The following is a 115,063-nucleotide window of genomic DNA, read 5'->3' as shown; positions in this document are numbered from 1 at the left end:
TTATATTTTCCAATGCTAACATACAAAAACTATGAATAGAAAAGGTATTTCCTGATGTTAATCATATATTAAAAAGGGTGTGAGAAAAAGCTCAACCATTATAAAATTTGAGATGTAGTAGGGATAATTTTAAGATTTAATTCTAAAACATTTGTATCTTTGTTGTAAGCTTTAGGGGTATTCTGAAAAGAATTGAGAGAGTCCCTTTGAACCTGATACGGCTTACACCGACGTAGGGAAAAGCAAGAAAACATTGGTCTTTGATGTTTTTCTTTCTTTATTCTGTTTTGTTTTCCTAAAGCATTTTTATAAAATAAATTTAATGGAAAATAATCTTTGGAATTACATTCAATCTGTAAAAAATCAGTCACCGCTTGTTCATAATATCACCAATTTTGTGGTCATGAATAACACCGCCAATGCACTTTTAGCAGTAGGAGCATCGCCTATTATGTCTCATGCAAAATCTGAAATAAAGGATATGGTTTCTATTTCAAATGCTGTAGTCATTAATATCGGAACACTTGATGAATATTGGTCTGACTCTATGCTAATTGTTGCAGAAGAAGCTCATCAAACCAAAAAAATGTGGGTTTTAGATCCTGTCGGAGCGGGAGCAACAGCTTTTAGAGATGAAATTTTATCAAAGCTTTTAGAGTTTAAACCAACTGTGATCAGAGGTAATGCTTCAGAAATTATCGCTTTAGCCAAAGCCAATAAAACCATTACAAAAGGAGTCGACAGTACAGCGGAAAGTAATGAAGCGATTACCGCCGCAAAATATCTTGTTGAAAACTTTCAGTCTGTAGTCTGTATTTCGGGAGCTACAGATATTATCATCGATGATAAAGAAATGTACTTCGTTGAAAACGGACATCCGCTTATGACAAAAGTAACAGGATTGGGTTGTTCGGCTTCGGCTATTGTCGGAGCTTTTGCTTCAATTGCTGAGAATAAAACAGAATCAACAGTTGCTGCGATGGTGCTTTTAGGAATTGCAGGAGAATTGGCTGAAAAAATTTCGGCAGGCCCGGGAAGTCTTCAGATGAATATTTTAGATAAGCTTTATAATATTTCCGAACAGGAATTTTTCGAAAATGTAAAAGTTTCTAAAAAATGAGTCTGATTCAATCTTTTCCTTATCAATTATACCTTGTGATTTCAGAAACAGACTGTAAAGGAAGAAATTTTTTGGATGTTGCCGAACAGGCAATTTTAGGTGGAGTAGACCTCATTCAGTTGCGTGAGAAAAATGCTTCTGATCTAGATTTTCTTGAAAAAGCAATTCGTCTGAAAGAAATTACTGACAAGCACGGAATTCCTTTAATCATCAATGATAATGCGTTTGTTGCCAAAGAAATTGATGCTTTCGGAATTCATGTCGGAAATAATGACACCCAACCAACAGTTTTAAGAGAAAATTCTTTTCAAAATAGGATAATTGGCTATTCAATTGAGTATTTGGAACAATTAGAAAATTGGGAGACAGTTATTTCAGATTATTTAGGAATCAGTCCTGTTTTCAGAACAGATACTAAGACAGATACCGTTACGGAATGGGGATTGGAAGGTTTAATGAAAATCAGGCAATTGACCGAAAAACCTTTAGTTGCTATCGGAAATATTCATTTTAAAAATGCAAAATCAGTCATGGAGGCGGGAGCAGATTGTATAGCAGTTGTATCAGAAATTTGCAGTGCCGAAAATCCTCAAAAAGCAGCTTTTAATCTAAAAAATGAAATCTTAAAATGAAAAAATACAAATATCCATCCGTTCTTACCATTGCGGGTTTCGACGGAAGCGGCGGAGCAGGAATTCAGGCTGATATAAAAACTATTTCGGCTTTGGGTTGTTATGCAACTTCGGTTTTGACTGCTTTGCCTGTACAAAATACGCAAGGCGTAAGAAATATTTTCCCGATACCTGTAGAAGCGGTTTCGGAACAAATTGAAGCAATTTTAGACGATATTTTTCCTGATGCCATTAAAATCGGGATGGTTCATACTCCGGAACTGGTTGAAACGATTGTAAAAACTTTAGCCAAATATAAAAAAGTACCGATTGTATTCGATCCTGTAATGGTGGCAACAAGTGGACATCGGTTGATCGAGGAAAAGACGATTGAAACCATTATTGAAAAATTATTCCCAATTTCAGATATCATTACTCCGAATATGGATGAAGCAGCGATTTTAGCAAAGATGGAGGTGAAAAATTTGGATGATATGAAAATTGCAGGAGAGCGAATAAAAGAATTAGGTTGTAAAAATATCTTATTGAAAGGCGGTCATCTGGAAACAGAAATGATTACCTCCCTTTTGTATAATGATCAAAACGATTATCAGACTTTCAAATCTGAAAAAGTTGACACCAAAAACACACACGGATCGGGTTGTACATTATCATCTGCGATTGCTTCTTTTATAGCCCGTGGAAAATCGATGGATGAAGCGGTAGCTTTTGCTCAGTATTATGTTTCTGAAGCAGTTCTTAAAGGAAGCGATGTGCAGACCGGAAAAGGAAACGGCCCTTTAAATCACTTTTTTAATCCTCAAAAACTTATCAAAAATGAATTGGTCTGAAAATGCCTGGAAATCTATTGACAATATTTACAACGATATCATCGAAATGCCTTTTATTAAAGAATTATCAGATGGGAGCTTAGAAAAAGAAAAGTTTCAGTTTTACATTGCGCAGGATTCATTGTATCTTGAGCATTTCGGAAGAGCTTTGGCAATGATCGGCAGCAAGGCTCATCAGGTTGAAGATGCCTTGACTTATATGAGATTTGCCGAAAATGCGATTGTTGTTGAAAATGCTTTGCACGAATCTTATTTTAAAGAATTTGAAATTTCAGGCAAAGGAATTTTAGAGCCTGTTTGTCATCACTATATTCATTTTTTAAAAAGTACGGCCGCTTTTGAACCTGTTGAAGTAGCGATGGCTGCAACTTTACCTTGTTTCTGGATTTATAAGGAAGTAGGAGATTATATTTTAAATCTTGAACAAACATCAGAAAATCCTTTCCAAAGCTGGATTGAAACGTATGGAGGAGAAGATTTTGCCAATGCTGTTAAAACAGCAATCGAAATTTGCAATAAAGCTGCTGAAAATACAACCCTGGAAATAAGAAACCGAATGAATGAAGCATTTGTAACCGCTTCACGTCTTGAATTTCAATTTTGGCAGGCGGCGTATGATTTGAAAGTTTGGTAGCTTAAAGCGAAATTTTCTTTAACATGCTTTTAAAAAAATGAAATTTATTGTAAATCTAAAATTTTTAAAAAAATATAAAAATGGGAGTAGAAATACTCTCATTTTTATTTAGCTTGAGCATATTCCTTCTTTAAATTCTTATCTAAGATGAATGGTACAAAAGGTAATACAGACCCTATAACGTAGATCACAATTCTTTTGATACTCCATTTGTAATTCACAGCAGCGATGATCAATACAGCCATATAAAACAAAAATAAAACTCCGTGAATCCAGCCAAAATATTTTACAGGTTCCGGAATATCGAAAATGTATTTTATAGGCATGGCTATAAAAAGTAAAATTAGATAGGAAATTCCTTCGATAATAGCCGTTTTGCGGTATAAATTGATCATATGATTCATTAACTATGTTTGCAAAAATAATGTGAAATAAGCCAGATTAATAAATTTATCTGGAAAAATAATAAATATTAATCTGATTCAAATCTTATTTTTAAAACAGTAAATTTTTGAATTGCTTGCAGAAGAGATTCAATCAATCTGCTCGGTTTTTTTATGGAATTTTGCCCTGTAATCAATCCCCCATTTTGCGATTTCATCAATGACAGAGCTCAGCGTTTTGCCGTGTTCTGTGATTTGATATTCAACAGTAACAGGTTTGGTATTGAGAACAGTACGAATGATTAAATGATTCATTTCCATATCCTGCAATTCTTTAGAAAGCATTTTTGAACCGATCCCGTCAACTTCCCTTACCAAATCCATAAAGCGTAGTTTCTCTCCCAACATTAAAGTACCCAAAATATGAAATTTCCATTTCCCAGAAAGGATCTCCATGGTATCTTTGATGGCCAAAATTCTTTTTTCACAAATTCTATTATTGTTAAATTCAGGTTCTTTCTTCATTGTCTTATGATAAATTGATATTTGCAAATGTAAAAAATTTAATATCAGTTTCATAGAGGAAAGTAGTTTCCAAAAGGAAACTTAGGATGTTTTTTTACGAATTGCCAATTAAATTTGCAGCGATATGTAAATATTAACGACTAGGCATCGTTCTTAAAAACACAAATGATGAAAAAAGATTTTTCGATTTGAGCTGATGAAAATTAAAATCTCAATAATTGTTTATTTATTGATAAATACATTGTATTGCTCAGGACAAACAAAAGATGTAAAAAAAATGACCACAGATTCTCTTAATAATCCGCTTATTTGTGACCCGACAGAAGGTGTTTGTGGAGTTCCGGAAAATAATGATACCGTAAAAATAAAATCCGAGAAATCTGATAAACCCGTGAAGATTGTTTATTTTACCGATCCTATCTGCTCGTCTTGCTGGGGAATTGAGCCTCAACTGAGAAAATTGAAACTGGAATACGGCAACGATATTGAAATAGATTACAGAATGGGAGGATTACTTCCGGACTGGAGTTATAACAGTGGAGGAATAAGTAAACCTTCTGATGTGGCGCATCACTGGGACGAAGTAAGTCTACATTACGAAATGCCTATTGACGGCGATGTATGGCTGGAAGATCCATTGGATTCTTCTTATCCTCCTTCAATAGCTTTTAAAGCAGCACAGATTCAAAGTAAAGAGAAAGCAGTTCTTTTGATGAGAGAAATGCGTGAAATGCTGTTTCTGAATAAAAAAAATATTGCAAAATGGGAACATATTGCAACAGCTGCAGAAAGGGTAGGACTTGATGTAACCCAGTTAAAAACTGATTTTGAAGGGAGTGGAAAGATACTTTTTGATGAAGATTTAAAATTGGCAAAGGAAAACGGAGTAAGAGGATTTCCGTCAATATTTTTCATGAATGATTCGGGAAATAAAGAAATGATTTACGGTACAAAACCTTATCCCTTCTACGAAACCGCAGTGCTGAAAATGTTTCCTAATGCCAAGAAGAAAGAGTATTCGAAAAATTGGGAATCTCTGTTTGAAAAATATCCGTCGCTTACAGCCAAAGAATTTGCTGAATTATCAGGTTTAAATAAAATTGAAAGCGAAAAAAAACTGGATGACCTTTTCGTAAAAGGAAAACTGAAAAAACTCACGACGAAAAACGGTTCTTTATGGACTGTAAAAGTCATCGAAGAATAAACCATTTCACAAGATATCAATAAAGAAAAGGCATGAATTTTATTTTCATGCCTTTTTAAATCTTATTTTATTTAAATATTTTAATGTGACGCAGATTTCGAAAAAACATTAATGATAATAACTCCAACAATAATCAGGGCAATTCCTAGTATTGCAGGAAGATCCAAAGTCTGTTTGTAAACAAAATATCCCACCAGAGAAATCAAAACGATACCTACCGCAGACCAGATTGCATAAGCGATTCCGATGGGAATAACTTTTATAGCATGAGTGAGAAGATAAAATGATGCAGACATTGCAACTACAAAAATTATGGTCTGCAATGGTTTTGTGAAACCTTCAGAAGCTTTTAGAAATGATGTTGCCACAGATTCACAGAGTATTGCCAAAGCTAAAAATAGATAGTTTTTCATGTCAATAAATTTATGGATTTCTTTGAAAAAACAGGTTCTGATAAAATTTAAATTCTCTAAAAATTCAACCATTTTTTCTCAGTCCTATTTTTTGGTTACTATCTTTGTACTTAATAACAAACTCCATGAATTCTAATTTTATTCAGACTTATGTTTCCGTAGACTGTGTGGTTTTTGGTTTTGATCATGAAAATCGACTGAATATCTTACTGGTTCAGAAATATCTTGATGAAATGCCTGTAGAAAGATCAAAAAGATTACCCGGAAGTTTGATTTTGAGTAATGAAGATGTTGATGATGCGGCTCAAAGAGTTTTAACCGAGCTTACCGGAATCAAAAAAATGGTGCTGAAGCAGTTTAAATGTTATGCAGATCCCAAAAGAGCAAGTAATGAAGATGATATAAAATGGATGGGAATGGAGTATAAACAGCAGATCGAAAGAATTATTACGGTGGCTTACCTTTCAATTTGTAAAATCGATCATAAGATCAACAGTGCAAAATATGATACCGTAGATTGGTGTACGATCGATAAAGTTCCTACACTGCCTTTTGATCATAATAAAATTATTACTGAATCTTTAGAAGAGATCAGAAAATGGATTGAAACCGATTTTTCGATTATTTTTGAGCTTCTTCCTAAAAAGTTTACCATCAGACAATTGTATCAGCTATACAATGCACTGAGTGAGAAAAAGATTGATATCAAAAATTTCCATAAAAAAATAGCATCTTTTTCTTACATCATTCCTTTGGATGAAATGGAGAAAAATGTTTCGCACCGTGCGGCAAGGTTTTATAAGTTTGATGCTAAAGTTTATCGCAAGAATTATAACAAACTGATTAAATAAATTTTATCTGGTAATTTCTGAAAATCGATAATAAATTCCCGAATATAATGGTAGCGAGTGGCTGAATGTAAATTCTGTTCAGACGCTTCAAAAACGGTATTCAAACATTACTAGAACATACACCGAGGTAATAAGTTTTTATTAAAACAATAATAGTACTAAAGGAGTCTAAAATTGGTCTCTTTTTCTTATTGAAAATATTTTAATACCACACAACGCCCTTCACATATAATTTGGTACAAAATTAGTTTAACACTTAAGCGTAAACCAAATACCAAACATATTATGAAACTATCTACTGAATCTGAAAACATTACTTCTCATCAGACAAGAGAAATAGAAAGACAAAAAGCTCTAAAAGCATTGGAAAAGGCCAAAAGCATCAAACGAAAAGTGGTTTTTCTGCCTCAGGGAGCAACAGGTAATTTAAATGTTCGAGAGATGTTTTAATTACAAAAAAGACAACCGGTCATTTGGTTGTCTTTTTTTATATTCAAAATATATCTTTAACTGTGATATTTTTCAAAGTATAAAAACTTGGCTATGATTCAGAAGCTTATTCTGTATATACAATCTCAACGATGTCGTGGTCATTAAAAATTATGAACATTTTTTTTGTTGTAAAAAAAATTCTTGTCGCGTAGATCATGGATCCTTCAGGATTTTCAGAATATTTGTTTCCCAATATGGATATGATTTCTTTTTTTGTTTTTCCCGTTAAAGCGATTAGCTCCGGTGAGGTGTTGCTGTTTTTTTTCATCATTTTGTTTTATAATGCAATGTTAAGAATTTTAAATTATAATTTTGCATTTTTTTAAACTTTTTATGATATTGTAATCTCTTTTTCAGGATATTATCATAATACGATTAGTGAAAATTTTAAAAAAAATAGAATTTAAATTCAAACAATAAAGTTCATTTTCCGCTTAAATTCTTAGCAATAATTAATATTTTTGCAGCAAATACTTCCGGTGAACAAACTTATTTTTTCATTATTACTTTTCCTGATATCAATAATCACATTTTCACAAACTAAAGCAAAAGTAATTGGCGTATCTGATGGTGACACCATTACCGTTTTATTATCCGACAAAAGCAAGCTAAAATTAAGATTAGCTGAAGTTGATTGTCCTGAAAAAGGTCAGGCTTTTGCCAAAAATGCTAGACAATTTACTTCAGATCAGATTTTCGGGAAACAAATTATCTTTTTTAAAACCGATAAAGATCGTTACGGGCGTGATATTGCTAAAATTTATTACAATAACGGCAAATATCTTTCAGAAGAACTGATTAAAAACGGATTAGGATGGTGGTATTTTTCTTATTCAAAAAACAAATATCTTGCAACTCTGGAAATGGAAGCAAGGTCGAAAAAGAGAGGTTTATGGCAGGATAAAAGAGCAGTTTCACCATGGGAATACCGAAAAATTCAAAGGTTAAATGCAGAAAAAAAGAGATTCAGCAAAAAACAGTCTCTTCATCTTCTATAATTAGATTTTAATCTAAAGTTTTGCGTGTAATGCTCTTTGTGCCGTGATAAACTGTTCCTCGGTAAGATCATTTTGTATGACAGACGGAACTCCTTTTCCCATATCGATAATGATACTGATCTGCAAATCACCCAGATATTTTGCGGCAGATTCCAGCTTTTTCATCACATTGGTTTTTGCAAATTCTTCTGCACCATTCCATAATTTTTTTTGAAGGTCTGTGGTACAGTCTTTCTTATTAATGGTTGTGAAATTTATTTTCATAATTAAAGCGATTAGGTGTATTTACGATCATAACAATAAATATTCCAAGCTTACACAGAGAATTACTTTTTGATACCACATTTGATCGATTCATGGCGTGATTTTAGATTGGCTGAATATTGACGATGCAGAAGAATTTCAATTAGATTCCCTTCGTGTAGCGTAAAATAATGTGCAAACATCGCAGTATGATATTAAAACATTCAAAAATAGACCTTACCATAGAGCAGCTTCATGCGAAATCTTTTATACATTTCATCGCTGAGCTTCAGAATCTTCTTAATTATATAGGGAAGCATCTGCAGGCTCTCCATCAGACCGTTTCTATAGCAGAAAGTGTTACGGCAGGTTTTTTACAGTTTTCTTTTTCACAGATGAAGGATGCCTCAGAGTTTTTCAAAGGTGGGCTTACTGTTTATTCTTACGATGAAAAAATTAATTTATTGAATATTGATAGGGAAGAAGTCATTCGAGAAAATGGCATATCACATAATATTGCAAAACAAATGGCTCTGAACGTTGCTGAATTGTATCAAACAGACTGGTCTATTGCAGTAACCGGCTATTCAAGTCCTGTAAAAGAATCCGATCAAAAATTATTTGCCTATTTTTCTATTTCCTATGCAGGTAAAATACTCTTAACAGAACGACTGGATCTGCATTCGAGAACAATGCCTTTGAAAGCCCAAATGTACTACAGCGAGTTTATTCTTGGTTGCTTTAAACTGGAGCTTGATAAAATGACTGAAATTGAGAACGAAAGAATGTCTTCATGAGTGAAAAATATATGGCAGAAAGAGAAGTCAAATACAATAGTTTTGGAGTATTCAGAACAGTGATTCTTTTTATTTTAACATTACTATTTACAATACTTACTTATTATGTGATCAGCGATACCGATTTATATTGGGATCGCTACATTTCTGATAAATTACAGTCTGAAAGATATTTATCATTTAACGGTTTAATGCGAGGATTGAGCTATTTTGGAAACGTACCTTTCGCTTTTTCGGCAATTGTTATCACTTCACTTATATTTTATTTGTTCAAAAAGAAACGTGAAGCATTTCTGATGCTTTCGACCATGCTTACAGGAATTATTTCATGGATTTTAAAAATGATGATCGATCGCCCAAGACCTACGGCAGATTTAGTAAAGATTTTTGAAGAAACGAATTATAAGAGTTTTCCAAGTGGGCATGTTTTATTCTATACCGTATTTTTTGGATTTTTATCGATTATTTGTTTTCATGCACAAAGAATTTCAATACCAATAAAACGAACGCTTATTGTATTCTTAATTATAATACTATTTCTGTCGGCTGCATCGAGAATTTATCTTGGTGCCCATTGGTTTACAGATATATTGGGCGGATTTATTATAGGAATTCAATTTCTTATCATTGGTGAATTTCTTTATGCAAGAAAATCAGATGAATAGAATGACGAAAGATATTCTTTTAAAAATTTAGTTGCAAAACAACTTTATCTGCCCTGAGTTTTAACGCTAAAACCGTGAAGAACTTTGCTGGATGAAAGTATTCAATGTGATTGTAAGATAATATAAAGTTTCTGGAACTTAGTGACTGTATTTTTTTAGATATAATTATTCTCTAATTAATTGAAGAGCTGTAAAGCACCACATAATCCCAAGGATTCATGGTTAGGATAAATGTTTCAGAAACTTTCTGTTTTTCTCCTGTAAAAAGATTCGTATAAAAACCGGTATCAAATGATGTATCAAACTGTACCACTAATACATCTCTGCTTAAATTGATAAAACCAAGAACCTTGTCTCCGTTTTTCTCACGAACAAATGAGATGACCTGATCCATACGGTCGTTCATAGTTCTTACCATTTCTCCGCCGTGATTTCCGTTCCAAAGTGCCTGGTTCTGATGTTTTAAATGAAAAAGAGTAGAGTAAAGTGTGGCAATTTTATGACTTTTCCATTCGATCGGATCTTTCTCAAAAAATTCGAGAGAACGGTTAAGTCCTGCTTCCTGACCATTATAGATCAACGGAATTCCGTCCATCAGAACTGTAAAAACAATGGCCGCTTCCAATGCATCACCAAAATTACTGTACTGATTGCCTTCCCAGGAATTTTTATCATGGTTGTCTATAAAGTTCATCCTCATTCCGTCTTTAGGAAATATTGATACATGTTCCGCAATATAAGCTTCAGTAAGCAATTTCACACTTGTTTCAGTCGTGGCAATTTTATGAATAATATTCCAGAGATTCCAGTTGTAGGTGGCATCGAAAGCCTTCCGATGGAGCTCTTTGTCTTCGGCTTCTGCGAGCATAAATATCGGCTTTATGGCATCAAGTTCCATCCTTGTATTTTCCCAAAAATCAAGCGGAACGAAGCTTGCAATATCACATCGGTAACCATCGATATTATATTCTGCAACCCAAAATTTTAGTGCATCTGTCATATATTTCCTAAGATCCGGATTTCTATAATTAAATTCAATAATATCGTCATAATCCCTCCATCTTGTAGATTGAAATGTACCTTTCCTTGACTTCATATACCAGTCCGGATGCTTTTCAACCAAATCATTGTCCCAACTTGTATGATTGGCGACCCAATCGAGAATGACATACATTCCATTATCATGAATGGCATTGACAAGATTTCTAAAGTCTGCTTCATCACCAAACTCTGGATTAATACCATAATAATCTTTTACAGAATAATAACTTCCCAATGTTCCTTTACGGTGTAGTTCACCGATGAGATGAATTGGCATCAGCCAAATAATATCGATTCCCAACTTTTTTAATCTTGGCAGTTGCTTTTCAATCGCTTTAAAATTTCCTTCCTCAGAAAACTGGCGTACATTAAGTTCATACAGCGTAGCATTTTTCACCCAGTCCGGGGTCAGAATTTCTACATATTTCTTTGGCAGGTAAGGGTTGGTATTTTGCTGTTCCATAGGTTTAGTCTAAAATAATGCGTCAGGAATTTCAATCCCCTTTTCTGTAAGAAATAACCATACCATTTAAATAATAAATGCTTGAAACAAAATTAAATACATTAAAAAATTATTTTTAAGGAATGTTATTTTGGTTAAAATTAAATTTGAAAAGTATTGTTTAATGGTAAAAATTTTCGATTCAACATCATTAAGGTTTAATATTTGTAATGAATGATGAGACAATATTACGTTCACTATCACCAAAAAACAAATATATGATTCCTAAAAAAATACATTACTGCTGGTTTGGAGGAAATCCGAAACATGAATTGGCAGAACATTGCATTGCATCCTGGAAAAAAATTCATCCTGATTATGAAATTGTAGAATGGAATGAAGGTAATGCACCTTTACAAGACAACACTTATGTAAAAGAAGCATTCGAACAGAAAAAATGGGCATTTGTTTCGGATTATGTACGTTCAAAAGTAATGCTCGATCATGGCGGAATTTATATGGATATAGACATGGAGCTTAAGCTTCCGCTGGATGAATTTCTTGATGAAAAAGCAGTTTGTGGTTTTGAAGTAAAAGGTGTTCCTTATTCTGCATTCTGGATGGCAGAACCGGATCATCAGCTTTCAAAAGATTTTGTTGCGTACTACAATAAACAAGACGGTTTTGAAGAGCGCATTAATACCGATATTTTTTCTGAAATGCTCGAAAAAGGGTATGGAGCTGATCGATACAGTGATACCATTCAGAAGCTTAAACATAATGTAACACTTTATCCTTCTGTATATTTTTCACAGGATTTACCTAAAAACTATGTAAGTCATCATTTCAACGGTTCATGGTTCGGTGGAGATGAAGAAAATAAGCATAAAAAAATGGTCAATATCTATGGTCTGCTTGACCGGCTTATCAATTCTCCTGATGCAGAAAGGGCTGTTTACAGCATTATTAATGAACATAAAATTATTGATGCAAATCAGATTCTGAATTTAATACCTAAAGAAAAAATAAAGGAATATTTAGATGAATTTTAAAATAGTTAAGTGCGACAATACCTGATATATATCAAAAAAAAAAAAACGCTGTAAACATAAATGTTTACAGCGTTTTAGCTTATTTTGGTTTTCCAACTGGCGGAGAGTGAGGGATTCGAACCCCCGGACCTGTTACAGTCAACAGTTTTCAAGACTGCCGCAATCGACCACTCTGCCAACTCTCCTTACTTACTACGATTTCTCGTTTTCAGTGGTGCAAATATAGGATGTTTTTTTGTTATGGCAAAGAGAAAATTGAAAATTGTTTAAGATTTGATCCTATTAATCGAAGAATGAGAGATTTAAATTTTAAACTTCTTCAATCACTTCATCATAAGTTACTGGGTCAGCGATTTCCTGATAACGTTCCCATTCAGCCTCAAGAATTTTATCAGTTTTCATTTCTTTTTCAAGTTTAAGGCTTTCTCTGTATTGTTTTGCCTCTGCTAAAAGTGTCCATTTACAATTGATTCCGATTAACTCAAGATGATGCTTTAAATCATTAATGTCCAATCTGAAAAATTCTTTCCGAGGATTTATTTTATTAAGCTGATCTTTAAGAAATTTTTTATGAAGTTGTCTTTCTAGGGCAGGCGCATCATCAGAGTATATCATTGCATGAACGTCAAATTCAAAAGGTACACTTGCATCTCCTAATTCACGAACTCGGTCTAAAGGCTCTAAACGTCTCGTCATTCCTATTTTATAAACATGCTCTCCAAACGAACCGATGTTTGAAATCACATACACATTTCCGGTTTTTGTTTGCTGAGCCATTGATATGGCTCTTTGATTTTTTTCTTCTGCTGCTTCGAGTTTTCCCTGGAGTTCTTCCAGTTTTTGTTGGAAAATTGCTTTCTGCTCTTCATTAGCTCTTGAAACTTGTGCTTCCGCTTTTTCAATGAGTCTTTTTAAAGTTTGTTCTTCTTTTTCGGCTTCTTTTATTGCTTTTTCAAACTCTTTTCGGGCTTTTTCCTCTTCACGAATCTGTTCGCGGATTTGTCTCTGTTCTTCAAGTTCCATTGCACGCAATTCTTGTGCAACGACTGCCCATTTTAATTCTTCTAATCTCGCCTGATGATAAACTTCTGATATTCTTGCATTTCTAAACGCTTTTCCGTTAAAATTAACCAACTGAAAAGCATCTTCTATTTTCTGTTTCAAGATGCCATAATTGTCTTTTCTTACTGTTGCTAAAACAGAATCAACTTTACCGTTGTAAGCATCAATCACAAAATCCACAGCAGTTTTTTGTCTTTCTTCATCCATATATTCGCAGATTCCGGCTTGTCGGTTCACAATCATCAGTTTATTGTTTTGACGAAGTTTTTTAAGATTTTCTCCGGCTTCTTTATGACTAAAATCTTCTGCAAGCTGGTCTAAGAGCGTATAGCTCGGTACAAGATATTCATTTCCATAGCCTTTAATTACATTTTGCATTGCCTGAATTCTGTCTGCAATTTCATTGGCTTCTCTCAAACTTTTGTAAGCATCACCGCCAATGGTTTCTGCTCTGTTTTCTGCATTTTCGATAATTCTTTTTGATTCTCTTACTGCATTTTCGTAGAGAAGTTCAATTTCACGTTTTTTATTTTCTGTGAGTTCTTTAATATTTCGGCGTGATTCTTTTGCATTTTCCTGAGCATCAAACAATTCCTGATTTCCTTTTTCTCGGAGTTTCTCGTAATATTTATGAGCTTTTTTCAACAAATATTCACATTCAACTTTTACATCAATTATATTTTGATATTTACTTAATTCTGCAATTTTATCTTTTAGATCACGATTATTAATTTGAAGTTCTGAAAATTCTGTTTGGGTTGATTGAAACTTATTTTTTAATAAATTATTTTCAGCTTGATGTTGCGCTATATCTTTTGATAGTTCAGTGATTTTTGAATCTTTGGTTTTGATTTTATTATTTAATTTTTGTGATTTAGCATAAAAATAAATCACTAAAATAATTAAAATAACAATTAAAATAATTTCCATGGTTATTAGTTTTTTGATATACAATAATACACAAATGATTGAAAAAAATATTAAGGAAAACCATAATTTGGTTTTAAGCTTTCTTAAAGATGAATTTTCTTGAAATCACTCATCATTAATTCACATTACTAATTTCAAAACACTATTTTTATCAAAAATTATTCATGAAGAAAATTTCACTTTTTGCTTACGTATTTCTTACCATTACAATTTCTGCTCAAGGAAAGAAATTTTTTGAAACTGGAGAAGCAGTATTAAAAAATCCTGTGGAAAAAGTTAATTTGAATTTTGAATATGAATTACCTCTTGTAAAAGTAGAAATAGATGGTAAAATGTATCAGTTTTTGTTTGACACAGGAGCACCTACAGTTATTTCTTTCGCAATTTTTAATCAATTAAAACTGAAAGAAAAACATACCAGCAAAGTTTCAGATTCACAGAAAAATAAGCAAAAACAGATTTTTACCGAAATCCCTGAAATGAAAATTGATAATATCATCTTCAAAAATATCGGGACAGTTGTGATGGATTTGCAAGGGACAGAATTCGGCTGTATAAAAATTGACGGAATTATCGGAGCCAATCAAATGGCAAAACTTTTCTGGAGAATCAATTATTCTGAAAATAATCTGGAAGCAACCCAAAATCTTACCAATTTCTCGATCGAAGGGTACGAAACCATATTTTCTTTTGATCCCAAAATGCAGAAAACACCTATCATTGAAGCTAAAATTTTAGATAAAAAAATAGAGATGACTTTTGATACCGGCTTTACAGGTTCCATGAAAATCTTAGATAAATATTTCGATCCGAAAAAAGGTAATCTGAAGTTTGTTGAAACGTACGGAATTGCTTCTATAGGTGCTTTCGGAGCAGGAAAACCACAGGTTTCATATCATTTCAGGACAGGCGAAATTATGATCGATCAAAAGAAATTCGGCAACCAGCTTATCGTTACCGGATCTACAAGCTTGCTGGGAAATGAATTTCTCAAAAAATTTAGTTATATTCTGGATTGGAAAAATAGTAAGATCTACCTTCGTCAAATTAAAGAAGATGAGCCTAAACTAGAATCATTTGGTTTTGGATATCGATTTATCGATAATAAAGCGAAAGTGGTTTTATTATTTAATGATAAAGATTTTCCTTTAAAATTTGATGATGAGATTTTAAGCATCAATCACATAAGTCTCGAAAATCTGACCAACGAAACGGTTTGCACATATTTGCTGAACCGAATTGAGAAAGATGTTAATGTTATCAATATTAAAATAAAAAGAGAAGGGAAAGTTTTAAATTTTGTTATTGCTAAAAAAGAATATTTAAAATAATTTTAATAAAAAAAAGTCCTCAAATCGAGGGCTTTATAATTACCAGTTTTTATCAATCATATAAATCATCTGCGTCATGATCGTTGCTCCCAACAACAATTCTCTGCGGTTTACTTTTTCAAAAGTATCTTCTTCGGTGTGGTGAATATCAAAATACCTCTGAGAATCCGGAGCCAGCTCTGCGGTAGGAACTCCCATATCTTTCAAAGGATATATGTCGGTCCCTGAATATCTTCCTTCAAAATCATAAGCTCCGTAAGGTAAAAATAAGGAAGACCAGCTTTTGATCTGATTGATTTTAGCCTCATCCATTTCCAGAGCAATTCCTCGTGGTGAAAATCCTCCCGCGTCAGATTCTAAGGCAAAAAGGTGCTTTTCGTTGCTCTCTTTTACTATTTTTCCGTATTGTTGACCGCCTTTTACACCGTTTTCTTCATTGGCAAAACAGACGACTCTTATCGTGTGATTATTTTTAATCCCTAAATTTTTAAAAGTTCTCAAAACTTCGATGCTTTGTACAATTCCTGCTCCGTCGTCATGAGCTCCTTCGCCTACATCCCATGAATCTAAATGTCCGCCTACAACAATCACACTTCTATCTTTGTGACCTGTGATTTCCCCGATAACAGAGTGGGAGAGTTTCTCACCTTTCATACCACAGTTGGAATTGAGTTTAGCGATAATTTTTTGTGATTTTAAAAGACTTTCCAGTTCATCTGCAGTAGTATTTCCGATGGCAACGGCAGGGATTTTTTCAATATCTTTATCGTAACGCATCGCTCCTGTGTGCGGAACATCATCAAATGCAGACGAAAGTGATCGTACAATCGCAAATTTCCCACCTTTTTTTGACGTTAATGATGCAGCAGTAGAGCGATAAACAGCTGCATCGCTGTAGGCATGAAAAGTCTGAACGTAAGACTGACTGAAAGGATAATTGAAGAAAACAATCTTATCTTTTACCTGATCAGGAGTAAGTTTGTCGTATTCCGCTAAAGATTTCACCATGATAATATCTCCCGAAATATCTTTTCCTTTTGTGCCTTCAGAATTGCCTAAAGAAAGCATTTTCAGAGAAATCCATTTTCCGTTTCCGGCTTTTATTTTTAAAGATTCTTTTCCTCGTTCCCAAACCGGAATCATGACTTCCTGAAGCCACACTTTATCGGCTCCGGCTTCTTTTAATTTTTGTTCGGCCCATTTTACCGATTTTTCGTAAGCCTCTGAGCCGCTTAGTCGATGACCTATGTTTTTAGTTAAATCTCTTAATTCGTTGTACGACTTTCCTTTATTTAAAATCTCAATAGAAATTCTGCTGAATTGAATTGAATCTTCTTTAGTCTGTCCGAAAGCAGTGAAACCGAAGAATAGGATAGCGGTTGAAATTATATTTTTCATTGAATTTTCTGTGATTTCATTAAAATTTTAATTCCATATCGATTTGTCTTCCTTCTGCCAAAGCTTTTTTGTCCATTGAAGTTCCTACTCCAACACCAACTGCCAAACCAATGGGTAAACCCAATGCCATTAAACCAATATTTCCCATGCTCAAACCGAAAACTACACCTAAAGGCAATCCGAAAGCCGACATTCCGACGGCTGTCCAAAGGTTTCTGTAATAATTTTTAGGAACTATTTTATGATCAGCTTCTAGTTTTTTGATAATAGCAGTCTGTATTTTTTTTAGAAATTTATAAAGCTGAAAACCTGTCAGAGTTGTTGAATTAATATCTTCAATCTGTTGATTGATAAATTGTACAATTTCTGATGGAAGCTTTTTAATATTAAGTTTTTCAATCAATTCCTGCATCTGATCGTACAGATTTTTTACTTTATCGTTATTGATTTTTTCCGGGTTTAAATTTAATTGTTTGATTTCCATATTAATTTTTCTGATCAGATTGGTTTGGATTTACAGTTTTTGGAATTTTAAATAATAATACCAGCGCATATATTTGAAGAATCGTTTGTACGATATTAATAATTCCGACCACAGGCTCATTTAAAATATCCGAAATAATGAACGGAATACTGATAAGACCGAATGCGAAAAGAGCAAGTAAAATATATTTAAACCATTCAATCCCTTTACTGGTGACATACGCAAGCACGAAACCAAATGCCAGAACAATAATTGCTATGAAAATTTGCAGTTCATTTTCTAAAGTATCATATTTCCAGATCAGGTTGCCAATGCCTAAAAATCCTGAGATATAAAGGAGTTCGGCAGCTTTTTTGTAATTCGGATGAACAGGTTGTGTATTTTCTTCTGAAAGAGTTTTGTTAATGCTCATTAGTTTTTTATAAATTAAATTTAAAGGTCTACCAGTTTTTATCAATCATAAAAATAAGCTGGGTCATGGCAACTGCTCCGAGAAGTAATTCTCTTTTGTTGACCTTATCGAAGGTATCTTTTTCGGAGTGATGATAATCAAAATATCTTTGAGTATCAACGACCATTTCAGCCAACGGAACATCTAGTTTTTTCAACGGTGCAATATCCTGAATGGCATAAGTCTGGTCGAAATCATAAATTCCATAAGGTAAAAAATAATTTTTCCATTCGAAAATCAGCTTTCTTCTTTGTGGAGACATATCCAATGAAAAACCTCGTGGAGAATAACCTCCTGCATCGGTTCCCAATGCAAAAATGTGCTTTTCTTCTTTCTTTTTTGCCTGCAAAGCATAGGTTTCACGACCCATTCCACCGTTTTCACTGTTGGCATAAAGCACAATTCTTAGCGTATGGTTATTATCATAACCTAAAGCTTTAAACGTTCTTAGAACTTCCATACACTGTACAACTCCGGTTCCGTCGTCATGAGCGCCTTCAGCAAAATCCCAAGAATCCAGCTGCGCACCCAGAACAATCACTTTTGAATCTTTTTTACCGGGAATTTCGCCGATAATATTATGATTAATGGTTTCGCCCTTTGATTCGGCAGACATGTTGATTTTAGCCTTAACCGATGTTTTCTTTAGCAGTTTTTCAAGCTCATCTGCAGAACGGACTCCAATGGTCATTGCCGGAATTCTTGTTTTGTCTTCAGGCTCATAATAAACCTGTTTTGCGTGCGGAATGTCGTCCGAAGCGGTCGTTAATGATCTTATAATTAAAGCTTTTGCTCCTTTCTGTCCAATCACGGAAGCCGAAATAAGCTTAGATTTTGCAGCAATCATATAAGAATCTACGGTACTGATAATGGTAGGATCAATCGGATAGTTTACAAAAATGATTTTATCTTTTACGTCTGCGGTTCTCAGGTTTACAAGCTCCTGAACATCATTTACCAAAAGAATATCAGCGATTAAATCTTTTCCCTTTGTTCCTTCAGAATTCCCGAATGAAAGCATTTTAATAGATTTCCAATCGCCTGAAGAAGTTTTGATCTGCAAAGATTCTTTCCCTCTGATCCAAACCGGAACTTTTACTTCCTGTTTCCATATATTTTCAGCTCCTGCTTCTTTGAGATTTTTTTCAGCCCATTCGGTTGCTTTAGCGTAGCCTGGTGACGCACTGAATCGCGATCCGATTCCTTTGGTCAATTCACCAAGATTATCGTACGCTGTTCCATGAAGAAAAATTTCATCAGAGATTTTCTTAAATTCTTCATGATAGTTGAATTTAGGAATTACTTTCGGTTTTTTCACCGGAGCTTTTTTCTGAGAAAATAAAAATCCACTCAAAAAGAGTGGAAGTATGATAAGTAATATTTTTTTCATTTTTACTGACCGTTTTCTTTTCGGAGCATAAAAATAAAGAAAAAATAGATAATTATTGTTTCATATCGTACATTAATAATGCAGTGACAAGTTTAGGCTCAATGAATGTGCATTTTGGAGGCATACTCAGCTTTAAATCAGATATTTTAATCATATCATTAAAGCTTATAGGATAAATTCCGAAACCTACTTTTCCTTCTCCGCTGTCTACCTTTTCTTTTAATAAATTAATTCCCTCAATATTGGAAGTTCCCTTGATGTAGGAAATCTCATCAGAGCTGTCAGAATCTTCAATATTCAGAATATCTTTTACAATATATTTATCTAAAAGATGGTGGTCTAAATTGTCTAAAGACATTTCCTGGGAACGAAGATCGTGTTTTACGTGAAGAGAATAGAATTTACCATCCAGATACATTGAAATATGGAATTTCTGAGAAGGGTAGTACGGTGTTTCTCCTTTTTCATGGATTAAAAAATATTTTTCAATTCTATTCAGGAATTCTTCCGTTGTAAGATCACCGATGCTTTTCACAATTCTGTTGTAATCGTGAATTTTGATAGACTGGTTAGAAACAATAAAGCTATAAACGAAATTGTATGCCTCTGTTCCGTTATGCCTTTTGTTTTTATCTTTTAAACGTTTGGCGTGTAATGCTGTAGAACCTATCCTGTGGTGACCATCAGCGATGTAGAAAGAATCGATCTGGTCTATTACTTCCTTGAACTGTTGTAATTTCAAACGGTTATCGATTCTCCAGATTTTATGTCTGATGCCGATCGTATCGACGTGATTGAAGATTGGGACATTTTTCTCTTCATGATTCATCAATAATTCAATTTTTGAATTTGATTGATAAGTTAGCAAAACAGGTTCTGCCTGAAGATTTACTTTATCAAGATAATGCGCCAGCTTTTCTTTTCTTTCAGGAATGGTACTTTCATGTCTCTTGATTTTTCCTGCCCAGAAATCCTCAATGCTTGCAAGACCTAAAAGTCCCCTGAAAACCTGCTTATTTGGGTAAATCTGCTCGTAAAGATAATAAGCTGAACTATCCTGAACTAAAACATTTTCGTCGAGAAGCTCTTCAAATGTAGAACGAATTTTCCTCAGATTCCTGTCGACATCTTTAGATTTGCTTACAACATAAGGTTTAATCATATTGATGTAAGTTTTCTCTTTTTGCGCTTTTTCAGCAATTTCAGCCTGGGTGAAATTATCTAAAGGATGTGTAGGAAATGTAGACTCATGATCTTTATGAGGTCTGATTCCGCGGAAAGGTTTAAAAACTGGCATATATAGTTTATAGTTTCTTTTTAATTTCAATAATTTGTTGGGCAAGCTCCACACCGATTTTTTCTTGTGCATCTACCGTATTTCCTCCTAAATGTGGTGTAAGAGACAGGTTCGGATTCATCAATAATATAAGCTCCGGTTTTGGCTCATTTTCAAAAACATCAAGTGCTGCTCCTGCAACTTTTCCGGATTCTATAAAATCCAGTAAAGTCACTTCATTAATGACACCGCCTCTTGCTGTATTTACGATATAAACACCGTCTTTCATTTTTTCAAACTGTGGTGTATCAATGATGTATTCGCTGGTTTGCGGAGTATTAATACTTATAAATTCAGCATCTTTTAAAAAATCATCCGTATTGTTGGTAGATGTGATTTCAAAATTGGCTTTTTGACCATCGAAGAATTCTAAAGTTAATGTTTCTGTTCTTGGTTTTCTTGTCAGAACTTTCACGTTCATTCCTAAAGAAATCCCCATTTTTACGACTTCCTGACCAATACTTCCGAAACCGATCACTCCCAAAGTTTTCCCTGAAAGTTCGTACGCTTTGCTGAACGATTTTTTCATCGCATCGAAATGGGTTTCTCCTTCCAATGGCATCAATCTGTTTGATTCATGCAAAAATCTGGCTAAAGAAAAGAAATGTGCAAAAACCAATTCTGCTACAGACTTTGATGAAGCGGTTGGTGTATTGATGATATAAATTCCTTTATCTATCGCATAATCTACATCAATATTATCCATTCCTATGCCGCCTCTTCCGACGATTTTAAGATTCGGACAAGCATCAATCAGATCTTTTCTAACCTTTGTAGCACTTCTTACCAATAGAACATCAACATTATTTTCATTGATGAAACTGGCAACATGATCCTGAGCAACCCTGTTGTCGAGCACCTCTATTCCGGCTTCTTTTAAAGTAATTTCTCCGGCTTTTGAAATTCCGTCGTTAGCTAAAACCTTCATGATTATATTTAATTAAGGCGAACTTTTTTAAAAAATAAATAGTTGCGCAAATTAAGAAATTTTAAGATAATGAAAAATAAATCTTAGATACTTTAAATAGGACAACTGCTTATTTTAAAGATTTCATTACATCTACCAAAACCTGTACGCTTTCAATCGGTAAAGCATTGTACAGACTTGCTCTGTAACCGCCTAAGCTTCTGTGACCATTTAATCCGCTGATTCCTGCAGCTTTCCATGCCGTATCGAATTCTTCTTTTTTACTTTCATCAAGCAGTTTGAAAGAAACATTCATCAGAGAACGATCTTCTTTTACACAGAAAGTTTCGAATAACGGATTAGAATCAATTTCATCATACAACAATTTAGCCTTAGCTTCATTTCTTGCTTCTGCAGCTGCAATTCCTCCGTTTTTCTCTAAATACTGTAAAGTCAATAAAGATGCATAAACCGGGAATACAGGCGGAGTATTGTACATTGATTCTTTAGAAATGTGCTGATTGTAATCTAAAATAGAGAACATATTTTCTCTGTCGGTCTTACCTAAAATCTCTTTCTTTACAACCACTAAAGTTACGCCTGCAGGTCCCATATTTTTCTGAGCTCCTGCATAAATCAAGTCAAATTTTGAGAAATCTAATTGTCTTGAGAAAATATCAGAACTCATGTCACAAACCATAATGGTTTCTACATCCGGGAAAGTTTTCATCTGAGTTCCGTAGATCGTATTGTTTGAAGTACAGTGGAAATAATCATATTCTGCATCTACTTTATAATCTTTAGGAATGAAAGAATAGTTTTCTTCTTTTGAAGTACCAACAACATCTACACTTCCAACTTTTTTTGCTTCTTTTATTGCTCCTGCAGCCCAGGTTCCGGTGTCCAGGTAAGCAGCTTTTCCGCCAACTTTCATCAGATTATAAGGAACCATTGCAAACTGAAGACTTGCTCCGCCTCCTAAATAAAGCACTTCATAATCGTCGCCAAGATTCATCAGCCTTTTTACAATAGCGCGCGCTTCATCCATTACTGCAACAAATTCTTTGCTTCTGTGGGAAATTTCAAGAATCGATAATCCCATTCCGTTAAAATCTAAAATGGCTGCTGCAGATTTTTCGAATACTTCCTGTGGTAAAATACAAGGTCCTGCGCTGAAATTGTGCTTTTTAATCATAACTTTCTTATTGTTTTTTGCAAATTTTATTCAAGATAGAAAAAATCTGCGGTTTCATTGGTATTTTAAAGAGATTTATATAAAATTAAAATAAAAAACCGCCTCATAATTCATGAGACGGTAGTGGTTATTCTCCGTGTAAGAATGCTTTTTTGTTTAGCAGTGCTTCATCAGATTCTACATGATCTTCATCCGGAACACAGCAGTCTACAGGACAAACTGCAGCACATTGTGGCTCTTCATGAAAACCTTTACACTCTGTACATTTATCTGTTACAATAAAATAAACATCATCACTTACAGGCTCCTGCGGCGCATTTGCATCCACAGTAAGACCAGAAGGTAAAGTTACAGTTCCCGAAAGTTCTGTACCGTCGGATGCTTTCCAGTCTACTGCTCCTTCATAAATTGCATTGTTTGGACATTCGGGTTCACAAGCCCCGCAGTTAATGCATTCATCAGTTATTTTAATAGCCATCGCTAATTTTTTTTAAATTTGCACAAAATTACAAAATATTCCCCAATTTTAAAGTAATTATGAATATCGAAAAAGCAGTTTTAGGACTAAATGAATTAAGTGGTTATATAAAAGATTTTTTAACAAGAAATCCTGAAGATTATAGCGAAATTGATGTAGAATTTGAGCAGGTATTGAAAAGATCTGAAATTGAAAATCCTTGGTTTACAATTGATAATCAGAAATTTGCTTTAAAACAATGGTCTGAATTACTGACTGTTGATAATATAAATAATTGGCTGACAGAATATTCACCATCAAAAATATCAAAAAAAGTAGGATTAATTCTTGCCGGAAATATTCCATTGGTTGGGCTGCATGATGTAATCTCAGTGATCTTAAGCAATCATATTCCTTTGATCAAATTATCATCAAAAGATCGATTGATGATTCCTTTTTTATTAAAAAAATGGAAAGAATTTTCTGATGAAGAGATTAAGTTTGAATTTGTTGAGAAATTGGTGGATTTTGATGCTGTAATTGCCACAGGAAGCAATAACACTGCAAGATATTTAGAATATTATTTTAAAAATCGTTTAAGTATCATCAGAAAAAACAGGACTTCCGTTGCTGTTCTAAAAGGTGATGAAAAAGAAGATGATCTAAAACTCCTTGCAAATGATATTTTCCAATATTTTGGGTTAGGCTGCAGAAATGTGACCAGAGTTTTCATTCCTGAAGATTTTCTAATCGACAGATTATTTGAGAGTTTCTTAGATTTCAAAGAAATCATCAATCATAATAAGTATGCCAATAATTACGATTACAACAGGGCGGTTTATCTTCTGAATCAGGATAAATTCTGGGACAATAATTTTGTGATGCTTAAGGAAGATGAGAAATTGTTCAGCCCGCTTTCTGTAATTAATTTCAGCAGATATTCATCTTTGGACGAAGTGAAAAATTTTATTGAAGAAAATGAAGAAAACATTCAATGCATTGTTGCAAAAGATGAATTAGGCATCGGATCTATTCCTTTTGGAGAAGCTCAAAATCCTTCATTAAACACTTATGCAGACAATGTTGATACGATGAAGTTTTTGGAGGTTATTTAATTTTTTTAGCTTACATTAGTTTTACCAAAATTTCAAATCTGTTTTATTATGAAAAAGTTGTTCTTGGTTTTGAGTCTATTTGCAGTATCGTTTGCAATGGCGCAGAATGTTACTAAAGTAGAAATTCAGAATCCGGCGATGGATGTTGCTACTCCGATTGCTAAAGATAAAATCGAACTCTATAATCAGTCGTTTTCAAAATTTGTCTCTGCACTGAAAGCATCAGATAAAAATGCGGTTTCGGGTTTAATTTCAGAAAAAGTAAAGAATCTGGTTAATGAAAAAATGATCCAGACACTTTCGGGAGGAATTAGTTTTGACAGAAAAACAGAAGTTTATCTGTCTGGTTACCAAAAATTGATTGATAACCAAACTTACCCTGCGATTCAATATAAATATGAAGACGACAAACAAAATCCGCCGAGAGATCTGATTACGGTAATTTTCGAAAACGATGGGAAAATTCTTGGTGTAAAACCTGATTACAGCAAATAATTATATTTAAAAGAATAAGTAGCGCACAATTTCGTTTATTGTTTATTCAAAACAATTAAAATAGGATGAGAAAAATATTTTTAATTCTTGCGGTTTTATCTGTTCAATTTTTTATTTCACAAAAAAAGACAGAAGCAAAGTCTGAAAACAAGAAGAATACCATCGAAAATAAAAATGATGCTTTAAGTTTAAGCAAAAAAGAAAAGGATCTTTATCATGAAAAGTTCCTGAAATTTATTGCCGCTCTGAAAGCTTCTGACCGTGCAGCTATGGACGCTTTATTGTCGGATAAGGCAAAAAAAATGGTAACGGATGTTGTCTACAAAAAATTGTCGACAGATATCGACACCAATAAAACTTTTGAAATTGTAAAAACGGGTTACAAACCATTAATTGATGGCAGCAGTTTTCCGATGATTCAATATAAATATTCTGATGACAAGGCAGCAGAACCCAAGGAAATTATTACTGCCGTATTCGAACCAGACGGGAAAATATTAGGAATTAAACCTTATGAAATTAGAAAATAAAAGATTTTAGAATTTTAAATAAAATAACTATGATGACAGATGTTTTAGTCTCGCACTCTTCGGATGTAGAAAAGGCTGAATTTTACAAGAAAACGTATTTGCATGTAGCTTTTGCTATTCTCGCATTTATTGGTGTTGAAACGGTTTTACTGAATGTTGTACCACCGGAAGTAATCGGATTAATGTTCGCTCAGAAATATACTTGGCTATTGGTAATCGGTATATTCTGGCTGGCTTCTTTTCTAGCAACCAAATGGTCTTTGGCTCAAAGTAAATCTACCCAATATTTTGGATTGGCTTTTTATGTTTTACTGGAAGCTGTGATTTTCCTTCCGTTAATCTATATTGCCGTAGCCAATGCGGGAACCGTTGTAATTCTTCAGGCGGCAACACTTACGATCGCTATGTTTGCAGGGATTTCTGCAGTAGCATTTACTTCTAAAAGAGATTTTTCATTCCTCAGAAATATTATTGTAATCGGAGGTTTTATTGCTTTAGGACTTATTGTAGGCGGAGCAATCTTCGGATTCAATCTTGGACTTTGGTTCTCCGTAGGAATGGTAATTTTGGCTTCTGCAACGATTTTATATCAAACAAGCAAACTTAAAGAAGGATATACAACCAACCAATATGTCGGGGCTTCTTTACAGCTGTTTGCATCAATTATGCTTTTGTTCTGGTATATTTTAAGAATTTTAATGAGCAGAAGAAGCTAATTTTAAAGTTATAGATTATGAGTTTTGAATTATAAAAATCTTTCAAAACTTTATAAACCCAAAAAATCCTGATGTCTTTTCATCGGGATTTTATTTTTGGTTTGTTTAAACACAAGCGGCACTAATTTCTTCACAAATAACACAATTTTCAATAATTATACTCGTGAAAATTTGTGAAAAATATTTGTGATCTTAGCGTTTAAATTATTTGTCAATCGATCCTAAAACCTTTTGCGCAAATGAGTTTAAAGCATCTTTTTCACTCATTCCGTTTTGTACATTAGCATGAACTTCAAGAGCACCACAAATATTTGTGATTAATTCTCCTGCAACATTCAAATCTTCTTCCGTAGTTCCTCTGAACTCGGTGAAGCTTTCCAAAACTTCTAACGTTTTTTCAAGGTTTTCAGGAGTCTGATTTTGGTAAAACTGTCTGATAACTGGCAATTTCATATGTGATTTCTGTATTTTTTTTGTTTGTCATATGGATTCGTGTGATACGAATTCATAATTACAATTCATTAAATAAATTAATTAAACTTTCTGCCTGATTAGACTGCACCTGATTCACCAATTCTCCATTTTTGAAGATCGCAAAAGTAGGTAAATTATCAACTTTAGCTAATTTTCTGCTTTCAGGTAATTTTTCTGCATCTACATAAAGGAAAGGAATACTGTCGTTTTCTGATGCCAGTTTTTTGAATTTAGGCTTCATGATTCTGCAGTTTCCGCACCATGTTGCTCCGTATTGTACAACCACTTTTTCATTGTCGCTTACAATATTTTGTAGCGTATCTTCTGTTAATTCTGTATACATAATTTCAATTTGAAAATTTGGAAATTGATTAATTTGAAAATGCTTAGAGTATGTTTAAATTTATAGTCTCTCTATATTGCAGAGATTTAGCAGATTAAAAACATTGAAATAAATCTGCTCAATCAGCAAAATCAGTGAGAATTATATTAAAAATTGATTGAGAAAAACTAAAAGTTAATCATATAGAATTTAAAATAATAAAACTTAAACCTGCTCTTAGAAATAGAAAATGAGATAATCCTTAAAGTAATCATGTGATTAATTTTCAAATTATCTCATTTTCAAATTACCACATTGTATTAGTTCTTCGCTAAATACTCAGCAGTAGAAGTTCTGTCAGCTTTCATCGCTTCTTTACCTTCTTCCCAGTTCGCAGGGCAAACTTCACCATGCTTCTGAACGTGAGTGTAAGCGTCAATTAATCTTAAATATTCTTTTACGTTTCTACCAAGAGGCATATCGTTTACAGACTCGTGGAAAATTTTTCCTGTTTCGTCGATAAGATAAGTTGCTCTGTAAGTTACGTTTGAACCTGTGAAAACTTCTTCACCTTCTTCATTGTATTCGAAATCCTGATCCACAATTCCTAAAAGGTTTGCCAATTGTCTGTGTGTGTCAGCTAAAAGTGGGTACGTAACCCCTTCGATACCACCGTTATCTTTTGATACGTTCAACCAAGCGAAGTGTACCTCGTTTGTATCACAAGAAGCACCGATTACTTTAGTGTTTCTTTTTTCGAACTCACCTAAAGCTTCCTGGAAAGCGTGAAGCTCTGTCGGGCAAACGAAAGTGAAATCTTTCGGATACCAAAACAAAAGAACTTTTTGCTGATTGTTTGTAGCTTCTTCGAAGATGTTGATTTTTAAATCATCACCCATTTCAGACATAGCGTCTACCGTTACATTCGGGAATTTTTTTCCTACTAAAGACATAATTTTCTATTTTTGATTTAAAATTTTACTCTGCAAATATACATAGTTTTATCTATTGATTTTATAATTATTGATAAATAAAATCTATAATTGTTTTTAACCATAATTACTGAAAAAAGCTCCGATTAAAGAGCCTTTTTATTATATTTTATCGGGAAATATGTAATTTAGTTTAAATTTTCCAAAAGATGTTTGATTCTTCTCATCGCTTCTCTTAAATCATCTTCAGACGCTGCATACGAAAATCTAATACATTCCGGACTTCCGAATGAAACACCTCCAACACAACCCACATGAGCATTTTCTAAAATAAACATGGCGAAATCATCAGCATCATTTATTTCTGTTCCGTTTAAAGTTTTTCCGATGTAATAAGAAATATCAGGGAAGAAGTAGAATGCAGCTTTAGGCAAAAGAACTTTAAATCCTGGAATATCTTTCATTAAATCAAATACCAAATCTCTTCTTATTTTGAAAGCATCAATCATGTATTTATATTCTGAAGGATCGGTTTTTAAAGCAATAATCGAAGCTCTTTGAGCAACAGTATTGGCGCCGCTCGTCATTTGTCCCTGTACTTTTTCGCAGGCTTTTGCCAACCATTCCGGACAAGCAGAATAACCGATTCTCCAGCCCGTCATTGCGAAAGCTTTAGACATCCCGTTGATAACAGCGGTTTGCTCATAAATCTCAGGAAACTGTGCAATTGAAGTAGTTTTTGTTTCGTAATTAATGTACTCATAGATTTCATCAGAAATTACCGTAACATGAGGATACTTAGCTATAACTTTAGCTAAAGATTTCAATTCGTCATACGTATAATATCCGCCTGAAGGATTACAAGGTGAGCTGAAAAGGATTGCTTTTGTTTTATCATTAATAGCCCCTTCAAGCTGCTCTGCAGTAATTTTAAAATCAGTAACATAAGAAGTCGGAAGCATCACAGAATTTCCGCCCATCATTTTTACCATCTCATCATAGCTTACCCAATAAGGTGTCGGAAGAATTACCTCGTCTCCATCGTTAACAATTGCCGCCAAAACATTAATGATGGCCTGTTTCGCACCATTAGAAACACAAATTTGTGTCGGTTTATAGTCTAACTGATTGTCTCTTTTTAATTTTTCAGAAATAGCTTGTCGAAGTTCTAAAAATCCCGGAACAGGAGAATAGTGGCTGTAATTTTCATTAATTGCATCAAATGCTGCCTGTTTTATATTGTCGGGAACGTCAAAGTCAGGTTCGCCAAGCGTTAAACTTATTACATCTATTCCGCTGGCTTTCATTTCTCTAGCTTTGTTAGACATCACGAAAGTCTGAGAGTAACCTAATCTTTTTACTCTGTCTGAAAGTTTATCCATATACTGTTTTTGTCTTTTTAACAAATATATATAAAAACTTAATTTGAATAAAATGTGAATAAAACTTATTTTTGCTCTTTACAATAACTTTATGTCGATATCAATTATCCAAAAATATTTCCCTGATCTTACAGAAAAACAAATTGAGCAGTTTACAAAGCTTGAAAGTCTTTATGGTGAATGGAACGAAAAGATCAACGTTGTTTCCAGAAAAGACATGGAATCTCTTTATGAAAAACACATTCTTCATTCTTTAGGAATTGCAAAAATCATGGAATTTGCTCCCGGAACAAAAGTTTTAGATGTAGGAACTGGTGGTGGTTTCCCGGGAATTCCTTTGGCAATTTTGTTTCCTGAAACAGAGTTTACATTAATCGATTCTATTGGAAAAAAAATCACCGTGGTAAATGCCGTTGCAGAAGGAGTTGGTTTAACGAATGTTACTGCAATTCACGGAAGAGCTGAAAAAGTAAAAGAAAAGTTTCATTTTGTAGTAAGTCGTGCTGTTACGCAAATGCCGGAATTCTTAAGATGGCTGAAAGGAAAATTTGAAAAAGAGCAAATAAATTCTAAGCATAACGGTGTTCTTTATCTGAAAGGAGGAGATCTTGCCGAAGAATTAGCAGGCTTGAAATGTGAACTCTATAACCTTAAAAACTATTTTGATGAAGAATTTTTTGATACTAAAAAGGTAGTTTATTTATCAAAAGGCAATTTTAATTCATAATTTGACGTTAATAAAGAATAATTTTTGTTAATTTTAATTAGAATTTAATCAAATCCTGTATCATGAAATCTCTTTTGAAAATAAGTCTTGCTGCTATAATTTTTGGTATCTCATTTACTTCATGTAAAGATGATGACGATTATCAGACGATTGAATCTGTTGATAAAGTAAAAATCGACAGTGTGAAAATAGTGAACGATACAATGGATGTTTTTTCGGTTCAGAGTATCAGAACGTATTCAACTTATTCGTCGGGATGCAAAGGTTTTTACGGTTATGATTACGTTCACTTGTCGGATCTTGAAAGGGATATTACGGCCTATCAATTTACAACAAACGGTCCATGTACACAGGCAATTTATACCGGAGCAAATCAGATCAATTTCAGACCACAAAAAGCTGGAAAATACACTTTCAGATTCTGGAACGGAGATAATAACTGGATCACAAAAACAATTGTAGTGGAATAATGAAGTTTTTTTTAATCATTTTTTTATTAGTTTTTAATGGATTATCAGCTCAGAAAATTTACTGGAGCGAAGATCAGAAGTTGGTTTGGGATAATTTTAAAAGCAAACGCAACAATTTAGGTGGCTCAACAGTCGTAGCTTACACGCATTGCGGTTGGGAATATTCTGTAATTACTTCAAGCGATCCCAAAGTTCCTGTAAAAATGACCATTGAAACTGTTTTTAACGAAGATAAATCCTGGAAGGACGATAAGAGAATCAATGATTATGTGCTTCTTCATGAGCAGAAGCATTTCGATATTGCTGAAATTCATGCAAGAAAACTGAGAAAAGAAGTTTCAGAAAAAATAAAAACGACTGCGGATTACAATAAACTTTTCAAGACGATTTACGTTAAAATTTCTTCAGAATATAAAAATTTCCAGGCTGCTTATGACCGGGTTACAGAGCACGGAATGAATAAAGGAAAACAGGCAGAATACAATATGTTAATAAGCGAAGAGCTCGAAAAACTAAAAAACTACCAGAAAACTTGAAATTTCTAAACAAAATCATCAATGAATTAATAGTTCAGAATTCTGATTTATCGCAATTTAATATTGTTCTTCCCGGGAAAAGACCGATCGTTTTCATTCGTCAGATTCTGGAAGAAAACAACTATTCGGGATTTCTTCCGACTTTTTACACGATTGAAGAACTTATTGTTAACATTGTTGACCAACAAACCATTCAGGGGATTTCTCTCTGGCTTTTTGCGTACGATGTTTATAAAAGTTTAAACCTCATTCCTAATGATGATTTTTCTGAATTTTTAAAATGGTTTCCGACACTCCAGAAAGATTGGGATGATATTCTGAAGTTTTCAGATTCAGATGAAGCCGTTCTGCAGTATATGTTTGATGAAGAGCGGATCAAAGAATGGGCACAGGATTTGGGTGATGATGAAGTTCCAAGGAAAAAATTCCTGAATTTCTGGCGGAACATGAATGTTTTTCTTCCGGTTTTAAAGAAGAAATTAAAAGAAAAAAACTGGGCAACTCCCGGAATGATTCATGAATCTGCAAAAGCTAAAATCGAAGACTTTGCTAAAAATAATACCGAGAATTTTGTTTTTTGTGGTTTTAATGCATTTACACCAGTTGAAGAAAAATTGGTGCGAAATCTTTTGCAATGGGATAAAGCACAATGTTTTTTTCAGGCAGATAAATATTATTTTGATGATGAAAGACAAGAAGCCGGGAAATTCCTTAGAAATCATAAAACATGGAAGGAATTCAATGACAGCAGAGTTTTCAATTGGATTGAGGATGATTTTAATCAACCTAAAAACATTAGGGTTTACGAAGTTTCAGGGAATGTTACCCAAACCAAAATTCTACCAGAATTATTTGAAACGATTGACAATAAAACATTTACCAATACCGCAGTAGTTTTATTAGATGAAAATCTTTTACCTGCAAGTCTCGATGTCATGCATGCTGTTGAAAATCTAAACATTACAATGGGTTTTCCGTTGAAAAATCTTTCATTTTCAAATGCGGTAAAACAGCTTTTTTATCTTCAGAAACAGCTTGAAAAAAGTAAAAGTTCATACTATTATCGCGATGTTTTTCCGATTCTTGAAGAACTTCCTAAATCTGATGAAGACGAAAAAACCATTAATGAATTTAAGTCTAAAATAGAGGAGAGGAACATTGTTTATATCTCTCAAAAGCTTTTTCGGGAACTTTTAGAAAATTTATCTTATTTCAATCTTCTCCAAAAAGCAGAATCTGGGTATCGTTTTTTGGATGATCTTATTGAGTTTTGCCGTAAAATAAAATGGCTTGAGCTTGATGATATTCAATATGAAAATGTTTCTCATTTTGAAAATGCATTCAGAATCATCAAAAATCAAATCACGCCTTATGGTTTTGATATAAAGATGGAAACGCTTGAAATTCTGATCAACCAGCATATCAATTCAGAAAGTATCGATTTTCAGGGAGAACCTTTGAAAGGGCTTCAGGTAATGGGATTGCTGGAAACACGTCTTTTAAATTTTGAAAACGTAATTCTTCTGTCGGTAAATGAAGGCAAATTACCTCTAGGAAATTCACAAAACACCTATATTCCTTTTGACATTCGCAGACATTTTGATCTGCATACTTTCCTGGAAAATGACAGTATTTATGCCTATCATTTCTATCGTTTGATTCAGGATGCAAAGAATGTTCATTTGCTTTTTAATGCTTTAAGTTCGGGGGTAAATACAGGAGAAAAAAGCAGGTTTATCACCCAAATTGAAATGGAAAGTTCACATCAGATCGAACATATCATTGTCGAGAATTCTTCTGAACCAATTTTGAGCAAGCCCATCGAAATATTCAAAACGGATATTGTTCAGCAACAGCTCTTGAAATGGAAAGAGAAAGTTTCGGCTTCGCATTTAACGAGTTATCTGTATAATCCGGTTGATTTTTATTTTTCTAAAATATTAAATACTTCTGAAGCTGATGAAATTGAAGAAGAATTATCCATCAGAAATTACGGAAATTTAGTGCATTTTACTCTTCAAGAGATTTATGAAGTATTAAAAGGTAAAGTTTTAAAATTAAATAATTTACAGGATTCAATTAAACAAATAGATCAATTTATAGATGTTGCTATCGAAAAGTTGAAACACCAACCGGAATTCTATCAGAAAGGGATGAATTACATTCATCGGGCAATTGCCAAAAAAGTGACTGAGAATATTCTTAATCATGATCTTGAATTGATTAAAAACGGAAATTCTTTAGAAATCATTGATATTGAAAGACGATTTGAAGGTGTGGATTTTTATCTTAATGATAATAAATCTGACAAGGTATCTTTCTTTGGATTCATCGACCGAATTGATAAGCTCAACGGAACGATTCGAATTATTGATTATAAAACAGCAAAAACTAAAAATCTGACGGTAAAAATTGATGAGCTCAACAAATCGGATTACTTTCAGAATAGCGATCGAAAACAGGCAATGCAGCTTTGTTTGTATCAATATGTAGTTCAAAGTTTGCCCGAATTTTGGGGTTATCCTGTAGAAACAGGAATCTGGAGTTTTGCCGATGCTAAAAAAGGGGTAGTGTCACTTGAATTTGCTCAGGGGAATCTCGATGATGCAATGGTTTCAATCCAAAATTTAATTCTTGAAATTTTAAATCCGGATATAAGTTTTATAGAGAATGTGAAAACTTATAGCAATTAAATTTGCTTTTAAATTTAAAAAACTCCCGCAGATTTTGAAGATTGGTTTGATTTATTTTAATATTCAAAATCTTATAAATCCGCAAAATCTGCGAGAGACATTATTTAATTACTAATTTTTAAAATGCGTTAATTCCTGTAATATCAAGACCTGTAATCAATAAATGAACATCGTGTGTTCCTTCATACGTAATTACCGATTCTAAGTTCGCAGCGTGACGCATCATCGGGAATTCTCCCATGATTCCCATCCCGCCAAGAATCTGTCGTGATTCTCTTGCAATATCAATTGCCATCTTTACATTATTTCTTTTCGCCATAGAAATCTGAGCCGGACTTGCCTTGTGGTCATTCTTCAGGTTTCCTAACTGTAGACAAAGTAACTGAGCTTTAGTGATTTCAGTCAAAAATTCAGCTAATTTTTTCTGCTGCAACTGATATGAACCAATTGGTTTTCCGAATTGTTTTCTTTCTTTAGAATACTGAACAGCAGTACAATAACAATCAATCGCTGCGCCAATTACACCCCACGAAATTCCGTATCTCGCAGAATTTAAACATGATAAAGGTCCTTTCAAGCCTGTAACATTGGGTAATAAGTTTTCTTTTGGAACCTTCACATCATTGAAAACCAATTCACCGGTTTTAGATGCTCTCAAGCTCCATTTATTGTGTGTTTCCGGAGTTGTGAAACCTTCCATTCCTCTTTCAACGATCAGTCCCTGCACTTTTCCTTCTTCATTTTTAGCCCAAATTACGGCAATATCGCACAATGGAGAATTGGTAATCCACATTTTAGCACCATTTAAAAGATAATGATCTCCCATATCTTTAAAATAAGTCTCCATAGAGCTTGGGTCGGAACCATGATTAGGCTCAGTAAGACCGAAAGATCCGATCATTTCTCCTGAAGCTAATTTTGGTAAATATTTTCTTTTCTGCTCTTCAGAACCGAATTCATTAATAGGGAACATCACCAAAGAACTTTGCACAGAAGCCGCAGAACGTACTGCTGAATCTCCTCTTTCTAATTCCTGCATAATTAAACCATACGAAATTTGATCTAAACCAGAACCACCATATTCCTCAGGAATGTATGGTCCCAAAGCTCCGATTTTACCCAATTCTTTCATTAGATTCGGCAAATCGGTATGATTTTGAGCGGCTTCATCTATTTTCGGCATTACAAAACTTTCTACCCAATCTCTTACAGACTGGCGAATTAGTTTGTGTTCTTCGGTTAATAAAGCATCAATTCCGTAGTAATCGGGAATGCTGGTAAGAGGATAATATGACATGTAATTTAATTTTTCTAAAAGTAAGATTTTTTCGGAACCCTCAAAAAAAAACTTTAAAAAGGAGAAAAAAGACTATTCTTTAATAAATTTATATAGATAAGGCGCTTTGTTGGCAGAACCGTCGTAAAGTTTTTCCATTCTTTCTAAAGAATTGGTGCTTAATATTTTACGTTGAAAGTTATTCCTTCTGAATTTTTCCCCTAAAATTGTCTCGTATAATGACTGAAGATCTTTCATGGTGAATTTTTCAGGTAAAAGATTACTTGCAGCAATCTGAGTATCAATGTTTTTTCTAAGATATTGCAATCCTTCAGAAATGACTCTGTCATGGTCGAAAGCCATTTGTGGAAGTTTATTTACTTCAAACCAAGCGCAAGATTCATTAAAAGCATCCGGAAAAGTATTTGCCATCGAAAAATCGATCAGGCTGCAATAACCGACTGTGATAAATCTTTGCAAAATCCAGTGATCAGAAGGAACCTCAAGGCCTTTGTTATTAATTAAAGTTTTGTGAACGTTATTCTTTGTTCTGTCGAGCCTTCCAAAAGTATGAAACTGTTCCAGAAACAAACCTTTAAGATGGGTTCTTTCATATAAAACACGATCTGCGGCTTCTCTAAGATCTTCATCTATGAAAACAAAACCACCGGGAAGAGAATACAAATCCATATCGTGGTACTTCAATAATAAGACTTTAAGGATATTGTCGTGGAAACCGAAAATGGTACAGTCTACTGAGATATTAGGGATAAGATCCTTACTGTCAATGAGTTCCTTTAATGATTCTAAGTTTTTATTGTGATCAGTTTTCATGGGATAAAAATAAAATTATTTTTTAAATTTTATTAGCGCTTAATCTAAAATAAGCAAATGCAAGTATAAAAATAACGACAACAGCACTTAAAATGTACACAGAATAGTAACTAAGTAACTGTCTTTCAAATAATATCGATATGGTAATTGAACTGAGTGAACTTCCCAAAGAAGAGAAAATTACAATGAGTGAGGTGAAGGTATTAATTTTTTCTCTATCAATTTTAGCAATCATTTTTGCATTGATCACCGGATAAAGAGGTGAAAGAAACAAGCCGATTACCGGGAAAAGATACAAAAGAACCTTCGCATCATCCGAAAAATAAAATTGAATGATTGATATAATGATGAGTAGGGAAATGGTAAGAAGTAGACAAGTTATAAAATATTTACCTAAAGAAAATCTCTGTATGATTTTAGATGTGATCGTTCTTCCGGCATAAGAAAACAGGGCTAAAAATGAGGAAGCCTGCAATGCAAAAAATGAGTTTACCTTCAAATGATCTTTATAAAAAGCTGGTAACCAGGAGTTGAAACTCTGTTCTGTAAAAACAATAAAAAAGATTACCGCAAAAAATACGACAACCGATGTTTTTCCGAAGCCTGATAAGTCGGGAAGCAACCGGGGATTTTTATTTTCCGGTTCGGATATTTTTAGTTTTGAAAAAAGATACACCGTAAAGAATGAAATCAGTGATATAAATATGAACCCGAATTTCCAGAATTCACCATATTTACTTGAAATAAGCCACCCAAAACCTGTATTGACCACAAAAATTCCAATCATGAAAGAAGCTTCCACACTGTTCATGGTTTTGGCAAGAGATTTTTCTTCGATCATATTATTCCGGATAATTCCGTAAACACAGATTTTTCCTAGTGCAAAACAAGTCCCGATTATCGCAAACCAAAGTTTATAAAACCAGAATACTTTTACAAATGGAAGAATAAGTGAACAGATGGCAACAAACAAAAGCGAAAAAACGAGTGATTTTTTTGTTCCGAATCTGCTGATGAAATTTACTGCAAAAAGTGAAATAAAAGCAATGGGAATATCCTTAAATGATTCTAAAAAACCTAACTTATCATAAGTGATATTTTCCTGTGAAAGCTGAATGATAATGATGCCCATGCAATTCAAAACCATTGAGAAAATAAGGAAAGTTAGCTTCAACGGAAGAGAAATATTGGGTTGCTTGAGATTCATTTTGGGGATAAATTTTTAGCTAAGAATTGAATTTTTTACTTTGTTTTGCCTAATTTGATAGGCTTTAAAGTCCCAAAAATACAGGAAATATTAAAATAATTATTAAATAAATGTTAAATGTTCAAAAAAAAATATATTTTTATTGTCTCAATTTGAGAATTAAAAAACTAACTGTATATGAATGTAAAAATAACAAAGAGTATAGGACTGGTTGCAGCACTATACTTTACGGCAAATTTCCATGCACAAACAGCACCGAAAGACACTGTTCAGAAAGAACAGAAAATTGAGGAAGTGGTTGTAATTGGTTACGGATCCGTTAAAAAATCAAACCTTACCAGTGCCGTTTCTACAGTGAAGTCTGAAACTTTTGATGACAGACCGATTTACAACGTCGGTCAGGCATTACAAGGTAATGCAGCCGGAGTCAACGTCATTCAGTCTTCAGGAAAACCGGGAGCTGCAATTGATGTAAAAATCAGGGGTAATAACTCTATTTCTTCGAGTGTAAACCCTTTATATGTTGTTGATGGAATTCAGACGTTTGATATTAGTGGAATTAATCCCGACGATATTACCGATATGACAATTCTGAAGGATGCAACTTCTGCTGCAATTTATGGTATTAATGGTTCTTCAGGAGTAGTGATTGTTACTACAAAAAGAGGGAAAGCAAACAAACCGCAGTTAGGTTTCAATGCTTACTGGGGTATGTCTAAAACCGTTAATAATATTGATGTTTTAAATCTAGATCAGTATAAAACGTTAATGGCGGAAATTAATCCTTCTTACTTAACAACCATTAACAATCCAAGATATGAAGGTATTAATACTAACTGGAGAGACGAAGTATTCAGAACAGGTTTTGATCAGAACTATAATGTTAATTATTCTTTCGGTAACGAAAATGTAAGAGCATACACTGCTTTGGGTTATCAGGGAATCGACGGGATAATTGATCCTGCAAGATTCGACAGAGTTTCGGCAAAAGCAAATTTAGACGCTAAAATAGCTCCCTGGATCAAACTTACGGCGAATTTTAATTATATTAATACCGGATTAAAAAACACCAATGATAATCTTGGTACTTCAAGAGGAGGAGTTATTTTAAGTGCGTTGAATACACCAGCTTTTCTTCCTATTTACGGCAGTCAGCTTGCGATAAGAGACAAAGATACTGCAGGAAATTACTTGGATGGTTATAAAGACGGACAATTTGCTTTAAACCCATTCCAGTCTTCTTGGGAAAACCCTGTGGCTTATCAGTCAAGACAAAACGAGACTCGTACACAGCGTTTTTTAAGCAATTTAGGCTTAGAAGTAAACATTCTTAAAAACTTAGTTTGGAAGCCAACAGTTTCGTTTGATTTTATAGATGTAACAAATGATCAGTTTACTGATGGTTACCAGACGAGTTACGGAAGACAGCAAAAAGGTATTGGAGGCAAATATTTATCGACTTATCAGGATTTAAATATTGAAAACACTTTAACTTATACAATAAAATCAGGAGTTCACGATTTGGCTTTATTAGGTGGAAATCAGATCCATGAAAAAAGAAACTCATGGAATAATTTTGAGGGAAATAATTTCGCTGAAGGCACAACTTTCTTTGATTATAATACAGTAATTGATAACAAGCGTGAAAGTCTTGTAAAAGAACATTTAAGAGAATTATCATTCTTCGGAAGAGCTCTGTACACCTATGATAACAAGTATACTATTATGGGAGTTTTCAGATATAACGGAAGTTCAGCTTTAGCTCCCGGAAATAAATGGGGATTCTTCCCTGGAGTTTCAGCAGCGTGGACTGTATCTAATGAAGATTTCTTAGCTGACAATAAAATCTTATCCGAATTAAAATTGAGAGGAGGATGGGGACAAAGTGGTAATGCTTCAGGAATTCCTCCATATTCTCATTATAACCTTGAAAGAAATTCACGTGTAGGTCCAGATGGTGTCTGGTACAGTTATCAGTGGGATAGTAGTGACTTGGGTTGGGAAACAACTACGGATGCAAACATAGGTTTAGATTTTGGCTTCTTAAACAATAGAATTAAATTGAGCATAGATGCTTACAAAAGAAAAACCAAGGACTTAATTGTTCCTATTTCATTCGAAAGTGCTGGTATCGGAAACATTCTAAAGAATATTGGCAGCATGGAAAACAAAGGTTTAGAATTTGCTCTAAACACGCAGAATTTCAAAGGAGAAAACTTTAATTGGAGCACAAATTTCAATATTTCATTTACAAAAAATAAGGTATTAGATTTAAATTATAGACCAAACATTGATGTAGCAAATATTGAAACGGTTGGAGCTAATTTAGTAAGATTTACACCTGGTCAGGCAATAAGTTCTTTTTACGGTTATCAAGTGAGTCATGTCGATTCTCAAACAGGTGATTTGGTATACAAAGATAATAATGGAAATGGAATTTTTGACCCCAATGACAGAACAATAATAGGAAATCCAAATCCGGACTTCAGTTTTGGTTTCAGCAATAATTTTTCATATAAAAACTGGTATTTAGATGTTTTGGTGACCGGATCTTACGGAGGTGAAATTTACAATGCTTCAAGATTTGATCTTGAAATGATGAATGATTTTAAAAATCAATCTACAGCGGTCTTAGACAGATGGACTACTCCTGGACAAATTACAAATACACCAAGGGCTAATTCTCCAACTTCGCAGTATGTATCTGATAGATTTATGGAGAATGGTTCTTTCCTTAAAATTAAGAGTGCTACACTTGGCTATAATTTCTTAAGTCCCTTCAAAGGTGTAAGTAAAATAAATCTCTATATTACGGGACAAAATCTACTAACTTGGACAGATTATACAGGTTTTGATCCTGAAGTAAATGCATTCAATACAACAAATGGTGTTTCAGGTGTTGACTACGGAACTTATCCTCAGGTAAGAACTTTTATTTTCGGTCTTAAAGCTAATTTTTAATTTAAATTCTCATGAAAATTAATAAAACAATATACTACTTTCTACTTGGAGCAACTTTAACTCTAGGAACAACTTCTTGTAGTGATTATTTAGATACAGAGCCACTTACTGATAGAGCAGTGCCCAATAATGATACTCCCTACACAAAAGCGGATGAAGCGGAAGGTTTGATGACTATTATCTACACAGATTTGGGTAACGAATACTGGCAGTTAGATTATTTTTTTAATGGTGATGCGCAAACGGATGTAGCTCATGCAGGAAGTGATAATATTCAAAATTTTCAAATGGATGAGTATAGAATTATCGCAACCAATTCAAACGTTAACAGAGACTGGAATTATTTGTTCAGATTTATCAATAATTGTAATAAAGTTCTAAATTACGTAGATAATATTTCGGATCCTGCACTTTCAAATTCTCGAAAAGCGGAAATGAAAGCTGAAGCTGCGATTATGCGAGCAATGTACAATTTCCACGGAGTACAATTGTGGGGAGATTTTCCTTTAGTAACAAAAGCAGTTGTTGGAGTAAATGCAGATAATTTTGATGAAGTATATAGTCAGGTTTATCCAGCAAGAAAACCTGTCAATGAGGTTTATAATTTAATCATTTCAGATTTGGAAGGAGCTATTGCGAATGCTCCTGCGAGTTCAAATAAATATAGAGCTACAAAAGGTTTAGCTATGGCTCTATTGGCGAAAGTATATGCAACAAAACCAAATCCTGATTATGCAAAAGTTATCGATTATACAACCCAATTAATGGGACAAGGATATTCATTACTTCCAAGTTACGATCAACTTTTTGATGGTAATCATGAAGCCAATGCAGAATCTATTTTTGAATCTAATGGTAATGCAGGTAATCTTTGGGCATGGGGATCTTCAATGTTTTACGGAACAGACTGGAAAAAATTTAATACTCCTTCTTATGATTTAGTGAATACTTTTAATACAGAAGGAGATAATGTTAGAAAAAATTCTAGTGTTTGGTTTTCTCCGACTACGGTAAGCTGGTCAGATAATTTCTGGGCAAGTAATAATTTCCCTTTTATGTATAAAATGAGAATAACGACTGGGCATCAGAATTTTTATGTGATGAGATATGCCGATTTATTATTAATCAGAGCGGAAGCTTTGGTTCGTCAAGGTAATTTCACAGATGCTGCAGCGCTGGTGAACCAAGTGAGAGCAAGAGCGAGTTCAAGTTTAACACCTATTACAATTGCTAATACTGATGACGGAATTAATAAGATTCTTAAAGAAAGAAAGTTAGAATTAGCATTTGAAGGTCATCGTTGGTTTGATTTGAAACGAACAGGAAAAGCAATTGAAATACTTTCTCAACAAAAAAATGCTGCAGGTAATTTATTGCCTTACGTAAATAATTTAAATCAAAACAGATTATTGTGGCCAATTCCACAGACGCAAATGGATAATAACCCTAATTTAATTCAAAATCCTGGATATTAAATATGTCAAATAAGAATTCATATAGTTTCTTTTTAAAGAGTACTGCACTGCTATTTAGCGGTGTGGTACTTTTATCTTTAACGTCTTGTAAATCGACAATAAATACGAAAGATCAGGTTCAATCCTGGTTGACGAAAGGAGATGAGAGCGTAAAATTACAGCAACAATTACCTTTAGTTTTTGTAAATACATCCAACAACTTTCAGAATATTGAAATTGACGACACTCAAAAATTTCAATATGTTGACGGTTTCGGTTATACATTAACGGGCGGAAGTGTTGAAGTAATCAATCGTCTTTCATCAACAAAAAGAAAAGCTTTGTTGAACGAACTTTTCGGGAAAGATGAAAATTCGATTTCCATCAGTTATTTAAGATTAAGCATTGGCGCATCTGATTTGGATGGCGAAGTTTTTTCTTATGACGATTTGCCTCAAGGTCAAACTGATCCGACGTTGTCTAAATTCAGTTTGGCGAGAGATAAAGATTTAATTGCGATGTTAAAAGAAATTTTAGCCATCAATCCAAAAATCAAGATCATTGCAGCACCTTGGTCGCCACCGGTTTGGATGAAAGATAATGGGAAATCAGTTGGGGGAAGTCTTAAGCCTGAATTTTATGATGCTTATGCAAAATATTTTGTCAAATATATTCAGGGAATGCAGAAAGAAGGAATTATCATTGATGCGGTAACTCCTCAAAACGAGCCGTTACATCCGGGAAATAATCCTAGTTTGTTGATGGTTTCTGATCAGCAGAGAGATTTTATCAAGCAAAGTTTAGGTCCGATTTTTAAATCTAATAATATTAAAACTAAAATTGTCGTTTACGATCACAATTGTAACAAACCCGAATATGCCATCAACATTTTAAATGATGGAGAAGCAAACCAATATATCGATGGTTCAGCTTTTCATTTATACGAAGGTGACATTTCAGCTTTGAGTACAGTTCATAATGCACACCCTAATAAAAATTTATATTTCACAGAGCAATGGACGGGTGCAAAAGGTACTTTCAATGAAGATTTAAACTGGCATACCAAAAATGTTGTGATTGGTTCTATGAGAAATTGGAGCAAAATCGCTTTAGAATGGAATCTTGCCAACGACACTGAATTTAAACCCCATACTCCCGGAGGTTGTACAGAATGTAAAGGTGCAATTACGGTTTCAGATAAAGAGAATTTTACGAGAAATATAGGGTATTATATTATCGCTCACGCATCAAAATTTGTTCCTGCCAATTCTCAGAGAATATCTTCAACGCAGACGGATAACCTGTCTACAGTGGCCTTTAAAACCCCTGAAGGAAAAACGGTTTTAATAGTTCAGAATTACAGCAAGACAGATGAAAATTTTAATATTAAATATAACAACAAAACAGCTCCTGTAAACATTACAGCAAGTTCGGTTGCAACTTATATTTTTTAAATTTTAAATGACACATTTAGATGTTTTGAGAATGAAAACTCTGTGTTCTTTGTTAAGTGAAATCGAAGATTCGACATAGTCAAACACCTTTGCGAACTTAAAAAAATCAACAGTATAATTTTCAAAAAAAATCTTTGCGGACTTTGCGTTAAAATTTAAAGTTAGAGCAAAATTAAATTACAATGAAAAAGCTTTATTTCATACTAGCATTTACAGTATTTGGTTTCAATTCTTTTGGACAAAAGACAATCGATCAGAAAGTTTCTGAATTATTGTCGAAAATGACTTTAGAAGAAAAAGTAGGGCAGCTTGTTCAATACAGCGGATTTGAATATGCGACAGGTCCTCAGAATTCCAACTCTGCAAATGTTTTAAATGAAATAAAGCAAGGCAAAGTAGGTTCCATGCTGAATGTAGCAGGAGCAGAAGAAACACGTGCTTTTCAAAAATTAGCTTTGCAGTCAAGGTTAAAAATTCCTTTGTTATTCGGTCAGGACGTTATTCACGGATACAGAACAACTTTTCCTGTAAATCTTGGACAGGCTGCAAGCTGGGATTTAGGTTTAATTGAAAAATCTGAAAGAATCGCCGCAACAGAAGCCTCAGCCTACGGAATCCACTGGACTTTTGCTCCAATGGTTGACGTTGCCAGAGATCCGAGATGGGGTAGAGTGATGGAAGGTTCGGGTGAAGACACATATTTGGGAACTCAGATTGGTTTAGCAAGAATCAGAGGTTTTCAAGGAAAAGGACTTGGAAATATTGATGCTATCATGGCTTGTGCAAAGCATTTCGCAGCATACGGAGCGGCAGTTGGCGGAAGAGATTACAATTCTGTTGACATGAGTTTAAGACAATTGAACGAAACTTATCTTCCACCTTTCAAAGCTGCTGCAGAAGCGGGAGTTGCCACTTTTATGAATTCTTTTAATGATATCAACGGAATTCCAGCAACGGCAAACAAATATATTTTAAGAGATCTGTTAAAAGGAAAATGGAATTATTAGGGTTTTGTGGTTTCAGATTGGGGAAGTATCGGCGAAATGGTTCCTCACGGTTACGCAAAAGACAATAAAGAAGCTGCAGAAAAAGCAATCATTGCAGGAAGCGATATGGATATGGAAAGCCGTGCTTACATGGCTGAACTTCCAAAGTTGGTTCAGGAAGGAAAAGTTGATCCAAAGTTGATTGACGATGCGGCAAGAAGAATTTTAATTAAAAAATTCGAGATGGGATTATTTGATGATCCTTACAGATTCAGCAACGAAAAAAGACAGAAAGAACAATTAAATAATCAGGAAAATAGAAAATTCGGAAGAGAATTTGGTTCAAAAAGTATTGTTCTACTGAAGAATCAAAAGAATATTCTTCCGCTTTCAAAAACTACGAAAACGATAGCATTGATCGGACCTTTCGGAAAAGAAACTTCTGCGAATCACGGTTTTTGGTCGATTGCTTTTAAAGATGATAATCAAAGAATCATTACTCAGTTTGACGGAATTAAAAATCAGTTAGATAAAAACTCAACTTTATTGTATGCAAAAGGCGCCAACGTTGATGATCAGGACAAATCGATGTTTGCTGAAGCGGTGGAAACGGCAAAAAAGGCAGACGTTGTGATCATGACTTTAGGCGAAGGGCACGCCATGAGCGGTGAGGCGAAAAGTAGAAGTAATCTGCGTTTCACAGGAGTTCAGGAAGATTTATTGAAAGAAATTGCAAAAACAGGAAAGCCGATCGTTTTAATGATCAACGCAGGAAGGCCTTTGGTTTTTGACTGGGCTGCAGACAATATTCCGACGATCATGTACACTTGGTGGTTGGGAACAGAAGCTGGAAATTCGATCGCAGATGTTCTTTTCGGAACAGTAAATCCGGGTGGAAAACTTCCAATAACATTCCCTAGAACGGAAGGGCAGATTCCTGTGTATTACAATCATTACAATACAGGAAGACCAGCGAAAAACAATACAGACAGAAATTACGTTTCCGCTTACATCGATTTGGATAATGATCCGAAATTCCCGTTTGGGTATGGTTTAAGTTATACTCAGTTTAAATATTCTGATATGAATTTAAGTTCAACAAACCTTAAAGGAAATCAGACTTTAAATATCAGTGTAAATGTTTCCAACACCGGAAATTATGATGGGGAGGAAGTGGTGCAGTTATACATCAGAGATTTGTTCGGAAAAGTGGTAAGACCTGTGAAAGAATTGAAAAATTTCCAAAAAGTGTTCATCAAAAAAGGAGAAAGTAAAACCGTAAACTTTACGCTGACTCCGGAAAATTTAAAATTCTACGATGATGCATTAAACTATGATTGGGAATCCGGAGAATTTGATATTATGGTCGGAACCGATTCTCAAAATGTTCAGACAAAAAGAATCAATTGGTTAAAATAAATATTAGTTTACGAAACTGAGAGCGGGATAAAACCCGCTTTTGGTGGTAAAAGACGTGAGTTTTTTAAGTAAAATAATCTTTGTCATTCTGAAATCTTTAGATTCGACGTAGTCAAAGAATCTAAATAATCTTTGTAGAGATGCTTCTAGCATGACAAATTTTGAAAATAAATTAAATAACATTTAATATAACGCTTGTCATTCTGAACATAGCGAAGCGGAGTGAAGAATCTATTTCCAATTATAATAGAGATTCTTCCTTCGTCAGAAATCTTTAGATTCGGCGTAGCCAATGACAAATTTTGGAGATAATTAATTTTTAAGATTTATTTAAATAAAAACTTTGCGTTAAAAAAAGCGGTATTAAACATTAAACTCAAAACTTTGAATATGAAAATTCAAAATATCATAACCATTCTAATCGGAGGAGTTTTTCTTTTTTCTGCTTCAAATTGTGCTTCAAACAAGCCTGATTCCAACAGAAAATTAATCTGGAATGATGAATTCAACGGGAAAGGATTACCAGATTCCACAAAATGGAATTACGATGTCGGAGGTGATGGTTACGGAAATAATGAAGCTCAGTTTTATACCAAAAACCGTTTGGAAAATGCAAGAGTTGAAAACGGAAATTTAGTCATTGAAGCTAAAAAAGAAAACTGGGAAAAGAACAAATATACTTCTGCAAGGCTTTTAACCAGAGGGAAATTTTCCTTTCAATATGGAACTATTGAAGTTCGTGCTAAACTTCCGAAAGGTCGCGGAACATGGCCTGCCATCTGGATGATGAGTGAAAATATGAAAGAATGGCCAGATGACGGAGAATTGGATATCATGGAACACGTTGGTTTTAATCAAGGTTATATTCATGCTTCGGTTCATACGAAAAAATACAATCATATTATCGGAACACAAAAAACCGATACGTTGGTCGTGAAAGATGCAAGCGAAAAATTTCATGTCTATAAAGCGGATTGGACACCTGAAAAAATTGATGTTTACATTGATGATCAAAAGTTTTTCACCTATGAAAATAAAGAAAAAACGTATGAAGCGTGGCCTTTTGATCAGCCGTATTATATCATTTTAAATCTGGCAGTCGGTGGATTTTGGGGCGGAAAAGAAGGAATTGATGATTCTATTTTCCCTCAGAAATATTATATTGATTATGTAAGAGTCTATCAGAATAAAAAATAAACGTTGCAAAATTCCCCTCTTTTGGAGGGGTGGATAAATTTTCGAGGAAAATTTAGACGGGTGGTTTAAATATAAATAGAAAAAAGAAGAAGAAATAAATGAAAAAGCTAATTGTAAGTTGTTTTGTAATCGGAATTGTATTCAATGCAAATGCTCAGAATTACTGGAAAAAGAATGCAGGAAAAACAGCGAAAGTAATTTTCACCAATTCTAAAACCAACGAAAAAATGGTTGATAAAGGAACAGTGAAATTCGAAAAGATGGATCAGCCAAAAGAAACAGATGCCTGTGTTTTTGTAGATCCTGATTTTAAATATCAAAAATTAATCGGAATCGGAGGTGCAATCACAGATGCATCGGCTGAAACTTTTTATAAACTTCCAAAAAATAAGCAGAAAGAAATTCTTGAAGCTTATTATGGAAAAAATGGTTTGGGATACACGGTTGTTCGTACCAATATGAACTCGTGTGACTTCTCAAGCGATTCTTATACTTATGTAACAGAAAATGATCAATCGTTAAAATCATTCAACGTTGTGCATGATGAAAAGTATAAAATTCCATTAATTAAGGAAGCTCAAAAAGCAATTGGAAAAGATTTTACCTTCTATTTTTCTCCTTGGAGCCCTCCGGCTTGGATGAAATCAAACAAAAGTATGTTAAAAGGCGGAAGACTGGAAAATGCTTTCTACCAAACTTGGGCAGATTATTATGTGAAATTCATCAAAGAATATGAAAAAAGAGGAATCAATGTTTGGGGATTGACGATTCAGAATGAGCCGATGGCAACGCAGACTTGGGAATCCTGTATTTATACTGCCGAAGAAGAAGGAGCTTTTCTTAAAAATAATTTAGGACCAATGCTTTGGAAAAACGGTTTCAAAGATAAAAAGGTGATGATTTGGGATCATAACAGAGACTTGATCTATCAAAGAGCTACAACTACTTTGAGCGATCCTGAAACTTCAAAATACGCCCATGGAATCGGTTATCACTGGTACGAAACATGGAATAACAAAACTCAGTTATTCGACAATTTATTAGAAACGCAAAGAGCTTTTCCTGATAAGTTTTTAGCGTTTACGGAAGGTTGCAAAGAGCAATTTGATATGTCGAAAATTTACGATGTAAGCTTAGGCGAATTGTACGGAAGAAATATGATCAACGATTTCAACAAAGGAACTGCTTTATGGACGGATTGGAATGTACTTCTTGACGAAACAGGCGGACCAAACCACGTTGGAAACTTCTGTTTTGCACCAATCATCGCTGATACAAAAACAGGGGAAGTTCATTATACGTATGAGTATTATTATGTTGGTCACGTTTCCAAATTCATTAAGCCAAATGCGCAAAGAATCGGAAGCTCATCCAATAGAGCTGCTTTAACTTCAACAACTTTTATGAATGAAAACGGACAGTTAGTTACTGTCATCATGAACGACTCTGACAACGATATCGATACCAATCTTTGGATCGAAGGAATGTCGGCCAAGTTATCTGCACCTGCACATTCTATACAGACTGTAATTTTATAACACTTCATATTAATATTTTTATTATGTTTCGGCGGAGCCTTTGGCTCCGCCGAAACTGTTTATATAGGGTTCAAATGATCATAAATACTATGTTTTAAGTATAATTTATAATGATGTAAAAAAAAAATCGCGTGGTATGTAATTTTGTATTATTTTTAACAGACCTTAAATTAACACAAAATAATTATGAAAACAGTAAGCACAAACGACGAGTTTATTGCTGGTTTACAGCATCTTCCCAAACCGCATTACCCATTTCCCGATTTTACTCATCCCGATATGCAAAAACAGCGGGAAGAATATTACGAATGGATCGACAAAGAATATGCGTTCCAAAGTACAGAAGCCAGAGAAAAGCACAAGAAACATCACCTTACAGATATTGCTGCAAGAGGATGCCCATTCTTGAAAGATATTGCAGAATTACGACCTTTGGCGAATTATACAGCAAACGGAGCAATGATGGATGATTATTTTGATCGTTGTTCGCGTGATGAAATGTATCAGATAATGAACAAGATTATTGCTTTATTATCAGGTGAAGATACTCAGGAGCCCAAAGAAAACGGAATATTTCATTTGTTCTGGATTTTAAGACAGGATGCCATGAAATGCGAAATTCCTGAAAAAATATATAAAAGATTTGTAAAGTCAATCAAGGATGTTTTAATTGGTTATTCTGAAGAAAAAGTATACTATCGAACCAATACAGTTCCGCCGTTGTCAGTTTATCTTCTTATCAGGGAAGCGACAAGCGGAGTTCAGCCATATTGCGATTATGTGCTATTACAGAAAGAATACCGAAATCTTCCTGAAGAAATTTTTGATCATCCTCATATAAAACGCATTTACAGCCTCTGCTCATTAATGATCGGAATACATAATGATATTATTTCATTGCCAAAAGAACTTCAGAGAGAAGGTGATACGATGAATATTGTAAAAGTTTTGCAGAAAGAGAATAATTTATCATTATTTGATGCTTATAAAAAATCTATGGAAATTCATGACGAATATTTAAAAGAATTTTTAATCTTACAGGAGCATCTTCCACCATTCGGAGAGCATCAAAACAATGTCTACAATTACATACAGGATCTTGGAATTATGATTGCCGGAGTATACGCATGGCATACAAACGACACTTCCAGATATGTGAACGGAGGATATGTAGAAGGTGAATTTCCCGGTTGGAATCAATAATCATAAGTATAAATACTAAAAACAAAAACCCATGTCAATGCATGGGTTTTATATTATATCCTTAAAATAAATTAATTTTCAACATCATATTTACTGATTACTTTCTGAGTAACACCAGAGCTGCTGAAGCCACCATCGTGGAAAAGATTCTGCATCGTCACTTTTTTAGTCAAATCAGAGAAAAGAGTTACACAATAGTCTGCGCATTCAAGAGCTGTAGCGTTTCCTAGCGGAGACATATCTTCAGCATATCCTAAGAAACCTCCGAATCCTTTCACACCGCTCCCTGCAGTTGTAGGAGTAGGAGATTGTGAAACAGTGTTTACACGTACTTTTCTTTCACCCCAATAATTTCCGAAAGTTCTTGCAATACTTTCAAGATACGCTTTGTTGTCAGACATATCATTATAGTCGGGGAATGTTCTTTGTGCTGCAATATACGTGAGCGCCAAAATGCTTCCCCATTCATTCATACAGTCTTTTTCGTACGCCACTCTCATTACTTTGTGGAAAGAAACAGCAGAGATATCCCAGCCTTTTTCCAACCAGTCGTAGTTCATTTCTGTATAATGTTTTCCTTTTCTAACGTTGATAGACATACCGATAGAGTGAAGGATGAAGTCTATTTTACCAAATTTTGCAACAGCGGCATCAAAAAGTTTTTCAAGATCTTCAATAGAAGTTGCATCTGCACCGATTACCTCAGAACCTGTTTTTTCTGCTAAACCATTAAGTTCTCCCATTCTAAGAGCGATAGGAGCGTTTGACAGAATGAATTCTGCGCCTTCTTCGTGGCATCTTTCAGCAACTTTCCATGCGATAGATTGTTCATTAAGGGCTCCAAAAATAATTCCCTTCTTGCCTTTAAGTAAACCGTATGACATAATTTTTTAATGTTTATTGATGTACAAATGTAGCAATAATTTGTGTTTAGAGCATAATAAAAAACGAAGCCTTCACTAAAAAGACTCCGTTTTCTTTGATAATATATAAAAGACTAATAAACTAATTTGTTTTTTTATTCCATTCTGCCTTTACATCTTCTGCTGCATCCTTTGTTTTTTCCCAAGCTTCGTTGGCTCCGTCTTTAATATCTTCCCAAGTTTCGGCTGCGTTAGCTTTTACCCTGTCGAGCCAGTCTTCCTGGCTTGCCTCTTCATCATTGTTTCTTTTTTCGTTGATATAATCTCTTGCTCTGTCTGCAAGATCACTGATTTTCCATTTCGCATCATTGGCTGCATTTCTCAAAGAATTTTCTGTGTTGTCAACAGCTTTTTCGGCTTTGTTATAATCTTGGTTTTCCATAATAATGATAATTTAAGTGTGTTATGACAATCATTAAACAAGAACTGTTCCTAACAAAAATATAGACTGTTAAATTTTTCATAATCTTATACTGCAGATCTGTCGATGCTTTTAATACCGAGACAAACAATGATTAATGAAAAATAAAACAGGATTCCAAAATTTGAAATCCTGTTTACTTTTATTTGATGATTCTTTCAAGAACCCATTCGATGAGATTCTTTTCTGAAGCGTGGTGATCAGAAGAAAACTCACCTCGTCTTCTGTTGGCGATGACATTATTTACGGTAATAGCTTTATGCCCTAATAATTTTGAGAATGCATAAATGGCAGAAGTTTCCATTTCAAAATTGGTAATTCCCAGATCATTCAAAGTTTCAAGAAATTTGTCATCCAGAGCTTTCAGACGGAGCTGTCTTCCCTGTGGAGCATAAAATCCCGGGAAAGTAGCTGTATTTCCGTGGTATTTTGCATCTTTATACAACTCTCCCAATTCTTCAGACCACTCAGAGAAATAAAGCATCGGCTTAATCTTCTGATATGGAAATTTGTCTAAAAACTGCTTCGAAAATTCATTTTCAAAATGATAATCCTGATAAAAATGCATTAAACCATCTAAACCAACCACATTCTGGGTAACAAGCATGTTATCAACCTGAACATCAGGATTTACGCTTCCACAAGTTCCCATTCTGAACAATTCCAGAGATTTGTGTTCGGTTTTAAATTCTTTCTGCTTCAAATCTATATTTACTAAAGCATCAAGCTCATTCATCACAATATCGATGTTCTCCGTACCAATTCCTGTAGACATTACAGAAATTCTTTCGCCACGCAAAGTTCCGGTGTGGGTATAAAATTCTCTTTTGTTTTTTTTGATTTCTACTTTGTCAAAATATTTAGAAACCTTAGGAACTCTGTCAGGATCACCAACCAGAATAATTTTATCGGCAATATCTTCAGGTAAAAGATTAAGGTGATAGACGCTTCCGTCATCGTTCAGAACCAATTCTGAAGCTGCAAGTTTATTTAGCATAGTTTATTTTTAATTATAAAATGAATATCTGTTTTAATTTTTGGGGATTTAAAATTAGTGAATTTTAAATGAAATAAATATAAACATTATTTAATTCCTTGTTAAAACTGTGGTAATCTTAGGATGATAGTTTTGCGTTTAATTTTTTCTATGAAATCTTATCCTATAGTTATTTTAGTCTTATTAACAACGATTTTCGTCATGTCATTCAATACTGTTGATAAAGGCCACTCCATTGAAAGCAGTTTTATCAGAAACGGATTGTCTGATTTTAAGTTTAAGCTTGAAAGTTTAAAAGCTGATGTTGAGCTCTTTAAAGAAGATAAAATAAGTCTGGAAGAGCTTCAGGAATCATTAAGCAATACAAGAAATTCTTACAAGGAAATAGAATTCTATATTGCCTATCATTACCCGGAATTCTCAAAAACACATCTTAATGCAGCTCCTTTATTCAGAATAGAAGCGGCAGGAACAACAGCCTATACTTTACCTCCGGAAGGATTACAGGTTTTGGATGAACTGATTTTTTCTGATGAAGCTGCCGAACAAAAATACAAAATCTCTGAAATCACGGGTTATTTATATAATAATTACAATAACTTTCATGCTAGTACGATAAAAAACGGAACCAGTCAGGGGAAAAATAAAACGCTTCCTTTAAGAATAGAATTGATCAGAATCTATACTTTGGGACTTACCGGTTTCGATACTCCGGGATCTCTTAATATTTCTGAAGAAGCAAGTTTTGCTTTTCAGGGAATGAAAAAATACATCAAAGACGATCCGTATTTTGACAATTATAATAGAGAAAATGTTAACAGAATGTTTTCTGATGCCATCTTGTATCTTTCAAAAAATAAAGATTTTGAAAGTTTCGACCGCATAGAATTTTATAAAAAACATTTACAGCCAATCTATGAAGAATTGGGGAAATGGGACGGAAATGCAGATGATTTGAAAGAATTTTCCGGCTGGAATGCCTCCAACAAAAACTTTTTCAGCAGCGATTTTCTTAACCCTTATTTTTTTACTTTGCTTAAAGGTTCCGAAGACAATGCTGACCTGAGAAGTTTAGGAGAGAAAATATTTTATGATATAAGTTTAAGCGACAATGGTAAAATGAGTTGTGCAACTTGCCACTTACCCGAAAATGCATTCACAGATCTTAAAACTAAATCTTTGAGCAATGCAGAAGGAAAAACAGTTTTAAGAAATTCGCCATCCCTTTATAATGCTGTCTTCGCTAAAAGATTCTTCTATGATATGAGAGCTTATTATCTTGAGCAACAGGCAGAACACGTTATCTACAATTCAGAAGAATTTAATACAAGCTATGAAAGCATCATCAAAAAATTAAAATCAAATCCTGAATACAAACAGGCATTTAAAAAAGCCTACAAAAACACAAATATTGATAAACAGACCTTTTCAAAAGCGTTGAGCTCTTATGTGGCTTCATTATATTCTTTCGACAGCGATTTTGACCGTTTTATGAGAAATGAAAAAGAAATTTCTGATGATGTCAAAAAAGGATTTAATCTTTTCATGGGTAAAGCAAATTGTGCAACATGTCATTTTGCGCCGTTGTTTTCGGGGCTTGTTCCGCCATTTTTTAATGAAAATGAATCTGAAGTTTTGGGAGTTACCAAAAAACCTGTTCAGAATTTACCTTTAGAAATAGATTCGGACAGAGGAAGAATAAAAAGTAATGTAAAAAAAGAAGATTCATGGATCTATGAAAACTCTTTTAAAACAACAACCGTAAGAAATATTGCCCTCACAAAACCCTATTTTCACAACGGTGCATTCAATACACTGGAAGAAGTTCTGGAGTTTTATAATCAGGGCGGGGCAGAAGGTCTTGGTTTAGAAATAAAAAATCAGACTTTACCCGCAGATAAACTGGATCTTTCTCCGACTGAAATAAAGCAGATCATCGCTTTTCTGAACGCTCTTACTGACATTAGTAAAACAAAATCTAAATAAAAATTCTAATTGTTTTTTTATCCTTAGATAATTTAACAATTATTTAATACCCGTAACATTAGGTTTTTGATTTGTTAATTTTTAGCATTGTTTATTTAAAACCCTATTAATAAAGGCTTCGCAGGAAAAAAATAGTTTTGCATCAGAAATAATAAAAGTATTAAAAATGAAGAAAAAACTACTTACAGTTGCAATGCTTGCTTTAGTTACGAGCTCTGCAATGCAGGCTCAGACCACAATTTTCGGTCTTGCAAGTTCTTGGCGTTTTAATGACGCAGACGTTGCACTTCCTGCAACATGGAAAAACACTAATTATGATGTTTCAACATGGGCATCAGGAAACGGACCGCTTGGTTACGGAGATCCTGTAACAACTGCTTTCGTATCAGGTGTTGATACTGCTTATCTTACAAAAGATTTTACGGTAAACTTAGCAGATCTTACTAATACAATGGAATTTGGTGTAAGACGAGACGACGGTATTATCGTTTATCTGAACGGTGAAGAAGTAATCCGAGACAATATGCCTGCAGGAACAATTTCTCACAGTACTTTTTCCAGCACAATAATCGATGGCGGAGCAGAAACGGCGATTAATACTTTCTCAATCCCTAAAAGTAAATTTGTTCAGGGAGTTAACAGAATTTCAATCGAATTACACAACAGAAGTGCATCCAGTTCAGATTTGACCATTGATGCTTATTTAAAAACAGTGGCTACAACTACGCCACCTCCTACAAATACCTGTACGGGAACTCACATCAGTTGTTTCACTTCAATAGTTCCTACCAACCAGACTTCAAAACTAATTATTCCGGCAGAGCACAAATTCCAGATGATCCTTAAAGAAGGAGATGCTTATACAGAAGGTGGAGGATTAGTAGGCGGACAAAACGATTTCACAGGTTATGTTCCTAAAAATGCAAGCAGTACAGACGGTTATTTATCTGTAAATCATGAAACCAATCCTGGTGGAGTGACGATGGCAGAAATAAACTATAATCCTACGACAAAGCTTTGGCAATTAACAAAATCAAGAGGAGTAGACTTCTCTTCTACGAGTTTGGTACAAACCATCAGAAACTGTTCGGGTGGAGTTACACCTTGGGGAACAATTGTTACAGCAGAAGAATCTGTTACCGGAAATGACACCAATGCAGACGGATACAAAGATTACGGATGGTTGGTTGAGATCAATCCTGCAACCGCTCAGGTAATGTCTCATAATTCTAACGGCACAAAAGATAAGCTTTGGCAGATGGGAATCATGAACCACGAAAATGTAGTGGTTAACAATGCAGGAACGACGGCTTATTACGGAGAAGATGGCGGAACACACATGGTTTACAAATATGTAATGGATACCCCAAATAATTTGGCTTCAGGAAATTTATATGTACTGAAATTAGATCAGGGATTATCAGGTGGAGATCCGGTTGCGACTACAGCAACATGGGTTCAGGTTCCAAATAAAACTCAGGCAGACCAAAACAATACGACAACTTTAGCAGAATCTTTAGGCGGAACAAAATTCAACGGAATCGAAGATATTGAAATCAGCCCGATCGATGGCAAAGTTTATTTTGCAGCGAAAGGTCTAAATAAAGTTTATCGTATGCTGGATAACGGAACTACAGCTTCTCAGGTTGAAGTTTTTGTAGGCGGATTAAACACTCAGTATTCTTTCAACACAGCACAGGGCGTTAAAACGGAAACTTGGGGTGACGGTAATGATAATTTAACATTCGACGAATTAGGAAATCTATGGGTTCTTCAGGATGGTGGTAAAAACTATATTTGGGTAGTTGCTCCAACCCACACTCAGGCAAATCCTAATGTAAGATTATTTGCTTCAATGCCTGCAGGTTCAGAACCAACAGGATTGACGTTTACGCCGGATCACAAATTCGGGTTCTTCTCTGTTCAGCATCCGGATTCTTCAATCTCTACCGATATTGATGCAACAGGAAATACAATAGATTACAAAGGTAAATCGGCTACGATGATCATCGCATTGAAGGAGTTTTTAGGAACAACAGGTTCTTTAGGAACATCAGAAGCTATTTCTGAAACAGAAGTTACCGTTTCTCCAAACCCAACTTCAGGTTTAGTGAAAATAGAATCTCCGAAAGCACTTAAAAATCTTTCTGTAACAGCGTACAGCATGGATGGTAAAATTGTTTATACTAAAAAGTTTACAGGATCAAATAGTTCATTAGAACTGGATTTCACTTCACAGCTTCAGGTTTCAAGAGTTTTGATGCTGAACATCGAAGCAGACGGGTTCCAGAAAACGGTTAAAATCCTTAAAAAATAATTACTAATTTTCTTTCTCAGCTGCCGGCATTTTCTTTGTCGGTGGCTTTTTTTATTATGAAAAAATTACTTTTTCTTATTGCCATATTATATCTGTCAAATATTCAGGCACAGATTGATCCACTAAAATATCCTACTTATACAAATGTAGAAGATGCTCTAAAAAGTGGTAAAACCATTTACAGTATGAGTTTTAGAGATAAAGGCTTATTCAATGTTTCTCCCGAGCTTTCAAAGATGGATTCTCTTTTTTTCCTGAATTTAATGGGAAACAACTTAGAGAAGATGGATGATGAAATTTTTAAGCTGAAACAACTTGAAATATTAAATTTAAACGGAAACAGCATTAAATTTATTCCTGATGAAATTGGTGATCTTAAAAAGCTTACGAGCTTCTCAATGAACCTGAATAGCTTAACCAAGATCAACAATAATTTCGCAAAACTTCAAAATCTGAAAATAGTACATTTCGATGCAAACAATCTGAATGTATTTCCCGAAGCTCTCATTAAGATTGCAACTCTCGAAGAAATCAACCTTTCAGGTAATCAGATTAGCTTTGTTGAGAAAGATTTACATCAAATTAAAAATTTAAAATACCTCAATCTTGCAGCCAATCAGATCAATGATTTAACGGATGTAAGGTTTCCCGAGAATTTAAAATACCTCGAACTTCAACAAAATTCTATTATAAATCTACCGGAATCAATATTTAAATCTAAAAATTTGGAATTTTTGAATGTCAGTCAAAACAATCTTAAAAAAATTTCACCTAAAGTAAAAGGATTAAAAAATGTAGTAAGTATGAATCTTGCGAACAATCAATTAAAAGATCTTCCTAAAGAATTTAGCAAACTAAAAAATCTCAAAACCCTTATTTTATCCGGAAATCCGATGGATAAAGCGACAATTGATAAGCTCAAGATCTTAATGCCACAGACACAGATTTATTTTTAAATTATCCGCCGACTCTTTTCGTTTTGTAACCCAAATCTTTCAGAATTGCCATGATTTTATCACGGTTATCTCCCTGAATGATAATGGTGTTATCTTTTTCAGAACCGCCGATTCCCAAAGTGGTTTTTATCTTTTTTGAAATCTTTTTCAGATCTTCCTCACTGCCTTCCCAACCTTCAACAATCGTTACAGGTTTTCCGTTTCTGCCTTTCTTTTCAAACTTACAAACCAATGGTTCTTTCTGCTTAAATTCTTCTTCAGGCATTTCAAAATCCTGCTCTTCATGCTCAGGAAAAAGGTTTTTTAGTTGATCTCGTAAATCCATAAAGCAAAATTATAAATAAAACTTTATTGATTATCATTTTTCATCAAAGCTTTTCATCATTTTTAAACAAAAATTTAAGTCCTCAAATTCTCGAATTCATCATAAAATCGGTAAATTTGTTTGTTAAAAATTAAAAATATAATGTCGAAGAAAGCAATTTTAGCCATTCTTGACGGATGGGGTTTGGGAACAAATCCTGAAGTTTCTGCATTGGCACAGGCAAATACACCATTTATAGATAGCTGTTATCAAAGATTTCCCCACACCACTTTAGAAGCAAGCGGCTTGGCTGTAGGGCTTCCGGCAGGTCAGATGGGAAATTCCGAAGTAGGCCACATGAATTTGGGAGCGGGTAGAGTAGTTTATCAAAATCTGGTAAAGCTGAATATGGCTGTCGAAAACGGAACTTTGGGACAGGAAAAAGTAATTCAGGATGCTTTTGCTTATGCTAAAAAAGAAAACAAAAATGTACACTTTATTGGCTTGGTTTCTAATGGGGGAGTGCATTCGCATATCAATCATTTAAAAGGATTATTGTCTGCTGCAAAAGATTTTGGCTTACATGAAAATGTTTACGTTCATGCTTTTACAGACGGGAGAGATTGCGATCCGCATTCAGGATTGGGATTCATTGAAGAAATTCAGGATCATATGAATTATACAACCGGAAAATTAGCTTCTGTCATCGGAAGATATTATGCGATGGACAGAGACAGAAGATGGGAACGCGTAAAATTAGCGTATGATGCAATGGTGGAAGGTGTTGGTTTGCAGACAACAGATGCTGTTGCGGCAATTAAACATTCTTATAATGAAAATGTTACTGATGAATTCATCAAACCAATTATTTTAGTAAAAGAAACTCAGATCGGAAACATTGTTCCTGTCGGAAAAATAGTCGATAATGATGTCGTGATTTGCTTCAATTTCCGTACAGACAGAGGAAGAGAAATTACAGAAGTGCTTTGTCAGCACGATATGCCCGAATATTTCATGAGAAAACTTCCGTTGCATTATATTACATTGACGAATTATGATAAAACCTACCAAAATGTAAATGTAGTTTTTGATGAAGAAGTTTTAAAAGACACCATGGGTGAAGTTTTGGAAAGAAACGGAAAAACCCAGATCAGAATTGCTGAGACAGAGAAATATCCTCACGTTACATTCTTCTTTTCGGGTGGTCGTGAAGAGGAGTTTCATGGAGAAAAAAGATTGCTTTGTCCGAGCCCGAAAGATGTCCCGACTTACGATTTAAAGCCTGAAATGTCTGCTTATGAAATCACCAATTCTATTTTACCTGAACTGGAAAATGAAACAGCAGATTTTATTTGTTTAAATTTCGCAAATACGGATATGGTAGGTCACACCGGAGTTTTTGAAGCGGCTGTAAAAGCTGCCGAAACGGTTGATAAATGTATAGAAAAAGTTGCGACAATGGCTTATGAACATGGTTATGCAGTTTTCATTTTGGCAGATCACGGAAATTCTGATGTCATGATCAATCCAGATGGTTCTCCGAATACACAACACTCAACGAATCTTGTTCCTTTAATTGTGATGGATAAAGATAAAAACTGGAATTTAAAACCCGGAAAATTAGGAGATATGGCTCCAACAATTTTACACACCATGGGCGTTGAAATTCCGGCTGTGATGACAGGAGATATTTTAATAAGCTAAAGTGAATAATAATGTTAGAAAAATACCGTTATCATAGAGATAGCGGTATTTTTTATGATTTATATCAGGCATGTTATGAGATACATATAATATTATGCCCTAAATAATAAATAAATCATATCTTTGCAAATTATAAACTTAATTTTTAGATGTACAATAAGCTGGTAAGAAAAGAGGTAATGGGTATTTTGGAAAAGGAAGTGGGTTCTTTTCTTGAGAAATTTTTGACTCCGATTGAAAAAATATGGCAACCTTCAGATTTTTTACCGGATCCTTCAAGTGAGGATTTTAAATATGATTTAGACGAGATACAAACTTATGCTCGTGAGATGCCTTACGATCTTTTTGTTACTTTGATTGGTGACTGTATTACAGAAGAAGCTTTACCTTCTTACGAATCTTGGCTGATGAGTGTTGACGGAATTGATCAGGAAAAAAGCGGACCTACTTGGGCAAGCTGGATCAGATCCTGGACGGCAGAGGAAAACAGACATGGTGACTTACTTGGGAAATATCTGTATTTATGCGGAAGAGTAAATATGAGACAGATGGAAATTACCACTCAATATCTCATCAGTGATGGTTTTGATATTGGGACAAGCATGGATCCTTACCGAAATTTTATTTATACAAGTTTTCAGGAAACAGCAACCAACGTTTCGCATCGAAGAGTAGGGACTTTAGCAAAACAAACCGGAAATGGTAAACTGGCAAAAATGTGTGGCGTAATTGCTGCAGATGAAGCAAGACATGCTAAAGCTTACAAACATTTTGTGGCAAAGATATTAGAATTAGATCCTTCAGAACTGATTTTAGCATTTGAAGATATGATGCGAAAAAAAATCGTGATGCCTGCACACATGATGAGACAGTCTGGTCAGAAAGCAGGTGAACTTTGGGGACATTTTTCGGATGCGGCACAAAGATGCATGGTTTATACAGGACAGGATTATATCAACATCCTGAAAGATCTTTTGGATGAATGGAAAATCGAGCACGTTACCGGCCTTACCGAAAAGGCTGAAAAAGCTCAGGAATATCTAATGAAGCTTCCTTCAAGACTACAAAAAATTACCGACAGAATTGCAACACCCGATTTACAGTTTGAATTCTCTTGGGTAAAAAAATAAAAAGATTATAAATTTTAATTGATAAGCACTAAATATTTTAGTGCTTTTTTATTAAACAGTAATTTGTATTGCATAGTTCTATATAATTTATAAATTTGTTTAAAAATCAATTATGGAAAAATTACTTTATTTTGTTCTTTTAGTTGTTGGATTTGCAAAAGCACAAACATACCGCTTTATATATGAAGTAAATACTAAAAGAGATTCTACAGAAAATGTTTTCACAAAAGATATTTTCCACTTAGATATTAATCCGGATAAAATATTATACTACGGACGAGATTTATTTATTTCAGATTCTATAAAAAAACTTCAGCTTCCAAATGGATTTCCTGCGCCAAAGCTAAATGATTTTATTGTGCATGAAGTGAATAGTCAAAAATATGATCGATACGAATTTTTAGGTTGGGATATTATTAAACAAGAATCTGAACCAAATCAGAAATGGATATTATTATCTGAAAAGAAAATATCACAAAATCTTTCTCTACAAAAAGCAACAACAACATTTGGAGGAAGAAACTGGATTGCATGGTTTACTACAGAAATTCCGTTTCAGGAAGGACCTCATAAGTTTAGAGGTTTACCAGGATTGATTGTTGAACTTGCAGATGATAAAAATAATTTTAGTTTCGAATTAATAAAGTCTGAATCTTACAGTACGACAAATCAAATAGATTTACTGAGCAGAATGCTTAAGAAAAACTTATTTCTACAAGATAAAGAATATTTGAAATATAAACTTTCATATTATAATGATCCATTTGCCTATCTTAAAAACGGAAGAGTAGACTGGTCGCAAACTGAAGAAATATTACTCGATAATGGTATCAAATTAACAAAAGAAAATTTACGTTCATCAACAGAAATTCAAAAAAAACTGATTAAAAAATATAATAATCCTCTTGAGTTAGATAGAATAGTTCATTATCCTTAACAAATGTTATAGCTAATCAGTGCAAGAAAATGGAATTTCTCACTCATTTTTTTTAGTATCTTTGCCCAGCTAAAAACGCAACAAAATGTTAAACAATAAGAAAATTGCTGTTGATTTTGACGGAACGATCGTAGATGATGCTTATCCGGCGATCGGAAAAGCTAAAATTTTCGCTTTCGAAACCCTTAAAAAACTTCAGGCTCAAGGTTTTAGATTGATACTTTGGACGTACAGACACGGAAAAACCTTGGATGAGGCTGTAGAATTCTGTAGACAGAATGGTATTGAGTTCTATGCCATTAATTCAAGTTTCGAAGGAGAAGTTTTTGATTCTGAAACACAGTCAAGAAAATTAGATGCAGACTGGTTTATTGATGACAGAAATTTAGGCGGTTTTCCGGGATGGGGAGAAATCTACAATATCATCAACGAAAGAATTGAATTCCGTGTTGAAGGCAGAGAGGTTTTACCATATTCTAAACTAAAGAAAGAAAAGAAAAAAGGTTTGTTTTGGTAAAGAACCAAGATAAAAGTAAAAAGACACAAATTTGAGTTCGCAAAAATCAAAACTCAAACCTGATGAAAAAAAATGATTTACTTGAAAGAACTTTTAAGTTTGGAGTTGATTGTATAAAATTTTTAAGAAATCTTCCCAATTATCCTGAATATAAAGTGATAAGATTTCAAATATGTAAGTCAGCAACTTCACTTGGAGCAAATTATGAAGAATCACAAGCTGGTTCTTCTTTAAAAGATTTTAGAAATAAAATAAGAATATCTTTAAGGGAAACAAGAGAAACGAATTATTGGCTGAGAATTATAAAATCACTTAGCGATTTTGAATCTTCAGAATTAGATACACTCTTGCAAGAAAGTTTCGAACTAAAGAATATTTTTGGAAGTATTTTAAATAATACGAAAGATAAAGACAATAATATAAATTAAAAATAGAACCAAAAGTTAGAAAAAAGTTTCTTTTTACTTGTTTCTTGGTTCTTTATAAAAATAATGATTCATTTAAAAACAATAGACGAGCTTCGTCTTATGAAAGAAAGTGCGAGATTGGTTTCCAGAACATTAGGAATGTTGGCGAAAGAAATCAAACCCGGAATCACTACTTTACATTTAGATAAATTAGCACACGATTTTATAAAAGATCATGGTGCTGAACCTGCATTTTTAGGATACGGTGGTTTCCCGAATTCTCTTTGTATTTCACCAAACGAACAAGTTGTTCATGGTTTTCCGAATAAGGAAGAGATTAAGGAAGGTGATATTCTTTCTGTGGACTGTGGTGCAATTCTTAACGGTTATGTAGGAGATCACGCCTATACTTTCGAAATCGGTGAAGTAAAACCGGAAACTAAAAAACTGCTTAAAGTAGCCAAAGAATCTCTTTATAAAGGTATCGAGCAATGTGTAAGAGGAAAGCGTATCGGAGATATTTCCTATGCCATTCAGAATCACTGTGAAAAAGAAGGTTACGGAGTTGTAAAAGAGCTTGTTGGCCATGGTTTAGGAAAGAAAATGCACGAAGATCCACAAGTGCCGAATTACGGAAGACAGGGAAGTGGAAAAGTGATCAAAGACGGTTTGGCAATCGCTATCGAACCGATGATTAACCTTGGAACAGAAAAAGTGAAATTCCATAATGATGGTTGGACGGTTACAACACTTGATAATCAGCCTTCTGCACATTTCGAGCATGATGTTTGTGTAATTAATGGTAAACCTGTTTTGCTGTCTACTTTTGATTACATTTATGAGGCTTTAGGAATCGTAAGTGATGAAGAAAAGCCATTTCAACTGGATTTTTAATGAAAAAGCTGACTAAGTTTTTATTAAATAAAATTCCACGTCCGATGTTGATTAAAATGAGCATTTGGGCGCGGCCGATTATATACCAGTTTTTTAAAGGAGATCAGTTTTTTGATCCGATTGACGGAAGATCTTACAGGAAATTTCTTCCTTATGGATACGGAAAGCAGCGGGAAAATGCACTTTCTCCTGGAACTTTAAGCCTTGAAAGACACCGCCAAATGTATCTTTATCTTCAGAATGAAACCGATTTTTTCATCAAGAATTATAAAGTTCTTCATATTGCTCCCGAACAGGAATTTTTGAGAAAATTCAAAAGGATGAGCAACCTGAATTACATTTCTGCAGATTTGTACTCGCCTATTGTTGATGTGAAAGCAGATATCTTGAATCTGCCATTTGAAGATAATTCTTTTGATATTATTTTCTGCAACCATGTTCTGGAACATATTGAAGATGATGCAAAAGCAATGAGTGAACTCTACAGAGTAATGAAACCGGGCGGTTGGGGAATTTTACAGGTTCCGATGAAAAATTCTCTGGAGAAAACTTATGAAGATTTTACCATTACAGATCCGAAAGAACGCCAGAAACATTTCGGTCAGTACGACCATGTTCGATGGTATGGGATGGATTATTTTGATCGTCTTGAGGCAGCTGGTTTTCAAGCTCAGGCTAATTTTTATTCGCAGGAGTTCTCCGATGCTGAAATAAAAAAATACGGTTTAAGACACAACGAAATTTTACCAATTGTTTTAAAGAAATAAAAAACGGCTTCAGAATGTGAAGCCGTTTTTGTTTATAGAATTGAGGTTTAATTCTTTATGAAAAATTCAGATTTGGAATTTTCTATACTTAAAATATATTGACCTTTTTGAAAATTTTCAGTATTAATTTTTAATGCTTTACCGGATGATAAAGTCTCATAAATTATTTTACCTGATACATCATAAATTTTCACCTTTAAATTTTTATCAATATTTTCTACAATCAAAAAGTCACTCGAAGGATTTGGATAGATTCTAAATGTTTTCTTCAAAGCATTTTCCTTAGTACCCAAAATTGAATTATTATAATAAATTATATTACCAGTAGTTGCATTGGTTATTGCAAGTATTTTTGAGCTTCCATTATTAATAATTTGATAATTAAAAATAGTTCCAACAGGAATATAACTCACGTAAAAATCACAATGTTTCTGATCAAAATCTCTAACTGCATCTTGATTTACTCCAACATATTGTGCTAATGTACATGAACCTTGATTTTTAGTAAAGCTGTTTTGCGATGATGAGAAGATTACATTATTTCCTGCCGTATTAAAATAATAAGAAATAAATACATAATCAGATCCGCTTAATGTAAATTTAGAAGATCCCAAAGGTGAAGGCAGAGGAACTGCATTTGTTGTCTGTCCGTTGTTTACAATGTGAGAAACGTACCAGTTATTATTAAAGAGTTCAGCATTCTGACCAAATAAAGAATAAGTGATTAAAAGAAAAAATAATTTTGTCTTCATAAATATTTTTCCCAAATATAAGAAATAATGGTCTAAAATTAATGAGAAACTGCTTTCAAACCAATTACAGAACCAATCAGAGTACAGATAAAAAATACTCTCCAAAAACTTGCAGGATCTTTAAATACAAAAATTCCGACTAAAGCGGTTCCTACAGCGCCAATTCCAGTCCACACTGCATAAGCGGTTCCTATCGGCAAAGTTTCTGTGGCTTTGATAAGTAAAAGCATCGAAACAGTAAGGCAAACCAAAAAACCACCAAACCACCAATACATTTCATTTCCTGTGGTTTCCTTTACTTTTCCGAGGCATGATGCAAAAGCCACCTCAAATAATCCTGCAATGATTAAAATAATCCAGTTCATTAATACATAATTTTATGCCGCAAAATTGAGATTTTCTACCGAATTAAAATTTTACAAATGTTAAAAAAAGATTTATTGTTGAATTTTAATAAGAAAACTCTCGCAGATTTAGCAGATAACGCTGATTAAAAAAATCTGCTTAATCAGCAAAATCTGCGAGAGAATAATTTAGATAGTTATTTAATTTCCGCGCGAATTCTACTCAAACTCACCTGCGTAATTCCCAAATAAGAAGCGATATGACCAAGCTGAACTCTTTGAAGCAAATAAGGTTTTTCTTTTATCAAATCTTTATATCGCTCTAAAGCCGTTTTATACTGCCTGGAAATGATCAATTCTTCTGTTTTTACAGCTCTCTTTCTGCAAATTTTCTTCCCCAGTTCGCAATATGAATATCTTCATTAAAAAGAGTCTTTAATTTTTCGGTTTCCAAAACATAAAAATCACAGTCTTCCAAAAGCTCAATGCTTTCGTAACCAGGTTTTTCATCCACATAGCTTTTCATCGAAACAACGGGTTCTCCTTCAGTCCCAAACCAAAAAGTAATATCATTGTTTTCAGTTGATGCATAAGCCCGAACGATCCCTTTTTTCAGAAAATAAATATAGGGAATGACTTTATTAGCTTCCATCAGACAAAAACCTTTAGAATGGCTCACTTCAGAAATATGTTGAATTAAATTTAATTTGGATAATTCCGGAAGCGGAAAAATGGTATTGATGATCTGATCGATTTCCATGAGAAAGTCAGGATTAATTATTCTTCAAAAATAGACTTTTTTAAGCATCTAATTTTAATATAGACCAAAATCCAAATTTTGTTTTAGTAACTTTGCAGATCGTAATAAAAACGATTTAATTTTTTTATATGCATAAAGCAGGATTTGTAAATATCGTTGGAAAGCCAAATGCCGGAAAATCAACCCTTCTCAATCAACTGATGGGTGAGAAGCTGGCTATTGTAACCCAAAAGGCTCAGACAACAAGACATAGAATTTTTGGAATTTATAATGAAGATGATCTACAGATTGTATTCTCTGATACTCCCGGAGTTTTAGACCCAAAATATGGTTTGCAGGAAAAAATGATGGATTTTGTGAAAGATTCTTTACAGGATGCAGACGTTTTCCTTTTTATTGTTGACGTAACTGATAAAGCTGAACCTTCTGAATTTTTAATTGATAAGTTAAATAAAATTCCGGTTCCTGTTTTATTGCTACTCAATAAAGTTGATCAGACGAATCAGGAAGGTCTGGAGAAACTGGTTTCCGATTGGCATGAGAGAATTCCTAAAGCTGAAATTCTTCCGATTTCTGCTTTAAATGCTTTTAATACAGAGATTATTCTTCCGAAACTGAAATCAATGTTACCGGAAAATCCGCCGTATTATGACAAAGATATGTACACCGATAAACCTGAACGTTTCTTTGTAAATGAAGCGATAAGAGAGAAAATACTTTTAAATTACGATAAAGAAATTCCGTATTCTGTAGAAGTCGTAACAGAAATGTTCAAAGAAAAAGAAGGAATTATCTTTATTGATTCTATTATTTATGTAGAAAGAGATACCCAGAAAGGAATCATTATCGGTCATAAAGGTGAGGCGATCAAAAAAGTAGGAACAGAAGCCAGACTTGATCTTGAAAAATTCTTTGCTAAAAAAATTCATCTCAACCTTTTCGTAAAAGTAAAAAAAGACTGGAGAAAAAACGACAGAGATTTGAAAAATTTCGGATATAGATAGACTAAAAACTCAATATCCATCGTTGTATTAAAAGATTTTTATTATCTTTAATCTAAATTTTCAATCGATGAGCTACGTAAATTCAAAGACTAATCCATTAATTTTTGATATTATTATTTTTATTGTGCGATTGTTTGTGGGATTTGCAATGCTTTCTCACGGATATCCTAAACTTCAGAATCTGATTGATGGAAATTTAGGAAAAGACCCTTTCGATTTTTTGGGTTTGGGACCTACAATTACACTGGGATTAGCCGTTTTTGCTGAATTTATTTGTTCGATTTTTCTGATTTTAGGATTGTTTACAAGAGTTGCTGCTGGTTTTTTAATTTTCACCATGGCAATTGCAGCTTTCGTTAAACATGGAGCCGATGGTTTTAATGCAAGAGAATTAAGTTTACTTTATCTTTCAATTTATTTAATGATCATAGCTTTTGGAGCTGGAAAAATTTCAGTCGATTATATGATCGAAAAAAGAAAAAGAGCCAATGACTGGTAAAATAAATCCTATATAAAATTAAATCCCGAAACGAATTGTTCCGGGATTTTTTATGTGTAGAGCTAAAATTTAATAATCGAAGAATATCAAATTTCAAATGATTACGCTAATTTCTGAGAATCTGCAACAAACTGAGCCAATCCGCTGTCTGTTAATGGATGCTTCAATAAACTCAAGATTGGAGGAAGTGGTGAAGTGATCACATCTGCACCAATTTTAGCACAGTCGATAATGTGCATTGAATGACGGATGGATGCAGCCAAAATTTCAGTTTCGTACATATAATTATCAAAAATCAATCTGATTTCCTGAATTAAATTTAAACCATCTGTTGTAATATCATCTAATCTTCCCAAGAATGGAGAAACATAAGTTGCCCCAGCTTTAGCCGCTAAAAGCGCCTGTCCCGGAGAGAAAATCAAAGTACAGTTGGTTTTTATACCTTTATCTGAAAAATATTTCAACGCTTTAATTCCGTCTTTGATCATCGGAATTTTCACAACGATATTCGGGTGAATTGCAGCCAGTTCGTCTCCTTCTTTGATCATTTCTTCGTAAGTCGTAGAAAGCACTTCAGCAGAAATATCTCCGTCTACGATTTCGCAGATTGTCTTATAATGATTTTTGATCGCTTCAGCTCCCTGAATTCCTTCTTTTGCCATCAATGATGGGTTGGTGGTAACACCGTCCAAAATTCCAAGGTCTTTTGCTTCTTTAATTTGCTCTAAATTAGCAGTGTCAATAAAAAATTTCATTTTTTTTAATTATTTAGATTCACAAAGATAAACAATCCATTTCGAGTGCGAAATTATTTTGCGGGTTACATCAGAATATAAATATGGAATACGAAATAAAATTCCCCTCCTTTGGAAATCGAGGAACGAGATTCACCAAAGCAAAAATTAATTAAAAATAATGAGGCACTGGTGGCGAAAATTCGAAAGAATTTTTGACGGATTGGTTTAAAAATAAACACTTATAAAATATATTTAATCATTAATTTTAAACTTCTTAAAAACTTAAATGAAAAACCATTTCACAGCCCAACTCAAAATCATAGGAATCAATCCGTTTGTTTTCATTCCTGATGAGATTTTAAATGAAATATTTAAAACCTCGGGAAAGAATAAAAGTCCGATTCCTGTAAAAGGTGTGGTAAATGGTAAAGAATTTAAACAAAATTTAATGAGATATTCAGGAGAATGGCGGTTGTATATCAATTTAACCATGCTGAAAAATTCTCCTAAAAGAATTGGGGAAATACTTGAAATTTCAGTAGAATTTGATGATTCGGACAGAACAATTTTAATGCATCCTGATTTAGAAAAAGCAATTAAAAAAAATCCTATTGCTACGAAAAATTTTGAAAGTCTAATTCCATCAATGAGATTAGAGGTAGTTCGTTATATCAACAATCTGAAAACAGCAGAAAGCATCGAAAGAAATATTGGAAAAATAATAAGATATTTAATTGGAGAAGGAGATTTCTTCGGAAAAAAAATAAAATAAAAACTCCGGAAATTTTTCCGGAGTGTTGCTTTATGAATTTAAAGCCTGGCTCAGTTTAATTGCATCCTGATTGCTTGGATCATATTGAATAGATTTTGCAATGTGTTCTTTTGCTTTGTCCGGATTCTCTTTTTGTTCCGAGAACGCAATGAAATAATAAGCATATGCTAAATTCTTTTTACTGGCTTCAATTTCTTCAGGTTTCACCGTTGAAATATATTTTTCGTAAGCCAGTTTTGCATTCACATCATCTTTTGCAGACTGATAGGCGTAAGCCTGGCTGTAATATGATGGTGCCCAATCTGGTAGCAAAACAGATATTTTTTTCCAGGTTGCTACAGCATTTTGCCAGTCAGAAGCATCCTGATAAGCGGTTGCTAATTTTGCAAGAGATTCTGCATCTTTAGGATTGGCCTCTACCTGTTTTTTTAAATTTTCAATGACAGGATTTGTCTGAACAGTTGCAGATGCCTGAACTGGCGTACTGCTTACGCTATCCGTTTTGGGACTTGTCTGTGCAAAAATAATTCCTGTACTTCCCAAGATCATTAAACCTGTAAATAATTGCTTGATATTCATTTTAACCGTTTTCATATTTCTACATTTTAAAATTACTATAGCTAATTTAGCAGATTCAAATTTGTTTTTTGCCCATTCTTTTAGAGCCTTTAAGCTTTTTTTGAGTTTCTTAACGGTTTTACTATGTTTTTTAGCGTAATTTTTGATTCTTACTGCGTTTGAGTTTATCTTTGTTTTAATAATTAAGCAATTTTTTATTTATGAATGTATTATTAGCATCTACTTCCACACTTTTTGGCGGAGATTATCTTGAATATTTAAAAGAAGAATTAATCGAATTATATAAAGAAATTGATGAGATCATCTTCATTCCGTTTGCAAGACCGGGCGGAATTTCACACGATGATTACACGGCAAAAGCTAAATCTTTCTTCAAAACAATAAATATTAATGTAAAAGGTTTACACGAGTTTGAAGACAAAACCGAAGCTTTAAATTCAGCAAAAGGATATTTTACGGGCGGCGGAAACACTTTTTTATTGGTTAAAACGTTACACGAAGAAAATCTGATGTCTGTTTTAAAACAAAACATAGAAAACGGAAAAGCTTATTTAGGCTGTAGTGCAGGAAGTAATATTGGTGGACAAAACATGAAAACAACGAACGATATGCCGATTGTTTATCCACCAAGTTTTGATTGTATGGGATTGGTTCCGTTTAATATCAATCCGCATTATTTAGATCCAAATCCGGATTTGAAGCATAATGGTGAAACGAGAGAAACCAGAATCAAAGAATTTTTAACCCAAAATGACATCAAAGTTGTCGGTCTTCGTGAAGGAAACTGGATCCGAAAAATTGGCAAGAAAACTACGGTTGAAGGAAGCGAATTGACAAGGATTTTTGAAAAGGGAAAAGAACCTTACGAAATTGAATCTGGTTCAAATCTTTAATTTTACAGTTTGTCATTCTGAACGATAACAAAGCGAAAGTGAAGAATCTCAATGTTTATATTTTATTTATGAAAAAGTTACTTACCATATCAGTTCTTTCCACACAAATTATTTTCGCACAAAATGTCGCTCAGAAGTTAGATGATGTTACAAAAAATCTAATGAATTCTTCATTGGCCGTTTCATCTAATCTTTCCTTTTATGTTTCTGATGAAAGCGGAAATCTGATCTATGAATTTCAGGGAAGCAAAGGACTTTCTACAGCTTCAACGCAGAAAATTTTCACTGCCGCCGCAGCTCTCGAAACTTTAGGAAAAAACTATACTTATAAAACAACTTCATCCTATTCAGGGAATATTTCAGGTGGAAATTTAAATGGAAATCTATTTATTACCTCAAACGGTGACCCGACTTTAGGAAGTTGGCGTTATGAAGGCTATAAACCTGAAAATTTTAAACAAAAACTTATTGAAGCCGTAAAAAAATCAGGAATTACAAAGATTTCAGGAGATCTGATTATTGACGATTCTTATTTCGACCATCAGACAATTCCAGGAGGTTGGCCGTGGGATGACTTAGGAAATTACTATGGAGCAGGAGTTTGGGGAATCAACTGGCGCGAAAATCAGTTCGACATGAATATGAACGGAAGCGAGATCAAAAGTTTTTCTTATCCGCTGGAAGCTGTAAAATGGCTGAATGATGTAAAAACTGGCGGAAACTCAGACCAGAGTTTAATTTTTACTGCACCGCATTCTGATGTGGCTTTAATTAATGGAACTTTACCCTCAAAAGCAGTCACTGTTTCAGGTTCTGTTCCGAATCCGCCGTTACAGTTGGGAGTCGAAGTTCAAAAGTGGCTGAAAGAATCAGGAATTGAAATATCAGGTAAAGTTTTGACCAGTTCTCAACTGGAAATCGATGGAAAAAAGTCTTTGGAAGCTCCAAAAAACAATATTATTCTCACGTATGAATCGCCGACTTTAGATAAAATAATTTATTGGTTTTTAAGAAAATCCGTTAATTTATATGGTGAAAATATCATTAAAACTTTAGGCAAAGAGAAAAAAGGAAATCCAAGTTTCAAAAGTGGAATCGCTTACCTGAAAGAATTTTGGAAATCGAAAGGAATCAATGCCAACATGATCAATTTTGCTGACGGAAGCGGACTTTCACCACAAAATTATGTCTCGGCAAAAGCAGAAGTTCAGGCTTTACTGTATGCTAAAAAACAGACTTGGTTTGATGCCTATTATGACGGATTTCCGACTCAGGACAATGGCATGAAAATGAAAAGTGGAACCATGAGAGACACAAAATCCTATGCAGGTTATCATACATCAAAAGACGGCAAGAGATATGTGTATGCAATCATTATCAATAATTATCAGGGAAGCGGAAGTACAGAGCTGCAAAAGATTTTAAATGTTTTAAAATAAATACACTTGAAAAAAAGATCCATTTTTGCCAGGTTCAACAACTGGTTTATTTTTTCTTTAATGACTCTGGTCGTTGTATCCATCGTAATTACATCTACTTTGGTGGTCAATTACTTAAAGAAAGAAGAAGTAAAAAGGGTTGATATTTTGGTAAGAGCTCTGAAATTTCAGCAGGATGTCACTCCTAGTTTGGAGGTTCAGGAATTGCTTTTGGCGATTTACAGCTCAAACACAACCATTCCTATGATTATTTTAGATAAAAATGATCAGATCATAGAATACAAACATTTATCAAAAGAAATAGGAGAAGACCCTCAGAAGATCATTGCTGAAGCAAACAGGATGGAGAAGAAATATCCGGCTATCGAAATAAAAGTTCAGGGTGGAAATGATCAGTTTGTGTATTACGATAATTCTGAAATTCTCAATAACCTTCAGTATTTTCCGTTTCTTCTGGGCTTCTTTGTCTTATGTTATTTTTTATTTTCATTCTGGTTTTTAAGAACGGTTAAAAAAACCGACGAAGGTTATCTTTGGGCAGGTTTAGCAAAGGAAACCGCACATCAGATCGGAACTCCGCTATCTTCGATGATGGGCTGGATGGAAATCATGAAAATGGAAAATCCGGATTCGGATGGCGTTATTGAAATTGAAAAAGACATCAGCCGACTGAGAACAATCTCGGAAAGGTTTTCGAAAATAGGTTCCGTTCCTGAGCTGAATGATATGAATTTTAATGAAACCATTCAGGAAAATTTTGATTACCTGAAAACAAGGATTTCAAAAAAAATAACATTCACCCTTTTGCTTCCTACTTACAATATTCTGGTTCCGCATAATAAAATTCTGATGAGCTGGGTAATAGAAAATCTCGTGAAAAACGCGGTAGATGCAATGAAAGGGGAGGGAATTCTGCAAATGTCTGTTTTTGAAAGGAATAAAAACATTCTGGTAGAAGTAAAAGACAACGGAAGCGGAATGACAAAATATCAGGCTCAGAATGCTTTCAAGCCTGGATATTCTACAAAAAAACGCGGTTGGGGATTGGGCTTAAGTTTAGCTAAAAGAGTAGTACAGGAATATCACAATGGCGATATTAAAATTTCTCAGACTGAAGTCGGAAAAGGCACAACTTTTAGAATTTTAATCCGAAAAGAAAAATAACAATAAAAATTGCAGTCAAACGCTAAATGCTAAAAGCAGGAAGCAAAAATTTCACTATTTTTGAAGCATGATTAAAGCAAGAAACATCCATAAATCTTATGGAAATCTGGAAGTATTGAAAGGAGTTGATATTCACATCAAAGCAGGTGAAGTAGTTTCTATTGTCGGGGAATCCGGCGCAGGAAAATCTACACTTCTTCAGATTTTAGGGACTTTAGATAGCCCTTCAAATCCTCAAAAATACGACACCGAAATTTTCTTGAATGATCAGCCGTTTATTTACATGAGCGACAAACAGATCTCGAAATTCAGAAATCAGAATATTGGTTTTGTATTTCAGTTTCACCAGTTGCTTCCCGAATTTACAGCGCTGGAAAATGTTTTATTACCGACAAAAATTGCAGGAGCCAACGAAAAAGAAATGCTGGAAAAAGCATATGACCTGTTTGAAGATCTTAAAATTGCACAGAGAATCCATCACAAACCCAATCAGTTATCGGGTGGTGAAGCGCAAAGAGTTGCGGTTGCAAGAGCTTTAATCAACTCTCCGAAGATTATTTATGCAGATGAACCGACAGGAAATTTGGATTCAAAAAATGCAGATGATCTTCACCGTTTATTTTTTGATTTGAGAGACAAATACAACCAGACTTTCGTGATTGTAACACACAATCCGCAGTTAGCCGAAATTACCGACCGCAAATTGGTGATGAAAGACGGATTGATTATCGAATAATTAAAATGTTTACCGCAAAAGATTCAAAAGAAATGATTAAAAATAGCTATTCAAAAGTTTAAAATCACAATCGTTTTTGTTAGCTTTTGAATAGCTTAATCGAATAAAAATCTTTTGAATCTTTTGCGGTAAAAAAAAATATTTTAAGAATAATTTTAAAACAAATATGAAATCCTTACTCTTTGCATTCCTTTTATTAATTTTCTGCAGCGAGTCAAAAGCACAGGAAAATGCAGAAATATTACCAAAAGAGAAGATTTCGGAGTTGAAAAATTTTATTAAAAATAAAAACTACAGTCAGGATCTGGCGGTTTTTATTAATTTTAAATTACATTCCGGAAAATATAGGTATTTTGTATATGATCTCAAAAATAACAGAATCATTCAGAGAGCAATAGTTTCTCATGGTTCAGGATCTGTTATTCCAAAATCGAATACTTTAAAATTTTCCAATATTGAAGGTTCTTATCAATCATCTTTAGGGAAATACGAAATAAAAGAAAGTTATGTCGGTCAGTTCGGGAAAGCGTATCGTTTAAACGGTTTAGATTCCACCAACAGCAACGCAATGCAACGTGCCATTGTACTGCATTCTTTCGGCTGTGTTCCTGATAAAGAATCTCAGAATTTAGCCTGTTTAAGTTTAGGTTGTCCGATGCTTTCCTCAAAAGCTTTTAATGAGACTGCAAAACATCTCGATCAGTCAAAAAAGAGCGTCATTTTATATGCTTTTTATTAACTTTAAAAAGTTTTAGTTTAAATCTGATCCCATGTCTATAAAATTTTTAGCCGAAGACGACAGACCAAGAGAAAAGTTTTTATTGAAAGGTAAAAATTCGCTTTCTGATTCTGAACTTTTAGCCATCATTATGGGTAGCGGAAGCAGGGACGAAACTGCTGTAGAACTGGCAAGAAAAATTTTAGCTTCGGTGAATAACAATTGGCATCAGCTAAGTTTACTGACGATAAAAGATTTAATGAAATTTAAAGGCGTCGGTGAAGTGAAAGCCATTTCTATTGCAACTGCTCTGGAAATCGGAAAACGAAGAGCAGCTCAGGAAATTCCGGAAAAACCACAGATTTCAAGCAGCAGAAATGCTTATGATCTTTTGAAATTACATTTGGCTGATCTTAGAACTGAAGAATTTTGGGCACTGTTTCTCAATCAGAACAATAAAGTGATTCATATTGCACAACTCACTCAGGGCGGAATCAATCAGTCGATTGTAGACATCAGAATACTTTTCAAAACGGCTTTAGAACATTTTTCTACGGGAATTATCATTTCGCACAATCACCCTTCGGGAAGTCTGAAACCAAGCTCTGAAGATATTACCATCACCAAAAAAGTAAAGGAAGCCGGAGATTTGATGAGCATTCAGCTTTTGGATCATTTGATTATTACCCAAAACTCATATCTGAGTTTTGCAGACGAAGGATTATTATGATTAGACGATTACAATACCATGAAATTGATTTTGAAAAATATACGCTCTGTCTCGAAAACTCTGCACAGCGAAAGTATTCTGCAACAAAAACGTTTCTAGATATTACATCAGATAAAAAATGGGAACTGATTGTTTACAACGATTATGAAGCAGTAATGCCTGTTCCGTATGTTTACAAATCGGGCGTGAAAATTGTTCACAATCCTATGCTTTGTCAGCAATTGGGAATTTTTTCTAAGGAAGATCAAGTAGAAATCAATGAAGTTTTTCTGAAATTTTTAGAGAAAAATTACCTGATCAGAATTTACGCTTTTAATGAATTTAATCAGTTTAAAACATCATTAAAATCCAAAAAAAACTTCCTTATACTTCCGGAAAAATATGAAACTGTTTATGCCAAATATTCTCCGAAAAGAAAAAGAAAATTAAGACTTGACGAAGAGGTCGTAAACAATTCCGAAACCAAAGATATCAATTTCGAACAGGCTGAAAGCTTTATTAAAGAAAATTTTTTGGGAGCCAGTAAAGAAGAAGATATTGATTCTTTCATGATGATTTTCAAAAAAATGGCGGAAGCTGGTTGCCTTACATTTTCTGCTTTTTACTTGAATAAAAGAATCATTAATGTGATCGTTACTTATTTTGATAAACATACGGTAGCGCTTTTAGGAACATTTAACGATAAAGATTTTGTGAAGATTTCCGGAGCTTCTGTTTTGATCGATTCCTGTTTAAAACAAAATATTGAGTCTAAAATTTTTGATTTTGAAGGAAGTGAAATTCCCAATGTAGAAGAGTTTTTCAGAGGTTTCAGACCGGAACTTCGACCTTATCATCTGATTGAATATTCTAAAAAAGATATTATTAAAAAATTACTGAGCTTGAAATTTATCATGAAACTTTAATTTAATCACGCTATTTAGATTAGTTCTGAATATATTTCATACATTTATACAGGTATTACAAACTAATAGCAATGCTAAAGAAGATACGCAATTACAAATTGCCTTACATGATTTATAATTTTTTCAACCGAAAAAAATTACAGCATAACATCCCGCTCTACAAAAAATACGGTCTCAATAAATCTTATTTCTCAAGCATTTCAAGTAAAGATTTTGCACATTTACCTGAGAACGAAAGAAAATTTGATTCGGAAAAGCTTTTCAATACAGATTTTTACAGGAGTCTTTCAGAAGAAAACAAGCTGAGTGCTCAAGGTTTTGATGACAATGGTTATTTAATTTTGAGGAATTATTTGAAGCCTGAAACAGCAGACCAGATCAATAATGAGATTGAAAAACTGATGGAGGAGGGAACTATAAAGTTTCGGTATGGCGGAAAGCTGATGTTTGTTATTCATCATTCGGAAATCATCAGAAACATCGGAAATGACAAAAATTTACTCGAATTTTTATCGGTTTTGATTGATGGAGATGCCAAATTGTTTCAAAGTATCAATTTCATCAACGGAAGTCAGCAAAAAACGCACTCAGACAGCATTCACATGACAACCTATCCTTTGGGCGGGCTTCTCGGAGTCTGGATCGCTTTGGAAGACATTGACGAAAACAATGGAGCTTTACATTACATTCCGGGAAGTCACAAGCTCCCGTATTTCCTTAATTCCGATTATGATAATGAAGGAACGGCTTTTAAAATCGGCAAAAAAAGTTATCTTGCCTATGAAGAATTCCTGGAAAATAAAGTGAAGGAATTAGGTTTGAAAAAAGAAGTTTTCAGAGCCAAGAAAGGAGATCTTTTAATTTGGCACGCCAACATTCTTCACGGCGGAGAACCACATTTAGATAAAACAAGAACCAGAAAAAGCCTGGTATATCATTATTTTGATAAAAAAAGCATCTGTTATCACGAGGTAACGCAAAGACCTGCATTATTCGAACTTTAAAATGGTAAAACGTTTTGATATTTTATTGAAAATCTTTTTTTCAGTATATCTGTGCATTATGTCGTATTATCTTTATACGCATCAGTATTACAATGTCGATATGGAAGCATATATGGGATTGTTGTACAAGACGGAATATCCCGATATGAAAATTGAAGATAATCATCAGAAAGTTTTCACGGAACTTAATGAGAAAAGACCGGGAATGTTTGAGTCTGATCTTTCGCATGAAGAAACAGCAAAAGGTGAAAATACATATTACAAAACCATCTCCGAGAATCCCAAGATTTTTGAAGAAGAACTTCAGCTTTTTTCGGTAAAACCGTTTTATAATTTTACCAATCTTTTATTTTTTAAAGCAGGTTTCGAGGCGTCAACTTCTACTTTTTTGATTTCAATATTATCTTATGTATTAATTCTTGGGTTTATATTTTTGTTTTTAAGCAAAATCCTGAAAAATCATAGTCTGGCAATTTTTTTGACTTTTTTATTCTCGATTTTTAAGCCATTATTAGAATCAGCGAGGCATGCTTCACCAGATACTTTATCTTGTTTACTTTTACTGGTTAGCTTTTATTTTTTCCTTGTTAAAAGAAGCTTTTTTGTCGCAACATTTTTTGCGATGCTGTGTATTTTAACCAGACCTGAATATTTTATCTTCTATTCGTTTTTGTATGCATTAATTTTCATTAAACGGAAAAAATTCAATGTAAAAAACTTCGAATTGACTTTTTCATTCTTATATCTGTTTCTTTCATTTGGTTTAGTACAGTATTTTAACCAAATCTCCTGGTCGGTTTTGTTTATGAATCAGTTTACAAAAGTTCAGTTGTACCCAATTTCAAACCCGGATCATTTCAATTTCCAGGAATATCTTGGTTATATTAAATCTAAATTATTATTTGAATTTAATTCATCTTATTTCCTTTTACTGTTAATTTTTGTTGTGATCATCGTTTATCATCAATTTCCTCAGATTAAGAAAAACCGGATACCGTATTTGTTTTTCGGGGTTATTTATTTGTCTGTTTTTATCAGATTTCTTGTTTTTCCGACATTGGTCAACAGAATGATGATCGGCTTTTACCTTTTGATTATCTTAGGTTTGATCTATATTCAGTCTTCAAAAGAAGATTTATTTAAAAAACTTTCCTAAGACCCAATTTATTAGTAATTTTGCTACCTCAAATTATGGCAGATTTTTCAGACTATTTACCTTATGCAGCCGCATTAGTTATCGCAATTCCTTTTTTGGTTTTGCTGAGACAATTTGTATATACCTACATCAACTTAAAGAATCAGGAGATCAAGCTTCTGTCTGTAAAATCTAACTCTGAAAACAAGACCCATTCTTACGAAAGAATGACGCTTTTTTTAGAAAGGATAAAGCCATCTAATCTGGTTCAGAAATTCGATAAGGATCTTGCCGTGCATGAGTTTGTATTTCTTACAGAAAGAACCATCAACGAAGAATTTGAGTACAATGCTTCGCAACAGCTTTATTTAACGAAAAATTCATGGCAGAATATCGTTAATTCTAAAAATGCTGTAATAGATTTGTTGCACAAAACTTACGAAAGCCTTAATAACAATCCGAATCTTAATGACTATAAAACCATTTTCATTATGAATTACATGAATGATAATGATTATATCGGAGCGACAATTGAAGATTTAAGGAGAGAAATTTTAATAATAGCATAATTAAATAATAAATATAAATAATGATTCCAAATTTTAAAGCACATCCGTGGCATGGGATTTCTGCAGGAGAAGATGCGCCAAACGTTGTAAACGTATTCGTGGAAATAGTTCCTTCAGACACCATTAAATATGAAATAGATAAAGAAACCGGTTACCTTAAAGTAGACAGACCGCAGAAATTCTCAAACATCATTCCGGCATTGTACGGTTTTGTTCCAAGAACATACTGCCATAATGAAGTAATGAAATTGGCGATCGAAAGTGGAGCAAATGATGTTACCATGGGAGATCACGATCCGTTGGACATTTGTGTATTAAGCTCACACAACATTCACGCTGGAGGACTTTTGATGGAAGCTATTCCGATCGGAGGTTTTAAAATGATTGATGGAGGTGAAGCTGATGATAAAATCGTTGCAGTAATGATCAACGATCACGCATTTGGTCATTTCAGAGATATTTCTGAATTGCCTGAAGCTGAAATCAAAAGGTTGATGCACTACTTCCTTACTTACAAAAACTTACCGGATGAGCCTGCAAAATGTAGAATCCAAGAGGTTTACGGAGCAGAACATGCAAGAAAAGTAATTGTTGCTTCACAGAAAGATTATTCTGAGAAATTCGGAGGATAATTCTTCAAAAACTTTAAAAATATACAAAGCAGATGAATTTTCATCTGCTTTTTTGTTACTAAATTTATCTAAATTTCACAAAAACTTTTATAAGTCATAATTTTTTAAACAGTTTAATGGAAATTATTAAGTATATTTAATATTCTATTACCAAAAAAATATTAAACTATGGACTTATTTGTTTTAGTGCCAATTTTTGGCGTTATTGCCCTCGTCTACACTTTTCTGCAAAGTAACTGGGTAAGCAGACAAAACGCCGGAAATGAAAAAATGAAAGTTATCAGCGGACATATCGCTGACGGTGCAATGGCTTTTCTCAAGGCCGAGTACAAAATTCTCACCTACTTCGTAATTATTGTAGCCATTCTATTAGCCGTAATGGGAATGACCAATTCTCATTCACATTGGAGTATCGGAATTTCCTTTGTTATAGGCGCAGTGCTTTCTGCCTTAGCCGGATTTATCGGAATGAAAATCGCTACAAAAGCCAATGTAAGAACTGCGGAAGCGGCAAAAACTTCCTTATCTAAAGCCCTAAAAGTATCTTTCACAGGAGGTTCAGTTATGGGAATGGGAGTTGCTGGATTAGCCGTTTTGGGTTTGGGATCTCTTTATTTAATTATTAAACAGATTTTTGCTCCAGATGCACCTGTAGATTCTCATGAAATGGAGAGAACCATCGAAATTCTTACAGGTTTTTCTTTAGGTGCAGAATCTATTGCATTATTTGCGAGAGTAGGTGGAGGAATTTATACAAAAGCCGCAGACGTAGGAGCTGATTTGGTAGGAAAAGTGGAGGCCGGAATTCCTGAAGATGATCCCAGAAATCCGGCAACAATCGCTGACAATGTTGGTGATAACGTAGGAGATGTGGCAGGAATGGGAGCCGATTTATTCGGATCTTATGTGGCAACGGTTTTAGCAACAATGGTTTTAGGCAGAGAAACAATTTCTCAAGATTCTTTTGGCGGATTTGCTCCAATTCTTTTACCGATGCTGATTGCAGGAACAGGAATTATCTTTTCTATGATCGGAACTTTATTTGTTAAAATCAATGATAATGATGGCTCGTCGACTTCGAACGTTCAGAATGCTTTAAACTTAGGAAACTGGGGAAGCATCGTAATTACTGCAATTGCTTCTTATTTCTTGGTAACCTATCTGTTACCGGAGAAAATGGTTTTAAGAGGTCATGAGTTTACCAAAATGGGAGTTTTCGGAGCTATTATGGTGGGATTAGTGGTAGGAACTTTAATGAGTATCATCACAGAATTTTACACAGCCATGGGAAAAAGACCCGTTTCTAGCATCGTGAGGCAGTCTTCAACAGGGCATGCAACAAATATTATTGGTGGGCTTTCCGTAGGAATGGAATCTACGCTTTTACCAATCTTAGTTTTGGCAGGTGGAATTTACGGTTCTTTTTTATGCGCCGGATTATATGGTGTTGCCATTGCAGCAGCCGGAATGATGGCTACAACAGCAATGCAGTTGGCTATTGATGCTTTCGGACCTATTGCAGACAACGCAGGAGGAATTGCCGAAATGAGTGAGTTACCCAAAGAAGTACGTGAAAAAACAGACATTTTAGATGCCGTTGGAAATACTACCGCTGCAACTGGGAAAGGCTTTGCAATTGCATCTGCTGCCTTAACAGCTTTAGCTTTATTTGCCGCTTTCGTAGGAATTGCAGGAATCGACGGAATTGATATTTACAGAGCCGACGTTTTAGCAGGATTATTTGTCGGTGGAATGATTCCGTTTATTTTCTCTTCGTTGGCGATTACGGCAGTTGGACAGGCTGCGATGGCGATGGTGGAAGAAGTGAGAAGACAATTCCGGGAAATCCCGGGAATTCTGGAAGGAAAAGCCGAACCCGAATATCAAAAATGTGTTGCCATTTCTACTGACGCATCCATCAAAAAAATGATGCTTCCCGGAGCAATTGCTATTATCTCTCCTTTATTAATAGGATTTATTTTCGGTCCCGAAGTTTTAGGCGGATTTTTAGCAGGAGCAACCGTTTGTGGAGTATTAATGGGGATTTTTCAAAATAATGCAGGAGGAGCATGGGATAATGCAAAAAAGTCTTTTGAAAAGGGAGTTGATATCAACGGACAAACTTATTATAAAGGTTCAGAGCCTCATAAAGCTTCGATAACCGGAGATACGGTAGGTGATCCGTTTAAAGATACTTCAGGGCCATCGATGAATATTTTGATTAAATTAATGTCTATTGTTTCATTGGTCATTGCTCCGACTTTAGCCGTTTTGCATAAAGATAAAATAGAAGCAAACAGAAAAGCAAAAATTGAAAGCTTGACCGGAATGACAGGGATTCATACAGAAAAGCAAGCAGCTCAAGAAGGAAATGCCGTTGTTGAACCTTTGGAAATTAATGGTCAGCTAAATGAAAACGGAGATTTTGTTTATACAACAGGGGATATTCAGGAAATAAAATTAGATGGAGGTAAGAAAATTTCTCTCGGAAATCAAAGTCAGTTATACTTCTTGTATAATGACATTAAAAATAAAGATAAGGCTGCTTTAAATCCTGATAGATGGTACACCATTGAAAATCTGTATTTTGAGACAGGTTCGAGTGACTTAAAGACAGGCTCAGAAACCCAACTTGCCAATCTTGCTGAATTAATGAATGCTTATCCTGATTTAAAGATAAAATTAGGTGGCTATACAGATAATACGGGAAGTGAGGAAACCAATCTGAAGCTTTCAAATCTGAGAGCTCAGACTGCCAAATTAAAACTACTCGAGATGGGAATTGCAGGAGATAGGGTAGAAGCCGAAGGATACGGTTCACAGCATCCTGTTTGTCCGGAAAATGACACCGAAGAATGTCAGGCAATAAACCGCAGAATAGATATCAGAGTTTTAGCGTTATAATTTCTTACCGATACATATAAAAAAACACTGCATCTTGCAGTGTTTTTTGTTATAAATTGTTTTTTAAGTGTTCCATTGCCTGTATAATCACTTCATCTTTTTTTACAAAGCTGAATCGTATATAGTCCGAATCCTGTTTAGAATGATAAAATGCTGAAAGCGGTAAACACGAAACTTTCTTTTCTATAGTCAGCCACTTTGAAAATTCAACATCCGTCATTGTTTTATTGATTTCTCTGAAATTAACAAGCTGAAAAAAGCCACCCTGAGATTTATCTTCCACTTGTAGAGGAGTTTGACTGATCATCTCATTAAAAATATCCCGTTTCTGCTGCATAATATTTTTATTCTCCGAAGGGTCAAAAACTTCGAGATATTTAGCAATTGCATACTGACACGGAGAATTAGAGCTGTACGAAATATATTGCTGATGAATTCGGAAATTTTGCAATAAATCTTCATCTGCTAAGAGATAGCTAACCTTCCAACCTGTAGAATGAAACATTTTACCGAAAGAAAAAATACAAAACGTTCTTTTTTTAAGCTCGGGATGTATGAAAGAACTGTAATGCTCTTGATTATCGTAACAATAGAGATCATAAATTTCTTCTGAGATAAGATAAATTTCCTGATCTTTAATCAAATCATACAACTGATTCCAATCATCTTTGCTCCATATTTTACCGGTAGGATTTTGCGGAGAATTTACAATAATGGCTTTCGTTTTAGCGGTAATGCAACTCTTTAATTTTTCCCAGTTTATTTTAAAATCAAAATCAAGATCGTAGTAAACAGGAATGCCACCGTTGAGCACAATTGATGGCGCATAAGTATAATAAGATGGTTGAATAACAACAACTTCATCACCATTATTTAAAATTGACTTTAAGGATGTATATAACCCGAATGTAGAACAGGGAACAATATTTACTTCTTCTCTTTTTAAATGTAAGCTATTTTTTCTATTGCCATTAAACTTTATAATCTGATCAATTAATAAAGAATTTCCGGCTAAAGATTCATAACTATGGCTGATCACATCGGCTGATTCCTTTAGATAGTATCTTAAACGCGGATCAATTTCAAAATCTGGAAGACCTAACGATAAATCATAGCTGTTGTATCTCGAAGCAAGCTCCGACATTTCTGTGAAAAACGTATAATCATTAAATCCGTAGTTTTTTTGCATAGGCTTTATCAAATATATTAAAAATTTGTTATCAAATTAAGGTTGAGATATTTTTGCTATTTTTAGGGAAATTATCAGTTCATGAAAAAGATATTTCTTCCTGTATTTTCAGCTATCATTCTTCTGAGTTGCAATACAGCAAATGTTTCGAGCAATCATACAGATTCAATTAATTCTAAAAGTGAGAAAGTCTTTAGTAAAGCATATCAGCAAATTAAGGTTAACGATCTAAAGAAAAATTTATACATTATTGCATCCGATGAAATGGCAGGAAGAGATACGGGAAGTCCAGGTCAAAAAAAAGCGGGCGAATATATTGTACAATTTTATAAAGATTTAGGTGTCTCTTTTCCAAAAAAATTGGGCTCATATTACCAGAAAGTTCCATCATCATTTATGAAAAAAAGAGGTGGCGGAAATCTGCCTGATTCAGAAAATATTCTTGCATTTATTGAGGGAAGCGAAAAACCTGAAGAAATCATTGTTGTTTCTGCTCATTATGACCATGTCGGAACTAAAAATGGAGTAGTCTATAACGGAGCAGATGATGACGGAAGCGGAACTGTCGCAGTGATGCAGATCGCCAAAGCTTTTCAGTCGGCGAAAAAGAAAGGAAAAGGTCCGAAACGATCTGTTTTGTTTTTACATGTTACTGGTGAAGAACATGGTCTTTTTGGCTCATCTTACTATTCTGAAAATCCTGTTTTTCCTTTAGCCAATACAGTTGCGGATCTGAATATTGATATGATCGGAAGAGATGATGCTGCAAACAGAGGGAAAAATTATGTCTACGTGATTGGTTCCGAAATGCTGAGTTCGGAATTAAAAATAATTAATGAAGCTGCCAATAAAAAAACTCATAATCTTGAGCTGAATTATAAATACGATGATCCGAAAGATCCCGACAGATTGTATTACCGTTCCGATCATTATAATTTCGCAAAACACGGCATTCCTGTAATATTCTACTTCGACGGAATTCACGAAGATTATCATCAGCCGACTGATGATGTGGAAAAAATTGACTTTAATATACTTCAGAAAAGAACACAGCTGATCTTCACCACAGCCTGGGAACTGGCGAACCGTGAAAATAGAATTGTGGTTGATAAAAAATAAATCTTCAGATATGATTATTCGTGAAGCGAAAATAGAAGACATTCCGCAAATTCAGATCGTAAGAAATTCGGTAAAAGAAAACATGCTTTCTAATCCCAATCTTGTAACAGATGATGATTGTAAAGAGTTTTTAACTGAAAGAGGCAAAGGCTGGGTTTGTGAGATTGATGGAAAAATAACAGGTTTTTCTATTGTTGATCTAAAAGAAAATAATATTTGGGCATTGTTTGTTGATCCCGATTTTGAAAAGAAAGGAATTGGAAAGAAGCTTCATCATATTATGCTGGATTGGTATTTTAGTCAAACCAGGGAAAGTGTATGGCTCGGAACATCACCGAATACCAGAGCCGAAATATTCTACAGAAAAAATGGTTGGAACAACGTCGGAATGCATGGAAAAAATGAGATAAAATTTGAAATGACTTATAATCACTGGATTAATAAAAAACAATATGAATCAGAAAATTAAATCACTAAGACCATTTATTGGCTCGAAAGATTTTGCTGAAAGCAGAGCATTTTACACAGATTTAGGATTTGAAGAAAACATTCTCGAACCAAAGCTTTCGGTTTTTAAGAAAGGCGAATTTGCCTTTTATCTTCAAGATTATTATGCTAAAGAATGGGTAGAAAACACAATGCTTTTTCTTGAAGTTGAAAACACTGATCTTTTTTGGGATGAGCTTGTAAGTTTAAAACTAAACGAAAAGTATGATTCCATTAAATTGGTTCCTACCAGAACAATGGATTGGGGCAAAGAATGCTTCATGATCGATCCTGCCGGAATTTTGTGGCATTTTGGTGAATTTTTCAATAAATAAAATGATCTACGCATTCGATACTTATTACTACGATGGTTTTGCCAAAACAATTTGCATCGCTTTCAAAAACTGGGATTCTGAAAATGAAGAAGCAATCTATTCTGAAAATACAGCCATCACTTCCGAGTATGAAAGTGGGGCATTCTATAAACGTGAATTACCGTGTATTCTCAGTTTATTGAAAAAGATTGATTTAAAAGAAAGTGACATCATTATTGTTGACGGTTACGTTACTCTTGATAATGACGGTAAAATTGGTTTGGGTGGCTATCTTTACAATGCACTAAACAATAAAATTCCTGTCATCGGAATCGCAAAAAATGGTTTTGCAGCAGAAGACAGCAAAAGACGTGAAGTTTTTCGCGGCGAAAGCAAAACTCCATTGTTTGTAACTTCGCAGGGAATTGATGTTGATGAGATAAAAATAGTTGTTGAAAATATGAACGGAGCTTATAGAATTCCGACTTTGCTCAAAAAACTTGATCAGTTGACCAGAGAAAAATGAGATTAAGTGAATAAACTGATAAAAGTCAGTATAATTATTATTTATATTTATTCTAAATAAATATAAATTTGCTTGTCTTTTAGAAACGATTCTAAAAACATCAAATAGTTCATATCCATATTAATTTTTCATTTTTCAAGAACCGATAAGTTTTGCTTATCGGTTTTTTATTTTAAATCTAAAATTAAATTCAAAATCTATATTTTTGAAAGAAATAAACACTTTTAAAATGAAAAAAATTATTCATCTTATCGCCATTATTTCTTCTCTTCAACTGGTCTCACAAAGACATTATACCAAGATAAGCAGCTCGAAAGTTAGTAATGAAAGGATTGATGTAAGCGAAAATTTCATTAAAGAATTCTACAGAAAATGCAACAATAAAGATTATTCTCAATTTAGCTGTTTTATTTTAGATAAAAGGTTAGAAAGAAAACTAAATAATGATTATGAAAAAATATGCGAAATAATAAATAAGAATGGAAAAATTACTTCTCTAAAATTCAGATCTGCTTATATTAAAGATTACACGAAAAATAGTGATCCAATAGAATTGATGACTTTTGATGCCGGTTTTGAAAACTCAAAAGAGTTGCACTTTATAAATGTATGGATCTATCGTGATCAAAACGTCATCAACAACATCTTAACTTCAAAAGAAAAACCTTTTTCAAAGCCAAAAAAAAAGAATCCGCTCTTTAGAAGCGGACTCAGTAGATAAATACATCTCATTTTTTTAATTAGACAACAACAAAAAAGCACAGCCGACGATGCTGTGCTTAAATTTTTATTTCAAATTTAATTGCAATTTCGTAATCGAAAAAGGCAAGAAAAAGATTCATTTCATTTTTATTACATAGTAAAAGTAGGAATATATTTTTGATAAACAATGAATTAAATGTTAAAATTCACAAGTTATCCACATTTTTTTGTGGATAAAATCAGACGTTCTTTTTTCATTGTATCCATTTTTAAATTTAACAAATTTAATATCTTTATTAAATCAAAATCTTCTTTTAATATTACCCTAATTAATCAGCCGAATTTCAAATTGGCTTGATTCTAAAGACTCAATTTCCTGAGTCTTAAAATCTTTATTTTAACAATTTAATGCTAACTACAGATGAATAGTTAGCCAACTTTTAAACATTTATAAAAAATGAATACACATATAATTGCCGTAATCGGTGGGACAGGAAAATCGGGTAAATATCTTGTTCATAGTTTATTAGAAAAAAAATATTCAATCAAACTTTTAATAAGAAATCCTGAAAATTTCCAGCTTCAGAATCCTTTAATTGAAATTGTAAAAGGAGATGCACGAGATTATCATTCAGTTTTAAAATTACTGGAAAACTGTAACGTTGTTTTAAGTACTTTGGGACAGCCTAAAGGAGAAAAAACAATCTTCAGTGATGCAACTAAAAATATCATCAGTGCAATGAATCATTATCAAATCAAAAGATATATTGTGACAACAGGTTTGAGCGTAAATACACCTTTTGACAATAAAAATGAGAATGTGAAATTGGCTACAGACTGGATGTATCAAAACTATCCTGAAACAACGGTTGACAAACAAAAAGAATACGAGCTGCTTACTCAGAGTAATCTTGACTGGACTTTGGTAAGACTTCCTTTAATCAATTTAACCGATGACAGTTTTAAAACGGAAACAAGTCTGGAAGATTGTAGAGGCAAAAATATCTCAGCAACAGATTTAGGGGAATTTCTGGTTTCTCAAATTGATGATGAGACATTTATTAAAAAGAGTCCGTTTTTGTATAATGTTTAAACACAAATTGCACTAATTTTATTCACGGATAACAATAATTATTCAAAATATCAAATTGTAATAATTAGTGAAAACATTTATGTCATTAGTGTTTAAAATAAAAAAAGAGAGTCTTGTGACTCTCTTTCTATTTTAATTTTCAAGCTTCTCTTTAATATATTTCGCCGTATGCGATTTTTTATTTTTAGCTAGATTTTCAGGAGTTCCTGCAAAAACAACTTCTCCTCCGTATTTTCCGGCTTCCGGACCGATGTCGATGATATGATCGGCGCATTTCATAATATCAGGTTGATGTTCAATGACGATCACAGAATGTCCGAGATCGATCAATGCCTGCAAAGATTTTAATAATTTTTGAATATCATGGAAATGCAATCCGGTTGAAGGTTCATCAAAAACAAATAAAGTTTTATCCGTTGTTACCCCTTTTACCAGGAAAGATGCCAGTTTCACACGTTGTGCTTCACCTCCCGAAAGTGTAGAAGAGCTTTGCCCGAGCTGTAAATATCCCAAACCGACGTCCTGCAATGGAGTCAGTTTTGTAACGATTTTATCCTCTTTATTTTCTTTGAAAAATTCTAATGCTTCATCAACCGTCATGTGAAGAATATCCGAAATATTTTTTTCATCGAATCTTATTTCAAGGATTTCATTTTTAAAACGGGTTCCCTTGCATGTTTCGCATTCAAGTTCGATGTCTGCCATAAACTGCATCGAAACATTGATCACGCCTTCACCTTTACATTCGTCACATCTTCCGCCATCAACGTTAAATGAAAAATGTTTAGGCTTGTAACCCATCATTTTGGCACTTTTCTGCTTCGAAAACAAATCACGGATGTCGTCATAAGCTTTCAGATACGTTACAGGATTCGAACGGGAAGATTTTCCGATAGGATTCTGGTCGATTAATTCAATATGTTTAATCAGTTTTTTTGGAAATTCCACAGAATCATAATCTCCTTTTTTACCGCCCATTCCCAGCTGAATCTGAATATCATTGGTCAGAATTTCTTTCATTAAAGTAGATTTTCCACTTCCTGAAACTCCTGAAATAACAACTAAACTTTCCAATGGAACATCAACATCAATATTCTTCAGATTATTTGATCTTGCTCCTTTTATATGAATGAATTCCTTTGCTTTTCTGCGCTTTTCAGGAACTTTTATTTCTAATTTTCCGGTCAGATATTTTGAAGTCAGCGTATCGGCAGTTTTCAGTTCTTTAAAATCACCTGCGAAAACCAGCTCGCCACCCAAATATCCTGCTTCAGGACCGATATCAATAATATAATCTGCCGCTCTCATCACATCTTCGTCATGCTCTACAACGATGACCGTGTTTCCGATGTCACGAAGATTTTTTAAAACTTCAATTAAGTTTTCAGTATCTCTTGAGTGCAAACCAATCGATGGTTCATCCAAAATATAAATAGATCCTACCAAAGAGCTCCCTAAACTTGTTGCCAGATTAATTCTTTGACTTTCACCTCCGGAAAGTGTATTGGAAGTACGGTTTAAAGTTAAATATCCTAATCCGACTTTTAGTAAAAATTCTAGACGGGTTGTGATTTCATACAATAATCTTTTCGCAACTTCCTTATCATGCTCTGAAAGTTTTAAACCTTGAATTAAAGGTAAAAGTTCATCCAAAGGAAGCTCAATCATCGACTGGATATTGTGTCCGTCAATTTTCACCCAGCTTGTTTCTTCACGCAAACGTAAGCCTTCACAAGTAGGGCAAAGTGTTTTCCCTCTGTAACGGGAAAGCATTACACGATACTGAATTTTGTATAAATTTTCCTCAAGCATTTTGAAGAAATTATTCAGCGAAGGGAAGGTGCTTTTTCCGTCGCCCTTCCACAAGTAATTTTTCTGCTCTTTCGTTAATTGATGATAAGGTTTATGAATAGGGAAATCTTTTGCTTTCTTGATAAAATCTTTTTTCCACTCGCTCATGGTTTCACCTTTCCAGGAAGCAACGGCATCTTCAAAAATCGACAAAGCTTTGTTTGGAATTACCAAATCTTCATCAATTCCTATAACTTTTCCGTAGCCTTCACAAGTCGGACAAGCGCCGAAAGGATTATTAAAGCTGAAAAAATGAACATTCGGCTCAAGAAATTCTATTCCGTCGAGCTCAAACTTATTGGAAAACTCTTTTATAGTTCCTGTTTCGGTGTTTTTTAACGAACAATATCCTCGACCTTCATAAAACGCCATCTGAATAGAATCTGCCAAACGCTGAAGAAAACTTTCATCTTCTTCGTAAGAAAATCGGTCGATCACAAGATTGATTTCCATACCTTTTTCAGGAGTGAAACCAAAACTTTCTAAATCTTCAATACCGGCAACATTTCCGTTGATTTCTAATCTTGTGAAACCTGCAAGCTTTAAAATATTTAAAGTTTCCGTAAAATTTTCAAGATCAAAATCTAAAGGAGCTGTTAATAAAAACGGAATGTCTTTTTTAGAATTTTTAATATAATCTACAACATCCGTTACCGAATCTTTTTTCACTTCATTCCCTGAAACCGGAGAAAATGTTTTCCCGATTCTTGCAAAAAGAAGCTTCATGTAATCGTAAATTTCCGTAGAAGTTCCGACTGTAGAACGCGGATTCGATGAAATTACTTTCTGCTGAATTGCAATAGAAGGTGCTAAACCTTTAATATCATCAACTTTCGGTTTTTCAAGTTTGCCCAAAAACTGCCGTGCATAAGAGCTCAGACTCTCCACATATCTTCTCTGTCCTTCTGCATAAATCGTATCGAAAGCCAAAGAAGATTTCCCGCTTCCGGAAACTCCTGTGATAACGATCAATTTGTTTTTCGGTATTAAAACATCAATGTGTTTCAGGTTATTAAGGTGCGCGTTTTTAACGAAGACCTGTTTTTTTATATCTATATCTGTTGTTGAAGCCATAGTAAATTTAAGACTAACAAAAATACGAATTTTTGACGGATTCTTTTTATTAAAAACAATCAAAAAACAAGTAATTCAGGTTTTAAAAAAAATAAATGAAGCAGTTTTTATACTTGTTTTATTAATTATTTTCATGTAAAATTGCACTTTAAATACGTGATAAATATGAGAAAGCTTTTCAGCCATTTTATTGCACATTTAATGAGAAAAAGATAATTTAAAAGTATTTACAATCCACTAAGATGCATTTTATGATGCATCTTTTTTTATGATATGTATCATTTTTTGGTTTTGGTAAAGTCTCCTAATTTTGGAAGCTTCAAATAAAACTAAAAGTAATATGAATAAGAAACTCGGAACTGTGATTTTCCTTGCTGCACTTTGTTTGGCAAATGCACAGGTAAAAACTACGGATATAGATTCGGTAGAAATTCAGGGAAAATTTGTCGCAACAACTTATAAAAATGCCAATCAGAATATTTCTGTGATTACGAGAGAAGATATTCTGAATTCTCCGGCTGCAAGTATTGATGAGATTCTGCAGCAGATCCCGGGAATGGACATCAGAAGGAGAGGAGCAAACGGAGTGCAGAGCGATGTAGGTTTCAGAGGAAGTTCTTTTGAGCAGGTTTTAATCCTAATCAACGGAATCAGAATGAATGATTCACAGACGGGTCATAATTCTTTAAACGTTCCTGTTGATTTGGATAATGTTGAAAGAATAGAGGTCATTAAAGGTCCTGCAGCAAGAAGATTTGGGCAGAATGCTTATGCAGGAGCGATCAATATTATTACTAAAACACAAATCGGTAAAAATGTAAAAATCAGCGCAAATGCAGGAGATTATGAGACGTATGGTTTTGGGCTAAGTGCAAATGTCGGTAATGAAAAATTTTCGCAATTATTGCAGGCAAACTCAAACTCATCGCAGGGCTACAGACACAACACCGATTTTGACATCAGAAATGTGTACTATCAAAATCAGTTGAAAATAAAAAACGGAGACCTCCAATTACAAGCCGGTTTTTCTGAGAAAAAATTCGGAGCAAACGGTTTTTATTCATCACCTCTAGCTACAGAACAATATGAAGAATTGCAGGCTTCGATCATAAGTCTTGCTCATCAGCAGACTTTTGGGAAATTTAAGCTTAATTCTAATGTGTATTGGAGAAGAGGGCAGGATATGTACCTTTTTAACAGAGAAAAACCTGAGATCTACAGAAATATGCACATCGGAAATAACGTTGGAGGAGAGGTGAACTCCAGTTATGCTTCAAGCTTAGGAACGACAGGTTTAGGAGTAGAATTGAGAAAAGAGTTTCTGGCAAGTAATAATCTGGGTGACAGAGAACGGTTTGTGACGCAGGTTTTCTTTGAGCATCATTTTTCATTCTTCGATAAGAAATTGAACATCAGTCCGGGAGCCTCTTGGGCAAATTATTCTACTAACGGAAATTTCTTTTATCCCGGTTTAGATGTGGGTTACACATTTTTTCAAAATCATAAAGTGTATGGGAATATTTCAAAAGTACACAGAGTTCCTACCTTCACAGACCTATATTATGTAAGCAAAACGGAACAGGGAAATTCTAATCTTTTACCTGAGAATGCAGTTTATACTGAAGTAGGTTACCAATTTCAGAATAAAAATATTTTAGCAAAGTTGAGCGGGTTTTACAGAAGTTCAGAAAATTCGATCGACTGGGTGAAAAAATCTTTAACAGATCCTGTTTGGTATTCAAGAAATATCGGAGATACTGAAATTAAGGGTATTGAAGCAGAAATTGGTCATCAGGTTTTTGACTGGTTGAAATATACGGTAGGCTACACGTATCTTGATAATAAGCTTAAAGACATCAACGAATTAAACTCACGTTATGCCCTTGATAATCTGAAACATCAATTTGTAGCAAAACTTAACACAAAATTTCTAAAATATTTTACCAACGAACTGGTTTACAGATATAATGACAGAATGAATTTCGGAAGTTATAATGTATTGGATGAAAAGCTAAGCTTCAATAAGAAAGATTTTTCGGTCTATGTATTGGTGAATAATGTTACCGATTCAGAATATACCGAAACTTTTGGTGTACCGATGCCTCAAAGATGGTTTCACATTGGGTTTTCCTACAATATTAATATTAAGTAAACTTAATATTACCGAATAGTTAAATAATATACATTTGCAAAAATTTTTTTGGATGAAACTTTTTTTAAGTCTTGGTTTACTTTTGAGTGTAAGTATTTTCAAAGCGCAGGAACATATTTCCTCATTTAATGCACTGACGATTACTTACAAGTTTCATCCAAAATTTTTCCTTTATGCTGAAGGACAATCCAGAGGAATCGAAGAATATACTTATCCCGATTATTACGAAATAAAAGGTGGTTTAGGATATAATCTCACCAAAAATCATAAGCCATTTATCGGTTTGGGTCGATATGCAACCTATAAAGATCACGCTATTAACAAAGAAGAATTTCGTGTTTGGCTACAGGATGTGATCGATTTCAAAAAAGGAATTGTAAAGTTTGAAAACAGGTTTCGTGCTGAAAAATCATGGTTTTATGAGCCTCAAACCGACACAAGATCGGAAAGAATGCGCTACCGTTACCGTTTGAATGTTTCAGTTCCATTAAATGCTAAAAAAATCGCACCGGGAACATTATTTGCGAATGTTTATGATGAGATTTTTGTAGTTTCTCCTAATAAACCTTCATTTGCAAGAAACAGGGTTTATGGTGGTTTCGGATATCAGATTGACGAAAACTTCGGAGTTTTGGGCGGTTATCTTTGGCAGCGAGAATTTGAAGCGAAAGGTAACAAAAATGTTCATTTTGTATATCTAGCTCTGAATATCAACATCGACGACACCGATAACGATAACAAAACGTATCATTTCCCGGGCGCCGATTAATTTAATATTTCTCGGATAAATATCGGTAAGCTTTCAGATACTTATTAAATCGGTGAATGTCTTTTTGAGTTAATTCCCGGTTTACTCTTCTCAAATCCATGTTATCACGAAGATCGTTCAGCTTTACGGCCACAGCAAGAGGTGATCTTTCTGTTCTTTTAACGAAATCATCGTAATTTTCTTCCGGATCAAATTTAGTAAGACAGCTCACTGCGAAAAGAATATATTCAGGAAAACCTTCAGATCGTAGATATTCAAAACTGAATTCTTCAGGATGATCTTCAACGACATCATGCAAAACTCCCACTATTTTTTCGTCCATTGTTTTGCCATATTCCATTACACGCATTACATGAGCAATGTACGGAGCGTGATATTTATCTTTTTGCCCTTTATGCGCTTTATCAGCAATTTTGATGGCTTTATTCAGCAATTCTTCTTTTGTCATTCTTTTTTGAAAAATAGAATACAAAAATATAAAACGTCTGAGATAAACTCAACGATTTTACATAAAATTTATCAACAATTTTCCTCTTCAACAGTTGCTATTTCAATGCCAGTTTATGTCGTTTTGCTGCATCCAGAATATTTGGTATTTTATGCAATGTAGTGTCTTTTTTCGGAGCTTTTAAACTCGAGTAAAGTTCAGGATTTTTTGGTTTAGCTACCGGCATTTTGTATAATTTAGCAATAGCCGTGTCAAACTTTGAAACATCCGAAGGTGTTTTGATAATTGATTTTTCAATTTTCGGAAGCTTGGTAGAATCAATTATCAAAGGTTTTCTGGGAGAAATCTGTGCTGAAAAAGATGCTGAAGACAGTATAAGTGCAACAATGTAAATTTTCATAATATTTATTTTAAACATCTAAAAGTTTAATTTTTAATTAAACTTTTTTATTATCTGATTATTATAAGACAATTCAAAATGAGTTTTTATTACACTTTAAATTAAATTTCTTTGTATTAAAATAAAAAACGTCTCAAAATGAGACGCTTTAAAATCAAATTTATATATAAAAGACTAATAAGCCCCTTTTCCAATATAATGAGCAGCCACTTTTTCAGTTAAAGCCACTACATTTGGATGATTTGTATATTTTGTAAATCTTCTTAATCCTGAAAGCATCATTCTCTGTTCGTCACCTTCCGCAAAAGAAATGATTCCTTCTTTTGCTGCAACTATAATTTTTTCAACAGCTTTATAAAGGTTTAACTGAGCCATTGCAGCTTCCACAGAATCAGCCGAGAAGTGTTTTTCAGCTCTTAAGATTGTCGATTCTGCCATGTAAATCTGGTTAAGAATTTCAGATGCATTTAATAATAAATGTTGTTGTTTTTCAATATCCATCATATATTTTTGAAGAGCAGCTCCGGAAACCATTAAGAATACTTTCTTAAGATTAGCGATGATTGCTTTTTCTTCACTCATGAATGCAGAATAATCAGGAACTTCGAAAGATGGGATTCCCATCAATTCTTTACTGATCGCCATTGCCGGAGATAATAAATCCAATTCTCCTTTCATTGCTCTCTTAATCAACATTCCGACAGCCAACAATCTGTTGATTTCGTTGGTTCCTTCATAAATTCTACCGATTCTGGCATCTCTCCATGCAGATTCCATTGGAGTATCTTCTGAGAATCCCATTCCTCCATAGATCTGGATTCCTTCGTCTGCTGTATTTTGAGTAAGATCAGATACGAAAACTTTAAGAATGGAAGCTTCCACTGCAAATTCTTCAACACCTTTTAATTCAGCCTGTTGATGATCCATCCCTCCAGCAACCAATTCTGCAATTTTATCTTCAACATTTTTTGCCAAACGGTAAGAACCTGCTTCACTTACGAAAACTCCCGTTGACATTTCTGCAATTTTCTTTCTGATTGCTCCGAAAGTTGAAATAGAAACCCCAAACTGTTTTCTCTCGTTTGAATATTGAATAGAGTGGTTCAAAATTCTTCTTTGTCCGTCAAGGTTTGCAGCAGCTAATTTAATTCTACCAACATTCAAAGCATTCAAAGCGATCTTGAAACCGTTATTTCTTTCACCCAGCATATTCTCAACAGGAACCTTCATATCATTGAAGAAAACCTGACGAGTAGAAGAGGAACGGATTCCTAATTTATGCTCTTCCTCGCCAAAAGTCAAACTGTTTGGATCTTCCAGTTCTGAGCGGTTGATTACAAAACCAGTGATGTTTTTATCATCATCAATTTTAGCGAACAAAGTGAACGTATCCGCAAAACCAGCATTGGAAATCCACATTTTTTGCCCGTTGATGATGTAATGTTTTCCGTCCTCAGACAATTTTGCTCTTGTTTTTCCTGAGTTGGCATCCGAACCAGCATCCGGCTCCGTTAAACAATAAGCTCCGAATTTTGTTCCTGTAGCCAAATCCGGAAGATATTTCTTTTTCAATTCTTCACTTCCGTAAAGAAGAGTAGGAAGAGTCCCGATTCCGGTGTGTGCTCCGTAAGCTGTTGCTAATGAACCGTTTCCACCCGAAACGTAATCGCAAGCCAACATCGTACTAACGAATCCCATTCCAAGACCGCCATATTCTTCAGGAACTGTAATTCCTAATAATCCCATTTCTCCTAATTTACGCATTGTTTCTTCTGTCAATGCATAATCTTTTTTCTCAAAACGATCGTGTTGCGGAACAACTTCTCTGTCTATAAATTCTTTCGCAGAATCGCGAAGCATTTTTTGCTCTTCAGAAAGTTCTTCCAAAGAAAATATTTCATTAGCTGGAATTTCTTTAATTAAAAATTCACCGCCTTTTAATGTTTTATTAAGTGTATCACTCATTGTTTTTGTTTTTTTAATTATAATAATTCAAAGATTGAAGCAGCGCCTTGTCCCGTTCCAACACACATGGAAACCATTCCATATTTGTTTCCGCGTTTTCTCATTTCGTCAAGAAGTTGAACCGTTAATTTTGTTCCTGTACATCCAAGAGGGTGACCAAGAGCGATGGCACCGCCGTTTACGTTCAAAATATCAGGATTTAAACCTAATTCTTTTTTGATAGCAACAGATTGTGATGCGAATGCTTCGTTTAATTCGATTAATTCAATATCTTTTAATTCTAAACCGGCTTGTTTCAAAGCTTTTGGAATAGCATAAATCGGTCCCATTCCCATGATTCTTGGCTCAAGTCCGGCAGCTGCATAAGCCACTAATCTTGCTTCAGGCTCTAATCCTAATTCTTTTACCATTTCTTCACTCATCACCATCACGAAAGCCGCTCCGTCACTCATTTGAGAAGAGTTTCCGGCTGTTACGCTTCCTCCGTTGGCGAAAACTGGTCTTAATTTAGCCAAACCTTGTAAAGAAGTATCTGCTCTCGGACCTTCATCTATTGAAAAATCAAACTTTTTAGTCTGCACTTTCTGGTTTTCATCCAGGAAATTATATTCAACAGGAAGCGGAACAATCTGATTGGCAAATTTGCCTTCTGCATTAGCTTTTAAAGCTTTCATATGAGATTCAAAAGCGAACTGATCCTGTTCTTCTCTTGTGATATTGTATTGTTTTGCAACTTCTTCAGCAGTGTAGCCCATTCCCCAATAATAATCAGGGTTTGTTTTTGCAATTTCAGTTTCTGGAACCGGCTTGTAACCACCCATAGGAATGTAAGACATTGATTCTGTACCTCCTGCAATGATACAATCAGCCATTCCTGCCTGAATTTTTGCAGACGCAATCGCAATCGCTTCACTTCCTGATGCACAATATCTATTCACCGTAACTCCGGGAACCTTGTCTGTATTCAATCCCATTAAAGAGATCAAACGGGCAACGTTCAAGCCTTGTTCAGCTTCCGGCATTGCATTTCCTACGATAAGGTCATCGATTCTGTTTTTGTCTAATTGCGGAAGTTCAGCCATTAATTTTTCAATTACAGTTGCCGCCATTACATCGGGTCTCGTGAATCTTAAACTTCCTTTTGGAGCTTTTCCAACGGCAGTTCTGAACCCCTTTACTATATATGCTGTTTTCATATTTTTTATTGATTAATATTATTTTCTGAGAGTTTTTGCCTCGTAGAGGTAAAACTGTTCATAGCTATTTGTTTTTGCTTTGCTTTATGGAGCTCCGTAGGAGCGGACCTGTTAATTTTCAATCCATTCAAATACATATTTTGGATCATATTCAATCTCAAATTTTTTCATAAAATCCAAATATTCTTCTTTAAATGTTTTCTTTTTATGATGTTCTTCTTGGTTTGAAATATATTTAACAACAGAATCTACACTGCTTTAGGAATAGGAGAAAGCTCCGTATCCTTCCTGCCAGTTGAATTTTCCGTTTTTCCATCCTTTTTCATTAATGAATTTTGACGAACCCGCTTTAATATCTCTTACTAAGTCTGAAATCGAAATGGTTGGACTCATACTCATAAGAATATGAACGTGATCCGGCATTGCAAAAACTGCAAATAATTTTTGATTTCTATTGGAAACAATACCTGTAATAAATTTATGTAATTCCTCTCTGTTTTCTTTTGAAATCAGATTTTGTCTTCCTTTAACGGCGAAAACAATTTGAACATAAATTTGTGTGTATGTGTTTGCCATAAATCTATTATCAGGTCGCCTCTACGAGGCTCAATGCATTCTAAAATTATTCTGCTATTAACAGTTCGTTCCTACGGAGCTCCCTATTAATTTCTCAAAGGTTTACCATTCTGTAACATGTACTGAATTCTCTCCAATGTTTTTCTTTCGCCACAAAGCTGTAAGAATGTTTCTCTTTCAAGATTCAATAAATACTGTTCAGTAACGACAGTCGGTTCAGAAAGGTTTCCTCCAACCATAACGTTAGCTAACTTATCTGCAATTTTTTTGTCGTGTGCAGAGATGAAGTTTCCGGTTAACATCTGGTCAGTTCCAACATAGAACATTCCCAATGCATCTTTACCCAAAACTTTTACTTTTTGTTCGATAGGTTGAGTGTATCCGTGTTCTGCTAAACTTATTGCCAGCATTTTTGCTGTTTTAATCTGTGTTCTTTTATCAACAGCAACGATATCTTTTCCTTTTTCAAGAATTCCCATATCGTAGGCTTCATAAGCAGAAGTTGCTACTTTACCCATCGCGATATTCATGAAAGCTTCACGAAGTCTGTTGTTTTTAACATCATCACTGTGGAATTCTCTTGAGGTTCTCAATGTCAATTCTTTCGTTCCGCCACCGCCGGGAATTACACCCACTCCGGTTTCAACCAATCCGATATAAGTTTCTGCTGCTGCAACCACTCTGTCAGCATGCATGGTCATTTCACAACCACCGCCAAGCGTCATTCCGTGAGGAGCAACCACCACAGGAATAGAAGAATAACGCACTCGCATCATCGATTTTTGGAAATAAGCGATTGCCATATTCAAATCATCCCAATCCTGTTCGATAGCCATCATTAAAATCATCGCTAAATTCGCTCCAACAGAGAAATTTGTCCCTTGATTTCCGATAACTAAACCGTCATATTCTTTTTCAGCTAAATCGATCGCTCTGTTCAATCCATCCAGAACTTCTCCTCCAAGAGAATTCATTTTAGAACGGATTTCGAAGTTGATAATTCCGTCGCCAAGATCTTCAATCGATGCACCGGAATTACTCCAAAGCGTTTTGTTTTTTCTGATATTATCTAAAATAATAAAAGCTTCCTGACCCGGAATTTTGTTGTATTCTCCTGAGTTTTTATCAACATAAATACTTTGTCCTTCATCATTTACTTTATAGAAAGTCTCTACATTTTTAACCCAGTCTGAAACTTCATAACCCGCATCTTTAGCCAATTCAATACCTTTTTGAACACCAACGGCATCCCAGATTTCAAACGGACCGTTTTCCCAACCAAAACCTGCTCTCATCGCATCATCAATCTTATAAACTTCATCAGAAATTTCTGGAACTTTATGCGAAACATAAGCAAATAACGCCCCTAAAGATTTTCTGTAAAGCTCTCCGGCTTTATCTTTTCCACCAATTAAGACTTTAAATCTGTCAATTGGCTTATCAATATTTTTAGTTAATTCTAATGTTGGGAAAGAAGATTTTCCCTGAAGTTCGTATTCTAAAGTATCAAGATTTAATCCGTGAATTTCAGATTTTCCTTCTGCATTTTTTACTTTTTTGTAGAAACCTTGCTCAGTTTTTGAACCTAACCATTTATTATCAACCATTTTCTGGATGTAACCTGGAAGGGCAAAAACATCATTGAAATTATTCGCTTCAACACCACTGTTACGGACTCCATTTGCAACCATTACCAACGTATCTAGACCAACAACATCAGCTGTTCTGAACGTAGCAGATTTTGGACGACCAATAACAGGACCTGTCAATTTATCAACTTCAGAAACGGTTAAACCTAATTTTTGAACGTTATGAAGCAAATCCATCATTGAGAAAACCCCGATTCTGTTCGCAATAAACGCAGGAGTATCTTTAGCTAAAACGGTTGTTTTACCTAAGAATTTTGCTCCATAATTCATGTAGAAATCAATAATTTCCGAATTTGTATCGTTTGTAGGAATAATTTCTAAAAGAGGAAGATATCTTACAGGATTAAAAAAGTGCGTTCCTGCAAAATAATGTTTGAAATCATCGCTTCTTCCTTCCACCAACATATTAATTGGAATACCGGAAGTGTTTGAAGAAACTAAAGTTCCCGGCTTTCTGAACTGTTCGATTTTTTCGTAAACTGATTTTTTGATGTCTAGTTTTTCAACTACCACTTCAATAATCCAGTCTGTATTTTTTATTTTTGGTAAATCATCATCAAAATTTCCAACTTTAATTCTATCTGCGAATTTAGGAGAATAGAGTAGAGCCGGGCTTGCTTTTTTCAGTTTTTCAAAGTTTTCGGAAGCGATTCTGTTTCTTACCGCTTTGTCATCTTTGGTCAAACCTTTTTTCTGTTCTGCTTCAGTTAAATCAAAAGGGACGATATCTAAAAGCGAAACTTCTACGCCAATATTAGCGAAGTGAGCCGCAATACCGCTTCCCATAATTCCTGAACCAAGAACTGTAACGTGTTTGATTCTTCTGTTCATATTTTATTTATTTTATTTTCTGTTGTTGAGATCGTTTGAAATTTTCATGATTTCGGACATTACTTCTTTGAAAATTTCTAATTTTTCGGGAGTAATTTTCTCCATTACTTTTTTGTTGAAGTTGACAACAACTTCTTTAGACATGTTTCTGGAATTCAAGCCTTTATCGGTCAATTTGATAATCACTTCACGTTTGTCGGTAGTCGTTTTTTCTTTATAGATATAACCGTTATCTTCCAGAAGCTTAATAATTCTCGTTAATGAAGTTGGCTCAATGGCCATTTTAGGGCCAAGATTTGTACTTCTTGTGCCTTCTTTGGGATCAATTTTTAAAAGGGTAAGTGCCTGTACAGCAGTAGAATCATATTCCTGAGCAAGATCTGAGTACATTTTTTGTACAGAAATCCAGGTCTGTTTCAGAATAAGATCAATATTTTCTGTTTTTTCCTTATTGTTATCCATGTTATTTTGCTCAAATGGTTTTACTCAAATATAGCAAATATTATGCATGCATAGTATTTATTAACGTTAAAATTCGTTAACAAACTGATAATAAGATAATTAAATTATATGATTTGCATAATACTATGCATGCATAGTATATGAAGTTTGTAATGAAAAACAAGTATTAATAAATGGTTTTCACGAAATTAACCATTTCTTCAAAGGATTCGCATTCTTTTTTTACAGATTCGTTGGAAATTAACCAAAACTTATCTTGAAATTCAAAATTTAAGGAAGAAAGATCTTTTTGAAAGTTTTTTTGAAGTAAAGAATACAACATTTCTTTATAAAAATTCGGTGCAATAATTTTTGGAGCAACAAAATTTTCATTAATTTGAAACAAAGACGCATTCGTCAGTTCTTCATGTTGCAGCAAAATATCCTCTACAATTCCGGAGTATAATTGATTGTCTTTTACATACCATATTTTATCAGCAAACTCTTTAGCTAAACGCCAATCGTGAGATGAAAATAGAATCAACTTATTCTGTTCCTGTGCTAATTTTCGAAGCGTTTTTAAAATAATAATTTTATTTTTTTCATCTAAATGCGTTGTGGGTTCGTCCAGAATAATGATAGGTGAGTTCTGCGTTAGAGCTCTTCCAATAAAGGCTTTTTGCAGGTTTCCATCTGAAAGATTTTTAAGCAAAGTATTTTTATACTGAACTAAATCAAGTTCTTCGATAATATGTAAAACTTCTTCTCTATCTTCTTTTTTAAGGTCAAAATAAAACGGATAATAAATATATTTTCCCAACGAAATCAGATCTTCTACCGTATAATTCTGTGGAATAATAGACTTTGAAAAAACAACAGCAATATATTCAGCAATTTCTTTAACGGAAAGATGTTGCACTTTTTTATGATTAATAGAAATTTCTCCGCTTAAAATTGGAATCTGATGTAAAATAGATTTAATTAAAGTGGTTTTCCCGACACCGTTGTTACCAATCAGTAAGCATACTTCTCCTAAATTCAAATGTGCGTTTGCATTTGAAATTAAAGTTTTGTTGTAGCCGATGTCTGCTTGGTTGATCTGTAGGTGCATTTTTGTTGGGTTTTTCGCAAAGGCGCAAAGTTTATTTTACAAACATACTGTTTTAAGGTGCAAGGAATTTGACTTTGTCAAATTTTAATGCTGATTATTTATATAAAGTTTACAATTCTTGTAACTCCATTTTTGAAAAGATCATTTTGAAAATTGATTAATAATCCTAATTTACAATTTGTCATTTTCAAATAAGTTAAAAGTTGGGCTTTATGTGTTGAATTAATATAATCAACTGTTTTTATTTCTAAAATTAATTTGTTCTCAACAATCATGTCTAATCTGAAAGCATTTTCAATTTTTAATTCTTCATAGATAATTGGAAGAAGTTTTTGTTTTTCAACGAAGAGCCCAGCTTTTGTCAATTCATAAAACATACATTCTTCATAAACATGTTCAAATAACCCTGCTCCAAGTTTTTTATGTATTTTTAATCCTGTCTCAAAGACAACCTTTGATAATTCGTTTTCTGTCATTTGTGTTCTATTTTTATTTTGCCCTTTGTTGGTTTGTCGCAAAGGCGCAAATGTTTTAATCTTCAATCTGTTCTAAGGCGCAAGAAAATCAAAGATTTTCAGCAAGTGTTGTATCAAAATTAATTCAGCAATAACTTTACAAGACTAAATTTTATCAAAGATAAAATCCTTGCGTCTTAAAAACGTAAACATATAAAAAAAATCTTTGCGCCTTTGCGAAAAAACCAACAAAAAGCTAGACTTTATTCTGTCTCAAAAGCATCATCAAAATTACAGGTATTCCAAAAACCGAGCTTATCACATTCAATGGAATTTGTGTTTTTTCTGCGATGATGGAAAAAAGCAACATAATCAATATTCCCAAAAACATATTCAGAATCCATTGTTGCCAAAGTTTTGCAGGATTATAAATCAACCTGCAAAAATGCGGAACAATAATTCCAATGAATAAAATAGGTCCTAAAAATGCCGTCACTGAAGCTGAAAGAAGGGAAGAAGCTACAATTATGAATATCTTCAGCTGATTTAGATTAACTCCCAAACTTTGTGCATAAGATATTCCCAATGAATTTCCGATTAGAGGTTTTATACTTTTAAAACAGATAAATAATCCGATTAAAACTAAAATTGACAATACATAAACTTGGTTTCTCGTCACCATATTATTCGCCCCAAAAGACCATAAAATATAGTTTTTCAGACTTTGATTTTCAGCATAAAACTGAAGCAAAGAAACAATTGCTCCTGCAAAAGCCGAGACAAGAAAACCAAAGATGATTAAATAAGATTTATCCTGAAATTTATTCGACATCGATAATAAAACCAACATCAAAACTAAGCTTCCGATAATTGATGATAAACTGAGAAAACTGTTTTGAAGAAATTCAGGAAGATCAATATTATACGAGAAAAAAATATAAAAAGCTACCGACAAACTTGCCACAGAAGTAATTCCGAGAATATCGGGTCCGGCTAAAGGATTCTGAAAATATTCCTGCATCAGAAAACCGGAGGTCGGAATTGAAATTCCTGCTAAAAGCATTACTAGAACACGATTTATACGGATTTCAGCAATCTGGCTGTTGGATGATTCTGCAAAAAAATCCTGAAAATTCAAACTTAAAAATCCTGTGTTCAGATTAATAATCGCTGTTAAAATAATGGCGATCAGTAAAAGAAAACACAGGATTTTAAATTTTGTAGACATTATTGAAGTCTGCAGTTTATTTTAAAAGAGAATTAATCTTCTCATTAAGCTGTTCTTTACTCATCATTCCCAAAGTTTCATCGGTTTTATCCCCTTTTCTCATAAATGTGAAAGGAATAGCTCCGCCGTCCCATTGTTTAAAATTAGAAGCGAAAAAATTCTGATCGAGCAATTGTCCGTCTAAAAGAACGGTGTGATTCTGAATTCCGTGTTCTTGTGTAAAACGAGGGACTTCTGTATTCCAGATTGCCTTTTGGTCTAAGCTGACAAATGTAATTTTTACAGGCTTGTCTTTCAGTTCTTCAATTTTCTCTTTAAAATGAGGAATTTCTCTTACACACGGTCCGCACCAGGTTGCGAAGAAATTGGTTACATACAGCGTATCATTTTTTTTCTGCAGATAATCTGAAGCTTGCTGTACCGATAAATATTTTATAGAATTATTTGCAGCTACAGGTTCCGAAACATCAATTTCTGTAGAATCTATCGAACTGATGTTCTCTTCAGTTTTTTCAGCTTCTTTTTTACAGCTTGCAAGCATTGCAACTAAAAGAGTGGATAAAATTATCTTTTTCATAAATTATTTTTCTCTATTTTTGATTTGCAGTATGAAAGAACACATCTACAAAGGGAAACTGATAAAGTTTCATCGGTTAAAAATAGCTAAAAAAGAGAACCTGACCAAAAATACTTTTTCTCTTGAGCTTGAAATTCCTGAGGATTTGAAGGGAAATTTCGAATTTGAGGCGGGACAGTTTGTCAGTGTGAAATTTCAGTCTCATGGTAAGGAAATTATCAATGATTACTCAATGACATCTGCTCCGTACGAGAAAAAGATTTGTCTCGGAATTAAAGTTAATTCTGAGAACGGAGCCACCTCGGAATTGTATGCAAACTATAATATTGGTGATGAACTTTGGGTAAGTGAACCAAGCGGAAGATTTACGTTGGTTTCAAAACCAAGTGAGTTCAGAACGATTATAGGTTTTGCTGCAGGTATCGGAATTACGCCGATTTTAAGTCATTTTAAAAATATTCTTCATAACGAACCACGAACAAGATTGTTTTTGTTTTTTGGAAATAAGAGTTCTGAAGATTTAATTTACAGAGATGCTTTGGATAATCTTGCAAGAATGCATGGAGACAGACTGCAGATTTTTTATTTTTATTCTCAGGAAAAAACTGCCAATTCTTTCTTTTACGGAAGATTGGATGAAAAAAAGTTAAGTTTAATTATCAATCAGATTCTGCATCTGGATGATACCGATGAAGAATCGACAATTTGGGATGCTGTAGATGATGTTTTGATCTGCGGAAAAGGAGAGATGATCAAAGCTTTGGCAAATGCCTGTTATCATCACGGAATTCCGAAAAAAAACATCCATTTTGAATTGTTTGAAGAATTTAATGATGATATTTATCCGATAGAAAAAGAGTTTCCGCTGATTACTGATGTTCGCATTGATTTTAAAATGTTTGGAAAAGAATATCAGACTCAACTTGACGATAACAGAGAAAAAATTCTGCAACAGTTGTTATTAAAAGGTTTTCCTGTTCCATACTCTTGTAAGTCAGGAATTTGCGGCAGCTGTGAATGCAATCTTGAAGAAGGCGAAGTAGAATTACTCGAAAATGAATATTTAACAGAAAAAGAAGAAGCCAACGGAAAAATTTTAGCATGCATGTCGATTGCTAAAACAAAGAAAATAAAACTTAACTTTGATTTTAATTGAGAATCATCCGAAACATATTTAAATTTATTTTCGGGTCAGCAGAAATTGTTTTTCTTCTGATCTGCTTATCTAATGCGTGGGTTTTCGGATTGACCAACGGAAGAACTTATACCAAAATCTCAAAGATTCCGCCGCGTGAAGTAGCTTTAGTTTTAGGAACTTCTCCAAGAATGCGTTCCGGACTTTCCAATCCTTACTTTACCAAAAGAATGGATGCGACAGCTTTGTTGTATCATCACGGGAAAATTAAAAAAATCATCGTAAGCGGAGAAAAAAGTAAAGGATATAACGAACCTGCCGCAATGAAAAATTACCTCATTTACCAGGAAGGTGTTCCTGAAGAAATCATTATTGAAGACCCTGAAGGTTTTAATACTTATAAGAGCATTTTACGCTGTAAAGATGTATACAAAACAAAAAATGTGATCATTGTTTCGCAGGGATTTCACAACTTAAGAGCTTTATTTTTTGCACGAAACAACAATATGAATGCTTTGGGTTTTGATGCGCAAGACGTTACAAAACCTGAAAGCTATTACAGAAACCAATCCCGCGAAATTATCGCAAGAGTGGCTGCTGTTATATATTTTACTTTGGGAATTTCTCCTGATTAGAAAGGATATCCGAAGGCGATATTCAGTGTCGGCTTCAAAGGTTTAATATCATTGAATCTCCATTTTTCACCATCCGGTTTGTTCGGATCATAGATTTTGTAGGCTAAATCTACTCTTAAAGTAATGTAAGCAACATTTACTCTCAGACCAAATCCGCTACCAATCCCCATTTCTCTGATGAATTTATTGAATTTAAACTGATCGTCAAAACCATTATTCTCCGTATTCCAAACGTTTCCTATATCCGTAAAAAGGGCTCCTTCATACATATTAGTAAACGGAATTCTGTATTCGATATTTGTAGTAAGTTTTACATTTCCCATCAGATAAGTACGTACTCTTTCGTCAATCTGAGATCCCCCCGGACCTAAACCTCCGAAAGCAACCCAGGCTCTAATGTCATTCGCTCCACCATTAAAATATGATCTTACAAAAGGCATTGCCGATGAATTTCCGTACGGAACGCCTAAACCTATGAACTGACGCAGTACCAAAGATTGATTTCCATTAAACCTGAAATATTTTCTTACATCAAAATCGAATTTCACAAACTGTGCATACGGAATTCCGAAAATTGTACGTTCCGGACTTCTCAGAATCCCACTGTTATCTTCTCTTTTCTGATTAAAAAGACTCGGTATATTTCCTGCTAATTCTACTTTTCCGTTAAAGTAAAAAGCATTCGGATAATCTTTCTTCCCGATTTCATTATAAATAAAATTATAAACCATGGAAGAGATCAGAACGTCCTGAGTTTGTCGGTCTTTATTAACAAGTGTTCCTGTGAAGTCCAAAAGCCTGTCTGCTTTTTCTACATCCAAAGTTGCAACATAATCAAGATCTTCGATGATTTTCTGTGAAATTTCATCTCGGGTAAATTCTCCAGCCTCGAATTGTTGTCCTAACTGTGGGTTATAAGCAAAATAATCTGCGAATGCAGCACGTCTGATATTATCGTCTCCTACAAAGAAATCGTAGTAACTGTCTTTATTTTTTGTTAAACTGAAAAGGGTATTAAATAAAGTCAATCTATGAGACACCTGATCGTTCACGTTGGCAAAATAATTTAAACCTGTATTGAAGTTCGTTCTTCCCAAGCCGATATTATTCTGCACCGAAGCTCCTAAAACGATCGAAGAAGTAGGAGTATATCTTTTAGGAATCAGTTTATAATAATTGAACGGAAGAAGTAATCGAGGAAAACTTAAGGATGCCTGCGCAGAAATTTCAGAGGCCCAGATTCTTTTATCAAGATTTTTCGGGTCTACAACACGTCCGATCGTTCCTGCCAAACTGGTTGAAAGGTTTTCTGCACCGCCAAAAACATTTCTAGTGGTTAAATCTACAGACGGAGAAATACCCCAATTTAAAAACTGAGAATAATTCAAATCTGTAGCCACTTTCAGATCATATTTATCAAGCGGTTTAAGTACATATAAAACATCAACAATACTGTCATTGGGAGCTGTTACACCGCCTTGTCTCAGAGAATCTCTTGCTTTCAGAATACTGAAGTTGTTCATTGCAAGAATATTTCTCTTGGTAAGATCCAGTTTACTTTGGTCATAAATTCCTTTATTGTCAACAATAATCGTTCTCCACAAAGCAGAGGTCTTATAGTTATCGTTTACTTTGTGGAATCTTATTCTTCTCAAGCTATCTTTTACCGTCCTTCTAGGGAAATCTCTGTTTCTGTTGACAATGGCAATATCAACATTTCCGAAAGTTGCTCTTTTGTATGGACGATCAGCAGAATCTTTATGAATCTCCAAAACAAGCGGCACTTCTTTTCTGCTTTTCAATGAATCTGCGATGAAACCTACTTCATCATTTCCTGCGTTGAATCTATAATATCCACTTTTACGCATCAGATCATTCAATCGGGTAATTTCTTTTTCGAGTACGGTCTGATCTAATACCTGTCCTTTTCGCACAAGACTTTCATTAATGTTTTGCTGAAAAAGACTTTTGATCCCCGGATCTGTAATATTATAATAATACTCTTTAATATTGGTGGGAGTATTGTGTTTTATTGAATATTGTACAGATGCTTTTTTATTTGCAGAATCAAGTTTGTGGGCATATTTCACTTCAGAATCCCAGAAACCTCTGTAAGTCATTCTTTTTTCAATAGACTCTGCACTTTTTTCAGTTCTTGTCTGATCTAAAATAACCGGCGGAGTTCCCCAGTTGTGATACAATCTGTCCATGAAAAGACTTTTCCCGACACTGCTTTGCATATTGTATTTGATGAAAAGAGAATCCCGAAGTTTCTGATTTCTCATTTCACTCGGGTAAGTCATGTATTCGTTGAGAATCGTATCATATTTAGGATTTGCCGCATTGTATAAAAGAAGACTCAAAGGCATGAAAAGCAATTGCTTTTTATTCGGTTTTTGCTGCACATAATCTTTCAGTTCTTCATCGAAAAACTGTTTTTTATCTTCAAACTCGAAGTTGTTTTTGGTAAGCAGATATTCACCGTCCGGAACTTTCTTCGTGGTACTGCAGGCATAAAGTAAACCTACAAATGTTGCAAAAGAAATAATTTTATAATACTTTTGAGGAGAATTCTTATAATGCTTACAGCTCATACAATTAAAATTTTACAATCTTTAGATAAAAAGAAGTTCAGGCAAAAATACAATTTGTTTTTGGTTGAAGGGAATAAAACTATTCTTGAACTTCCTAATTCTAACTTTAAAATTAAAGAAATATTTTCTACAGAACCTAACAATTTTCTGTCCAAAGATGTACAATTCACACACATCTCTGAAAATGAACTTAAAAAAATCAGTTTTCTGAGAAATCCTAAAGATTCTGTGGCTGTTTGTGAACTTTTAGAAGAGTCACAATTTGAAGATAAAAACTTTCAATTGGTACTGGATGGAATTCAGGATCCGGGAAATCTCGGAACAATTATCCGTTTGGCAGACTGGTTCGGAATTGAACAGATTATCTGCAGCGAAGATACCGTAGATTTTTATAATCCTAAAGTAATCCAGGCAACGATGGGTTCTTTTACCAGAGTAAATATCGTCTACTGTGATTTGGTTGAATATCTTTCAAACACCGAAAACCTGAATGTAGGGACTGATATGGAAGGGGAAAATATCTACCAATTTGAAAAACCCAATAAAATCAATTTAATTTTAGGAAACGAAGGAAACGGAATGCGCGATGAAACAGAAAATCTTCTTCAGAAAAAAATAAGCATTCCAAGATTCGGAAAATCGCAGTCGACAGAAAGCTTAAATGTTTCTATGGCAGCCGGAATTATTTTGGGACAGCTCTTCAAAGATTGAGAGCTGTAGAGTCGGAGAGTGGAAGGGTAATTAACATACTCAAACACGCATTCACTCTCCAACTCCAAAACTCATATAAGTTGCTCCATACTGGATACACTTTTTGTTTTTTGGTAATTTTCCAACTTTTTGCGGACATATTTTAAAGCAATCGGTGCTACATAAATCAATGCTGCTCCCAAAAGTTTTTTCTTCCAGTTGGAACTTTTCATATTTTTTTTGGCATAATTGGCAACCAAAGCAGTTACTCCCAATTTGATAAGCCCGTCTACAGCATTTCCGCTGAAAGCAGAACTTGCCAAACCTACTGCCGCATTTTTGCTCAAAAGCATATCTTTAACTTCGGAAGTAAGTTGCTTAGCAATAACATCTTTTCTGATAACCGTTTTTTCTTCGCCGTCTTCATCTACTTTCTCCTGCAAATACTGATCGCTGAGACCGTTTGTAAACGCACTGAGACTTTCTTTGGTGTTTTTAAATGTAAGAAGTGCTTCCAAATCTTTAATTTCACCTTTTAAAAGTCTTTTTTTTCTTTTAAGTTCTTCCAGACTCTCGTAATTTCTGCCCATAGTTTAGTGATTTAAAAATTCGATTACTTTATTTGCGACCATATGCACGATTTTCTTCTTAAAGGTAACAACTAAAAGCATTATAACAAAATAAAACGTTGCTACAATCAGAAATCCGTAAGAGGTATTATTGAGTGCTTTTCCCAGCAGAAACGCCAATCCGAAATTAAAAAGAATGATAAAAAAGCCAAAAGCTACCAATAATACAACAAGATAGGCAATAACACCTGCGGAAATTGAAGATTTTTCGGTGGCTTCAATTTTTAGCAAATCTATTCTTTTAGATGCATATTCTTTAATAGTTTCAATCATCCTTATTTTTTTTAAAAGTTACAAAAAAAGGAACTCTTTTACCTAAAGTTCCTTTTTTATATTTAAAATAAATTAAATATTAGTTTTTAAGATCGTTCAATCCGGATTCTACATCTTTTACCATATCGGTAGTCTTAGAAACAATTTGATCTTTGTATTTATCATATCCGTCTTTCACGGTATGAGCTACATTATTGGCAGTTTCTTTGAAAGTAGAAGAAATATTGTCATACTGATCTTTTACTTTTTCAGATACTTCACCATATTTATTTTTAGCCTGATCTTTCAGATCGTTCGCTTTTGTTCTGATTTTTTTTCTTGTTTCTTTTCCTTCTTCAGGTGCATAAAGCATTCCTAAAATTACACCTGCTGCAGCACCTGCTAAAAGTCCTGCCAAAATACCTGCTGTATTATTTCCTTTTCTAGACATTTTTTGTTTTTTTTAATAGTTAATAAATACTAGTTTTCGTTTTAAAAGGTTACAATTAACATACCAATCGAGGTTTCTGTCTAATAAAAATTGTTAATTTTTGTAAGATGCTGCAAAATACTTTCAATGGTTTGACTTTTTGTCAGATTTGTATTATCAATGACAATGGCATCTTCTGCCTGTCGCAATGGTGAAATTTCTCTTTCACTGTCTATACGGTCTCTTTCGATAAGATTTTCTCTGACCTGATTTTCATCGGCTTCAAATCCCATTGATAAAAGTTCGTTGTATCTGCGTTTTGTGCGTTCTTCAATACTTGCGGTAAGGAAAAATTTAAAATCCGCATCAGGTAAAACAACTGTTCCGATGTCTCTACCATCCATAATTACACCGCCGTTTCTTGCAATTGATCTTTGTGCTTCAAGCAAAAAATCTCTCACTTCTTTTTGTTTGGCAATTAAACTTACATTATCAGAAACTTCCGCAGTACGGATCTCTTTAGAAACATTTATTTTATTTAAGAATAGAACCAGCTCGTCTTCCTCTTTTTTAAATTCAAGCTCGATAAGATGAAATGATTTGAAAAGTTCTTCTAAATTAATTTCATTCTTGTCATCCACACAGTTCTGCAAAGCAAACCACGTAATCCCACGATACAATGCACCGGTATCTAAATGTACAATACCAAGCTTTTCGGCAATAATTTTTGAGATAGAACTTTTCCCTGTAGAAGAATAGCCATCAATAGCGATTACTGGTTTTTTCATACGACAAATTTCAAGAATTTTTCTGAAAAAATCAAGTAGGTTTCTGGTATTACCTGAATAATTATAAATTTTGAAAGAAATTATTCTCCTCTGTGACCGCTTAAGTCGACAGAAATACCAATTTGGTTGACATTAGAAGAATTATGATATCTCACATGAGCATAATCTAAACGGAACTTGGAAATTTTTATACCAAATCCTCCAGAAAGCCCCGTAAAACTTCTCTGATCCTGAACAACAAGTTCATTTCCGCGTCTTACGTTGTAACCCAATCTGATATTGAATCCTTTTTCAGGAAACAATTCAGCTCCGATTGAAAAGTGATCGGCCAGTTTTCTTCCGAAACCTACTTCTTGTCCGTTCACATTATATTCTTCAGAAATATCAAATTGTTGAAGATCGTGTGCTGTAATGGTTACAGCAAGAGGGAAGTTCTTTAATATTTTAGTATAACCCAAATCTATTCTGAATGGAAGATTTTCCCGCTCTCCGTTGAAAGATTTAAACTGATATCCGAAGTTTCTGAAAACAACAGACGCAACTTCTTTACTTTGTTTATTGTGGTAAGTAATTCCTGCAGTTCCCGATAAAGCGGAAGAAGTGTAGGTATCAATTTTTGAAGTAATAAAATTCAATCCACCACCAATCGTCCAGTCTTCTTCGAACTGATAGGCATAACCGGCTCCAACAGCAACATCTGAAGCAGAAAATTCTCCCATTTCAAAGCCGCTTTCATCGGTTCTCGGAATATTTCCATAGCCTAAATATCGCGCATTCACTGTAACCATATGACCGTTATCAAGATCCTTTGCAAAAGCAATGGTTCCGAATTTGGAGTCGGCAAGATAGGTTGCAGCATTTACTGAAAGCTGTTTGTCGGAATCTTTATTCAGCAAAGCAGGATTGGCAATAGCAAAAGAAACGTCATAATCTCTTATTGTTATTGCATCACCACCTAAAGCAGCCTGTCTTGCTGAGACAGGAATATTTAAGAAAGAATAAACGTTTGTTCCAGTTTGTGCAAATGAAACAATTCCCGAAAGAAATAGTGAAAAAATTAGAACTTTCTTCAAATCATTATTTAATTAATGCAAAAATAATTCTTTTTGCTACTTATCAAAATATTTCGACGATTATTTTATGTATAATATTTTTCTTTTTTCAATATTTATAATGATTATATTTGCAAAGTTAATTTCCGGGGAGATTAATACTTGAAAACTATTATTAAAATTAAAGATGAAATATAAAAGAATCCTTCTGAAACTGAGCGGTGAGGCATTAATGGGGAACAGACAATACGGTATTGATAATGACAGACTGATGGAATATGCTCAGGAGATCAAAAAAGTGGTTGACAGAGGTTGTGAAATCGCAATTGTGATAGGAGGAGGAAATATTTTCCGTGGAGTAGCAGGAGCTGCAAAAGGGATGGACAGAGTGCAGGGTGACTACATGGGAATGCTTGCAACCGTAATCAACGGAATGGCTTTACAAGGGGCTTTGGAAGATGCAGGAATCAAAACCAGATTACAATCTGCCATTGAAATGGATAAAGTGGCTGAACCTTTCATCAAAAGAAGAGCCGTAAGACATCTTGAAAAAGGCAGAGTAGTGATCTTCGGAGCCGGAACGGGAAACCCATATTTCACAACAGATACTGCAGCAACGCTAAGAGCAATCGAAATCGGAGCTGATGTTATTCTTAAAGGAACAAGAGTAGACGGGATCTACGACAGCGATCCTGAGAAAAACGAAAATGCAGTAAAATATAACTCTTTAACTTTCGAAGAAGTTTTTGAAAAAGATCTTAAGGTAATGGATATGACTGCCTTTACTTTAAGCCACGAAAATAAACTTCCAATCATCGTTTTCGATATGAATAAAGACGGTAACCTTCTTAAGATCGTAGACGGAGAAAATATTGGAACATTAGTTGATCTTTAAAAAAGAGCCAAGGAAGAAGAAAAAAGACTCAAGGTGAATTGATGTGATTAAACTGAAATCTGATCTATTATTTACTTTTTTCTTGTATCTTTTAACTTGAATCTTTAACACATGTGTAACATATCAAATTTTATTATAGTAATGGAAGAATTAGATCTTATCGTAGAATCTGTACAACAAGACATGGATGCAGCTATTAAGCATTTGGATCACGCATTTCAAAGAATCAGAGCGGGACGTGCGTCTACAAGCATGGTTCAGGATGTGATGGTAGAATACTACGGTGCTCAAACTCCTCTAAACCAGGTTGCGAACGTTTCTATTCCGGATGCAATGACCATTTCTATTCAACCTTGGGACAGAACTGCGATTAATGCTATCGAAAAAGCGATTATCAATTCTAATTTAGGATTTGCACCTTCTAATAATGGTGAAAACATTATCCTTAATGTACCACCTTTAACAGAGGACAGAAGAAAAGAATTGGCAAAACAGGCTAAAGGGGAAACTGAAGATACAAAAATCGTTGTAAGAAATGCCAGACAAAACGGTTTGAAAGAACTTAAAAAACTAGAAGGTGTTTCTGAAGATTTAGTAAAAAATGTAGAAGCAACTATTCAAGAGCTTACCGATAAATATGTGAAGTCTTGTGACGACCATTTGAAGACGAAGGAAGCTGAAATTATGAAGGTATAATTTTCGGTTTGAAAATAAAAAAAGAGGTTTCAATTGAAGCCTCTTTTTGTTTTTATAGAATACAGTCGGATTTTCCTTTTTTATCCTTGTTCTTCAAAAGAACTTCAAAAGTTTTCTGCAATTCTGAATAAGAACAATTTTTACTCGGAACATTCTGAATATTATCAGGATTCGGATTGTTTTTGGAGCTGGATCTAATGGTATATTTTTTTTCCAGACATTCTATTGCTTTATCGTTTACGATATAGATTCTTTGTTGCTCAATATCATCTTTTGTTTCCGGTTTTTCGGGAGTTCCGCCGTCAAAATTCCAAAGCGTATCATCTTTAAAAATAAAATAAGGCTTCCCGTTTTTCAGATAATAATTTTCTACAGAAGAAAAATGACTGTCACCGTGAAAATGTTTAATGCTTTTCAATTCTCCGTTTGAAGTATAATAAACAACATTTCCCGAAACTTCATTGCATTCATACTCAAAGCCTGTAGAATCGAGCTTTTTAGCAATTAATAGATTATTTAATAAAGTAAATTCAGCTTTGATTTCATCAACCGTTTGCGGAGAATTGTTTTTGTCTAAAGAATCTTTATTTGAAACCGTTTTTAAAGTATCGGTTGAAGATTTTCCTTCTGTTGAATCATTCTTTTTGTTTTCACACGAAAATAACAGAACAACAGCCGGTAATAAAATGAGTTTTTTCATTGATTAATATTTTGCTTTTTTGAGAGCAGCAAAAAATGTGCAATTCTTTATTGACCAACCGGACGATTCCCCGCATAAGCAGGAATAACTACAGCGGCTCCAATGATTCCGACAACCAATCCTAAAGTTTTGCCTGTGCTTGGTTTCAGAATTCTTTTGATCTGGTTCTTTTCTATAGAAATTTCTTTTCCTTCGATACTTCCGGATAAGGAGAGATCATCCTGGTTTAAATATTTAAAAGCCCTTATTTTATTTCCGTCCCCGGTTTCTATAATATAATTTTTATCGGCTTTTAAAACTGAATAGTCAAAATTGTTGTTGCGGCTCACTTTTGTAGAAACACAAGAAGTAAATAATGTTCCGGAAATCAGTATTGCAATTAAAGCTCTTTTCATTTAGTTATAATAAATCTGCTGCGAAAATAATGAAAACAAGAAAAGATAAACAATCTTTGAATATGAATTAAATCGTAATTTTTTAATCAAACTTTATAAAAAAATCCGAAAAATAAATTTCGGATTTAATATTATTGATAACGTTTATGTTCCTTCTGTTTGACAAAAACCCGTGTAATGGGTTTGAAGAATGCTTTGTACTTTTCAGAATCAAACAACTGAGAGTCGGTCAAAGCTTTGTAAGTCATCCAAACTCCAAAAGGGAATAAGATGATATTCGGAAGCCATGCTGCAAGATAA

At 34.1% G+C, this 115,063-nt stretch carries 115 protein-coding genes, 1 tRNA gene, 3 pseudogenes and 1 riboswitch (1 of these 120 running past the window's edge); of the genes and pseudogenes, 65 read left to right on the top strand and 54 right to left on the bottom strand.

All coding sequences use genetic code 11. The features are described from left to right. Positions 1–163: 163 nt before the first annotated feature. Positions 164–256: riboswitch (TPP riboswitch) on the top strand. A gap of 66 nt (positions 257–322) precedes the next feature. Genes thiM through tenA form a run of 4 tightly spaced genes read left to right on the top strand, consistent with a single transcriptional unit; the run spans position 323 to position 3,216 of the window. Further along, positions 323–1,120 (top strand): hydroxyethylthiazole kinase, encoded by a 798-nt coding sequence (thiM, locus tag BA768_RS18635; protein WP_065721957.1) that lies wholly within the window; start codon positions 323–325, stop codon positions 1,118–1,120. Then, complete coding sequence (gene thiE, locus BA768_RS18630; protein ID WP_065721956.1) at positions 1,117–1,752, top strand: thiamine phosphate synthase; 636 nt, start codon at positions 1,117–1,119, stop codon at positions 1,750–1,752. The genes thiM and thiE overlap by 4 nt, the downstream gene beginning before the upstream one ends. Next, complete coding sequence (gene thiD / locus BA768_RS18625; RefSeq protein ID WP_065721955.1) at positions 1,749–2,582, top strand: bifunctional hydroxymethylpyrimidine kinase/phosphomethylpyrimidine kinase; 834 nt, start codon at positions 1,749–1,751, stop codon at positions 2,580–2,582. The genes thiE and thiD overlap by 4 nt, the downstream gene beginning before the upstream one ends. Then, positions 2,569–3,216, top strand: coding sequence for a thiaminase II (gene tenA / locus BA768_RS18620; protein ID WP_065721954.1), 648 nt, complete (start codon positions 2,569–2,571; stop codon positions 3,214–3,216). Before thiD ends, tenA begins: the two co-directional genes overlap by 14 nt. A 104-nt stretch (positions 3,217–3,320) precedes the next feature. Here the strand turns inward: tenA and BA768_RS18615 are convergent, their stop codons facing one another. Together BA768_RS18615 and BA768_RS18610 are read right to left on the bottom strand one after the other, a co-directional pair. After that, positions 3,321–3,620 carry a DUF3817 domain-containing protein gene (locus tag BA768_RS18615; RefSeq protein WP_065721953.1) on the bottom strand — a complete coding sequence of 100 codons (300 nt, stop codon included), beginning with the start codon at positions 3,618–3,620 and terminating at the stop codon, positions 3,321–3,323. Positions 3,621–3,749: 129 nt separating this feature from the next. Next, the gene (locus BA768_RS18610) at positions 3,750–4,124 is read right to left on the bottom strand and encodes a winged helix-turn-helix transcriptional regulator (RefSeq protein ID WP_034673699.1); all 375 of its coding nucleotides are present in this window, start codon (positions 4,122–4,124) and stop codon (positions 3,750–3,752) included. Between the two features lie 277 nt (positions 4,125–4,401). Here BA768_RS18610 and BA768_RS18605 point away from each other — a divergent pair, with 277 nt between their 5' ends. Further along, on the top strand, positions 4,402–5,328 hold the full coding sequence (locus BA768_RS18605) for a ClpXP adapter SpxH family protein (RefSeq protein ID WP_065721973.1): 927 nt from the start codon (positions 4,402–4,404) through the stop codon (positions 5,326–5,328). An 80-nt stretch (positions 5,329–5,408) separates the two neighbouring features. Here BA768_RS18605 and BA768_RS18600 read toward each other — a convergent pair whose 3' ends face one another. Next, a complete protein-coding gene (locus tag BA768_RS18600) occupies positions 5,409–5,741 on the bottom strand; it encodes a DMT family transporter (RefSeq protein WP_065721972.1) in 333 nt (110 codons plus the stop codon). 125 nt (positions 5,742–5,866) lie between these two features. On the opposite strand from BA768_RS18600, the gene BA768_RS18595 reads away from it, so the two are divergent. Beyond that, entirely contained in the window at positions 5,867–6,592 is a 726-nt protein-coding gene (locus tag BA768_RS18595; RefSeq protein WP_034673705.1) for an NUDIX hydrolase, read from the top strand. Between the two features lie 285 nt (positions 6,593–6,877). Continuing rightward, positions 6,878–7,042: a hypothetical protein gene (locus BA768_RS21365; RefSeq protein WP_165571754.1), complete on the top strand. Its 165-nt coding sequence runs from the start codon at positions 6,878–6,880 to the stop codon at positions 7,040–7,042. Between the two features lie 106 nt (positions 7,043–7,148). Here the strand turns inward: BA768_RS21365 and BA768_RS18590 are convergent, their stop codons facing one another. After that, a complete protein-coding gene (locus BA768_RS18590) occupies positions 7,149–7,355 on the bottom strand; it encodes a hypothetical protein (RefSeq protein WP_123947142.1) in 207 nt (68 codons plus the stop codon). Positions 7,356–7,563: 208 nt separating this feature from the next. Here BA768_RS18590 and BA768_RS18585 point away from each other — a divergent pair, with 208 nt between their 5' ends. Beyond that, the gene (locus BA768_RS18585; protein WP_083206741.1) at positions 7,564–8,082 is read left to right on the top strand and encodes a thermonuclease family protein; all 519 of its coding nucleotides are present in this window, start codon (positions 7,564–7,566) and stop codon (positions 8,080–8,082) included. Between the two features lie 12 nt (positions 8,083–8,094). On the opposite strand, the gene BA768_RS18580 is transcribed toward BA768_RS18585, so the two are convergent. Continuing rightward, entirely contained in the window at positions 8,095–8,346 is a 252-nt protein-coding gene (locus tag BA768_RS18580; protein WP_065721952.1) for a hypothetical protein, read from the bottom strand. Between the two features lie 188 nt (positions 8,347–8,534). Here BA768_RS18580 and BA768_RS18575 point away from each other — a divergent pair, with 188 nt between their 5' ends. Both BA768_RS18575 and BA768_RS18570 read left to right on the top strand, forming a co-directional pair. Next, the gene (locus BA768_RS18575) at positions 8,535–9,122 is read left to right on the top strand and encodes a CinA family protein (RefSeq protein ID WP_034673710.1); all 588 of its coding nucleotides are present in this window, start codon (positions 8,535–8,537) and stop codon (positions 9,120–9,122) included. Then, positions 9,119–9,787, top strand: coding sequence for a phosphatase PAP2 family protein (locus BA768_RS18570; RefSeq protein WP_065721951.1), 669 nt, complete (start codon positions 9,119–9,121; stop codon positions 9,785–9,787). The genes BA768_RS18575 and BA768_RS18570 overlap by 4 nt, the downstream gene beginning before the upstream one ends. A gap of 172 nt (positions 9,788–9,959) precedes the next feature. Here the strand turns inward: BA768_RS18570 and BA768_RS18565 are convergent, their stop codons facing one another. After that, positions 9,960–11,291, bottom strand: coding sequence for an alpha-amylase family glycosyl hydrolase (locus BA768_RS18565; RefSeq protein WP_065721950.1), 1,332 nt, complete (start codon positions 11,289–11,291; stop codon positions 9,960–9,962). Between the two features lie 209 nt (positions 11,292–11,500). Here BA768_RS18565 and BA768_RS18560 point away from each other — a divergent pair, with 209 nt between their 5' ends. Continuing rightward, positions 11,501–12,322 carry a glycosyltransferase family 32 protein gene (locus BA768_RS18560; protein ID WP_083206740.1) on the top strand — a complete coding sequence of 274 codons (822 nt, stop codon included), beginning with the start codon at positions 11,501–11,503 and terminating at the stop codon, positions 12,320–12,322. Positions 12,323–12,419: 97 nt separating this feature from the next. Here the strand turns inward: BA768_RS18560 and BA768_RS18555 are convergent. Both BA768_RS18555 and BA768_RS18550 read right to left on the bottom strand, forming a co-directional pair. After that, positions 12,420–12,507: transfer RNA gene (locus BA768_RS18555), tRNA-Ser, on the bottom strand. Positions 12,508–12,631: 124 nt separating this feature from the next. Next, entirely contained in the window at positions 12,632–14,314 is a 1,683-nt protein-coding gene (locus tag BA768_RS18550) for a DUF4041 domain-containing protein (protein WP_065721949.1), read from the bottom strand. A 164-nt stretch (positions 14,315–14,478) separates the two neighbouring features. Between BA768_RS18550 and BA768_RS18545 the strand changes: the two genes are divergently transcribed. Further along, positions 14,479–15,645, top strand: a complete 1,167-nt coding sequence (locus BA768_RS18545; protein WP_065721948.1) for a retropepsin-like aspartic protease — start codon at positions 14,479–14,481, stop codon at positions 15,643–15,645. Between the two features lie 39 nt (positions 15,646–15,684). On the opposite strand, the gene BA768_RS18540 is transcribed toward BA768_RS18545, so the two are convergent. From BA768_RS18540 to BA768_RS18505, 8 genes are all read right to left on the bottom strand, one after another. Beyond that, positions 15,685–17,043, bottom strand: coding sequence for a M20/M25/M40 family metallo-hydrolase (locus BA768_RS18540; protein ID WP_065721947.1), 1,359 nt, complete (start codon positions 17,041–17,043; stop codon positions 15,685–15,687). Positions 17,044–17,062: 19 nt separating this feature from the next. Then, complete coding sequence (locus BA768_RS18535) at positions 17,063–17,527, bottom strand: hypothetical protein (protein WP_065721946.1); 465 nt, start codon at positions 17,525–17,527, stop codon at positions 17,063–17,065. Position 17,528: 1 nt separating this feature from the next. After that, positions 17,529–17,939, bottom strand: coding sequence for a hypothetical protein (locus tag BA768_RS18530; protein ID WP_065721945.1), 411 nt, complete (start codon positions 17,937–17,939; stop codon positions 17,529–17,531). Between the two features lie 28 nt (positions 17,940–17,967). Further along, entirely contained in the window at positions 17,968–19,368 is a 1,401-nt protein-coding gene (locus tag BA768_RS18525; protein ID WP_083206739.1) for a M28 family peptidase, read from the bottom strand. Between the two features lie 52 nt (positions 19,369–19,420). Continuing rightward, complete coding sequence (locus BA768_RS18520; RefSeq protein ID WP_065721944.1) at positions 19,421–20,665, bottom strand: DUF1015 domain-containing protein; 1,245 nt, start codon at positions 20,663–20,665, stop codon at positions 19,421–19,423. A gap of 7 nt (positions 20,666–20,672) precedes the next feature. After that, complete coding sequence (locus BA768_RS18515) at positions 20,673–21,632, bottom strand: D-2-hydroxyacid dehydrogenase (RefSeq protein WP_065721943.1); 960 nt, start codon at positions 21,630–21,632, stop codon at positions 20,673–20,675. A 109-nt stretch (positions 21,633–21,741) separates the two neighbouring features. Then, entirely contained in the window at positions 21,742–22,806 is a 1,065-nt protein-coding gene (serC, locus tag BA768_RS18510; RefSeq protein WP_065721942.1) for a 3-phosphoserine/phosphohydroxythreonine transaminase, read from the bottom strand. Between the two features lie 127 nt (positions 22,807–22,933). Further along, positions 22,934–23,284: a 4Fe-4S binding protein gene (locus BA768_RS18505; protein WP_034676539.1), complete on the bottom strand. Its 351-nt coding sequence runs from the start codon at positions 23,282–23,284 to the stop codon at positions 22,934–22,936. A gap of 59 nt (positions 23,285–23,343) precedes the next feature. Between BA768_RS18505 and BA768_RS18500 the strand changes: the two genes are divergently transcribed. The 4 genes from BA768_RS18500 (at position 23,344) to BA768_RS18485 (ending at position 26,119) form a co-directional block, all read left to right on the top strand. After that, positions 23,344–24,378 (top strand): acyl-CoA reductase, encoded by a 1,035-nt coding sequence (locus tag BA768_RS18500; protein ID WP_065721941.1) that lies wholly within the window; start codon positions 23,344–23,346, stop codon positions 24,376–24,378. Positions 24,379–24,426: 48 nt separating this feature from the next. Further along, entirely contained in the window at positions 24,427–24,873 is a 447-nt protein-coding gene (locus BA768_RS18495; protein WP_034676535.1) for a hypothetical protein, read from the top strand. A gap of 65 nt (positions 24,874–24,938) precedes the next feature. Further along, on the top strand, positions 24,939–25,403 hold the full coding sequence (locus tag BA768_RS18490) for a hypothetical protein (RefSeq protein ID WP_034676533.1): 465 nt from the start codon (positions 24,939–24,941) through the stop codon (positions 25,401–25,403). Positions 25,404–25,432: 29 nt separating this feature from the next. Next, positions 25,433–26,119 carry a Bax inhibitor-1 family protein gene (locus BA768_RS18485; protein WP_065721940.1) on the top strand — a complete coding sequence of 229 codons (687 nt, stop codon included), beginning with the start codon at positions 25,433–25,435 and terminating at the stop codon, positions 26,117–26,119. A gap of 204 nt (positions 26,120–26,323) precedes the next feature. On the opposite strand, the gene BA768_RS18480 is transcribed toward BA768_RS18485, so the two are convergent. The 4 genes from BA768_RS18480 to BA768_RS18465 all read right to left on the bottom strand — a co-directional run bounded on the left by BA768_RS18480 (position 26,324) and on the right by BA768_RS18465 (position 29,229). Beyond that, on the bottom strand, positions 26,324–26,572 hold the full coding sequence (locus tag BA768_RS18480; RefSeq protein ID WP_034682952.1) for a DUF6952 family protein: 249 nt from the start codon (positions 26,570–26,572) through the stop codon (positions 26,324–26,326). 58 nt (positions 26,573–26,630) lie between these two features. Continuing rightward, complete coding sequence (locus BA768_RS18475; RefSeq protein ID WP_047402181.1) at positions 26,631–26,936, bottom strand: thioredoxin family protein; 306 nt, start codon at positions 26,934–26,936, stop codon at positions 26,631–26,633. 299 nt (positions 26,937–27,235) lie between these two features. Next, positions 27,236–27,868: a peroxiredoxin gene (locus BA768_RS18470; protein WP_047481061.1), complete on the bottom strand. Its 633-nt coding sequence runs from the start codon at positions 27,866–27,868 to the stop codon at positions 27,236–27,238. Between the two features lie 167 nt (positions 27,869–28,035). Beyond that, positions 28,036–29,229, bottom strand: a complete 1,194-nt coding sequence (locus tag BA768_RS18465; RefSeq protein ID WP_065721939.1) for a pyridoxal phosphate-dependent aminotransferase — start codon at positions 29,227–29,229, stop codon at positions 28,036–28,038. A 91-nt stretch (positions 29,230–29,320) separates the two neighbouring features. On the opposite strand from BA768_RS18465, the gene rsmG reads away from it, so the two are divergent. From rsmG to BA768_RS18445, 4 genes are all read left to right on the top strand, one after another. After that, on the top strand, positions 29,321–29,956 hold the full coding sequence (gene rsmG, locus BA768_RS18460) for a 16S rRNA (guanine(527)-N(7))-methyltransferase RsmG (RefSeq protein WP_065721938.1): 636 nt from the start codon (positions 29,321–29,323) through the stop codon (positions 29,954–29,956). 62 nt (positions 29,957–30,018) lie between these two features. Continuing rightward, positions 30,019–30,426, top strand: a complete 408-nt coding sequence (locus BA768_RS18455; protein ID WP_065721937.1) for a hypothetical protein — start codon at positions 30,019–30,021, stop codon at positions 30,424–30,426. Beyond that, positions 30,426–30,962: a DUF922 domain-containing protein gene (locus BA768_RS18450; protein WP_065721936.1), complete on the top strand. Its 537-nt coding sequence runs from the start codon at positions 30,426–30,428 to the stop codon at positions 30,960–30,962. The genes BA768_RS18455 and BA768_RS18450 overlap by 1 nt, the downstream gene beginning before the upstream one ends. Next, complete coding sequence (locus BA768_RS18445) at positions 30,959–33,655, top strand: PD-(D/E)XK nuclease family protein (protein ID WP_065721935.1); 2,697 nt, start codon at positions 30,959–30,961, stop codon at positions 33,653–33,655. The genes BA768_RS18450 and BA768_RS18445 overlap by 4 nt, the downstream gene beginning before the upstream one ends. A 118-nt stretch (positions 33,656–33,773) precedes the next feature. On the opposite strand, the gene BA768_RS18440 is transcribed toward BA768_RS18445, so the two are convergent. The 3 genes from BA768_RS18440 to BA768_RS18430 all read right to left on the bottom strand — a co-directional run bounded on the left by BA768_RS18440 (position 33,774) and on the right by BA768_RS18430 (position 36,972). Continuing rightward, positions 33,774–34,952, bottom strand: a complete 1,179-nt coding sequence (locus BA768_RS18440) for an acyl-CoA dehydrogenase family protein (protein ID WP_034676515.1) — start codon at positions 34,950–34,952, stop codon at positions 33,774–33,776. Positions 34,953–35,024: 72 nt separating this feature from the next. Further along, positions 35,025–35,765, bottom strand: coding sequence for an NUDIX hydrolase (locus BA768_RS18435; RefSeq protein ID WP_034676513.1), 741 nt, complete (start codon positions 35,763–35,765; stop codon positions 35,025–35,027). Positions 35,766–35,787: 22 nt separating this feature from the next. After that, complete coding sequence (locus BA768_RS18430; protein ID WP_065721934.1) at positions 35,788–36,972, bottom strand: MFS transporter; 1,185 nt, start codon at positions 36,970–36,972, stop codon at positions 35,788–35,790. Between the two features lie 177 nt (positions 36,973–37,149). On the opposite strand from BA768_RS18430, the gene BA768_RS18425 reads away from it, so the two are divergent. From BA768_RS18425 to BA768_RS18395, 7 genes and pseudogenes are all read left to right on the top strand, one after another. Next, positions 37,150–39,933, top strand: a complete 2,784-nt coding sequence (locus BA768_RS18425; RefSeq protein ID WP_065721933.1) for a SusC/RagA family TonB-linked outer membrane protein — start codon at positions 37,150–37,152, stop codon at positions 39,931–39,933. An 11-nt stretch (positions 39,934–39,944) separates the two neighbouring features. Then, on the top strand, positions 39,945–41,408 hold the full coding sequence (locus tag BA768_RS18420; RefSeq protein WP_083206738.1) for a RagB/SusD family nutrient uptake outer membrane protein: 1,464 nt from the start codon (positions 39,945–39,947) through the stop codon (positions 41,406–41,408). Positions 41,409–41,410: 2 nt separating this feature from the next. Beyond that, positions 41,411–42,841: a glycoside hydrolase family 30 protein gene (locus BA768_RS18415; protein WP_065721932.1), complete on the top strand. Its 1,431-nt coding sequence runs from the start codon at positions 41,411–41,413 to the stop codon at positions 42,839–42,841. Between the two features lie 182 nt (positions 42,842–43,023). After that, positions 43,024–45,246 (top strand): annotated as a pseudogene (gene bglX / locus BA768_RS21810) (beta-glucosidase BglX). A gap of 390 nt (positions 45,247–45,636) precedes the next feature. Beyond that, on the top strand, positions 45,637–46,443 hold the full coding sequence (locus BA768_RS18405) for a family 16 glycosylhydrolase (RefSeq protein WP_065721931.1): 807 nt from the start codon (positions 45,637–45,639) through the stop codon (positions 46,441–46,443). A gap of 98 nt (positions 46,444–46,541) precedes the next feature. Continuing rightward, a complete protein-coding gene (locus BA768_RS18400; protein WP_065721930.1) occupies positions 46,542–47,981 on the top strand; it encodes a glycoside hydrolase family 30 protein in 1,440 nt (479 codons plus the stop codon). 186 nt (positions 47,982–48,167) lie between these two features. After that, positions 48,168–49,184, top strand: coding sequence for a terpene synthase family protein (locus BA768_RS18395; protein ID WP_065721929.1), 1,017 nt, complete (start codon positions 48,168–48,170; stop codon positions 49,182–49,184). A gap of 71 nt (positions 49,185–49,255) precedes the next feature. Here BA768_RS18395 and BA768_RS18390 read toward each other — a convergent pair whose 3' ends face one another. The 3 genes from BA768_RS18390 to BA768_RS18380 form a co-directional block, all read right to left on the bottom strand. Continuing rightward, positions 49,256–50,068, bottom strand: coding sequence for an enoyl-ACP reductase (locus tag BA768_RS18390; RefSeq protein ID WP_034676495.1), 813 nt, complete (start codon positions 50,066–50,068; stop codon positions 49,256–49,258). 121 nt (positions 50,069–50,189) lie between these two features. After that, positions 50,190–50,489: a hypothetical protein gene (locus BA768_RS18385; RefSeq protein ID WP_065721928.1), complete on the bottom strand. Its 300-nt coding sequence runs from the start codon at positions 50,487–50,489 to the stop codon at positions 50,190–50,192. Between the two features lie 181 nt (positions 50,490–50,670). After that, entirely contained in the window at positions 50,671–51,525 is an 855-nt protein-coding gene (locus BA768_RS18380; protein WP_034676493.1) for a nucleoside phosphorylase, read from the bottom strand. Between the two features lie 201 nt (positions 51,526–51,726). On the opposite strand from BA768_RS18380, the gene BA768_RS18375 reads away from it, so the two are divergent. The 3 genes from BA768_RS18375 (at position 51,727) to BA768_RS18365 (ending at position 56,784) form a co-directional block, all read left to right on the top strand. Beyond that, positions 51,727–53,511, top strand: a complete 1,785-nt coding sequence (locus BA768_RS18375) for a cytochrome-c peroxidase (RefSeq protein ID WP_228388499.1) — start codon at positions 51,727–51,729, stop codon at positions 53,509–53,511. Positions 53,512–53,677: 166 nt separating this feature from the next. Next, positions 53,678–55,828 (top strand): alkaline phosphatase PhoX, encoded by a 2,151-nt coding sequence (locus tag BA768_RS18370; protein ID WP_065721926.1) that lies wholly within the window; start codon positions 53,678–53,680, stop codon positions 55,826–55,828. A gap of 56 nt (positions 55,829–55,884) precedes the next feature. Continuing rightward, complete coding sequence (locus BA768_RS18365) at positions 55,885–56,784, top strand: leucine-rich repeat domain-containing protein (RefSeq protein ID WP_065721925.1); 900 nt, start codon at positions 55,885–55,887, stop codon at positions 56,782–56,784. Between the two features lies 1 nt (position 56,785). Here the strand turns inward: BA768_RS18365 and BA768_RS18360 are convergent, their stop codons facing one another. Next, positions 56,786–57,109, bottom strand: coding sequence for a translation initiation factor (locus BA768_RS18360; protein WP_065721924.1), 324 nt, complete (start codon positions 57,107–57,109; stop codon positions 56,786–56,788). 141 nt (positions 57,110–57,250) lie between these two features. On the opposite strand from BA768_RS18360, the gene gpmI reads away from it, so the two are divergent. From gpmI to BA768_RS18325, 7 genes are all read left to right on the top strand, one after another. Next, complete coding sequence (gene gpmI, locus BA768_RS18355) at positions 57,251–58,792, top strand: 2,3-bisphosphoglycerate-independent phosphoglycerate mutase (RefSeq protein WP_065721923.1); 1,542 nt, start codon at positions 57,251–57,253, stop codon at positions 58,790–58,792. Between the two features lie 149 nt (positions 58,793–58,941). Further along, a complete protein-coding gene (locus BA768_RS18350; RefSeq protein WP_034676483.1) occupies positions 58,942–59,922 on the top strand; it encodes an acyl-ACP desaturase in 981 nt (326 codons plus the stop codon). Between the two features lie 112 nt (positions 59,923–60,034). Then, positions 60,035–60,859, top strand: a complete 825-nt coding sequence (locus tag BA768_RS18345) for a GLPGLI family protein (RefSeq protein ID WP_034676482.1) — start codon at positions 60,035–60,037, stop codon at positions 60,857–60,859. Between the two features lie 85 nt (positions 60,860–60,944). Beyond that, positions 60,945–61,376 (top strand): BT0820 family HAD-type phosphatase, encoded by a 432-nt coding sequence (locus tag BA768_RS18340; RefSeq protein WP_034676481.1) that lies wholly within the window; start codon positions 60,945–60,947, stop codon positions 61,374–61,376. 62 nt (positions 61,377–61,438) lie between these two features. Then, the gene (locus tag BA768_RS18335) at positions 61,439–61,804 is read left to right on the top strand and encodes a four helix bundle protein (RefSeq protein WP_065721922.1); all 366 of its coding nucleotides are present in this window, start codon (positions 61,439–61,441) and stop codon (positions 61,802–61,804) included. A gap of 63 nt (positions 61,805–61,867) precedes the next feature. After that, positions 61,868–62,677: a type I methionyl aminopeptidase gene (gene map, locus BA768_RS18330; RefSeq protein WP_034676477.1), complete on the top strand. Its 810-nt coding sequence runs from the start codon at positions 61,868–61,870 to the stop codon at positions 62,675–62,677. Further along, positions 62,677–63,444, top strand: coding sequence for a class I SAM-dependent methyltransferase (locus BA768_RS18325; RefSeq protein ID WP_034676475.1), 768 nt, complete (start codon positions 62,677–62,679; stop codon positions 63,442–63,444). Before map ends, BA768_RS18325 begins: the two co-directional genes overlap by 1 nt. 47 nt (positions 63,445–63,491) lie before the next feature. Here the strand turns inward: BA768_RS18325 and BA768_RS18320 are convergent, their stop codons facing one another. The 3 genes and pseudogenes from BA768_RS18320 to BA768_RS18310 form a co-directional block, all read right to left on the bottom strand. Beyond that, complete coding sequence (locus BA768_RS18320; RefSeq protein WP_065721921.1) at positions 63,492–64,196, bottom strand: T9SS type A sorting domain-containing protein; 705 nt, start codon at positions 64,194–64,196, stop codon at positions 63,492–63,494. A gap of 38 nt (positions 64,197–64,234) precedes the next feature. Then, complete coding sequence (locus BA768_RS18315) at positions 64,235–64,561, bottom strand: DMT family transporter (protein WP_065721920.1); 327 nt, start codon at positions 64,559–64,561, stop codon at positions 64,235–64,237. A gap of 176 nt (positions 64,562–64,737) precedes the next feature. Further along, a pseudogene (locus BA768_RS18310) lies at positions 64,738–65,300 on the bottom strand (Crp/Fnr family transcriptional regulator). A 128-nt stretch (positions 65,301–65,428) separates the two neighbouring features. Here BA768_RS18310 and era point away from each other — a divergent pair. Together era and BA768_RS18300 are read left to right on the top strand one after the other, a co-directional pair. Beyond that, positions 65,429–66,304: a GTPase Era gene (gene era, locus BA768_RS18305; RefSeq protein ID WP_034676468.1), complete on the top strand. Its 876-nt coding sequence runs from the start codon at positions 65,429–65,431 to the stop codon at positions 66,302–66,304. Positions 66,305–66,371: 67 nt separating this feature from the next. Next, complete coding sequence (locus BA768_RS18300; RefSeq protein ID WP_065721919.1) at positions 66,372–66,803, top strand: DoxX family protein; 432 nt, start codon at positions 66,372–66,374, stop codon at positions 66,801–66,803. Between the two features lie 101 nt (positions 66,804–66,904). On the opposite strand, the gene fsa is transcribed toward BA768_RS18300, so the two are convergent. Next, positions 66,905–67,558 (bottom strand): fructose-6-phosphate aldolase, encoded by a 654-nt coding sequence (gene fsa / locus BA768_RS18295; RefSeq protein ID WP_034676464.1) that lies wholly within the window; start codon positions 67,556–67,558, stop codon positions 66,905–66,907. A gap of 268 nt (positions 67,559–67,826) precedes the next feature. On the opposite strand from fsa, the gene BA768_RS18290 reads away from it, so the two are divergent. After that, entirely contained in the window at positions 67,827–68,312 is a 486-nt protein-coding gene (locus BA768_RS18290; RefSeq protein WP_065721918.1) for a YdeI/OmpD-associated family protein, read from the top strand. Between the two features lie 30 nt (positions 68,313–68,342). On the opposite strand, the gene BA768_RS18285 is transcribed toward BA768_RS18290, so the two are convergent. Next, positions 68,343–68,906, bottom strand: coding sequence for a tetratricopeptide repeat protein (locus BA768_RS18285; RefSeq protein ID WP_065721917.1), 564 nt, complete (start codon positions 68,904–68,906; stop codon positions 68,343–68,345). 185 nt (positions 68,907–69,091) lie between these two features. Between BA768_RS18285 and pepE the strand changes: the two genes are divergently transcribed. The 12 genes from pepE to BA768_RS18225 all read left to right on the top strand — a co-directional run bounded on the left by pepE (position 69,092) and on the right by BA768_RS18225 (position 81,720). Then, entirely contained in the window at positions 69,092–69,784 is a 693-nt protein-coding gene (gene pepE, locus BA768_RS18280) for a dipeptidase PepE (RefSeq protein WP_065721916.1), read from the top strand. 68 nt (positions 69,785–69,852) lie between these two features. Next, a complete protein-coding gene (gene dacB, locus BA768_RS18275; protein WP_065721915.1) occupies positions 69,853–71,223 on the top strand; it encodes a D-alanyl-D-alanine carboxypeptidase/D-alanyl-D-alanine-endopeptidase in 1,371 nt (456 codons plus the stop codon). 6 nt (positions 71,224–71,229) lie between these two features. Next, positions 71,230–72,387 (top strand): sensor histidine kinase, encoded by a 1,158-nt coding sequence (locus BA768_RS18270; protein ID WP_228388497.1) that lies wholly within the window; start codon positions 71,230–71,232, stop codon positions 72,385–72,387. A gap of 67 nt (positions 72,388–72,454) precedes the next feature. Beyond that, positions 72,455–73,123, top strand: a complete 669-nt coding sequence (locus tag BA768_RS18265; protein WP_065721913.1) for an ABC transporter ATP-binding protein — start codon at positions 72,455–72,457, stop codon at positions 73,121–73,123. A 166-nt stretch (positions 73,124–73,289) separates the two neighbouring features. Beyond that, entirely contained in the window at positions 73,290–73,862 is a 573-nt protein-coding gene (locus tag BA768_RS18260) for a murein L,D-transpeptidase catalytic domain-containing protein (RefSeq protein WP_065721912.1), read from the top strand. 31 nt (positions 73,863–73,893) lie between these two features. Further along, positions 73,894–74,571 (top strand): RadC family protein, encoded by a 678-nt coding sequence (gene radC, locus BA768_RS18255; protein WP_034676449.1) that lies wholly within the window; start codon positions 73,894–73,896, stop codon positions 74,569–74,571. Beyond that, entirely contained in the window at positions 74,568–75,476 is a 909-nt protein-coding gene (locus BA768_RS18250) for a hypothetical protein (RefSeq protein ID WP_051882779.1), read from the top strand. The genes radC and BA768_RS18250 overlap by 4 nt, the downstream gene beginning before the upstream one ends. A 107-nt stretch (positions 75,477–75,583) precedes the next feature. Further along, entirely contained in the window at positions 75,584–76,480 is an 897-nt protein-coding gene (locus tag BA768_RS18245) for a phytanoyl-CoA dioxygenase family protein (RefSeq protein ID WP_228388495.1), read from the top strand. A gap of 1 nt (position 76,481) precedes the next feature. Next, the gene (locus BA768_RS18240) at positions 76,482–77,636 is read left to right on the top strand and encodes a hypothetical protein (RefSeq protein ID WP_165601804.1); all 1,155 of its coding nucleotides are present in this window, start codon (positions 76,482–76,484) and stop codon (positions 77,634–77,636) included. Positions 77,637–77,671: 35 nt separating this feature from the next. Further along, positions 77,672–78,184 (top strand): hypothetical protein, encoded by a 513-nt coding sequence (locus tag BA768_RS18235; RefSeq protein ID WP_065721909.1) that lies wholly within the window; start codon positions 77,672–77,674, stop codon positions 78,182–78,184. Between the two features lie 20 nt (positions 78,185–78,204). After that, positions 78,205–78,816 (top strand): inorganic pyrophosphatase, encoded by a 612-nt coding sequence (locus tag BA768_RS18230; RefSeq protein ID WP_034676440.1) that lies wholly within the window; start codon positions 78,205–78,207, stop codon positions 78,814–78,816. A 168-nt stretch (positions 78,817–78,984) separates the two neighbouring features. After that, positions 78,985–81,720: a sodium-translocating pyrophosphatase gene (locus BA768_RS18225; RefSeq protein WP_065721908.1), complete on the top strand. Its 2,736-nt coding sequence runs from the start codon at positions 78,985–78,987 to the stop codon at positions 81,718–81,720. A gap of 49 nt (positions 81,721–81,769) precedes the next feature. Here the strand turns inward: BA768_RS18225 and BA768_RS18220 are convergent, their stop codons facing one another. Continuing rightward, positions 81,770–82,909 (bottom strand): aminotransferase class I/II-fold pyridoxal phosphate-dependent enzyme, encoded by a 1,140-nt coding sequence (locus tag BA768_RS18220; protein ID WP_065721907.1) that lies wholly within the window; start codon positions 82,907–82,909, stop codon positions 81,770–81,772. A gap of 81 nt (positions 82,910–82,990) precedes the next feature. Here BA768_RS18220 and BA768_RS18215 point away from each other — a divergent pair, with 81 nt between their 5' ends. The 6 genes from BA768_RS18215 (at position 82,991) to BA768_RS18190 (ending at position 87,149) form a co-directional block, all read left to right on the top strand. Further along, positions 82,991–84,028: a M28 family metallopeptidase gene (locus BA768_RS18215; RefSeq protein WP_065721906.1), complete on the top strand. Its 1,038-nt coding sequence runs from the start codon at positions 82,991–82,993 to the stop codon at positions 84,026–84,028. Further along, a complete protein-coding gene (locus tag BA768_RS18210) occupies positions 84,015–84,497 on the top strand; it encodes a GNAT family N-acetyltransferase (protein WP_228388493.1) in 483 nt (160 codons plus the stop codon). The genes BA768_RS18215 and BA768_RS18210 overlap by 14 nt, the downstream gene beginning before the upstream one ends. Further along, on the top strand, positions 84,481–84,849 hold the full coding sequence (locus BA768_RS18205; protein ID WP_034676433.1) for a glyoxalase: 369 nt from the start codon (positions 84,481–84,483) through the stop codon (positions 84,847–84,849). Before BA768_RS18210 ends, BA768_RS18205 begins: the two co-directional genes overlap by 17 nt. A gap of 1 nt (position 84,850) precedes the next feature. Next, on the top strand, positions 84,851–85,354 hold the full coding sequence (locus BA768_RS18200; RefSeq protein WP_065721905.1) for an endonuclease V: 504 nt from the start codon (positions 84,851–84,853) through the stop codon (positions 85,352–85,354). Positions 85,355–85,583: 229 nt separating this feature from the next. Then, positions 85,584–86,075, top strand: a complete 492-nt coding sequence (locus BA768_RS18195; RefSeq protein WP_065721904.1) for a hypothetical protein — start codon at positions 85,584–85,586, stop codon at positions 86,073–86,075. A 438-nt stretch (positions 86,076–86,513) separates the two neighbouring features. Beyond that, positions 86,514–87,149 carry an NAD(P)-dependent oxidoreductase gene (locus tag BA768_RS18190; protein WP_065721903.1) on the top strand — a complete coding sequence of 212 codons (636 nt, stop codon included), beginning with the start codon at positions 86,514–86,516 and terminating at the stop codon, positions 87,147–87,149. A gap of 132 nt (positions 87,150–87,281) precedes the next feature. Here the strand turns inward: BA768_RS18190 and uvrA are convergent, their stop codons facing one another. Next, the gene (gene uvrA, locus BA768_RS18185) at positions 87,282–90,074 is read right to left on the bottom strand and encodes an excinuclease ABC subunit UvrA (RefSeq protein ID WP_065721902.1); all 2,793 of its coding nucleotides are present in this window, start codon (positions 90,072–90,074) and stop codon (positions 87,282–87,284) included. A gap of 340 nt (positions 90,075–90,414) precedes the next feature. Between uvrA and BA768_RS18180 the strand changes: the two genes are divergently transcribed. Together BA768_RS18180 and BA768_RS18175 are read left to right on the top strand one after the other, a co-directional pair. Beyond that, positions 90,415–92,226: a TonB-dependent receptor plug domain-containing protein gene (locus BA768_RS18180; RefSeq protein ID WP_065721901.1), complete on the top strand. Its 1,812-nt coding sequence runs from the start codon at positions 90,415–90,417 to the stop codon at positions 92,224–92,226. 52 nt (positions 92,227–92,278) lie between these two features. After that, on the top strand, positions 92,279–92,995 hold the full coding sequence (locus BA768_RS18175) for a DUF2490 domain-containing protein (protein WP_065721900.1): 717 nt from the start codon (positions 92,279–92,281) through the stop codon (positions 92,993–92,995). 1 nt (position 92,996) lies between these two features. On the opposite strand, the gene BA768_RS18170 is transcribed toward BA768_RS18175, so the two are convergent. The 11 genes and pseudogenes from BA768_RS18170 to BA768_RS18120 all read right to left on the bottom strand — a co-directional run bounded on the left by BA768_RS18170 (position 92,997) and on the right by BA768_RS18120 (position 103,872). Then, on the bottom strand, positions 92,997–93,443 hold the full coding sequence (locus BA768_RS18170; protein ID WP_034676416.1) for a phosphohydrolase: 447 nt from the start codon (positions 93,441–93,443) through the stop codon (positions 92,997–92,999). Positions 93,444–93,540: 97 nt separating this feature from the next. Further along, positions 93,541–93,843 carry a hypothetical protein gene (locus BA768_RS18165; RefSeq protein WP_065721899.1) on the bottom strand — a complete coding sequence of 101 codons (303 nt, stop codon included), beginning with the start codon at positions 93,841–93,843 and terminating at the stop codon, positions 93,541–93,543. Between the two features lie 174 nt (positions 93,844–94,017). Continuing rightward, a complete protein-coding gene (locus BA768_RS18160) occupies positions 94,018–95,808 on the bottom strand; it encodes an acyl-CoA dehydrogenase family protein (protein ID WP_065721898.1) in 1,791 nt (596 codons plus the stop codon). 17 nt (positions 95,809–95,825) lie between these two features. After that, positions 95,826–97,004 carry an acetyl-CoA C-acyltransferase gene (locus BA768_RS18155; protein WP_065721897.1) on the bottom strand — a complete coding sequence of 393 codons (1,179 nt, stop codon included), beginning with the start codon at positions 97,002–97,004 and terminating at the stop codon, positions 95,826–95,828. A gap of 111 nt (positions 97,005–97,115) precedes the next feature. Next, positions 97,116–97,580 (bottom strand): annotated as a pseudogene (gene tnpA, locus BA768_RS18150) (IS200/IS605 family transposase). A gap of 86 nt (positions 97,581–97,666) precedes the next feature. Next, the gene (locus BA768_RS18145) at positions 97,667–100,060 is read right to left on the bottom strand and encodes a 3-hydroxyacyl-CoA dehydrogenase/enoyl-CoA hydratase family protein (RefSeq protein WP_065721896.1); all 2,394 of its coding nucleotides are present in this window, start codon (positions 100,058–100,060) and stop codon (positions 97,667–97,669) included. A 12-nt stretch (positions 100,061–100,072) separates the two neighbouring features. Continuing rightward, positions 100,073–100,522 (bottom strand): MarR family winged helix-turn-helix transcriptional regulator, encoded by a 450-nt coding sequence (locus BA768_RS18140; RefSeq protein ID WP_034676401.1) that lies wholly within the window; start codon positions 100,520–100,522, stop codon positions 100,073–100,075. Between the two features lie 166 nt (positions 100,523–100,688). After that, positions 100,689–101,612, bottom strand: a complete 924-nt coding sequence (locus BA768_RS18135; protein ID WP_065721895.1) for an ABC transporter ATP-binding protein — start codon at positions 101,610–101,612, stop codon at positions 100,689–100,691. Between the two features lie 98 nt (positions 101,613–101,710). Continuing rightward, positions 101,711–102,088, bottom strand: a complete 378-nt coding sequence (locus tag BA768_RS18130; RefSeq protein WP_065721965.1) for a GxxExxY protein — start codon at positions 102,086–102,088, stop codon at positions 101,711–101,713. 235 nt (positions 102,089–102,323) lie between these two features. Beyond that, positions 102,324–103,295, bottom strand: a complete 972-nt coding sequence (locus tag BA768_RS18125; RefSeq protein WP_065721894.1) for a FecCD family ABC transporter permease — start codon at positions 103,293–103,295, stop codon at positions 102,324–102,326. A 16-nt stretch (positions 103,296–103,311) separates the two neighbouring features. Further along, positions 103,312–103,872: a TlpA family protein disulfide reductase gene (locus BA768_RS18120; protein ID WP_065721893.1), complete on the bottom strand. Its 561-nt coding sequence runs from the start codon at positions 103,870–103,872 to the stop codon at positions 103,312–103,314. Positions 103,873–103,903: 31 nt separating this feature from the next. Between BA768_RS18120 and BA768_RS18115 the strand changes: the two genes are divergently transcribed. Continuing rightward, positions 103,904–105,028 carry a ferredoxin--NADP reductase gene (locus BA768_RS18115; RefSeq protein ID WP_065721892.1) on the top strand — a complete coding sequence of 375 codons (1,125 nt, stop codon included), beginning with the start codon at positions 103,904–103,906 and terminating at the stop codon, positions 105,026–105,028. Continuing rightward, the gene (locus BA768_RS18110) at positions 105,025–105,642 is read left to right on the top strand and encodes a vancomycin high temperature exclusion protein (protein ID WP_051882777.1); all 618 of its coding nucleotides are present in this window, start codon (positions 105,025–105,027) and stop codon (positions 105,640–105,642) included. Before BA768_RS18115 ends, BA768_RS18110 begins: the two co-directional genes overlap by 4 nt. Here BA768_RS18110 and BA768_RS18105 read toward each other — a convergent pair. Beyond that, positions 105,639–108,236: a BamA/TamA family outer membrane protein gene (locus BA768_RS18105; protein ID WP_065721891.1), complete on the bottom strand. Its 2,598-nt coding sequence runs from the start codon at positions 108,234–108,236 to the stop codon at positions 105,639–105,641. The genes BA768_RS18110 and BA768_RS18105 overlap by 4 nt on opposite strands. Between BA768_RS18105 and BA768_RS18100 the strand changes: the two genes are divergently transcribed. Further along, entirely contained in the window at positions 108,222–108,947 is a 726-nt protein-coding gene (locus tag BA768_RS18100; RefSeq protein WP_065721890.1) for a TrmH family RNA methyltransferase, read from the top strand. The two genes, BA768_RS18105 and BA768_RS18100, sit on opposite strands and share 15 nt — an antisense overlap. 71 nt (positions 108,948–109,018) lie before the next feature. Here BA768_RS18100 and BA768_RS18095 read toward each other — a convergent pair whose 3' ends face one another. The 5 genes from BA768_RS18095 to porQ form a co-directional block, all read right to left on the bottom strand. Then, positions 109,019–109,516: a phosphoribosyl-ATP pyrophosphatase gene (locus tag BA768_RS18095; protein WP_065721889.1), complete on the bottom strand. Its 498-nt coding sequence runs from the start codon at positions 109,514–109,516 to the stop codon at positions 109,019–109,021. A gap of 3 nt (positions 109,517–109,519) precedes the next feature. Further along, positions 109,520–109,828, bottom strand: coding sequence for a phage holin family protein (locus tag BA768_RS18090; RefSeq protein ID WP_065721888.1), 309 nt, complete (start codon positions 109,826–109,828; stop codon positions 109,520–109,522). A 79-nt stretch (positions 109,829–109,907) separates the two neighbouring features. Then, complete coding sequence (locus BA768_RS18085; protein WP_034676384.1) at positions 109,908–110,258, bottom strand: YtxH domain-containing protein; 351 nt, start codon at positions 110,256–110,258, stop codon at positions 109,908–109,910. An 80-nt stretch (positions 110,259–110,338) separates the two neighbouring features. Then, positions 110,339–111,025 (bottom strand): (d)CMP kinase, encoded by a 687-nt coding sequence (gene cmk, locus BA768_RS18080; protein ID WP_065721887.1) that lies wholly within the window; start codon positions 111,023–111,025, stop codon positions 110,339–110,341. Positions 111,026–111,105: 80 nt separating this feature from the next. Beyond that, positions 111,106–112,098, bottom strand: a complete 993-nt coding sequence (gene porQ / locus BA768_RS18075) for a type IX secretion system protein PorQ (protein ID WP_034676380.1) — start codon at positions 112,096–112,098, stop codon at positions 111,106–111,108. Between the two features lie 166 nt (positions 112,099–112,264). On the opposite strand from porQ, the gene pyrH reads away from it, so the two are divergent. Both pyrH and frr read left to right on the top strand, forming a co-directional pair. Beyond that, positions 112,265–112,972 carry a UMP kinase gene (gene pyrH / locus BA768_RS18070; protein ID WP_034676378.1) on the top strand — a complete coding sequence of 236 codons (708 nt, stop codon included), beginning with the start codon at positions 112,265–112,267 and terminating at the stop codon, positions 112,970–112,972. A 141-nt stretch (positions 112,973–113,113) separates the two neighbouring features. Beyond that, entirely contained in the window at positions 113,114–113,668 is a 555-nt protein-coding gene (frr, locus tag BA768_RS18065; RefSeq protein WP_065721886.1) for a ribosome recycling factor, read from the top strand. Between the two features lie 52 nt (positions 113,669–113,720). On the opposite strand, the gene BA768_RS18060 is transcribed toward frr, so the two are convergent. From BA768_RS18060 to BA768_RS18050, 3 genes are all read right to left on the bottom strand, one after another. Continuing rightward, complete coding sequence (locus tag BA768_RS18060; RefSeq protein ID WP_065721885.1) at positions 113,721–114,368, bottom strand: hypothetical protein; 648 nt, start codon at positions 114,366–114,368, stop codon at positions 113,721–113,723. Positions 114,369–114,415: 47 nt separating this feature from the next. After that, positions 114,416–114,763 carry a hypothetical protein gene (locus BA768_RS18055; RefSeq protein WP_034676371.1) on the bottom strand — a complete coding sequence of 116 codons (348 nt, stop codon included), beginning with the start codon at positions 114,761–114,763 and terminating at the stop codon, positions 114,416–114,418. 131 nt (positions 114,764–114,894) lie between these two features. Beyond that, positions 114,895–115,063: the 3' portion of an LptF/LptG family permease gene (locus BA768_RS18050; RefSeq protein WP_065721884.1), read on the bottom strand. The gene runs 1,286 nt beyond the window's last position; 169 of the gene's 1,455 nt are visible here — the last part of the coding sequence; its start codon lies beyond the right edge, outside the window; it ends in the stop codon at positions 114,895–114,897.

The organism is Chryseobacterium sp. CBo1, from assembly GCF_001693475.1.
Taxonomy (GTDB): Bacteria; Bacteroidota; Bacteroidia; order Flavobacteriales; family Weeksellaceae; genus Chryseobacterium; species Chryseobacterium formosense.
This window is presented reverse-complemented; position numbering and strand designations above follow the sequence as displayed.

What these genes read in the sequence shown, in the direction of transcription:
- BA768_RS18480 (WP_034682952.1), bottom strand. Translation starts at nt 26,572, where the DNA reads ATGAAATTGCCAGTTATCAGACAGTTTTACCAAAATCAGACTCCTGAA.
- BA768_RS18245 (WP_228388495.1), top strand. Translation starts at nt 75,584, where the DNA reads ATGATTTATAATTTTTTCAACCGAAAAAAATTACAGCATAACATCCCG.
- BA768_RS18240 (WP_165601804.1), top strand. Translation starts at nt 76,482, where the DNA reads ATGGTAAAACGTTTTGATATTTTATTGAAAATCTTTTTTTCAGTATAT.
- BA768_RS18345 (WP_034676482.1), top strand. Translation starts at nt 60,035, where the DNA reads ATGGAAAAATTACTTTATTTTGTTCTTTTAGTTGTTGGATTTGCAAAA.
- BA768_RS18415 (WP_065721932.1), top strand. Translation starts at nt 41,411, where the DNA reads ATGTCAAATAAGAATTCATATAGTTTCTTTTTAAAGAGTACTGCACTG.
- BA768_RS18590 (WP_123947142.1), bottom strand. Translation starts at nt 7,355, where the DNA reads ATGATGAAAAAAAACAGCAACACCTCACCGGAGCTAATCGCTTTAACG.
- BA768_RS18390 (WP_034676495.1), bottom strand. Translation starts at nt 50,068, where the DNA reads ATGTCATACGGTTTACTTAAAGGCAAGAAGGGAATTATTTTTGGAGCC.
- BA768_RS18540 (WP_065721947.1), bottom strand. Translation starts at nt 17,043, where the DNA reads ATGAAAAATATAATTTCAACCGCTATCCTATTCTTCGGTTTCACTGCT.
- BA768_RS18125 (WP_065721894.1), bottom strand. Translation starts at nt 103,295, where the DNA reads ATGTCTACAAAATTTAAAATCCTGTGTTTTCTTTTACTGATCGCCATT.
- BA768_RS18135 (WP_065721895.1), bottom strand. Translation starts at nt 101,612, where the DNA reads ATGCACCTACAGATCAACCAAGCAGACATCGGCTACAACAAAACTTTA.
- BA768_RS18290 (WP_065721918.1), top strand. Translation starts at nt 67,827, where the DNA reads ATGAAAAACCATTTCACAGCCCAACTCAAAATCATAGGAATCAATCCG.
- BA768_RS18335 (WP_065721922.1), top strand. Translation starts at nt 61,439, where the DNA reads ATGAAAAAAAATGATTTACTTGAAAGAACTTTTAAGTTTGGAGTTGAT.
- BA768_RS18380 (WP_034676493.1), bottom strand. Translation starts at nt 51,525, where the DNA reads ATGCTAAATAAACTTGCAGCTTCAGAATTGGTTCTGAACGATGACGGA.
- BA768_RS18215 (WP_065721906.1), top strand. Translation starts at nt 82,991, where the DNA reads ATGAAAAAGATATTTCTTCCTGTATTTTCAGCTATCATTCTTCTGAGT.
- BA768_RS18260 (WP_065721912.1), top strand. Translation starts at nt 73,290, where the DNA reads ATGAAATCCTTACTCTTTGCATTCCTTTTATTAATTTTCTGCAGCGAG.
- BA768_RS18525 (WP_083206739.1), bottom strand. Translation starts at nt 19,368, where the DNA reads ATGAAAAAAATATTACTTATCATACTTCCACTCTTTTTGAGTGGATTT.
- BA768_RS18170 (WP_034676416.1), bottom strand. Translation starts at nt 93,443, where the DNA reads ATGACAAAAGAAGAATTGCTGAATAAAGCCATCAAAATTGCTGATAAA.
- pepE (WP_065721916.1), top strand. Translation starts at nt 69,092, where the DNA reads ATGAATGTATTATTAGCATCTACTTCCACACTTTTTGGCGGAGATTAT.
- BA768_RS18520 (WP_065721944.1), bottom strand. Translation starts at nt 20,665, where the DNA reads ATGCCAGTTTTTAAACCTTTCCGCGGAATCAGACCTCATAAAGATCAT.
- era (WP_034676468.1), top strand. Translation starts at nt 65,429, where the DNA reads ATGCATAAAGCAGGATTTGTAAATATCGTTGGAAAGCCAAATGCCGGA.
- BA768_RS18490 (WP_034676533.1), top strand. Translation starts at nt 24,939, where the DNA reads ATGAGAAAAATATTTTTAATTCTTGCGGTTTTATCTGTTCAATTTTTT.
- thiD (WP_065721955.1), top strand. Translation starts at nt 1,749, where the DNA reads ATGAAAAAATACAAATATCCATCCGTTCTTACCATTGCGGGTTTCGAC.
- cmk (WP_065721887.1), bottom strand. Translation starts at nt 111,025, where the DNA reads ATGAAAAAACCAGTAATCGCTATTGATGGCTATTCTTCTACAGGGAAA.
- rsmG (WP_065721938.1), top strand. Translation starts at nt 29,321, where the DNA reads ATGTCGATATCAATTATCCAAAAATATTTCCCTGATCTTACAGAAAAA.
- BA768_RS18300 (WP_065721919.1), top strand. Translation starts at nt 66,372, where the DNA reads ATGAGCTACGTAAATTCAAAGACTAATCCATTAATTTTTGATATTATT.
- BA768_RS18195 (WP_065721904.1), top strand. Translation starts at nt 85,584, where the DNA reads ATGAAAAAAATTATTCATCTTATCGCCATTATTTCTTCTCTTCAACTG.
- BA768_RS18325 (WP_034676475.1), top strand. Translation starts at nt 62,677, where the DNA reads ATGAAAAAGCTGACTAAGTTTTTATTAAATAAAATTCCACGTCCGATG.
- BA768_RS18155 (WP_065721897.1), bottom strand. Translation starts at nt 97,004, where the DNA reads ATGAAAACAGCATATATAGTAAAGGGGTTCAGAACTGCCGTTGGAAAA.
- radC (WP_034676449.1), top strand. Translation starts at nt 73,894, where the DNA reads ATGTCTATAAAATTTTTAGCCGAAGACGACAGACCAAGAGAAAAGTTT.
- BA768_RS18440 (WP_034676515.1), bottom strand. Translation starts at nt 34,952, where the DNA reads ATGTCATATTATCCTCTTACCAGCATTCCCGATTACTACGGAATTGAT.
- pyrH (WP_034676378.1), top strand. Translation starts at nt 112,265, where the DNA reads ATGAAATATAAAAGAATCCTTCTGAAACTGAGCGGTGAGGCATTAATG.
- BA768_RS18565 (WP_065721950.1), bottom strand. Translation starts at nt 11,291, where the DNA reads ATGGAACAGCAAAATACCAACCCTTACCTGCCAAAGAAATATGTAGAA.
- BA768_RS18285 (WP_065721917.1), bottom strand. Translation starts at nt 68,906, where the DNA reads ATGAAAACGGTTAAAATGAATATCAAGCAATTATTTACAGGTTTAATG.
- BA768_RS18430 (WP_065721934.1), bottom strand. Translation starts at nt 36,972, where the DNA reads ATGAATCTCAAGCAACCCAATATTTCTCTTCCGTTGAAGCTAACTTTC.
- BA768_RS18395 (WP_065721929.1), top strand. Translation starts at nt 48,168, where the DNA reads ATGAAAACAGTAAGCACAAACGACGAGTTTATTGCTGGTTTACAGCAT.
- BA768_RS18575 (WP_034673710.1), top strand. Translation starts at nt 8,535, where the DNA reads ATGATATTAAAACATTCAAAAATAGACCTTACCATAGAGCAGCTTCAT.
- BA768_RS18425 (WP_065721933.1), top strand. Translation starts at nt 37,150, where the DNA reads ATGAATGTAAAAATAACAAAGAGTATAGGACTGGTTGCAGCACTATAC.
- BA768_RS18130 (WP_065721965.1), bottom strand. Translation starts at nt 102,088, where the DNA reads ATGACAGAAAACGAATTATCAAAGGTTGTCTTTGAGACAGGATTAAAA.
- BA768_RS18365 (WP_065721925.1), top strand. Translation starts at nt 55,885, where the DNA reads ATGAAAAAATTACTTTTTCTTATTGCCATATTATATCTGTCAAATATT.
- serC (WP_065721942.1), bottom strand. Translation starts at nt 22,806, where the DNA reads ATGATTAAAAAGCACAATTTCAGCGCAGGACCTTGTATTTTACCACAG.
- BA768_RS18570 (WP_065721951.1), top strand. Translation starts at nt 9,119, where the DNA reads ATGAGTGAAAAATATATGGCAGAAAGAGAAGTCAAATACAATAGTTTT.
- BA768_RS18370 (WP_065721926.1), top strand. Translation starts at nt 53,678, where the DNA reads ATGAAGAAAAAACTACTTACAGTTGCAATGCTTGCTTTAGTTACGAGC.
- BA768_RS18095 (WP_065721889.1), bottom strand. Translation starts at nt 109,516, where the DNA reads ATGGGCAGAAATTACGAGAGTCTGGAAGAACTTAAAAGAAAAAAAAGA.
- BA768_RS18535 (WP_065721946.1), bottom strand. Translation starts at nt 17,527, where the DNA reads ATGGAAATCAAACAATTAAATTTAAACCCGGAAAAAATCAATAACGAT.
- BA768_RS18165 (WP_065721899.1), bottom strand. Translation starts at nt 93,843, where the DNA reads ATGAAAATTTACATTGTTGCACTTATACTGTCTTCAGCATCTTTTTCA.
- BA768_RS18545 (WP_065721948.1), top strand. Translation starts at nt 14,479, where the DNA reads ATGAAGAAAATTTCACTTTTTGCTTACGTATTTCTTACCATTACAATT.
- BA768_RS18615 (WP_065721953.1), bottom strand. Translation starts at nt 3,620, where the DNA reads ATGAATCATATGATCAATTTATACCGCAAAACGGCTATTATCGAAGGA.
- BA768_RS18515 (WP_065721943.1), bottom strand. Translation starts at nt 21,632, where the DNA reads ATGAAGGTTTTAGCTAACGACGGAATTTCAAAAGCCGGAGAAATTACT.
- BA768_RS18055 (WP_034676371.1), bottom strand. Translation starts at nt 114,763, where the DNA reads ATGAAAAGAGCTTTAATTGCAATACTGATTTCCGGAACATTATTTACT.
- BA768_RS18485 (WP_065721940.1), top strand. Translation starts at nt 25,433, where the DNA reads ATGATGACAGATGTTTTAGTCTCGCACTCTTCGGATGTAGAAAAGGCT.
- gpmI (WP_065721923.1), top strand. Translation starts at nt 57,251, where the DNA reads ATGTCGAAGAAAGCAATTTTAGCCATTCTTGACGGATGGGGTTTGGGA.
- BA768_RS18400 (WP_065721930.1), top strand. Translation starts at nt 46,542, where the DNA reads ATGAAAAAGCTAATTGTAAGTTGTTTTGTAATCGGAATTGTATTCAAT.
- thiM (WP_065721957.1), top strand. Translation starts at nt 323, where the DNA reads ATGGAAAATAATCTTTGGAATTACATTCAATCTGTAAAAAATCAGTCA.
- BA768_RS18350 (WP_034676483.1), top strand. Translation starts at nt 58,942, where the DNA reads ATGTACAATAAGCTGGTAAGAAAAGAGGTAATGGGTATTTTGGAAAAG.
- BA768_RS18455 (WP_065721937.1), top strand. Translation starts at nt 30,019, where the DNA reads ATGAAATCTCTTTTGAAAATAAGTCTTGCTGCTATAATTTTTGGTATC.
- BA768_RS18160 (WP_065721898.1), bottom strand. Translation starts at nt 95,808, where the DNA reads ATGAGTGATACACTTAATAAAACATTAAAAGGCGGTGAATTTTTAATT.
- BA768_RS18420 (WP_083206738.1), top strand. Translation starts at nt 39,945, where the DNA reads ATGAAAATTAATAAAACAATATACTACTTTCTACTTGGAGCAACTTTA.
- BA768_RS18550 (WP_065721949.1), bottom strand. Translation starts at nt 14,314, where the DNA reads ATGGAAATTATTTTAATTGTTATTTTAATTATTTTAGTGATTTATTTT.
- BA768_RS18220 (WP_065721907.1), bottom strand. Translation starts at nt 82,909, where the DNA reads ATGCAAAAAAACTACGGATTTAATGATTATACGTTTTTCACAGAAATG.
- BA768_RS18560 (WP_083206740.1), top strand. Translation starts at nt 11,501, where the DNA reads ATGAATGATGAGACAATATTACGTTCACTATCACCAAAAAACAAATAT.
- BA768_RS18435 (WP_034676513.1), bottom strand. Translation starts at nt 35,765, where the DNA reads ATGAAAACTGATCACAATAAAAACTTAGAATCATTAAAGGAACTCATT.
- BA768_RS18320 (WP_065721921.1), bottom strand. Translation starts at nt 64,196, where the DNA reads ATGAAGACAAAATTATTTTTTCTTTTAATCACTTATTCTTTATTTGGT.
- BA768_RS18190 (WP_065721903.1), top strand. Translation starts at nt 86,514, where the DNA reads ATGAATACACATATAATTGCCGTAATCGGTGGGACAGGAAAATCGGGT.
- BA768_RS18090 (WP_065721888.1), bottom strand. Translation starts at nt 109,828, where the DNA reads ATGATTGAAACTATTAAAGAATATGCATCTAAAAGAATAGATTTGCTA.
- dacB (WP_065721915.1), top strand. Translation starts at nt 69,853, where the DNA reads ATGAAAAAGTTACTTACCATATCAGTTCTTTCCACACAAATTATTTTC.
- BA768_RS18230 (WP_034676440.1), top strand. Translation starts at nt 78,205, where the DNA reads ATGATTCCAAATTTTAAAGCACATCCGTGGCATGGGATTTCTGCAGGA.
- BA768_RS18450 (WP_065721936.1), top strand. Translation starts at nt 30,426, where the DNA reads ATGAAGTTTTTTTTAATCATTTTTTTATTAGTTTTTAATGGATTATCA.
- tenA (WP_065721954.1), top strand. Translation starts at nt 2,569, where the DNA reads ATGAATTGGTCTGAAAATGCCTGGAAATCTATTGACAATATTTACAAC.
- BA768_RS18105 (WP_065721891.1), bottom strand. Translation starts at nt 108,236, where the DNA reads ATGAGCTGTAAGCATTATAAGAATTCTCCTCAAAAGTATTATAAAATT.
- BA768_RS18495 (WP_034676535.1), top strand. Translation starts at nt 24,427, where the DNA reads ATGAAAAAGTTGTTCTTGGTTTTGAGTCTATTTGCAGTATCGTTTGCA.
- BA768_RS18315 (WP_065721920.1), bottom strand. Translation starts at nt 64,561, where the DNA reads ATGAACTGGATTATTTTAATCATTGCAGGATTATTTGAGGTGGCTTTT.
- BA768_RS18060 (WP_065721885.1), bottom strand. Translation starts at nt 114,368, where the DNA reads ATGAAAAAACTCATTTTATTACCGGCTGTTGTTCTGTTATTTTCGTGT.
- BA768_RS21365 (WP_165571754.1), top strand. Translation starts at nt 6,878, where the DNA reads ATGAAACTATCTACTGAATCTGAAAACATTACTTCTCATCAGACAAGA.
- BA768_RS18100 (WP_065721890.1), top strand. Translation starts at nt 108,222, where the DNA reads ATGCTTACAGCTCATACAATTAAAATTTTACAATCTTTAGATAAAAAG.
- BA768_RS18140 (WP_034676401.1), bottom strand. Translation starts at nt 100,522, where the DNA reads ATGGATAACAATAAGGAAAAAACAGAAAATATTGATCTTATTCTGAAA.
- map (WP_034676477.1), top strand. Translation starts at nt 61,868, where the DNA reads ATGATTCATTTAAAAACAATAGACGAGCTTCGTCTTATGAAAGAAAGT.
- BA768_RS18500 (WP_065721941.1), top strand. Translation starts at nt 23,344, where the DNA reads ATGAATATCGAAAAAGCAGTTTTAGGACTAAATGAATTAAGTGGTTAT.
- BA768_RS18145 (WP_065721896.1), bottom strand. Translation starts at nt 100,060, where the DNA reads ATGAACAGAAGAATCAAACACGTTACAGTTCTTGGTTCAGGAATTATG.
- fsa (WP_034676464.1), bottom strand. Translation starts at nt 67,558, where the DNA reads ATGAAATTTTTTATTGACACTGCTAATTTAGAGCAAATTAAAGAAGCA.
- BA768_RS18605 (WP_065721973.1), top strand. Translation starts at nt 4,402, where the DNA reads ATGACCACAGATTCTCTTAATAATCCGCTTATTTGTGACCCGACAGAA.
- BA768_RS18580 (WP_065721952.1), bottom strand. Translation starts at nt 8,346, where the DNA reads ATGAAAATAAATTTCACAACCATTAATAAGAAAGACTGTACCACAGAC.
- BA768_RS18530 (WP_065721945.1), bottom strand. Translation starts at nt 17,939, where the DNA reads ATGAGCATTAACAAAACTCTTTCAGAAGAAAATACACAACCTGTTCAT.
- BA768_RS18465 (WP_065721939.1), bottom strand. Translation starts at nt 29,229, where the DNA reads ATGGATAAACTTTCAGACAGAGTAAAAAGATTAGGTTACTCTCAGACT.
- BA768_RS18610 (WP_034673699.1), bottom strand. Translation starts at nt 4,124, where the DNA reads ATGAAGAAAGAACCTGAATTTAACAATAATAGAATTTGTGAAAAAAGA.
- BA768_RS18505 (WP_034676539.1), bottom strand. Translation starts at nt 23,284, where the DNA reads ATGGCTATTAAAATAACTGATGAATGCATTAACTGCGGGGCTTGTGAA.
- BA768_RS18115 (WP_065721892.1), top strand. Translation starts at nt 103,904, where the DNA reads ATGAAAGAACACATCTACAAAGGGAAACTGATAAAGTTTCATCGGTTA.
- BA768_RS18360 (WP_065721924.1), bottom strand. Translation starts at nt 57,109, where the DNA reads ATGGATTTACGAGATCAACTAAAAAACCTTTTTCCTGAGCATGAAGAG.
- BA768_RS18375 (WP_228388499.1), top strand. Translation starts at nt 51,727, where the DNA reads ATGTCATTCAATACTGTTGATAAAGGCCACTCCATTGAAAGCAGTTTT.
- BA768_RS18385 (WP_065721928.1), bottom strand. Translation starts at nt 50,489, where the DNA reads ATGGAAAACCAAGATTATAACAAAGCCGAAAAAGCTGTTGACAACACA.
- BA768_RS18200 (WP_065721905.1), top strand. Translation starts at nt 84,851, where the DNA reads ATGATCTACGCATTCGATACTTATTACTACGATGGTTTTGCCAAAACA.
- uvrA (WP_065721902.1), bottom strand. Translation starts at nt 90,074, where the DNA reads ATGGCTTCAACAACAGATATAGATATAAAAAAACAGGTCTTCGTTAAA.
- BA768_RS18235 (WP_065721909.1), top strand. Translation starts at nt 77,672, where the DNA reads ATGGCAGATTTTTCAGACTATTTACCTTATGCAGCCGCATTAGTTATC.
- BA768_RS18475 (WP_047402181.1), bottom strand. Translation starts at nt 26,936, where the DNA reads ATGTATACAGAATTAACAGAAGATACGCTACAAAATATTGTAAGCGAC.
- frr (WP_065721886.1), top strand. Translation starts at nt 113,114, where the DNA reads ATGGAAGAATTAGATCTTATCGTAGAATCTGTACAACAAGACATGGAT.
- BA768_RS18180 (WP_065721901.1), top strand. Translation starts at nt 90,415, where the DNA reads ATGAATAAGAAACTCGGAACTGTGATTTTCCTTGCTGCACTTTGTTTG.
- BA768_RS18250 (WP_051882779.1), top strand. Translation starts at nt 74,568, where the DNA reads ATGATTAGACGATTACAATACCATGAAATTGATTTTGAAAAATATACG.
- BA768_RS18340 (WP_034676481.1), top strand. Translation starts at nt 60,945, where the DNA reads ATGTTAAACAATAAGAAAATTGCTGTTGATTTTGACGGAACGATCGTA.
- BA768_RS18470 (WP_047481061.1), bottom strand. Translation starts at nt 27,868, where the DNA reads ATGTCTTTAGTAGGAAAAAAATTCCCGAATGTAACGGTAGACGCTATG.
- BA768_RS18175 (WP_065721900.1), top strand. Translation starts at nt 92,279, where the DNA reads ATGAAACTTTTTTTAAGTCTTGGTTTACTTTTGAGTGTAAGTATTTTC.
- BA768_RS18600 (WP_065721972.1), bottom strand. Translation starts at nt 5,741, where the DNA reads ATGAAAAACTATCTATTTTTAGCTTTGGCAATACTCTGTGAATCTGTG.
- BA768_RS18085 (WP_034676384.1), bottom strand. Translation starts at nt 110,258, where the DNA reads ATGTCTAGAAAAGGAAATAATACAGCAGGTATTTTGGCAGGACTTTTA.
- BA768_RS18120 (WP_065721893.1), bottom strand. Translation starts at nt 103,872, where the DNA reads ATGAAAAAGATAATTTTATCCACTCTTTTAGTTGCAATGCTTGCAAGC.
- BA768_RS18225 (WP_065721908.1), top strand. Translation starts at nt 78,985, where the DNA reads ATGGACTTATTTGTTTTAGTGCCAATTTTTGGCGTTATTGCCCTCGTC.
- BA768_RS18405 (WP_065721931.1), top strand. Translation starts at nt 45,637, where the DNA reads ATGAAAATTCAAAATATCATAACCATTCTAATCGGAGGAGTTTTTCTT.
- BA768_RS18205 (WP_034676433.1), top strand. Translation starts at nt 84,481, where the DNA reads ATGAATCAGAAAATTAAATCACTAAGACCATTTATTGGCTCGAAAGAT.
- thiE (WP_065721956.1), top strand. Translation starts at nt 1,117, where the DNA reads ATGAGTCTGATTCAATCTTTTCCTTATCAATTATACCTTGTGATTTCA.
- BA768_RS18265 (WP_065721913.1), top strand. Translation starts at nt 72,455, where the DNA reads ATGATTAAAGCAAGAAACATCCATAAATCTTATGGAAATCTGGAAGTA.
- BA768_RS18595 (WP_034673705.1), top strand. Translation starts at nt 5,867, where the DNA reads ATGAATTCTAATTTTATTCAGACTTATGTTTCCGTAGACTGTGTGGTT.